This is a genomic window from Pseudomonas baltica, from assembly GCF_031880315.1.
Taxonomy (GTDB): domain Bacteria; phylum Pseudomonadota; class Gammaproteobacteria; order Pseudomonadales; family Pseudomonadaceae; genus Aquipseudomonas.
Genome location: NZ_CP134771.1, coordinates 1,550,896 through 1,666,238, shown reverse-complemented (window position 1 = coordinate 1,666,238; position 115,343 = coordinate 1,550,896). Strand labels below are relative to the sequence as shown.

The following is a 115,343-nucleotide window of genomic DNA, read 5'->3' as shown; positions in this document are numbered from 1 at the left end:
CAACGACGCTGTGCTCGACCAGGCCATCGGTGATGCCGAACGCCTGGAGCAGATGCTGGTCGACGAAGGCGCGCTGATTTTCAAGTTCTGGTTTCACCTGTCCAAGAAGCAGATGAAGGCGCGGCTCAAGGCACTGCAGGACGACCCGCTGCACAGCTGGCGCCTGAGCCCGCTGGACTGGAAGCAGACCGACACCTACGACCGTTTCGTGCGTTTTGGCGAGCGCGTGTTGCGCCGCACCAGCCGCGACTATGCGCCGTGGCATGTGATCGAGGGCGTGGACCCGAACTACCGCAGCCTGGTGGTGGGCAATATCCTGCTCGAAGGGCTGCAGGCGGCGCTCAAGGCGCCGATCGAACCGGTACGCCAGCCCATCGCGCCGCTGGGTGAGAGTATCGATGGCCGTAGCCTGTTGGGCAGCCTTGACCTCAGCCAGCGGCTGGAAAAGGACGACTATCACCAGCAGTTGATCGAAGAACAGGCGCGCCTGGCCACCCTGCTGCGGCACAAGCGCATGAAGGCCCACGCGCTGGTCGCGGTGTTCGAGGGCAACGATGCGGCCGGCAAGGGCGGTGCGATCCGGCGGGTGGCGGCCGCGCTGGACCCGCGCCAATACGCCATCGTGCCGGTGGCCGCGCCGACTCAGGATGAATTGGCCCAGCCGTATCTGTGGCGCTTCTGGCGGCATATACCGGCGCGCGGCAAATTCACCGTGTTCGATCGTTCCTGGTATGGCCGCGTGCTGGTGGAGCGGGTCGAGGGCTTCTGTTCGGAAACCGACTGGATGCGCGCTTACAGCGAGATCAACGACTTCGAAGAGCAGTTGAGCGAGGCCGGCATCATCGTCGTCAAGTTCTGGCTGGCCATTGACGAGAAGACCCAGCTGGAGCGTTTCAAGGCCCGAGAGAAGATCCCTTTCAAGCGCTACAAGATCACTGAAGACGACTGGCGCAACCGCGACAAGTGGGGCCTCTATCGGGATGCGGTGGGGGACATGGTCGATCGCACCAGTACCGAGATCGCCCCGTGGACGCTGGTGGCGGCCAATGACAAACGCTCGGCGCGGGTGCAGGTGCTGCGTACCATCAACGACGCGATCGAGGCGGCGATCAAGAAGGATAAAAAGGGCGGGAAGGGCTGATCATAGAAAGTATTGCCATCACTTGTAAGCGACATGGACCGGCCCTCCGGGAGGGTGACAGGAGGGCGGGTCAGAGCAGAACGTAGAGTGCGCTGCAGTAGTTGTTTCGGTTGCAGGGCCAAGTGGCGGTGGCCAGTGCCAAGGTTGCACTTGCTGGCGCCCGCTTGGCCGGTGTCAGGCCTGGCGTTTCGCTAGTGCGCACAAGCGCGGCTGTCGCGCGCTGTACCCTCAATGCCGGCGCTGAATACGCTCCACATAAGCGGCCATTTCCCGCTCGGCATCTGCGCGAGTGGCGAAGGGCCCCTCGAGGGTGTTCTCCCGAGTACTGAAGTAGAACTGGCCATTGACCAGGCTGAAACGCCCTGCACGAAAGTGCGTTGCTTCATCGGCGTCTTGGGTGCGTTTACCAAACATGACAACTCCCTGGTGAGGTTGACTGACTTGTGCATCAGACTAGCCATCCCCATTGTCCGTGCCTGCCATCCGACCAATGGTCATCGTCATACAGTCACGCGCTGATGTAGTGCACGATTGTGTCTGTCTGTGCGCTCGATGGGCGACTACACTGCACGCTCCCCCCGCCATAGGGCATGAGGCTCTACATGCATATCACTTCCGGACGCTGGGCTTACGGGCTGTTCCTGGCGTTGCTCACCGCTCTGCTTTGGGGCGTTCTGCCGATCAAACTCAAGATAGTCCTGCAGGCCATGGATCCGATCACGGTGACCTGGTTTCGCCTGGTGGGCGCCGGGGGAGTGCTGTTCATCTACCTTGGCCTGACGAAGCGCTTGCCGGCTTTTCGCCCCCTAGGACGCAAAGGCTTCGGCCTGGTGACGCTGGCGGTGCTCGGGCTGGTGGCCAACTACGTGCTGTACCTGTTCGCGCTGCGATTGATCAGCGCGGGTACCGCGCAGTTGATGATCCAGGTAGGGCCGATCTTCTTGATCCTGTGCAGCCTCTATGTGTTCAAGGAGCGTTTCAATCGGGCTCAGTGCATTGGAATGGTCGTGCTGCTTGGCGGGTTCGGGTTGTTTTTCAATCAGCGTATCGGCGAGCTGCTGGGCTCCATGGGTACTTACACCACCGGGGTGCTCCTGGTGTTGCTGGCCTCGGCGGTGTGGACCTTCTATGCGATGAGCCAGAAGCAACTGCTCAATCAATGGAATTCGCTGCAGGTGATGATGGTGATCTACCTGGGCTGCGCGCTGGTAGTGACGCCTTGGGCGCATCCGCTACAAGCCTTGAACCTAAGCCCCCTGCAGGGCTGGCTGTTGCTGGGATGCTGCTTGAATACACTGATTGCCTATGGCGCCTTTGCCGAGGCGCTGGCGCACTGGCAAGCGTCGCGAGTCAGCGCAACCTTGGCATTGACCCCGCTGGTGACCTTTGCGTCGGCGGCCCTGGGGTCCAGTCTGTGGCCAGATCTGGTGCACAGCGAAGACGCCAATGGGCTGGCGTATTTCGGGGCTGTGGTGGTGGTTGCCGGGTCGGCGGTGGTCGCGCTCGGCCCAACGTTGATGGCGAGCTGGCGAGCGCGTCAGGCTGGGGCGAATGCGCCGCAGCCCTCCTGACATCGTTGGCTCGCAGTTCTGCTACGTATGAGTGATCGCTTGCGCGGGCAGGCCTTGCTCTCACACGGCGATGGCTCAAGCGCTGACCAGCGCTGTGAGAGCAAGGGTGCTCGATCCGGGGCCAGGGGCCAGTTCTGCTGGCATTGAATTCAGCCCAGCATATTCTCCGGCCGCACCCACTCATCGAACTCGGCTTCGGTCAGGAATCCCAACTCCAACGCGGCTTCGCGCAAGGTCTTGCCTTCGCCGTACGCTTTCTTGGCGATCTGCGCGGCCTTGTCGTAGCCGATATGCGGGTTCAACGCGGTGACCAGCATCAGGCCACGCTCCAGATGCTCGGCCATCTTCGCCGTATCCGGTTCCAGACCAGCGATGCAGTGGGTCTGGAAGTTGCTGCAGCCATCGGCCAGCAGTCGCACCGATTGCAGCAGGTTATGGATGATCACCGGCTTGAACACATTCAACTGCAGGTGCCCATGACTCGCTGCCATGCTGATCGCGAGGTCGTTGCCCAGCACCTGGCAGGCGAGCATCGACAACGCTTCGCACTGAGTCGGATTGACCTTGCCGGGCATGATCGAGCTGCCTGGTTCATTCGCCGGCAAGCGCACTTCGGCGATGCCGCCGCGTGGCCCAGAGCCCAGCAGGCGCAAGTCGTTGGCCAATTTCATCAAGCTCAGCGCCAGGGTTTTCAAGGCGCCGGCGAGGGTGGTCAAAGGCTCATGGCCCGCCAACGCGGCGAACTTGTTGGGCGCGGTCACGAACGGTAACCCCGACAACGCCGCCAGTTCACCGGCGATCGCCTCGCCAAAACCATGGGGCGCGTTGAGCCCGGTGCCCACCGCCGTGCCGCCTTGAGCCAGCTCGCACACGGCTGGCAGGGCGGCACGAATGGCGCGCTGGGCATGTTCGAGCTGGGCCACGAACGCCGAGATTTCCTGGCCGAAGGTGATCGGGGTGGCGTCCATCATATGGGTGCGGCCGGTCTTGACCAGGTGCATGTGCTTGGCCGACAGCTCGGCCAGGCCGTCGCTCAGCTCCTTGATCGCCGGCAGCAGGTCACCCTGGACTGCTTGCACGGTGGCGATGTGCATGGCCGTGGGGAAGCAGTCGTTGGAGCTTTGCGAGCAGTTGACGTGATCGTTGGGGTGCACCGGCGATTTGCCGCCGCGGCCTTTGCCGGCCAGCTCGTTGGCGCGCCCGGCGATGACTTCGTTGACGTTCATGTTGCTCTGCGTGCCGCTGCCGGTCTGCCACACCACCAGCGGGAACTGGTCGTCGTGTTCACCGGCCAGCACCTCGTTGCTGGCCTGTTCGATCAGCCGGGCGATATCCGCAGGCAGGTCGCCGTTACGGTCATTGACCCTGGCGGCTGCCTTTTTGATCAGTGCCAGGGCGTGCACCACCGCCAGCGGCATGCGCTGATCGCCGATGGCGAAGTTGACCAGCGAGCGTTGAGTCTGCGCCCCCCAGTAGGCCTGTTCCGGAACTTCAACCGGGCCGATGCTGTCTGTTTCCGTGCGGCTCATGCTGCTCTTCTCCTGTCGACGTACTCGTGGCCAAGGCCCGAGACGTGCATTGTCCTTTTCAAGGTCTCGCACTGGCTTTTGCCAAATGCCGAGGTTGAGCAGTTTAGGTGCTCATTGACGACCTGGGTTCCATCCCTGCCGATGAGCCGTCCATACGTTCTGTACCCTCCGGGCTTGAGCCACATGCCGGGTTGGGCGCAGAATGGTCGATTCCGGGGCCTCTGCCTCAGCTGCTAATTTAAGGAAACTCGATGACACGTCTTCGCGCCCTCTGTACCGCGGCCTTTTTTGTCTGCGCCAGCGGCCAGGTGCTCGCTGATACCGCCAGCCACAACGCCAGTGCTGAATCGTTCCTGATGATGGCGCACGCCGACAAACTCGGTACCCCGGTGTACATGCAGGTCCAGCAAATGTTCGCCCAGCGCTTCGAGCAGGCCAACGCGCCTGACTCCAAGAAAGCCGTACTTGAAAGCTACCAGGCCAAGGCCAATGCCGCCCTGGACCAAGCCATCGGCTGGCCGAAACTCAAGCCCGACATGGTCAAGCTGTACACCGACAACTTCACCGAAACCGAGCTCAAGGACCTGGTCAAGTTCTACCAGTCGCCACTGGGCAAGAAAGTCCTGGAAAAAATGCCGCAAGTCACCCAGCAGTCGGCTCAGCTGACTCAGGCCAAGCTCGAAAGCGCCGTGCCTGTGGTCAACAAGCTGCTGCAGGACATGACTACCGAAATCACCCCGGCCAAAGCGGCTGCACCCGCACCTGCAGCACCGGCTAAAAAGCCGTAACGGAGCCGGTCATGTCCATGCACCAACGGATCGAACAGACCCTTGCCTTGCTGCAGCCCAGCCACTTGCAGGTGCTCGACGAGAGCCACATGCACAGCCGGGGCACGCAGACGCACTACAAGGCGGTGGTGGTCAGTGAGCGCTTTGCCGGGCTCAATAGCGTCAAGCGCCACCAGTTGGTGTACGGCACGCTGGGCGAGCTGATGGGCGAGTTCCACGCCCTGGCCTTGCACACCTACACCCCTCAGGAGTGGGAGCAGACCGGCGCCGCGCCGGCTTCCCCGACCTGCGCCGGTGGTGGGCATTGATCCAAATGCGCTAGAATATCGGCCGCCATTTTCACCTTGAAGGTGGCGCCGAATGCACAACCTGTGGGAGTGGGCTCTGCCCGCGAAGCATTCAGTTCGGTGGTCGTGTCCTGCACGGTTCCGGATGACGCCTTCGTGGGCAGCGCCCACTCCCACAGTGATTTCTGCCACATCATTACCCGGTCCGCCCTTTGCGAGGGTGACCACCAGGAGCGTTATACCCATGGCTCAACCTATAGTCGTGGCGGCCTTGTACAAGTTCGTCACCCTCGAAGATTACGTGCAACTGCGCGAGCCGCTGTTGCAAGCCATGACCGCCAATGGCGTCAAAGGCACCCTGCTGATTGCCGAAGAAGGCATCAACGGCACCGTCTCCGGCAGCCGTGAAGGCATCGACGGTCTGCTGGCCTGGCTGCGGAGCGACCCGCGCATGATCGACATCGATCACAAGGAATCGTACTGCGACGAACAGCCGTTCTACCGCACCAAGGTCAAGCTGAAAAAAGAGATCGTCACCCTCGGCGTGCCCGGCGTCGATCCCAACCGCAAGGTCGGGACCTACGTCGAGCCCCAGGACTGGAACGCGCTGATCGATGACCCTGAAGTACTGTTGATCGATACCCGTAACGATTACGAAGTGTCGATCGGCACCTTCGAAGGCGCCATCGATCCCAAGACCACCTCGTTCCGCGAATTTCCGGACTACATCAAGGCCAATTTCGACCCCGCCGTGCACAAGAAGGTGGCGATGTTCTGCACCGGTGGCATCCGCTGCGAGAAAGCCTCCAGCTACATGCTCGGCGAGGGCTTCGGCGAGGTCTATCACCTCAAGGGCGGCATCCTCAAATACCTCGAGCAAGTGCCTCAGGAGCAGAGCAAGTGGCAGGGCGACTGCTTTGTGTTCGACAACCGCGTGACCGTTCGTCACGATCTGACCGAAGGCGACTATGATCAATGTCATGCCTGCCGCACGCCGATCAGTGTCGAGGATCGTATGTCGGAGCACTACGCCCCCGGTATCAGCTGCCCGCATTGCTGGGATACCCTGAGCGACAAGACGCGCCGCAGCGCAGTCGATCGGCAAAAGCAGATCGAACTGGCCAAGGCGCGTAACCAGCCCCATCCGATCGGTCACAACTACCGCAAAGCCTCCGAGGTCTGACATGCCCAGCCGCCTGCTCTACGTGATGGACCCCATGTGCTCATGGTGTTGGGGGTTCGCCCCCGTAGCGCAGGCGTTGATCGAGCAGGCCGAGGCTGCGGGCGTCAAGACCCACCTGGTGGTCGGCGGATTGCGCACGGGGGCCGGCGCAGCGCTGGACCCGACCAAGCGCGCCTATATTCTGGAACACTGGCAGGCGGTCAAGGAGGCCACCGGCCAGCCGTTCAACCTCGATGATCCACTGCCGGAAGGCTTTGTCTACGATACCGAGCCGGCGTGCCGGGCGGTGGCCACGGTGCGCGAACTGGACGCCGACAGCGCCTGGCCGATGGTGCAGCGGATTCAGCAGGCGTTTTACGCCGAAGGCCGCGACACCACCCGCGCCGACGTGCTGGTGGAACTGGCCGAGGCGGCCGGTGTGCCGCGGATCGAGTTTGCCGGGGCGTTCGACACTAAACCGATGCACGCTGCCACGGCGCAGGATTTTACCTGGGTGCAGGATCTGGGCATCGCCGGCTTCCCGACCCTGCTGGTGGAACGCGATGGCCAGATGGCCCTGCTGACCAATGGTTATCAACCCCTGGAGCCCCTCGCTGCGCTGCTCGGCCGTTGGCTGGAGCGCGGCCAGGATGCGTAAACCGCAACCACCGCAATCCCCTGTGGGACTGGGCTCTGCCCACGTAGCTTCGCGGGCAGAGCCCCCTCCCACAGGGGATCAGGTGGCGCGCTCCGATCGCCTGACATGGGCTGAAATCCGCCGCCTGGCCCTGCGCCATCGCCGATCCCTGTGGTTGGCCAACGGCGTCGCAGTACTGGCGACGCTGTGCACCGTGCCGGTACCGCTGCTGCTGCCATTGCTGGTCGATGAGGTGCTGCTCGGCCATGGCAACGCGGCCCTGCAATGGATGAATCATCTGCTGCCCGCCAGCATGCAGAAGCCGGTCGGCTACATTGCCCTGATGCTGACGTTCACCCTGTGCCTGCGCCTGTGCTCGCTGGTGTTCAACGTCATTCAGGCCCGGCAGTTCGCGCGGTTGTCCAAGGACATCGTCTACCGCGTGCGATTGCGCCTGATCGAACGGCTCAAGCGCATCTCCTTGAGCGAGTACGAAAGCCTGGGCAGCGGCACCGTGACCACTCACCTGGTCACCGATCTCGACACCCTGGACAAATTCATCGGCGAGACCCTGAGCAAGTTTCTGGTCGCCGTGCTCACCCTGGCCGGTACCGCTTCCATCCTGATGTGGATGCACTGGCAGCTGGCGCTGTTGATTCTGCTGTTCAACCCGTTGGTGATCTACGCCACGGTGCAAATGGGCAAGCGAGTCAAATCGCTGAAGAAACTCGAAAACGACAGCACCTCTCGCTTCACCCAGGCGCTCACCGAGACCCTCGATGCCATTCAGGAGATCCGTGGCGGCAACCGCCAGGGTTTTTTCCTTGGGCGCCTGGGCCTGCGAGCGCGAGAAGTACGGGATTACGCGATCGCCTCGCAATGGAAGAGCGATGCCTCGGGGCGCGCCAGTGGCTTGCTGTTTCAGTTTGGTATCGATATTTTTCGCGCGGCGGCCATGCTCACCGTGCTGTTCTCCGATCTGTCGATCGGGCAGATGCTGGCGGTGTTCAGCTACCTGTGGTTCATGATTACGCCGGTCGAGCAGCTGCTGAACCTGCAATACGCCTATTACGCCGCCGGCGGCGCGATGACTCGCATCAACGAGCTGCTCGCGCGCGCCGATGAGCCGCAGTATGCCGGTGGCGTCGACCCGTTCCAGCAGCGCCAGACGGTCGGTATCGATGTGCGTGGGCTGTGCTTCGGCTACGGCGACGAACGGGTGCTCGACCAACTCGATCTGTCGATTCTGCCGGGCGAGAAAGTCGCCATTGTGGGTGCCAGCGGCGGCGGCAAAAGCACTCTGGTGCAACTGCTGCTGGGACTTTATACCCCCAGCGCGGGGACCATCCGCTTTGGTGGCGCGACGATGCAGGAGATCGGCCTGGATACGCTGCGTGAGCACGTGGCGGTGGTGTTGCAGCATCCGTCGCTGTTCAACGACAGCATCCGCGCCAACCTGACCATGGGCCGCGAGCGCACTGACGACGCCTGTTGGAACGCTCTGCAGATCGCCCAGCTGGACGCCACCGTGCGTGCACTGCCCCAAGGGCTGGACAGCGTGGTGGGCCGCTCCGGGGTGCGGTTGTCCGGTGGTCAGCGCCAGCGTCTGGCCATTGCGCGGATGATCCTTGCCAACCCAAAGGTGGTCATCCTCGACGAGGCCACCTCGGCTCTGGACGCCGCCACCGAGTACAACCTGCATAGGGCCATGACCCACTTCCTGCAGGGGCGCACCACCTTGATCATCGCTCACCGACTGTCGGCGGTGAAGCAGGCCGATCGTGTGGTGGTGTTCGACGGCGGGCACGTCGCCGAGGATGGCGATCATCAGCAACTGATTGCCGATGGCGGCCTCTATGCGAAGCTGTATGGACATTTGCAGCAGGTGTGATAATTGTGGAGCGTGGTCCATCGTGCGGGAACGCGCACAGCCTGCGAAGGCGCTGATGGCATAGGCGGCAAGGCAGCCAGCGCTTTCGCGCGCAAAGCCCGCTCCCACGGATAATTGTGAAACATTTCAAGCCGATAGCAATAAGATGGCTATGTGCTTTGACTCATGGCCTACGCTGTGCTGATGTGAGCGAAGTTTTACCTGACGCTGTCTGACTGTGCTGATGCAAGGGACCTCATGAAGCAAAATCGGACACTCGAAAAGCCGCGCCTGTTGGGTATCGTCTGGCCGTTTATCGCCGTCGTCATCCTCTTGGCTCTGCTGGGGTGCGTAAGCTTGTATGCCTTGTCGGCGGTACGCGGCTACGTTGCTGGCGAGAGCCTGTGGTCCAAGGGCCAGAAAGATGCCATCTACTATCTGAGCCTGTACGCCGACCACCCCGACGAACAGATCTTCGCCAAGTACCAGCAGGCGATCGCCATCCCTCAGGGCAGCCACGATCTGCGTGTCGCCCTCGACCAGCCGGTGCCCGACATCGAAAAGGCGCGTCGCGGTCTGGCGCAGGGCGGCAATCATCCCGATGATTTTGACGGGGTGATCTGGTTCTTTCTCAATTTCCGTCATTTCAGCTACTTCGCCCAGGCCATCGATCTGTGGACCATTGGTGACGGTTATCTGGTGCAACTCGATCGCGTGGCGCAGCAGATGCACGCCAGCCTGCAGGCGGGGGACGCGACCGTGCAGGACCTGGGCCGCTGGAAGCAGCAGATCCTCGAGATCAACGACGGCGTGACACCTGCCGCCGTGGCCTTCAGCGAGGCGCTGGGCCAGGGCTCGCGGTTCATGCTCAAGTTGCTGGTGGCAGTCAATCTCGGTACCGCACTGGTGTTGATCGCCCTGGCGTTGTGGCGTACCAGCAAGTTGCTGACCCAGCGCCAGGCGTTCGCGGTGGCGTTGCAGGCTGAAAAGGACCGGGCGCAGATTACCCTGGCATCGATCGGCGACGGAGTGATCGCTACCGACGTCGATGGCTCGATCGTCTACATGAACCCGGCCGCCGAGCACTTGACCCACTGGAACGCTGGTCAGGCCAGCGGATTGCCTTTGGCGGCGCTGTTCAATCTACTGGACGAAAACGCGGAGAAAGACGCTTATACCCTCATCGAACGCATTTATGGCGGGCAGCTCAATGGCGGCAGCGAGCATGCCAAGCTGATCCAGCGCCTGGACGGCAGTACGGTGTCGGTGACCTTGGTGGGCGCACCGATCATGACCGAGGGCAAGATCGGCGGCACGGTGCTGGTGCTGCACGACATGACGCAAGAGCGCCAATACATCGCCAACCTGTCCTGGCAGGCCACCCACGACGCCCTCACCGGGCTGGCTAACCGTCGCGAATTCGAATACCGCCTGGAGCTGGCCCTGAACGGGCTGATGCGCCAGCCAAGCCGCCACTCGTTGATGTTCCTCGATCTCGATCAGTTCAAGCTGGTCAACGACACCAGTGGCCACGCCGCTGGCGACGAACTGCTGCGACACATTTGCGCCTTGCTGCAATCGGGCCTGCGTGAAGGGGATACCCTGGCGCGACTGGGTGGCGACGAGTTCGGCATTCTCCTGGAGAACTGCCCGCCAGAGACCGCCGAAAAGATCGCCGAAGGCCTGCGCGAAACCGTGCAGAACCTGCACTTCGTGTGGAAGACCCGGCCGTTCATGACTTCGGTCAGTATTGGCCTGGTGCACATCACGCAAATGCCGACCAGCCTGGAGGCTTCGCTGCGGGCCGCCGACATGGCATGTTACATGGCCAAGGAAAAGGGCCGTAATCGGGTGCAGGTCTACCACGCCGATGATACCGAGCTGTCGGTGCGCTTCGGTGAAATGGCCTGGGTGCAACGCCTGCACATGGCACTGGAAGAGAACCGTTTTTGCCTCTACAGTCAGGAGATCGCCGGTCTTGACCCCTCAGCGCAGCGTGGCGGGCACATCGAGGTACTGTTGCGCCTGCAGGACGAAAACGGTCGAATCATCCTCCCGGACAGCTTCATCCCGGCTGCCGAGCGCTACGGGCTGATGACCACGCTGGACCGCTGGGTGGTGCAAAACGTCTTCAAGGTCATTGCCCAATGCATCAGCGAAACACCCGTCGACTCGGCGACGCCGTTGGCGCTGTGTGCGATCAATCTGTCGGGCAGCAGCATCGGCGATGACGAATTCCTTGATTACTTGCAGGAACAGTTCCACCGCTTTTCGATACCACCGAACATGATTTGCTTCGAGATCACCGAAACCAGCGCCATCGCCAACCTGGGCAGCGCCATTCGTTTCATCAATGAGCTCAAGGCGCTGGGGTGCCAGTTTTCACTCGACGATTTCTGCGCTGGCATGTCGTCTTTTGCGTATCTCAAGCACTTGCCGGTGGATTACCTGAAGATCGACGGGAGCTTCGTCAAGGACATGCTCGACGACCCGATCAACCGCGCCATGGTCGAGGTGATCAACCATATCGGGCACGTGATGGGTAAACGCACCATCGCCGAATTCGTCGAGACACCACTGATTGAACAGGCCCTGATGGAGATCGGGGTCGATTATGCGCAGGGGTACCTCATCGAGAGGCCTCAGCCTTTTACCTGTGACAGTTTGCGACGGATCGATGAACGCCTCAGGCCCTTACTTTTCAAGGCACCGGGTACTTTCCGTTGAAGACTGCCACTGCGCGGTTTTTTACCAACGGAAAGGAAAGTGTCGATGAACGAGGTCTTTGAAGGTTTCACCAGAACCGGCCCACTCATGGAAGCCGCGAGCTACCCGGTGTGGGCGCAGCAGCTGATCAGCGATTGCGCACCGAGCAAGCGCCGGGTGGTCGAGCATGAGCTGTACAGGCGCATGCGCGATAACACCCTGAGCCCCAGAACGATGCGCCAGTACCTGATCGGTGGCTGGCCGGTAGTCGAGCAATTCGCCTTGTATATGGCGCAAAACCTGACCAAGACGCGCTTTGCCCGTCATCAGGGTGAGGACATGGCGCGTCGCTGGCTCATGCGCAACATCCGCGTCGAACTCAATCACGCCGATTACTGGGTGCATTGGGCCAACGCCCACGGGGTCAGCCTTGAGGATCTGCAGGCGCAGAAGGTCTCGCCGCAACTGCATGCGCTGAGTCACTGGTGCTGGCAGAGCTGTTCGACCGATCCGTTGATGATCGCCATGGCCGCCACCAACTACGCTATCGAAGGGGCGACCGGAGAGTGGGCGGCGATCGTCTGTAGCCAGGACACCTATGCCAATGCCTTCCCGGAAGAGGGCCGCAAGCGCGCCATGAAGTGGCTTAAGATGCACGCCCAGTACGACGATGCCCACCCGTGGGAAGCCCTGGAAATCGTCTGCACCCTGGCGGGCCCCAACCCGTCGCGGATCATCCAGGCGGATATCCGCAAAGCTGTGTGCAAGAGCTATGACTACATGTTTTTGTTTCTGGAGCACTGCATGGAGATCGAGCGCGGCGGCACGAAGGAGGCTGCGGCGCAGCTTCAGCCTAGTTATGCCTGAAATCCCGTGGTCTGCAGGCTCGGCTTATGCGCCGCCGAAAGCGCAACCTTGCTCCCACGGGTGTTCATCGCAGAATCTGCCAACACTGTGGAAGCGAAGCTTGCGCGCGAAGAGGCCCGCCAGATCACCCATGACTGACTGAACTACTGCGCATTGAAAGCCTGGCCGGACACCCCGGCGCTGTCGGGCCCCAGCAGGTACAGATACACCGGCATGATCGCTTCCGGGCTCGGGTTGTTGCTCGGGTCCTCCGCGGGATAAGCCTGCGCGCGCATATCGGTCCGGGTCGCGCCCGGGTTGATGCTGTTGGCGCGTACCGGCGCGACACCCTGCAATTCGTCGGCGAGGGTCTGCATCAGGCCCTCGGTGGCAAACTTCGATACTCCATACGCGCCCCAGTAGGCCCGCCCTTTGCGGCCGACGCTGCTGGAAGTGAACACCACCGAGCCGTCCTGCGAGCGCTTGAGCAAGGGCAGCAGCGCGCTGGTGAGCATGAACATGGCATTGACGTTGACCTGCATCACCTCCATGAATTGTGCACCACCCAACTGCTCGAGCGGTGTGCGCGGGCCAATTATCGAGGCGTTGTGCAGCAAGCCGTCGAGGTGGCCGAATTCGGTTTCAAGCATCGATGCCAGGGCCTGGTACTGGTCGGGCTGCGCCGTGGCCAGGTCGAACGGGATCACCGCCGGGCGCGGATAGCCAGCGGCTTCGATCTGATCGTACACAGCGCTCAGACGCGATTCGGTCTTGCCCAGCAACAGCACTGTGGCGCCATGGGCTGCAAAGCTCAACGCCGCTGCTGCGCCGATACCGCGCCCGGCACCGGTGACCAGGATGATGCGGCCTTTGAGCAGGTGGGGGCGGGGGGTGTAGTCGAACATGGGGATTCCTCTAGTGATTACGCCCGCCAAGCGCGTCCACAAAATCCCTGCGAGAGCAGGCTCTGCCCCCAGGTTCTTGTGGCGTCATTGCGGGCCTCTTCCTGGGCAGAGCCCAGTCCCATAGGGGCAGCGGCCTACCAGACGGCGTTATCAACAGCCACACACCGCCTGATCCAGCAACGCGCGCAGCTCCAGCGGGTGATCCACCACCGCATCGGCCCCCCAGTGGTTGGGGTTGTCGTCCGGATGGATGTAGCCGTAGCGCACGGCCACGGTCTTGGTCCCGGCATCGCGGCCCGACTCGATATCGCGCAGATCATCGCCCACGAACAGCACGGCGGCCGGGTCCAGGTTCAGCTGCTTGCAGGCCAGCAGCAGGGGCTCTGGGTCCGGCTTGCTGCGGGTCACATGATCCGGGCAGATCAGCACCGCAGAGCGTTCGGCCAGGCCCAGTTGCTGCATGATCGGCTCGGCGAAGCGCACCGGCTTGTTGGTCACCACGCCCCAGATCAGCCCGCCTTTTTCGATGTCGGCGAGCAATTCGGCCATACCGTCATACAGGTGGCTGTGCACTGCGCAGCCCACCTGATAGCGTTCCAGGAACTCCAGGCGCAAGGCTTCGAACTCGGGCGCATCAGCGCTGATCTCGAAGCTGGCGCAGACCATTGCCTTGGCCCCGCCCGAGACCACATCGCGGATCAGTTTATCGGCGATCGGCGCCAGCCCGCGCTCGGCACGCATGGCCTGGCAGATGGCGATGAAATCCGGCGCGGTGTCGAGCAGCGTGCCGTCCATGTCGAATAAAACCGCTCGTAACCGCATGCCGCTTACTCCTCGCGCAGAGTCTGGATCATGTAGTTGACGTCGACATCGGACGCCAGCTTGTAATGCTTGGTCAGGGGATTGTAGGTCAGGCCGATGATGTCCTTGACCTGCAGGCCGGCTTGACGGCTCCAGGCACCCAGCTCCGAAGGGCGGATGAATTTCTTGAAGTCGTGGGTGCCGCGCGGCAGCAGCTTGAGGACATATTCAGCGCCGAGGATCATCAGCGCGTAGGCCTTGGGATTGCGGTTGATGGTGGAGAAGAACACCTGGCCGCCGGGCTTGACCATAGCGCAGCAGGCGCGGATCACCGAGGAAGGGTCGGGCACGTGCTCGAGCATTTCGAGGCAGGTGACCACATCGAACTGCGCCGGCATCTCTTCGGCCAGGGCTTCGGCGGTGATCTGTCGGTATTCGACGGTCACACCCGACTCCAGCTGATGCAGCTGGGCTACGGCCAGCGGCGCTTCGCCCATGTCGATGCCCATGACCGTGGCACCGCGCAGGGCCATGGCTTCACTGAGGATACCGCCGCCGCAGCCCACATCCAGGACCTTCTTGCCGGCCAGCTTGACCCGTTCGTCGATCCAGTTGACGCGCAACGGGTTGATATCGTGCAGCGGCTTGAACTCGCTCTCGCGGTCCCACCAGCGATGGGCCAGGGCCTCGAATTTGGCGATTTCTGCGGTGTCGACGTTGCTCATGTGTATTCCTCTAAAGCTTGAAAATTCGTGGCGGAACGCGCGCCCTCGTTACTGGGGCGGCCGTGATGAATCTTTGATGCGTTTCCCCCATTGCACCGCGCAGGCGTGCAGGCGGCCTTCGTCCAGGCTGGTCAGGCGCCGATCATCGAGCAATTGCCGGCCCTCCACCCAAACGTGGCGCACGCAGTGGCGGCCACTGGCATAAATCAGTTGCGAAACCGGGTCGTAGATCGGCTGCTGCGCCAGGCCAGACAGGTCGAAAGCGGTGATGTCTGCAGCCTTGCCCAATTCCAGCGAGCCGATGTGTTCTTCCAGGCCCATGGCCCGGGCCCCATTGAGCGTAGCCATGCGCAAGGCGCGGTGGGCATCCAATGCAGTGGCGGAGCCGGCCACGGCCTTGGCCAGCAGCGCGGCGGTGCGGGTTTCGCCGAGCAGGTCGAGGTCGTTGTTGCTGGCCGCGCCATCGGTGCCGATCGCCACATTGACGCCGGCCTGCCAGAGCCGCTCTACCGGGCAGAAGCCGCTGGCCAGCTTGAGATTGGACTCGGGGCAATGCACCACGCTGCAATTGTGTTCGACCAGCAGGGCGATGTCCGCATCGGTGATCTGAGTCATGTGCACGGCCTGGAAGCGTGGGCCCAGCAAGCCCGCGCGGGCAAGACGAGCCAGGGGGCGTTCGCCGGTCTGCTCCACGCCCTGTTGCACTTCGAAGGCGGTCTCGTGCACATGCATATGAATGGCCGCGTCCATTTCGTCGGCCAGCACGCGGATCTTCTGCAGATTCTCGTCGTTGACGGTGTAGGGCGCATGGGGGCCGAAGGCAATGCTGATGCGCGGGTGATGGCGCATCTCGCCAAAAAGCTCGACGCCCTGGTGCAATGCTTCGTCCGTGGTGCGCGCGCCCGGGATCTCGAAGTCGAGCACCGGCACGGTGATCTGCGCGCGCATGCCGCTGAGGTTGACCCGTTCGCAAGCCACCCACGGATAGAAGTACATGTCCGAGAAGCAGGTGATACCGCCCTGCAACTGCTCGGCGATGGCCAGGTCGGTACCGTCGGCGACGAAGCTTTCGTCGACCCAGCGGCCTTCAGCGGGCCAGATGTGGTGTTCGAGCCAGGTCATCAGCGGCAGGTCGTCGGCCATGCCGCGAAACAGCGTCATCGCCGCGTGGCCGTGGGCGTTGATCAGGCCGGGGCTGAGCAGCATGCCGGGCAGTTCGCGAACCTCGGCAGCCGTTTGCCGCAGGGCTTCTTCGCGGGGGCCGATAAACGCGATGCGGCCATCGCGGATGCCCAGGCCGTGATCATGCAGCACGACCCCGGCCGGCTCGACGGGCACCAGCCAGCTTGGCAGGAGCAACAAGTCGAGAGGGGCGGCGCGGTTGGGCATGGTCAGGTTTCCGAGGCTTTTGATCGATGATGGCGAAGTATACCCGAGCGTCTGCGACGGGGGCTCGCTATAATCGACCGCTTTTGATGTCCGAGTACGGGGTGTGGCATGCGCGATCGACTGTTGGCTGCAGAGAAAGTAAAAGCCATCGATTGGCGGGACGGCGCCTTGTACCTGCTCGATCAACGGGTCTTGCCGTTCCAGCAGACCTGGCTGCGCTACGACGACGCCCGGGCCGTGGCCGAGGCAATTCGCTCGATGGTGGTGCGCGGCGCCCCGGCGATCGCCATCAGCGCGGCCTATGGCCTGGTCCTCAGTGCCCGTCGGCACCTGGCTGCCGGCGGCGACTGGCAGGCAGCGCTGAAGCAGGATTTCGCCGTACTTTTGCGTGCGCGCCCGACTGGCGCCAATCTGTCGTGGGCCCTTAATCGCCTGCGTGAACGCCTGGAGCGCTTGCGCCCTCAGGAAGATCCGCTGGCCGTGCTCGAGGCCGAAGCCATCACCCTCCATGAGAGCGACCGCGAAGCCAACCTGACCATGGCCCAATTGGGCGTCGACCTGATTCGCCGCCATCAGGGCAATGTGCAGGCATTGCTGACCCACGGCAATACCGGCGCTTTGGCCACGGGCGGTTTCGGTACGGCGCTGGGTGTGATTCGTGGCGCCTGGCTGGAAGGCATGGTCGAACGCGTGTACGCCGGCGAGACCCGACCCTGGCTGCAGGGCTCGCGGCTGACGGCCTGGGAGCTCGCCAACGAGGGCATCCCGGTGACCATCAATGCCGACTCCGCGGCGGCGCACCTGATGAAAACCAAGGGCATCACCTGGGTGATCGTCGGTGCCGACCGCATTACCGCCAATGGCGACGTGGCCAGCAAGATCGGCACCTACCACCTGGCGGTCGCGGCGATGCACCACGGCGTGCGGTTCATGGTGGTCGCGCCGAGTTCGAGCATCGACATGAGCCTGGCCAGTGGCGAGGATATTTTGCTCGAAGAGCGCGATACCCGCGAGTTGCTGGATATCGGCGGGCAAACTCTTGACCTGGACGCCATCAACCCGGTGTTCGACGTGACCCCAGCGGATTTGATCGATGTCATCGTTACCGAGAAAGGGATCGTCGAACGGCCGGATACGGCAAAGTTGACGCAGTTGATGTGTCGCAAGCGGTTGCATTGATACTGCTGAAACCGCCAAAAGCTTCGCGGCACAGCCTGCTCCAACAGGTGGGTTGTGCAGCTTTTCTATTTAGCCGCGCGTAAATACATATTAAGCGCAGGCCAAAACAGCACCAAAGCCCCTCAGAGCCGCCTCAGGCTGATTGCCCCATCGATTAATGGGAAACCAAGCCCTCTGGGGGATAGGTGCCTGGCGGCGATTGTGATACCATCCGGCGGTTTACGGGACCGCTCCAACGAGCCGTGTCGCGTGCCCAGTTGCAGGGCATAACGTATTGATTTGTCGTAAGTCGTTGCATGGCACCGGTCTGCAGCGGCAAGCCTTGCGCGTCCCATGAGGTCAGCGCGGGTTTCACCAGAAAAAGGAATCAGGCTTCTCATGGGCGAACTGGCCAAAGAAATCCTCCCGGTCAATATCGAAGACGAGCTGAAACAGTCCTACCTCGACTACGCGATGAGCGTGATTGTCGGGCGGGCACTGCCCGATGCACGCGATGGCTTGAAGCCCGTGCACCGCCGCGTACTCTTCGCAATGAGCGAGCTGGGCAACGACTGGAACAAGCCGTACAAGAAATCCGCCCGTGTGGTCGGTGACGTGATCGGTAAGTATCACCCGCACGGTGATACCGCGGTGTACGACACCATCGTCCGCATGGCGCAGCCGTTCTCGCTGCGTTACCTGCTGGTCGATGGCCAGGGCAACTTCGGTTCGGTGGACGGCGACAACGCTGCGGCCATGCGATACACCGAAGTGCGCATGACCAAGCTGGCCCACGAGCTGCTGGCCGACTTGCACAAGGAGACCGTCGACTGGGTGCCCAACTACGACGGCACCGAGCAGATCCCGGCGGTCATGCCGACGCGCATTCCCAACCTGCTGGTCAACGGCTCGAGCGGTATCGCAGTGGGCATGGCCACCAACATTCCGCCGCACAACCTCGGTGAAGTCATCGACGGCTGCCTGGCGCTGATCGACAACGCCGAGATCACTGTCGATGAACTGATGCAGTTCATCCCCGGCCCGGACTTCCCCACTGCCGGTATCATCAACGGTCGCGCCGGCATCATCGAGGCTTACCGTACCGGCCGTGGCCGCATCTATATGCGCGCCCGCTCGCACATCGAAGACATCGACAAGGTTGGTGGCCGCCAGCAGATCGTGGTCACCGAGCTGCCGTATCAGCTCAACAAGGCCCGTCTGATCGAGAAGATCGCCGAACTGGTCAAAGAGAAAAAACTCGAAGGCATCACCGAGTTGCGTGACGAGTCCGACAAGGACGGCATGCGCATCGTCATCGAGCTGCGTCGCGGCGAAGTGCCTGAGGTGATCCTCAACAACCTGTTCGCCCAGACCCAGATGCAGGCCGTGTTCGGGATCAACGTCGTTGCCCTGATCGATGGCCGTCCGCGCATCCTCAACCTCAAGGACCTGCTCGAAGCCTTCGTCCGTCACCGCCGTGAAGTGGTCACGCGTCGTACCGTGTTCGAGCTGCGCAAGGCCCGTGAACGTGGCCATATCCTGGAAGGTCAAGCGGTCGCGCTGTCCAACATCGATCCGGTCATCGCCCTGATCAAGGCCTCGCCAACGCCGTCGGAAGCCAAGGAAGCGCTGATCAAGATGCCGTGGGAATCCGAAGCCGTGGCGACCATGGTCGAGCGCGCTGGCGCCGATTCGTGCCGCCCCGAGAACCTTGATCCGCAATACGGCATGCGCGACGGCAAGTACTTCCTGTCGCCCGAGCAAGCCCAGGCCATTCTGGACCTGCGTCTGCACCGTCTGACCGGCCTGGAACACGAGAAGCTGCTGGCCGAATACCAGGAGATCCTCAACCAGATCGGCGAGCTGATCCGCATCCTCAGCAGCGCCACGCGCCTGATGGAAGTGATCCGCGAAGAGCTCGAACTGATCCGCGCCGAATACGGCGACGTGCGCCGCACCGAGATCCTCGACGCGCGCCTCGACCTGACCCTGGGTGACATGATCCCGGAAGAAGAGCGCGTGGTGACCATTTCCCACACCGGTTACGCCAAGACCCAACCGCTGGCTGCCTATCAGGCTCAGCGTCGCGGCGGCAAAGGCAAATCCGCCACCGGCGTCAAGGACGAGGACTACATCTCGCACCTGCTGGTCGCCAACAGCCACACCACGCTGCTGCTGTTCTCCAGCAAGGGCAAGGTGTACTGGCTCAAGACCTACGAAATCCCCGAAGCGTCCCGCGCCGCCCGTGGTCGTCCGCTGGTCAACCTGCTGCCGCTTGGTGAGGGTGAGTACATCACCACCATGCTGCCGGTCGAGGAATACACCGAAGGCCACTTCATCTTCATGGCGACCGCCAACGGTACCGTCAAGAAGACCCCGCTGGAGCAATTCAGCCGTCAGCGCAGCGTTGGTCTGATCGCCCTGGAGCTGGACGAAGGCGACATCCTCATCAGCGCCTCGATCACTGATGGCGAGCGTGAAGTGATGCTGTTCTCCGACGGTGGCAAGGTCACCCGCTTCAAGGAGTCCGACGTCCGCGCCATGGGCCGTACCGCCCGCGGTGTGCGCGGCATGCGCCTGCCTGAAGACCAGAAGCTGATCTCCATGATCATCCCTGAAGAGGGCAGCCAGATCCTTACCGCTTCCGAACGTGGCTACGGCAAGCGTACCGCGATCACCGAGTTCCCCGAGTACAAGCGTGGCGGTCAGGGCGTTATCGCCATGGTCAGCAACGATCGCAACGGCCGTCTGGTCGGTGCGGTGCAAGTACTCGATGGTGAAGAGATCATGCTGATCTCCGATCAGGGCACCCTGGTGCGCACCCGCGTCGGCGAAGTCTCCAGCCTGGGCCGCAACACTCAGGGTGTGACCCTGATCAAGCTGGCCAGCGACGAGAAGCTGGTGGGCCTTGAGCGCGTGCAGGAGCCATCCGAAGTCGAGGGCGAGGAATTGCTCGAAGGCGAGGAGGGCTATGAAGCCCCTGCAGCGATCGACGGTGATGGGTTGGACGGTGACGTGGCCGAAGGCGATGCCGATGGCGATGTGATCCAGGACTAATATAAGCAGGTGATGTCGGGCTGTTGGGGGCTGGCTTTTGAGCGATGGTGGTCTTGCCGACCTCTTCGCGAGCAAGCTTGCTCCTGCAGTACCAACAGGCCCTGCGGCACACACCTGTAGGAGCAAGGCTTGCCCGCGAAGGGGTCCCCAAGCCTTGTGCAACACTCTCAAATTTTCTCAGGCCAAAGCGAGAACCAGACGTGAGCAATCGAGCCTTTAACTTCTGCGCAGGCCCAGCTGCGCTTCCTGAAGCCGTACTGCGCCGCGCCCAGGGCGAGATGCTCGACTGGCATGGCAAGGGCTTGTCGGTCATGGAAATGAGCCACCGCAGCGACGAGTACGTGGCCATCGCCGAGAAGGCCGAGCAGGACCTGCGTGACCTGCTGTCCGTGCCCAACAACTACAAGGTGCTGTTTCTGCAAGGCGGCGCCAGCCAGCAGTTCGCGGAGATCCCGCTCAACCTGCTGCCCGAAAACGGCACCGCCGACTACATCGAGACCGGCATCTGGTCGAAAAAGGCCATCGAAGAGGGGCGTCGCTACGGCAACATCAACGTCGCCGCCAGCGCCAAGCCCTACGACTACCTGAACATCCCCGGCCAGAATGAGTGGAACCTCACTCCCGGCGCGGCCTACATTCATTACGCCTCGAACGAAACCATCGGCGGCCTGGAATTCGACTGGGTTCCGCAGACCGGCGACGTCCCGCTGGTCGTGGACATGTCCTCGGACATCCTCTCGCGCCCTGTCGATGTCTCGCAGTTCGGCATGATCTACGCCGGTGCGCAAAAGAACATCGGCCCCAGCGGCCTGGTGGTGGTGATCATCCGCGAAGACCTGCTCGGCAAGGCCCGCAGTGTCTGCCCGACCATGCTCAACTACAAGGTCGCCGCCGACAACGGCTCGATGTACAACACCCCGGCCAGCTACTCCTGGTACCTCTCGGGCCTGGTGTTCGAGTGGCTCAAGGAGCAGGGCGGCGTCGACGCCATGGAAAAACGCAACAGGGCGAAAAAAGACCTGCTCTACGGCTTCATCGACAAGAGCGCGTTCTACAGCAACCCGATCGCCATCAACGTCCGCTCGTGGATGAACGTGCCGTTCCGCTTGGCGGACGAGCGCCTCGACAAGGCCTTCCTGGCCGGTGCCGACGAGCGCCGTCTGCTCAACCTGCGTGGCCACCGCTCGGTCGGCGGCATGCGCGCCTCTATCTACAATGCCCTGGGCCTGGATGCGGTTGAAGCGCTGATCGCCTACATGGCCGAGTTCGAGAAGGAACACGCCTGATGTCCGAACACGAACTCCAGGCACTGCGCGTGCGCATCGACAGCCTCGACGAGAAAATCATCGAGCTGATCAGCGATCGCGCACGCTGCGCCGAAGAAGTCGCCCGCGTGAAAATGGCCGCACTCAAGGAAGGCGAAGTGCCGGTGTTCTATCGTCCGGAGCGTGAGGCGCAGGTGCTCAAGCGCGTCATGGAGCGCAACAAGGGGCCCCTCAGCAATGAGGAAATGGCCCGCTTGTTCCGCGAAGTGATGTCCTCGTGCCTGGCGCTGGAGAACCCGCTCAGGGTTGCCTATCTGGGCCCGGAGGGGACCTTCACCCAGGCTGCGGCCATGAAGCACTTCGGCCACGCCGTCATCAGCGCGCCTATGGCCGCCATCGACGAAGTGTTCCGCGAAGTGGTGGCCGGCTCGGTCAACTTTGGCGTCGTGCCTGTAGAAAACTCCACCGAGGGTGCAGTCAACCACACCCTCGACAGTTTTCTCGAACACGACATGGTCATCTGCGGCGAAGTCGAACTGCGTATTCACCATCACTTGCTGATCGGCGAAAACACCAAGTCCGCCAACATCAGCCGCATCTATTCCCACGCCCAGTCGCTGGCCCAGTGCCGCAAGTGGCTGGACGCACATTATCCCAACGTCGAGCGCATCGCCGTGGCCAGCAATGCCGAAGCGGCCAAGCGGGTCAAGAGCGAGTGGAATTCGGCAGCGATCGCCGGTGACATGGCGGCCAGCCTCTACGACCTGCAGCGCCTGGCAGAAAAGATCGAAGACCGCCCCGACAACTCGACCCGGTTCCTGATCATCGGCAACCAGGAAGTACCGCCCACTGGCGACGACAAGACCTCGATCATCGTCTCCATGAGTAACAAGCCGGGCGCGCTGCACGAGTTGCTGGTGCCGTTCCACGAGAACAACATTGACCTCACTCGCATCGAAACGCGGCCCTCGCGCAGCGGCAAGTGGACCTATGTGTTCTTCATCGATTTCGTCGGTCATCACCGCGATCCGTTGATCAAAGGCGTGCTCGAACGTATACGTCAGGAAGCCGTGGCGCTGAAAGTGCTGGGCTCCTACCCCAAAGCTGTGCTCTGAGGCCCCGACATGACTGATTTCCTTGCCCTGGCGCAATCCAGCGTGCAGCAGCTCTCGCCCTACATCCCTGGCAAGCCGGTGGACGAACTGGCACGCGAGCTGAACCTCGACCCCGCCAAGATCGTCAAGTTGGCCAGTAACGAGAATCCGCTGGGTGCCAGCCCCAAGGCGCTGGCGGCCATCGCCGCGGAACTCGCCGAGCTGACCCGCTACCCTGACGGCAACGGTTACAACCTCAAGGTCAAATTGGCCGAGCGCGCCAAGGTGGGGATCGACCAGGTCACGCTGGGCAACGGTTCCAACGATATTCTCGAGCTGGTGGCCCGTGCCTACCTGGCACCGGGCGTCAACGCAGTGTTCAGCCAGCACGCCTTCGCGGTGTATCCGATCGTCACTCAGGCCGTCGGCGCCGAGGCTCGCGTGGTCCCGGCCAAGGAGTGGGGGCATGACCTGCCAGCGATGCTGGCGGCTATCGATGCCAACACCCGCGTGGTGTTCATCGCCAACCCCAATAACCCGACCGGCACCTGGTTCGGCCCGCAGGCGCTGAGCGACTTCCTTGCTGCGGTGCCGGCGCACGTCCTGGTGGTGCTGGACGAGGCCTATATCGAGTACGCCTCCGGCAGCGAACTGCCGGACGGCCTGGATTACCTGACGGCCCACGACAACCTGCTGGTGTCGCGCACCTTCTCCAAGGCCTATGGCCTGGCGGCGCTTCGGGTCGGCTACGGGATTTCGTCGGCCGTGATTGCCGATGTGCTCAACCGTATACGCCAGCCGTTCAACGTCAACAGCCTGGCGCTGGCGGCGGCCTGTGCGGCGCTGGACGATGTCGATTACCTGGCCCATAGCCGCTCGCTCAACAACGCTGGCCTGCTGCAGTTGCAGGACGGTCTGCTCGCGCTGGGGCTGGGCTGGATCCCGTCCAAGGGCAATTTCCTGGCCGTCGACATGGGCCAGGACGCGGCGCCGATCAATCAGGCGTTGCTGCGCGAAGGTGTGATCGTGCGCCCGGTCGCCAACTACGGCATGCCCCGGCATCTGCGGGTAACCGTGGGTACGGCGGCTGAAAACAGCCGTTTCCTCGAAGCGCTGGGCAAGGTCTTGGGTCGTGGTTGAACAGCAAAAACCGCTGATCGGTCGCTTGGTGGTGGTCGGTCTGGGGCTGATCGGTGGTTCGTTTGCCAAGGGCCTCAAGGCTCGTGGTCTGTGTGGTGAGGTGGTGGGTGTCGATCTGGATGCCCATTCCCGTGAGCGCGCCGTGGAGCTGGGCGTGACTGATCGCTGCGAGGCCGACTTGGCCGCAGCCTGTGTCGGCGCCGACGTGATCCAGCTCGCGGTGCCGATTCTGGCGATGGAAAAGGTCCTGGCCAGGCTGTCGCGGTTGGAGCTGGGCGACGCGGTGATCACCGACGTCGGCAGTGCCAAGGGCAACGTGGTGCGTGCCGCGCGGGATGTGTTCGGTCGCCAGCGGATGGCGCGCTTCGTGCCCGGCCATCCGATTGCCGGCTCCGAGCAGAGCGGGGTAGAGGCGTCCAATGGCGAGATGTTTCAGCGCTACAAGGTGATCCTCACGCCGCTCGAAGAGACCGACCCCAGCGCGCTATACCTGGTGGATCGGCTGTGGCGTGAACTGGGTGCCGATGTCGAGCACATGGCGGTCCAGCGTCACGACGAAGTGCTGGCCGCCACCAGTCATTTGCCTCACCTGCTGGCTTTCAACATGGTCGATTCCATGGCCAAGCGCGACGAAAGCCTGGAAATCTTTCGCTATGCTGCGGGTGGTTTTCGCGATTTCACGCGGATTGCCGGGAGTGATCCGGTGATGTGGCATGACATCTTCTTGGCCAACCGGGATGCCGTGTTGCGCGCCCTGGATATCTATCGCGGCGATCTGGATACCTTGCGCACAGCGGTGGAAGCGGGCGATGGCAAGCAATTGCTGGACGTGTTCACCCGTGCCCAGGCGGCGCGCGAGCACTTTGGCCGCATCCTGGCGCAGCGGGCGCCAGCGCCGGGGAAGTGATTCGACGGTGCTGGCCCCTTCGCCAGCAAGCTGTGCTCCCACAGGTGTACTACTCAACTTTGGTTAGCACTGTGGGAGCAAGGCTTGCCCGCGAAAAGGCCGGAACCAACGCTCCATATATCGCGGCAATCCTGCACAGCACTGTCAGTTGTCACCTTTGAGCATTATCATGTCGCGTGCTGTTTGGGTGGGTGCCTGGAGTCTCTTCTGGGCGCGACCTTTCACTTTTCAGAAACAAGCCCACGGATCGTCTCCAATTTCGAGTTTCCTGGCACTCAACGGCCAGGTCGAAATCCGTGTGGCTCACGAGGAATACGTGTGAACTTTCAAGCACCAGTCATCACCATCGACGGCCCGAGCGGCTCTGGCAAAGGCACCATTGCCGGCCTGCTGGCCAAGCGCCTGGGCTGGAACCTGCTCGACAGCGGCGCACTGTATCGGCTGCTGGCGTTCGCCGCCGGCAACCACGGTGTCGACTTGAGCAACGAAGCCTCGTTGAAGCTGCTGGCCGCTCATCTGGACGTGCAGTTCATTGCCGCGACCGGTGGCAAGGCGCAAACGATCATCCTTGAAGGCGATGACGTCAGCCAGGCGATTCGCAACGAAGCAGTCGCCGCGGGTGCTTCCGCAGTTGCCGCGCTGCCGGCGGTACGCGAAGCCCTGCTGCAGCGCCAGCGCGCTTTTCAGGAGGCGCCGGGTCTGGTCGCCGATGGTCGCGACATGGGCACCGTGGTGTTCCCTGACTCACCGCTGAAAATATTTCTCACCGCCAGTGCCGAGGAGCGTGCCCGTCGACGTTACTTGCAGTTGAAGGCCAAGGGCGATGATGTTAGTCTGTCGAGTCTGCTAGATGAGATACGTGCTCGCGATGAGCGAGACACCCAGCGCGCAGTGGCCCCGCTCAAACCGGCGGCCGATGCCATACAGCTGGATTCCACGGAATTATCCATCGATCAGGTGCTGGAACGCATCTTGAGTGAAATCGCACTCCGCGATATCGCCGGATGACCAAGAAAGCGTGCGGGAGACCAGTCGAGTCCTGCAGGCTTTCTTTTACTTGAACGAAACCCACGTTGGCTGGAACGTGGCAGATGGGCGTCTCCTTCGCCCACATCTACCAGGAATTAAAATGAGCGAAAGCTTTGCAGAACTCTTTGAAGAAAGCCTAAAGACACTGAATCTTCAGGCTGGCGCGATCATCACCGCGATCATCGTCGACATCGACTACCAAGCTGGCTGGGTAACCGTCCACGCTGGTCTGAAGTCCGAAGGTCTGATCCCGCTGGAACAGTTCCACAACGACGCTGGCGAACTGACCATCAACGTCGGTGACGAAGTTCACGTGGCGCTGGACGCAGTCGAAGATGGCTTTGGCGAAACCAAACTGTCCCGTGAAAAAGCCAAGCGCGCCGAGTGCTGGATTGTTCTGGAAGCAGCTTTCGCCGCTGAGGAAGTGGTCAAGGGCGTTATCAACGGTAAGGTTAAAGGCGGCTTCACTGTCGACGTTAACGGCATCCGTGCGTTCCTGCCTGGTTCCCTGGTTGATGTCCGCCCAGTGCGCGACACCACCCACCTGGAAGGTAAAGAGCTCGAATTCAAGGTCATCAAACTCGACCAGAAGCGCAACAACGTTGTCGTTTCTCGTCGCAGTGTCCTGGAAGCCGAGAACTCCGCCGAGCGCGAAGCTCTGCTGGAATCCCTGCAGGAAGGTCAGCAAGTCAAAGGTATCGTCAAGAACCTCACCGATTACGGCGCATTCGTCGATCTGGGTGGCGTCGATGGCCTGCTGCACATCACCGACATGGCCTGGAAGCGTATCAAGCACCCATCGGAAATCGTCAACGTTGGCGACGAGATCGATGTCAAGGTTCTGAAATACGATCGCGAGCGTAACCGCGTCTCCCTGGGCCTGAAGCAACTGGGCGAAGATCCATGGGTCGCTATCAAAGCCCGTTACCCAGAAAGCACTCGCGTAATGGCCCGTGTTACCAACCTGACCGACTACGGCTGCTTCGCTGAGCTGGAAGAAGGCGTTGAAGGCCTGGTACACGTTTCCGAAATGGACTGGACCAACAAGAACATCCACCCTTCGAAAGTCGTACAAGTCGGCGACGAAGTGGAAGTCATGGTTCTGGACATCGACGAAGAGCGTCGTCGTATCTCCCTGGGCATCAAGCAGTGCAAGTCGAACCCATGGGAAGACTTCTCTGGCCAGTTCAACAAGGGCGACAAGATCTCCGGCACCATCAAGTCGATCACCGATTTCGGTATCTTCATTGGTCTGGACGGCGGCATCGACGGTCTGGTTCACCTGTCCGACATTTCCTGGACCGAAGTGGGCGAAGAAGCCGTACGTCGCTTCAAGAAGGGCGACGAGCTTGACACCGTCATCCTGTCGGTAGATCCAGAGCGTGAGCGTATCTCCCTGGGTATCAAGCAACTGGAAGACGACCTGTTCTCCAACTACGTTGCTGTCAATGACAAAGGCGCTATCGTCAAAGGTATCGTTAAAGAAGTTGACGCCAAGGGCGCTATCATCACCCTGGCCGAAGACGTCGAAGCTACTCTGAAAGCTTCTGAAATCAGCCGTGACCGCGTTGAAGACGCGCGTAACGTTCTGAAAGAAGGCGAAGAAGTAGAAGCCAAGATCATCTCCGTAGACCGCAAGTCGCGCGTGATCCAGCTGTCGGTCAAGTCGAAAGACGTTGAAGACGAGAAAGAAGCAATCCAGAGCCTGCGCGACAAGCCAGCTGCTTCGGATATCGCTGCAGGCCCAACCACTCTGGGTGACCTGCTGCGTGCTCAAATGGAAAAACAGAACTAAGTTCTGATTTACCATTCAAAAAGGGGCGACTTCGGTCGCCCTTTTTTTCGCAAATTTTTTACACCGTTAATGAGAAGCTCTTCTAGGTAAACTCATGATGGCTCACTAAGAATTTGTGTATTCGGTATAAGGCAGCAACATGAAGACTGCAGTTCCCATGCTCATCGGTTTGACGGCGTTCGCTGTGCTTTCAGGATGCAGCACTGCATCGGTCAAGGCTCATTCGGTGGGTAACGTCCGGGGCTTTGTCGTCAATTGCTCTGGCATGACGACGGATTGGGAGTCCTGTTACACCAAGGCGCAGAGTGTCTGCACTCATGGCTATAAAACAATGTCCAAGACCACGGACGTCAAGGAAGAAGAGGGCGACAGTTTTATGGGTTTCAGCCCGGGTCGTTATAGCCGCACGATGGTCATCGCCTGCAAAGTCCCAACCGATACGTAATAGTGTCCCTAATTCCAATGTGAGAGCGGGCTTGGCGAAGTCTTCGAAGGCTTCGCCGCTGTACGCGCAAGCCCGCACTCGACCGCCAGTCAGTGCCACCATTGACGGTCCCACTCCTGTTGTCTTTGATGAACCTCGTACTAGAGCGTTCCGGGGGCAGCAGGATGAAAACCACGGGCATCGTCAAATGGTTTCGCGCCGAGACCGGCTACGGCTTCATCCAGCAGGATGGCGGCGTGGACATCTTCGTGCATGTCCAGGCCATCCAGGGCGACGGCTACAAGACGCTCAGGGAAGGCCAGCGGGTCGCCTTCGAGATCGAAGCTGGGCCTAACGGTCCGCAAGCGTGCAAAGTGCAAGTGTTGGCAAGCTGAATGCATGCAAGGCAGGGTGCGACGTCGATGTGACTGAATTCCGCCACCCAGACGCCTCGCTGCGTGCACGACCACCTTCCACTCGAGTAAAGCGGCCGCATTATGACCCCTTGTACTGCCCCTGCCACCTGCTTGCGCTTGGCGCCCAACACCCTTGGCCGCGACTTCGTCGTGGGCGATGTGCACGGTCACTTTGAACTGCTCGAAGCCTTTATGCGTACAGTCGATTTCGATACCGACGCCGACCGTTTATTGGCAGTCGGCGACCTGGTCGACCGCGGCCCGGCGTCTCATCAGGTGCTGCAATGGCTCGAGCACGCCTGGTTTTATTCGGTACGTGGCAACCACGAACAAATGATCCTCGACCACGACCTGGGCACCGGCTCCGTGGAAAAACACCGCAACAACGGCGGTGCCTGGTACCACGATGCCGAGACCGAGTTGCGCCAGGCCATCGCCCTGCGCCTGCAGCAGTTGCCCTTCGCCCTCGATGTGGAAACGGCCCGCGGCCGCTTCGGTGTCGTCCATGCCGAGCCGCCATTGCTGCCGGGCCAGCATCACTGGGAAGAAATCCTCATGAACCTGGCAGGCGAGCAGGGCGGCGACGTCCAGCAACTGACCCAGCGCCAGGTACTCTACTCGCGCAACCGCATCAACAACCGCGACAAGACCCCGATCACCGGTGTCGATACTGTCTACGTCGGTCATACCAGCGTCCCATCCCCCACCCGTCTGGGCAACGTGGTGTATCTCGACACCGGTTGCTCGTGGCCAGACGGCCATCTCAGCGCGATCGAAGTCGCCACCGGCAAAGTGATCACCCTCGAATACGGCGCGGCCTGACGGGTGGTGCTCAGTTCAGGACGAACCAGCACACCGACAGACTGAATAAAGAGAGCAGGCTGCCATGCAGCAACATGGCCGGCCAACGCTGCTTGAAGGCCGCCAGCGCGGTATCCTGATAGAACTGCCGAGCCCGATCATCCGATACGCCCAGCGCCCGAAACCTGCTCGCCTTCGCCAACGTCGCACTGCGTGTGAGATTGAACTGCGACGCCACCGCCGCCCCAAAACAGCCCAAAGCGATCAACCAGTACATTGCGTATTCCCAAGACCTCAGATCGGCACAATCCTACAAACTCCGCGCGGCCCGATCCTCCCCATTTGGTACCCCGGTAGATACACGTGGTGTGCTGATTGGCCAGGGTGCGGTGTTGCCCTTGTAGCGAGGCGGCTCGCCTCGGAATGATATTTGAGGCCTTGCAAATGTCCCGGAAGAAATTTTTTGCGGCCAAGCTCTTCGCTCCAGGTCGTTGATAAACCCACCAAAACCGTGCACTGCGCAGCCCTGCCATAGTGCATCCGCCATAAAACGCCCCCCTACCTGCCATATTCCTGCAAAAAAACTCTGGGCCACTAAAACTTTTCCACAGAAGTCAAGACTCAGGCTGTTCAAATCCGTCGGGTCATGCTAAAACCTTCACAGCGGTTATCTAGCTGCTTGATACAGAAGGGAAAAATATGACGAAGTCGGAACTGATCGAACGTATTGTCACCCATCAAGGTCTACTCTCATCCAAGGATGTGGAGCTGGCCATCAAGACCATGCTTGAACAGATGTCCCAGTGCCTGGCCACCGGTGACCGGATCGAGATTCGCGGCTTCGGCAGCTTCTCGCTGCACTACCGCGCGCCGCGAGTGGGGCGTAACCCCAAGACTGGCCAATCGGTCAGCCTCGATGGCAAATTCGTTCCGCATTTCAAGCCGGGCAAGGAGCTCCGCGATCGCGTCAATGAGGATGAAGAGCTCGCCTAAGCGCTGCCTCTTCAGGCTTCAATACTGAGGAGAGCAATATGCGCAATGTAAGAAAACTACTGCTGGTACTGATCGTGCTGGCCGTCGTCGCAGTGACACTTCTATTCGTGCTGGAGAACCAGCAGGCGGTAGCTTTGGCCTTCCTTGGCTGGGCTGGTCCGCAGTTGCCAGTGTCGGTACTCGTCATATTGGCGTTCCTTCTGGGCCTGATCATCGGCCCGCTGCTCGGTACTTATGTGGCCCATCGCAGCAAGCGTAAATTTCGGCGTGAACTCAAACGCCAGCGTGTGGCAACGCCCTGATCGCCTATTCCTGTATTCTTTCATCCAGCAGCTTGCAATCCAGTGCTCCAAAGCGCCTGGTTGCAGGTTTCCCATAACCGGATGAAGTACAGTCGGGCCGCATGAAAATTCTTCTTTTAGGCAAAAATGGCCAAGTCGGTTGGGAGCTGCAGCGTTCCCTCACGCCTTTGGGCGAACTGGTATCCCTTGATCGCCACAGCACGGATTACTGCGGCAACCTGGCTGATCGTGACGGCTTGCGGCACACTCTGCAAACCCTCAAGCCTGATGTAATCGTCAACGCTGCGGCCTACACCGCGGTCGACAAAGCTGAAACCGATCGTGATACGGCAATGCTCATCAATGGCCTTGCCCCGCAAGTCATGGCACAAGAGGCGCAGCGCTCGGGCGCGCTGCTGGTCCATTACTCCACGGACTACGTCTTCGACGGTCGCGGTGTCGACCCATGGGCAGAAAGCGCGGTGGCTTCCCCGGTCAATTACTATGGCCAGACCAAGCTTGCCGGGGAGCAGGCGATACTTGCCAGCGGCTGCCAGCATTTGATTTTGCGCACCAGTTGGGTCTATGGCGCCCGGGGTAGCAACTTCGCCAAGACCATGCTGCGATTAGCTGCCGAACGCGACACCTTGAACGTGATCGCCGACCAGCATGGCGCCCCGACCAGCGCTGAGCTTCTGGCCGACGTCACCGCCCATGCGATCACTGCCACGCTGCGGCAGCCGGCACTAAGCGGCCTTTACCACTTGGTCCCCAGCGGTGAAACCAGCTGGCATGCCTATGCGCAGTTCGTCCTGGATTTCGCTCGCGCGCAGGGCAAGCCCTTGAAGACAGCCACCGTTACCCCTATACCCACCAGCGCCTACCCTACACCAGCCGCCCGACCGCTGAATTCACGTCTGAGCAATCAAAAGCTGCAGCAGGCATTCGGCTTGCATCTACCGCAGTGGCAGGGCGGTGTCGAACGCATGCTCGCCGAGCTGTCCTAGTGGGCAACGTATTCGGCATATGAATGGGAGGAGGTGACGAGTATTCGAGATTTTTTCTCGACTGGGCCGAGCACCGATCCCGTTTTTCGCTGTCATATCGCTGGTGCTGCACAACCGGGATCGTCATGTCGATCTGACAGGCTACCTGCATCAGCTATTGTCAGCGCCCTTCATCGAGGGACCTCCAACCCGTATTTTCGGCCAACAGAGCGAGTGAACGCTATGCATTCTCCTATCCAGACCCGTTGCTTCAAGGCCTACGACATCCGCGGTCAAGTCCCGGCCGATCTCAACGACGACATTGCCTACCGGATTGGCCGCGCGCTGGTTTCCGAACTGCACGGCAAGACCTACGTGGTAGGGCGCGACATGCGCCTGGAGAGTCCGGGCCTCGCAGCGGCTTTGATAAAGGGCCTGACCGAGGCGGGCGCCGATGTGCTCGACCTTGGCCTGTGCGGTACCGAAGAAGTGTATTTCGGCACCAGCCACCTCAAGGCCGATGGCGGCATCATGATCACTGCCAGTCATAACCCTAAGGGCTATAACGGTATGAAGCTGGTGCGCGAGCACTCCAAGCCCATCAGCGGCGACACGGGCCTGGAAGCCATTCGCACGCGCGTCGAAGCCGGGGACTTTGCCGACAAAACCGCTACTGCGGGCAAAGTCATCGAAGCCTTCGACAAAACCGCCTACATCGATCACCTGCTGACCTATATCGACGTCAAGACCCTCAAGCCTTTGAAGGTCCTGGCTGACCCCGGCAACGGCGCCGTCGGCCCAACCATCGAACTGCTGAAGAAAAAGCTGCCACTGGACATCATCGTCATCAACGGGGAGCCGGACGGCAATTTCCCCAATGGCGTGCCCAACCCGCTGTTGCCGGAAAACCGCGAACTGACTCGCAGCGCGCTGCTCGAGCACGGTGCTGACCTGGGGATCGCCTGGGATGGCGACTTCGACCGTTGCTTCTTCTTCGACGGCACTGGCCGTTTTATCGAAGGCTATTACCTGGTTGGGCTGCTGGCTGAAATGCTGCTCAAAAAGCACCCAGGCAGCAAGATCATCCACGACCCACGCCTGACCTGGAACACTATCGAGCAGGTCGAAGCTGCCGGTGGTGTAGCCATTCAGAGCAAGACCGGCCATGCCTTCATCAAGGAGCGCATGCGGTTGGAAGATGCCGTGTATGGCGGCGAGATGAGCGCTCACCATTATTTCCGCGATTTCGCCTACTGCGACAGCGGCAATATTCCGTGGTTGCTGGTGGCTGAGCTGATGAGTGTGAGCGGTAAATCCCTGGCCCAGCTGGTAGATGAGCGGATCGAAGCATTCCCATGCAGCGGCGAGATCAACTATCAGGTGGAGGACGTCAAAGGTTCGATCGAGAAGATCCTCGCCCACTATTTGCCGCAAAGCCCACACGTGGACCGCACCGATGGTATTAGCGTGGAGTTCAAGGAGTGGCGCTTCAGTCTGCGCGGTTCCAACACGGAGCCGTTGCTGCGCCTGAACGTCGAGAGTCGTGGCCAGCAAAGCCTGGTGAACGACAAGGTGGCGGAAATCGAAAGCCTGATCGGCGGTAAAGCGGCGAGCCATTGATTGCTTCGTGGTATTGCCAAGGATGGCTATCGCACTTGAACCGAGCTAACCTCACGCCGTCCAGTGGGGGGCAGGGGCGGATCGTGCAGCACTTGAACACCCTCGCATCGCCTTGTACACGGAGTGTTGCGTTGATAGTTCATGCCATCCTGCAGATCTCGGGTGTCCTCGCTTCATGACGGCATCCGCTCCCTCGGTTCCACCGCGCGTAGCTGTCCTGCTGGCCGCCTGTAACGGCGAGCGCTGGCTGGATGAGCAGGTACAGTCAATTCAGGCCCAACAGCGCGTTGCTGTTCATCTGCATATCAGTGTCGATGAAAGCCTCGATAACACTTGGGGTTGGTGCGAGGCCTATGCAGCCGCGCATGCCAACGTCACGTTGTTGCCCTCAGGTCGATCGGGCAGTGCCGCTGGCAATTTTTTCCGATTGTTGCGGGATGTCAGCCTGGGCGAGCTCGATCATGTCGCATTCGCCGATCAGGACGATATCTGGCTACCCGGCAAATTGCTGCGGGCCATTGAGCAGCTCTCTGCGCACCGCGCCAGTGCCTACTCCAGCAATGTGCTTGCGTTTTGGGCGGATGGTCGTCGTCAACTGCTCGACAAGGCCCAGCCACAAGTGCACTGGGATCACCATTTCGAGGCGGCCGGCCCCGGTTGTTCCTATGTATTCGCTCCAGCGTTCGCTCAAGCCCTGCAGGGCTTCGTTCGTCAGCACCGGCATGCGTTGCAAAACGTGGCATTGCACGACTGGTTGGCCTACGCCTATGCGCGGCAGAACGGCTGGGTGTGGTTTATCGACCAGCAGCCGGGGTTGCTCTATCGCCAGCACGGTAATAACGAGTTTGGTGCCAACACCAGTTGGCGGTCGATGTTTCACCGCCTCAAGCGTATTCGCCAAGGGTGGTGGTTCGAGCAGGTCAGCCTGATCGCCCGGCTGGTTGGCGTCGATGCCGCTGCGCCCGTCACCGGCGCTGCCGTCGATCGTCGGCAACTGGCGCGAATGCTGGTCAACGCCCGGCAATGTCGGCGGCGTCCACGAGATCAACTGCTGTTTGCAGCACTGTGCGCTGTTGCCTGGATCACAGGAGGCGCCAAATGAGCCTTGCGTTGAAAGTCATGGTAACCGGAGCGGGCGGATTTGTTGGCGGTGCGCTGGTCGAATACCTGCGTGGCCAAGCAGGTGTTGACGTACTGCGCTGTGTACGCGACGGCGACGCCGGCCCCGACGATTTCGTCTACGACCTGTTGGGCAAGACCCCAGTACCATCGCTGCAAGGCATCGACGTGATCGTGCATGCCGCCGCGCGCGTACACGTGATGCACGCCGAGTGTGATCCGCTGCCTGCCTTTCGCGCCGCCAATGTCGAGGGCACGCTGCGCCTCGCCGAAGCGGCCGCAGCGTCGGGTGTGCGGCGCTTTGTGTTCGTCAGCTCGATTGCGGTCAATGGCAATGCAACCCCTATTGATCGGCCTTTCACCGCCAGCGACAATCCCGCCCCTCACGACCCTTATGGCGTGTCCAAATTCGAAGCCGAGCTAGCGCTTCAGGACTTGGCCGAGCGAACCGCCATGGAAGTGGTGATCGTGCGTCCGACACTTGTCTATGGTCCTGGCGCGGCCGGCAACGTGCAGCAGATGCTCAAATGGTTGCGCCGCGGCGTGCCTTTGCCCTTGGCTGGCATCAACAACCGTCGCTCGTTTGTCAGCCTGCATAATCTGGTGGACTTCCTCGCGCTGTGCGTCAGTCATTCGGCGGCGGTGGGGGAGGTGTTCTTGGTCAGCGATGAAGAGTCTGTATCCACGCCTCGATTGCTGTCGGCACTGGCACGTGGTTTAGGTCGCGGGCCGCGCTTGTTCTGGGTGCCAGAAGCACTGCTGCGTGGCCTCGCGGCGGCGGTGGGCAAGCGCGGCTGGGCTGAGCGGCTATATGGCTCGCTAGTGGTCGATATCAGCAAGAACGCCAGTCTTCTGGGCTGGTCACCGCCGCAAAGTTTTGAGGCTGGCATTAAAATTACTGTAGATCCGTCCGTCAGGAATTCAGTTTCATGATCGTGTTGCTTGCTGTCGTCGTCGCTATTCTTTCCTGGCTCGGCACTGCCGGTGTCAGGCGTTATGCCTTGGCTCATCATCTGATGGATCATCCGAACGAGCGCAGCTCGCACACCGCGCCTACACCGCGGGGCGGCGGGGCGGCGATCGCTGGGGCCATGTTTGTTGGCCTGCTGGTCGGTTATGGTTGCGGCTGGCTCGGTGGCGCACAGCTGCTGGGGTATCTCGGTGCGGGGACGATGGTGGCGCTGCTGGGGTTTCTCGATGATCACGGTCATGTAGCCGCCCGCTGGCGCCTGCTTGGGCACTTCATTGCCGCCAGCTGGTTGATGTATTGGTTGGGAGGGCTGCCGGTGCTGGAGCTGGGCGGCGGACGATGGGACTTGGGTGTCTGGGGCTGGCCGCTGGGTGTGATAGGCCTGGTGTGGTTGCTCAATCTATATAATTTCATGGATGGCATCGACGGCATCGCTGGGTCTCAGGCGGTCTCTGTGTGCGGTGTTGCCTGTGTGATTTACCTGGTCGGTGGGCATGGCTCACTGTTGTTGGCTCCGTTGTGCATGGCTGGCGCGGCTGCCGGATTCCTCGGCTGGAACTGGCCGCCGGCGCGGATCTTCATGGGCGATGTGGGGAGTGGTTTTGTCGGTTTGATGATCGGCGGTATGGCGTTGCAGGCGGGGCATGAAGTGCCGGGGTACCTTTGGGTGTGGGCGATTTTGATGGCAGTGTTCATCTGCGATGCGACCTGGACGTTGTTGCGGCGATTACTGCGGGGAGAGAAGGTGTATCAGGCCCATCGGAGTCACGGGTACCAGCATGCAGCGGCGAAGTCGGGCAGTCATCTGAAGGTGGTATTGGGTGTGGTTGGAATCAACCTAGCGTGGCTATCGGTGTGTGCGTACGTTGGTACGGCACACCGTGAATATGGGTTCGCGCTGCTGGTAGCCTACATCCCTATTTTGGTCATAGCGTATGGCTTGCGCGCCGGAGACATAGATTCAGCATGAATTTTTCTCCATATTTTATTGATCACAACCTTTTTTTTGAGTCCGATCGGCCGAAAGGTTTTGATGATCTCTATTCAGGGCTGAACACAAATTCAGGAAATGGATTGATCACCACCAGTTTGGCGAAAATTCTGGGGTTGAGCGAGTTCCCTGGCGGCATACAGAACTTCTTTACCTGTCGCGAAGCCAGTGTCGATTTTGAGTACGTCAATTCAAGCTACTCCCATGCCTTATTGGTGCTGGAGGACCATTTAGGGGGGCAATGGAATTTTCTCGAATGGTCACGGATGCAGGCCATCCTCGAAAAAATCGATCTGCCACTCATTGTGTTCAGTCTAGGGAGCTGTGGGTTCCATAAAACCCCTGAGCAGATAGCATGTGAGATTTGTGAAGAGGCTCGGAATTTTTTTCGATACTTGTCCGGTCGTGCCGTTTCTATGGGGGTTCGGGGGAAGACCAGTGCAAAAGTGCTGGATATTTTAGGGGCCAGTAATTATCAAGTGGTCGGGTGCCCCACCTACTTTGAAGCTGGACCGGGTAGGTGGGTAGTCACGCCGAAGGTGACTGCGGACTCTAAGGTGGTCGCGAATGGTTGGTTCGTGTCTAACACTTTGAACAACGTGCACTACGTGCTTCAAAGTGAAATTGAGCTGTTGAGAGCGCTCATCGACCTCGCGCCTTATCCGCAGGCTGATGCGATCGCTTTCATGGAGACGGCGTGGCCGAATCTCCCGGAAAAAACCTTGGAAGCATTAGAAGTCGATCGGGTCAGATTTTATACAAATCCACTTGAATGGGCCGATTTTTTTGATGATTCAGTGGCGCTGACCGTGGGAACCCGGATGCACGGCGGAATAGTGTCGATCAACCGATGCCGACCTACGATTGTCACTAACCCGGATGTGCGGGCCGCCGAAATGTGCGCGCTTTTCAAAATTCCACTTTATCCAGGCGTGAATCTTTCCAATGCTTCGCCGGGTGAGCTTGCGGAGATGGCAGATCCGAGTGACTTGAATTTCGCCTATGGGGAACTGTACGAGAATTTCAGATCGTGGCTCATCGATACCTGTCACCTGCCAGTGCCTCCTGAGCCCCTTGCTACCTTGGCTTGGGATATTCACCAGGTCAAGATGCTTCCCGGACCCATCGTAGCGGAGCGTATCCGCGGGGCGGCCACTGCTGCCAAGGCTAAGGTTGGTCAATTCCAATTTGATCTGGAGCAGTGCGAGAAGCAAAAAGCTGAGGCGCAGGATCAGTTGGCTGCGTTACGGCAAAGCTATCAAGCGGTGCTTTCCGAGCTAGTTACAGTGCAATCCCAGCACGAAGGAGGCCAAGTGAAACTGAATGCCATGCAGCAAAGCCGAAGCTGGCGTATTACTGCGCCGCTGCGGCGAATCGGGGCGTGTCTGAGAAGACTGCATTGGTAAATCTAGGCGGGTGTGATTTTATTTAGCGAATGTGGTGAAGATCAGCGGTTTTCTGCTGGCTTGACGGGGAGGTCCTAGGACGATTGTAGGTATCATCCTGATTTGTAAGCTTTCGTTTTTGGGCGTTTTATTGCGAAAAGCTCCACTGCATGCTTCCAGAATTGGAATTGGCGCTGACGGACGCCGTCAATTTGGATGAGACGGGAACGGAGCCCTGACTTTTGTTGTCGACTGCCGCGACGATACAAATGTTGATATAAGCTGCCTTGAGGGGCTGATGTAATGGCATTCGGTGATCAATAGGGGAGCAAGCGGGCGGGATGATTTTTTTTAATATGGGCCGTACCGGTGGATCGGCCGTCTGGAATGTCCTCGCCCCTCTGGCGACCAAGCACGCAGTCCGGGTAATTGATCTCTATGAGCAATCGCTGAGTGACTTCGATACGCCTTTTCTTGCGCAACAAGCAGTGCGCAAGGCTCAGCTAGAAGCGCCAAGTCTGAAATGGGGGAATGAATCGCCTTTTTTGCATCACCGTACCCGTCAAAACATCGAGGCCGCGCTGCCGTCGGAGGCCCGTAATTACGTGACGCTCTTGCGTGACCCCGTGGAGCGTTTCCTCTCGGATGTTTTCCATGTTCGTAAACTCATGGGCGAATGCGCCGATCTGCCCGCAGCCTCGTTGCGTTCGCAAGCTGAAATTTCCTGGTATAGAAAGGTGTTTGGCGAGTCGCTCTATGCGCTCTTCATACAGCCAGATGCAGATCTCGATGAACTGGTACTTGAGGCATCTCGCTGCCCGTATTATGAGAATTTTTATTTCAACGCTTTCTGGTCTCTACTGATAAGTCCTGCGATAGGCGAGGTGCCTGAATACTTTAGCGGAGTCATAGATGATCAGGCGAGGCTTGAGTTGTTGGGAGCCGTCCATCAGCGATTTGCCTTCATCGGTATCTATCCGCAGTTGAAACAGGCGATCTCCTCTATCAGTTTTTTACTCGGCGTGCCGTTGGATCCTGGGGTTGATTTTTTCAAGACCCATGCTGCCAGTAGCAAGCCTGATCTGCGTCGCGAAACGTTGGAAAAGCTTCGCGTGGCAAATCAGGACGAGTATCGCTTGCTCGCCATGTTTAAAACGCCCAATTCAGTCGTTGCCGGTCTGGAGCGTGCTGGTGAGGTTCAACAAAAGCAAAAATTATTGGTCGAGTCTGTACAGCGAATGCAGCGCGCTACGGACGGGGCATTACGGCACGCAGAATTTGCCATGGCGGAAGCGAAGCGCGAGTCAACAAAAAGGGCGAAGGGGCTGGAGCATCAGTTGCTCGGGCTTAAGGGCGATCTGTCAGTCTGCAAGAAAGATGCGGCGTTGGCCGGCGCAGAACTGTGGACTGCCCAGAATCACATCGAACGATTACAGAAATCCACTTCATGGCGCATCACGGCCCCGTTAAGAGCCATAAAGAATATCTTCGCTTCATCGGTCCCGACGGCCACGGCAGTCGAAGTTCCGGAAAAATCTGAAGAGCCTGAATCGGTTCCCTACATTTTGCATGAGCCCACATTGACGGATGGCCCAGCTGCAGTGGTAGTGATCCTGCCAACGTTCAACTCCGCAAGGTATGTCGCCGAGGCAATCGAAAGTGTTTTAGAACAGTCTTGGCAAGATTTGGAGCTGGCGGTACTCGATGGCGGCTCAACCGATGCCACGGTGGATATCGCTAAAGCCTACGCCGTTAGGGATCCACGAGTTTCGATTCGAATTTACCCTGGTGTGCATCCTACGTTGCGCGTCGACGATTTTTTTCGTACCACCCAATCACGCTGGATTGCGATACAACATTCAGATGATGTCAGTTATACGCACCGACTTGAACGGCAGATTGATGCCTTCCTCGAGGACCCGGAGCTAGGCGTCAATAGCGCCATGTATCGGTCGTTTTGGCACGTTCGCAGCCATGCCACCGAGAACGAGGGGCATCATATCCATGGGAAACCGCAAAGCCACGAGCAGATCAGGGCAGGGTTGTTGTTCTGGTGGGTTATGCACGCGCCCACGCTATGCTTTGATCGGGAAAAAGCACTCGCGGTTGACTTGCGCTTTCATAATTCTTATTCGTTTGCCAATGACTATTGGGTCACTGCGCTTAATATCGATAGATTGCGCTACGGCAATGTGCAGGAAGAGCTGTCAGCGACGAGGATTCATTGGGAGAGTGATGGTAGCTTGCATCTCGCGGAGATCGATCAAGAAACTAATTGTCTGAAAAGAGCTATTCTGGAACGATATGGTTTTACATTCACCGAAGAGCAGCTTGCCTTGCACTGTGGAATCACGCTGGTTCCCGCTCGCACTTTGCAAGGACCCGCCAAGGATTTCTCGGCGACCCTAGCCTGGCTGGACAATTTGCGAGAGCAGAATCGCAGTATCCGAGCTGTTGACATCCCGGTATTTGAGGCGTTGCTCGACCACCTCGTGGAGGAGACACAGCGGCTGCGCGATTTATCAGAGCCTGGGTGAGCTAAAGCTGTGCTGCGTCCGTCAGTGGTGTCCTATTGCCGTTGCGGTGAAGGAGAGGTGCTGCTAAAGCGGGCTCATCAAGTGCAGAGTGCTTTGGGATGGTGATTACAGCTATAGCGAGTCTAGCCACTGAGGTTTCTATGCGGCCTGAGTTTCACTTCTCGCAGTCAGGCGTTACAAATTGGCGGCAGACGCTGAAAAAAAATAGGTGAATTTCCCTCCAGGTTCCGACAAGATGCGTTGCCACGTTTTTGTGAACGGCTCAGGATGCCGAAACCAGCAGTTGGCTTGGGATGGAATACCTTGATACGCGAGTACCTTGCTACTGTAGGTCAAAATTTGTTAACTGCTAGTACCGCTTCGCCATCAATTTTTTCACCTTATCCGGTGCACAATGTACCGCTTTTGTGTGCTTCTGAAATGCCAGCATGCTTTTGGCTAAGTGCCATCATGTCTGAGGCGTTTCTATTCCCGACCAAGATCTTGAGTTCCCAGCGCGGAGTTCAGGCAGGCTGTATCCTGTTGCGTCGTGGCGTTTTAACTGAAGCGAGCTCGCCAAGTCAGCTCGTCTGAAAATATTTGAGTAAGGAGTGCTAAATGAACAGTCGTGAACGCAAGATGCTGGAGCTTCTCAAACGCGGTAAAGAGGAGTACGGCTACCTGGCCGTCAAGGCCGAGTTCGAAGCCGAAGGCACTCGTGTAGACGAACTGCTGCGTCTGATCGAGCTTGCCCGGCGTGCCGACTTGGGCATCGCCCTGAAGATCGGCGGCTGCGAAGCCATTCGTGACCTGCTCGAAAGCAAGCAGATCGGCGTCGAGTACATCATCGCGCCGATGATCGAATCCGCTTACGCGGTGAAAAAGTTCATCGAAGCGAAGAACAAGATATACACCAAGGAAGAGCAAGAGGACACCAAGTTCCTGTTCAACCTCGAGACCATTACCGGGTTCAACAACCTGGATGCGCTGATAGAAGCTGCCAGCGTCTCTGATGGTCTGGACGGCGTGGTGTTCGGTCGTGTCGATTTCTCCCTGTCCAACGGCTACAGCCGCGATGACATCAACCATCCGAAAGTCACCGAGTACGCGCTCAAGACCGGTACTGCAGCCAAGGCTGCCGGCCTGGAACTGGTCGTTGGCGGCGGTGTTTCCAGCGATGCGATCGAAGAATTGAAGAAGCTCGAAGCCAATCATTTGGCTCGCTTCGAAACCCGTAAGGTCGTTTACGCAGCTGACTCGGTGCGCACTCGCGACATCGAAAAAGGTCTGCTCAACGCAGTGCATTTCGAACTGCTGTGGCTGGAAAACAAACGCGAGTACTACGGTCTGATCGAGAAGGAAGATGATAAGCGCATCGCCATGCTCGATGCCCGCTGGAAACTGCTGGGCGGCCAATAAGGCATGGTCGTGGCAACGACTGCGCGACCGCGCATAGCGATCTTTGGCGCCTCGGGCGCCATTGGTTCCGGGCTGGTGGAGTGGTTCGCCACCCGCCACTGGGATGTCACTGCGATCGTACGGCAGGTAACTTCGACGGCTTCGGCGCATCCACAGGTGACCACCCTGGTGTGGAACCCTCTTGCCGAAGAGCCAGTGCCGGCCGCGCTGGGCCAGTTCGACGCCGTGGTCTGGGCGCAGGGTGACAACTGCACCGATAACATCACTGACCTCGACTACCAGCGGCACATGCGGATGTACGAGGCCAACGTAGGCCTGGTGCTGGTGTCGCTGAACGCTTTGCTGACCGCTGGCGCGCTGGCCAAGGGTGGTGCACGGTTGTGCGTCATCAGCTCTATCTGGCAAAACATTGCCCGGCAAAACAAACTCTCCTACTGCGTCACCAAAGCTGCCTTGCAGGGGTTGGTGCGTTCGGTATCCCTCGATCTGGCCGCAGAAGGCCACGTGATCAACGCGGTACTGCCTGGCGCGCTGGATACCCCGATGACCCGTGCCAACCTCTCGGCCGAGCAGATCGGCCGCCTGGAAGCCGCGACACCGGGCTCCAGGCTGGCGGGTGTGACCGATGTGGCCGCGGTGGTGGAGTTTTGCTGTTCGCCAGCACACAGTGCCATTACTGGCCAATTCCTGACCGTCGACAAGGGTTTCACACATGCACGCATCGTTTGATATAAACAGCTCGACGGGCGTGTACCGTGTGTCGTTGGGCGAGGGGCTGGTCAAGAACGTGGTGGCCAGTCAAGCTCACCGAATTTTTATCGTGGACACCAATTTGCTGGCTCAGGTGGCGTTCGTCACCGATCCAATCATTGCCGTGGATGCGACCGAAGAAAACAAATCGCTGGAGCGTATCGCCCCGATCATCGAAGCCCTCAAGGGCCATGGCGCCACTCGGGAAACCGAGATTGTGGCGGTAGGCGGTGGCATCATCCAGGACATCGCTACCTTCGTGGCATCGATCTATATGCGAGGCCTGCGTTGGCATTATTGCCCAACCACTCTGCTGGGCATGGTCGACTCCTGCATCGGCGGCAAATCGTCGATCAACGTCGGCGCGCTCAAGAACCTCGTAGGTAATTTCCACCCGCCGGCCAGTATTCTGATCGACCTCGCTTTCGTGCATAGCCTCAGCGCCGAGCAACAAACCAGCGGGCTGATGGAGTCGGTGAAGATCTGCTACGCACGGGGCGGCGAAGCATTCGATGCATACCTCGCTCTGCAACCGACCGCACCACTGAAAACCGAAACCGCTTTTGCCATCATCGAGCAAAGCCTGACAACCAAAAAGTGGTTTATAGAAATCGACGAGTTCGACCAAGCCGAGCGCTTGTTGCTGAATTTCGGCCACACCTTCGGCCATGCCGTCGAGTCGGCCACGCATTTTGCGATCCCTCATGGTATCGCCGTCGGCGTTGGCATCCTGATGGCCTACCGGTATGCAGAGGTGGCCTCGATTCTGACTCCCGCAGGTCTGGAGCGTGCTGGCCGCTTGGTCGCTCACGTGCAGGCATTGCTGCAACCCATGCGCCACACCTTGGCGCCGCTGGTAGGTATCGACGCGGAGGTGCTGCTCAAGCATTTCGGTAGCGACAAAAAGCACTCCCAAAGCCACTACCGCGTCATTGTACCGGTCGGTGATGGTGATCTGCAGCGCCTGTCGGTGGAACGTTCTCCATTGATTCAGGCGCTGATCCGTAACGCCTTCGCCCAAGGCGCGGACCTCGCTGTGAACGGCGGTGCCTGATGGAAGGTTTTGACCAGGTCGATTTCGTCGTCATCGGGGCCAGCGGTTGGTTGGGTCAGGCCACCCTGGAATACTTGTTCCGCCAGCTACCTCCGGCGCAGTGGCCCCAGGTGCATGCCTTCGCATCAAGTGCTCGGGTCCTGATGCTACGTGATGGCTCAGCCGTACAGGTTCAGGCACTGTCGTCCTTGCCGGCGCTGCGCACATCGCGGCCAGCCCTGGTGTTCCACTATGCCTTCCAGACCAAGGATCGCGTAGGCGCCAATACGCTTGAGGACTACATACTCCTCAACCGCAGTATTCGCGACGCTCTGGCGCAGTTTGTGGACGCCAATGCGATTGCCGGGTTGTTTGTGCCGTCCAGTGGCGCGGCTTATGCGGGGCTTGATGAAACCAATCAAAGCGATGGGGCGATCTACGGTCGCTGCAAGCTCGATGACGAGCGCGCTTTCGAAGCCATGGGCAAGCAGTATGGCTTTCCGGTCGTGAGCCCTCGGGTATTCAACGTCAGTGGGCCTTACATCAACAAGCACAATCTGTATGCGCTAGCCTCGATCATCGCGTCGTGTCTGCGCAACGAGCCAATCAGCGTACGCGCGACTCATCCCGTGATCCGCTCCTACTACAGTGTCACGGACCTGATCGAATTGTGCTGCCGGCTGATGCTGGCGGGGCGCGATCAGGGGGCAGCGTTCCACGCATTCGATACGGCTGGCACCGAAGCGGTCGAAGTGGGCGAGTTGGCACAGCGCTGCCAGCAACTGCTTGCGCCGCACCTGGTCATCGAGCGTGCGCCGATGAGCGGCACTGCGGCAGACCGCTACGTTGGCGATGCCAATGCCATTCGTGAATTCGAACGCGCGTTCGAAATTTCTCCGCTCGGGCTGGATCAGCAAATCAAGCTGACCGCCGACTACATGAACGCTTTGCTGCAAAGTGGCAGGTCATGACCGAAACTCGATCTCTATTCATGCCTGTACGGCGTAACCCTTACTACATCGTTGCTGCTCGATATGTCAGGACTTCAGCCGGGATCAAGGCGCTGCATTTTCTTTGTCATGCCTTGAATCGGATGGGTGAGCAGGCTTTCCTGATCATTCATCCGCACTTTCCGCCTTACCTGTCGACGCATCCGGCCCTTAACACCCCGCTGTTGACCAAGCGCACCATGGATTACCACCGTGCTCAAGGGCTGACGCCGATCACCATTTACCCCGAGAGCATCAAGGGCGACCCGATGAACGCTCCGTTCATCGTCAGGTACGTGCTGAACTATGCGGGATTGTTGGGTGGCGATTCCCAATTTCCGGTATCGGAATATTGCATTTCCTACAGCGGGGCGATTGCGGCGACAGTGCCGACTTCCAAGCAGACGATCTTTATTCCTGCTTCGGATCCAAACTTCTTCGTACCGCCTGCTCCGGGTACTCAGCGCAAGGGCGCATGCTTCTACGCAGGTAAATATAAAAATTACCACGGTGGCAAGACGTTCCCAATCACCGAGGGTTTGGCCGAAATAGTTCGGGATCGCGATGACGAGCAGACGCCAGAGCAGATTCGTGATCTGTTTCAGCAGTGCGAGCGGTTCTACTGCTATGAGAATTCGGCACTGGCTATTGAAGCGATGTTGTGTGGTTGCCCGGTAGTATTTTTGCCGAATGAGTTCTTTACCGATTTGATCGGTAAGGACGAGCACGGTACGGAAGGCTATGTATGGGGCGCCGATGATCCTGAAGGCTTTGTACGGGCGAAAAACACTGTAGCACTCGCCCGCGAGCGCTACTTGAGTCTTTTTCTGCGGGCAGAGCAAGCGCTGGCCGACTTTGTTGTCTCTACCCAGGCATTGGCTGATGTCACGCCTTATAATGTTCAGATGGTGGACACCTATGTCGAGAAAATGACCAAGCCGTCGCGCTACATTGGTATCATCAAAACCATTGTGCTGATGATTCGTGAGCGAGGGATTGGTTATACGACCCGTTTGATAGTGGCTCGGGTTAAAACTGGTCGTACTCGACTGAGCGATGCTTGATAATAAGGTCGGATTCTAAATATGGAAATGGTATTGCCCAGAAAGCCAGCGCTTACAATCTGTATTCCCACTTATAATCGTGGTAAGCGTGTGCATGCTTTAGTGTTGTTTCTGAAGCAGAACCTTATGCCGCTGACCGACGACATCGAGATAGTGGTTGTCAATAATTGCTCCAATGACAGCACCCGCGAACTCATTGAGCCTCTCATCGGGGGAGGCATCAAGCTCTACAATCGCAAAGAGTTTCTCGAGACTGCGGAGCTGAATATGTTTCACTCTCTGGAGTTGTGCGCTGGGGAGTTTGTTTGGTATCACGGTGACGATGATATACCTACCGTAGGTACTATTCTATACCTGATTTCCATGATCAGGGAGAATGCTGCGGATCTTTATGTCTTCAATTCGCCGGTCATTGACGACGACGGCCAGGTGTTGTGCCCGAAGATGGTCTCCATGCGCAACGCTTATATGGATGTATCTGCAGACCAACTGATCGAAACAGCTGGTTTCGGGTTTATGCTGGCAGGTATTTCTAATGTGATTTTTCGGCGTGAATATGCTGATATTGAAATCGCTTGGGAAGCTCAAGCTATTCAGCCGTTGTATTCCCATGTTTGCTGGTTCCTAGCTTGCTTCGCGCATCGTAGGAGTCGCATTGTCAATATGCCACTTGTGTATTACCGGAATTCTGACGGCCTTAAACAGGTCGCGCACTTCAAAAAGGTAGCCGAGCGCCTAAATGTCGCAGATCACCATTTCTGGGGCGTTGGCATGGCCTTGCAGTTCAAGTGGTTGGTTGATAGGGGTGTCATCACAGGCGGAAGTTTACCGAGGATTTTCGAAAGTCGCCGCGATGGATCACGGTTTAAGCTCTTGAATGAATGTATTCACAAGGTTTATACGCAGGTTGTGGCGTCTATCCACTTCTCGGAGGAAAGGTTTCAAGTCGACGCCGAGGTGTTGGCGGAGATCCGAAATTTCTTCGTGTCCTGTGATCTCTTCACCTATGACTTGTTCGAGCCTATTTTACAGCTGCACCAAATAGCAACCGGGCAGCGCTCACGGGAAGAGTTGGAGGAGCTGCAAGCGACTTTTGATCGTATTCATCGGCTTCATGATGCTGATGTTTACCGCAATAATTGGCAAGGGGATCGGTACGGTTATCACATTTACCGTATGGCGTGCCATTGGGTCGCAGTGCAGCCGCAGATCGATGGTGGGGTGATCGCCGCTCTTTCTGTAATTGATCTTGAAGAACACGCGCCGGCGCTGCTGCTAGCTGACAATCTGGATTCCTTGGTGGCCAAGGCCGCTGATCAGGCCAAAATGGGCTTGGCCCGTGCGTCGCGAAGACGGCCAGTGGATCTGATGCAGCGCTTTCTAAGCGAATATACGAGTTCAGTCGAAGTGCATCGGCAAGCTGTCACAGCCGGCAACCGGGCCATGGTTGATATGCACCACCTTGCCACCCGGGCGGTGGCCGATTTGCATCATCTCGGTGAGCAGCACATCAGCGTGATGCACCGCGTAGCGCATGAGTACTCCGGGTCCGTCCAGATTTATCGCCAAGCCACATTGTGGGTGCGTAAATTTACCTACCTGTTTACCTATCCCATAGGGAAATGCGTACGTTTAGGCAAGCGGCTGTTGGCTAGATGATCCGTTCCTTAGCTGGGGTTGCTTCGTGATCCAACCCCGTTGAAACTTATTAGAGATGACGCAGGAGCAAACGATGAAAGCAGTAATTTTGGCAGGCGGGCTGGGTAGTCGTCTGAGTGAAGAGACGAGCACTCGCCCGAAACCTATGGTTGAAATAGGTGGCCGACCGATCCTCTGGCACATCATGAAAACCTACTCCCACTACGGCGTGAACGATTTCGTGATTTGCCTGGGCTACAAGGGTTACGTGATCAAAGAGTACTTCGCCAACTACTTCCTGCACATGTCGGACGTAACCTTCGACATGGCCAAGAACCAGATGGAAGTCCACCAGAACAACGCCGAGCCTTGGCGTGTGACGCTGGTGGATACCGGTGCCGACTCTCAGACCGGCGGCCGCCTGCGCCGTGTGCGCGAGTACCTTGAGCCAGGTGAAGACTTCTGCTTCACGTACGGTGACGGCGTGGCCGATGTCGATATCGGCAAGTTGGTGGCCTTCCACAAGGCGCACGGTAAAAAGGCGACGGTCACGGCCACCCAGCCGCCAGGCCGCTTTGGTGCCCTGAACATCAACAACCATTTCGTCGAGAGCTTCCGCGAGAAGCCCCACGGTGACGACTCCTGGATCAACGGTGGCTACTTCGTGCTCAAGCCCGAAGTGATCGACCTCATCGCAGAAGACGAAACCATCTGGGAGCGCGAGCCACTCGAAGCGCTCGCCAGCACCGGCAACCTGTTGGCCTATGAGCACGGCGGCTTCTGGCAGCCGATGGACACCCTGCGCGAGAAACAACAGCTGGAAGACCTGTGGGAACGCAAGGTCGCGCCGTGGAAAGTATGGTGATAGATCGCGGATTCTGGCAGGGCAAAAAGGTCTTCCTGACCGGTCACACGGGCTTCAAAGGCGGCTGGCTGGCGCTGTGGCTGCAGGAAATGGGCGCGACTGTCACCGGTTTCGCTCTGGCTCCGTCGACCACACCGAGCCTGTTCGAGGTCGCTGCAGTGGGGGAGGGCATGACTTCCCTTATCGGCGACATCCGCGACCAGGCAGCGTTGACCGCGGCAATGGCGCAGGCCAAGCCGGACATCGTCCTGCACCTGGCCGCGCAGCCGCTGGTTCGCTACTCCTATGACGCGCCGGTAGAAACCTTCGCCACCAACGTCATGGGCACCGTGCACCTGCTCGAAGCCATGCGCTCATGCGGTGGCATCAAGGCCTGCGTGGTTGTCAGCTCCGACAAGTGCTACGAGAACCGCGAGTGGGCCTGGGGCTATCGCGAGAACGAAGCCATGGGCGGCTACGATCCTTATAGCGCCAGTAAGGGCTGCACGGAGTTGGTCACCTCAGCCTATCGGAACTCCTATTTCAACCCCGCGCGTCATGCCGAGCACGGCCTCGCGTTGGGCAGTGGCCGTGCGGGTAATGTGATCGGTGGTGGTGATTGGGCGGCCGACCGTCTGATCCCTGACTTGCTGGGCGCCTTTGAGCGCAAGGAAGTCGCTATCATCCGCAACCCAGGGGCGATTCGCCCGTGGCAGCACGTGCTTGAGCCGCTGTCTGGTTACTTGGTGCTAGCCCAGCGCTTGTATGAAGATGGGGCACAATTCGCCGAGGGCTGGAACTTCGGCCCTGCGGATGCCGACGCGCAACCGGTCAGCTGGATTGCCGAGCGCATGACTCAGTGCTGGGCCGATGGCTCGCAGTTCCGCATCGAGGCCAATGCCTCGGCGCCCCACGAAGCCCATTACCTGAAGCTCGACTGCTCCAAAGCCCGTGCCGACCTGTCCTGGACACCACGCTGGTCCCTCGCCCGAGCGTTGGATGAAGTCGTTGGATGGCACCGGGAATTCCTGGCCGGCAGCGACATGCGACAAGTTTGTATTGATCAAATTTCACGCTTCTCGCAAGCGTGACCACAACGAACGCGGATTACCTGATGAACACCCAAGACGACCTCAGAAAACAGATCGACGATCTGGCCCAGCAATACTCCAAGACCGCTTTCGCGCGCCGCGAATTCGTGCCCGGCGTGACCGCAATTCCGCCGTCTGGCAAGGTCATCGATGGTGCCGAAGTCGGCCTGATGATCCAGGCCTCGCTGGATGGCTGGCTGACCACCGGCCGCTTCAACGCCGAATTCGAAAAACGCCTGAGCAAGTTCCTCGGCGTCAAGCACGTACTGACTACCAACTCGGGCTCTTCGGCCAACCTGCTGGCGTTCACCGCACTGACCTCGCCGACTTTGGGCGCCCGTGCCATCAAGCCCGGTGACGAAGTGATCGGTGTGGCTGCGGGCTTCCCGACCTCCGTCAACCCGATCATCCAGAACGGCGCGATCCCGGTGTTCGTCGACGTCGATCCGACCACTTACAACATCGACCCGGATTTGATCGAAGCCGCCATTTCGCCGAAAACCAAAGCGATCATGCTGGCCCACACTCTGGGTAACCCGTTCAATCTGCGCAAGATCCGTGAGCTGTGCGACAAGTACAAGCTCTGGCTGGTCGAAGACTGCTGCGATGCACTGGGTTCTACCTACGACGGCAAGATGGTCGGCAACTTCGGCGACATCGGCACCCTCAGCTTCTACCCGGCCCACCACATCACCATGGGTGAAGGCGGTGCGGTGTTCACCAACAAGTCCAAGCTGCGCCTGGCCGTTGAATCGATCCGTGACTGGGGCCGCTCGTGCTTCTGCCCGCCGGGCGAAGACAACACTTGCAAAAAGCGTTTCTGCTGGCAGCTGGGCGATCTGCCCTACGGTTACGACCACAAGTACACCTACTCGCACCTAGGCTACAACCTCAAGATCTCGGACATGCAAGCCGCTTGCGCGCTGGCGCAGATGGACAAGCTGCCGTCCTTCATCGAGGCACGCAAACGCAACTTCGCTTATCTGAAAGAAAAGCTCGCCCGCTGCCAGGAGTTCCTGGTGCTGCCAGAGCCTACCGAAGGCAGCGATCCCTCCTGGTTCGGTTTCCCGATCAGCCTCAAGGAAGGGACTGCGTTCACCCGTCTCGACCTGCTGACTTACCTGGACGACCACAAGGTCGGCACGCGCCTGCTGTTCGCCGGCAACCTGCTGCGCCAGCCATACATGATTGGCCGTGAATATCGCGTTTCGGGCACCTTGGAAAACACTGACCGGATCATGAACCAGACGTTCTGGATCGGCGTGTGGCCAGGCCTGACCCCTGAGATGCTCGACTATGTCGTGGATCGCATCGAAACCTTCTTCGGCATCAATCAAAAATAAATAGGGCACCCTTTGAGCAAGCGCTTTTCTATACGAATGGCCGAGGCCTGGAGAGATCTGGTCGGGGCGTTGACCGCAACTGAAACATGGGCATTCCTTGGCAGCCACGATATTCGCCAGCGTTATCGCCGGTCGGTATTAGGGCCTTTGTGGATTACTCTCAGTACTGCCGTATTGATCGGCGGCCTGGGGGTGATGTACGCCGGGTTGTTCAAGATGGACGTGCACGACTACATTCCGTACCTGGCCGCAGGCATGATCACCTGGAACTTCATGTCCATCGTGATCAACGAAAGCTGTTCGGTGTTCACCGGTGCTGAGGGCGGTATCAAGGCGGCGCGGATACCCCTGTCGTCCTATGTGTTGCGCCTGGTATGGCGCAACATCCTGGTATTTCTTCACAACGCTGTGGTGCTGATCGGGGTGGTGCTGTGGTTCCTGCCGTTCAATCCAATGGGCCTATTGCTGGCAGTGGTCGGGTTGGCGGTGATAGGAGTCTTTCTGTTCTGGCTGGCACTGGCTGTCGGATTGCTCAGCGCGCGCTTCCGTGACATTCCGCAGATCGTTGCCAACATTCTGCAGGTGGTGTTCTTCATGACGCCCATCATGTGGAAGGCGGATGTCCTTAACACTCGTATGTGGATCGCGGAAATCAACCCGTTCTACTACTTGCTCGAACTGGTACGTAACCCGCTGCTGGGCCAACCACTGACCCCAGCCCTCTGGGGTCATGTGGGCTTGATTCTGCTGGGGACCGCAGCGGTCTCGTTTCTTTTGTTTGCGCGGTTTCGTACGCGCATCGTTTATTGGTTGTAGCCCATGGCCCATATTATTGCGAAGGACCTGGTCGTCGAGTTTCCGATCTACCAAGGCGCGCAGCGGTCGATGCGCAAGACGTTCCTCAAGGCCGCCACTGGCGGCAAATTGGCTGGGACGGACTCACGGGTTACAGTCCGTGCGGTCGACGGTTCAAGTTTCACCATCAACGATGGCGAGCGCGTTGGACTGCTGGGGCACAACGGGTCCGGCAAGACGACTTTGCTTCGCGCACTCAGTGGTGTCTATGAGCCGGCCAGCGGGATTCTGGATATGGCTGGCTCGGTGACCTCGCTGCTGGATATCGGCCAGGGGTTCGATTTCGATTCCAGCGGCATCGAGAACATTACCCTGCGTGCTATCACCATGGGGATCTCGCCGAAGCGCATCAAGCCGCATATCGACGACATCTGCGATTTCTCCGGGCTTGGCGATTACCTGAAACTTCCGGTTCGTACCTATTCAAGCGGTATGATGATGCGCTTGGCGTTCGCGATTTCAACCTCGGTAGGGGCTGATATCCTGCTGATGGACGAATGGCTGAGCGTAGGCGACGAGGATTTCAAGGAGCGGGCCGCGGAGCGACTCACCCATTTGATCAACCGTGCGGCGATCGTCGTGATCGCTTCGCACGATACGGCGCTGCTAGCGCGCACCTGTACGCGAATCTTGCACGTGGAACACGGCAAGATCGTTCGCGAAGAATCCGTTCAAGAGCTCACCGGGAGTGATCATGCAGAAAAAGTACAGTGACTGGATCAGCAGCTGGCTGGCAGAAGCAGGCTATACGCACTGTTTCTTTGTGGCCGGCGGCAACATCATGCACCTGCTGGAAAGCCTCAGTCACAACCTGACCTGCATCCCCGTGGTGCACGAAGTGGCAGCGGGCATCGCCGCCGAATACTTCAATGCTACCTCGGCGGACGGCAGCAAGGCCCTGGCGCTGGTCACGGCCGGCCCTGGCCTTACCAACATCGTGACCGCCCTGAGTGGCGCGTTCCTCGAAAGCCGTGAGTTGCTGGTGATTGGTGGTCAGGTCAAGACCGCTGACCTCAGCCATGGCCAGCTGCGCCAGCGCGGCATCCAGGAAATCGACGGCATTGCCATTGCTCGCCCGATCACAGTGGCCGCAGAGCGCCTGGACACTCAGGTGTCCCGCGAAGCTTTCCTGGCCCTTTGCGCTGCCACCGAGCGTGGTCGCCCAGGCCCGGTGTTCATCGAGCTGCCGCTGGACGTACAAGGCCGCCTGATGAGCGCCGAAGAGCTGCCGACTACGCCAGCCGCTGCTATCACCGGCAAAGCGCTTCCAATACCTGCTGGCGTGCGTACCGCTGACAACTCCCTGGAGGAAGTCCTGGCATTACTGCGTAGCGCCCAGCGCCCGGCGGTACTGATCGGTGGCGGCGTCAGCCGCGAAGCTGCCGCGGCGCTGACCGCAGTCGCCGAACAGCACTCGCTGCCGCTGTTCACTACCTGGAACGGCCTGGATCGCATCCCTGCCGATCACCCGTGCTATTTCGGCAGGCCGAACACCTGGGGCCAGCGTTACGCCAACCTGTTGCTGCAACAGGCAGATGTGGTGCTGGCTTTGGGTACGCGCCTGGGTCTGCAACAGACAGGCTTCAACTGGCAGGAATTTGGCCGTGGCGGCAAAGTCGTGCAAGTCGATGTTGACGTTGCCGAGCTGACCAAGGGCCATCCTACCGTCGATGTGCCGATCTGCGCTGACGTCAATCCTTGGCTCAAGACCCTGGCTGGCAAGATCGAGGGCCAGTGGAGCGAGTGGCATGGCTACTGCCGTGAAGTGCAAGCATCCGTGCCACTGATCGAAGATAACGTCACTCACGACGGCTACCAGTCGCCTTTCAAGCTGGTCGAGCACCTGTCCACCTTGCTCAAGGCCGACGACGTGGTCGTGCCATGCAGCAGCGGTGGGGCTTTTACCGTGATGATGCAAGTGTTCGCCCAAAAGGCTGGGCAGCGCGTGGTTACCAACAAGGGTTTGGCGTCCATGGGTTACGGCCTTAGCGGAGCCATCGGCGCCGCGTTTGCCAACCCTGAGCAGCGGGTCATCCTGGTTGAAGGTGACGGCGGTTTCGCCCAGAACCTGCAGGAAATCGGTACTGTGGGCGTCAATCGCCTGAATTTGAAGATCTTCATCTTCGACGACTCGGGTTACGCGTCCATCCGCTCCACCCAGCGCAGCTACTTCGGTGGCCGCTATGTGGGTTGCGATATCGAGACTGGCCTCGGCCTGCCGAACTGGGCAGCGCTGTTCGCGGCCTACGGTATCCCAGTAGTGCGTGTAGAGCCGGGCTTCGAGAGCTCGACTGACTTTGCCGCGCTGCTCGAGAGTGATGGCCCGGGTGCCTTTATCGTCAAGGTCGACCCAGAGCAGACCTACTTCCCGAAAATTACCAGCCGTGTCACACCGACCGGTATGGCTTCCAATCCGCTGCATCAGATGTCTCCGGACTTGCCTGAAGCGGTGGTCGGGAAGGTTGCACGTTATCTGTAATAACTGAACGACCCGGCACCCTGCCGGGTCGATCATTGAAACACCCGCCGCGAGCTAGTCTCGCGGCCTCATTTTTCAATCTTGCGAACGTTCGCAAGGTGACCGCCAGTCCCATCAAAGGTGGCGAGGTCGAGTACCGATGAACGCCTTCAAAATGAAACTGTTGGGCCTGTCACGCCGTACCAAACGCACACTGCAACTGGGTGTGGACGTATTGGTGCTATGGCTGTCCTTGTACCTGGCCTTTGTGGTTCGCCTGGGCTTCGAGGACGCCCACAATCCAATGGTCCGGCATAGCTGGCTGTTCGTCGCCGCGCCTTTGGTATCGTTGCCCATTTTCATCCGAGTTGGCATGTACCGCGCGGTCATGCGCTATTTCGGCAATGATGCTTTGATTGCCATCTGCAAGGCAGTGACCTTGGCTTCCTTGGTACTCGCTTTGATCGTTTACTGGTACAGCAACCATCAAGTGCTGGTTCCACGTTCGATCGTGTTCAACTACTGGTGGTTGAGCCTGGTCCTGGTCGGTGGCTTGCGGCTGGTCATGCGCCAATACTTCCATGGCGACTGGTTCATGGGCATGCAGAGTTCCCCCCTGCTGCGTCGTGATGAAGGCCTGACCCGTGTGGCCATATATGGTGCCGGAGACGCCGGCAACCAATTGGTGGCGGCGCTGCGCCTGGGTCGTCAAATGCGCCCGGTAGCGTTCATCGATGACGATGGCAGCATCGGCAATCGCATCATCGCCGGCCTGTTGGTCTACCCGCCCAAGCAAATCGAGCGAATGATCCGCGAGACCGGAGCCACAGAAATTCTTTTAGCGTTACCTTCGGTCAGTCGCTCCCGGCGTCGGGAGATTCTTGGATTGCTCGAGAGTTTTCCGCTGCACGTGCGCAGCGTCCCGAACTTCTCCGACCTGGCCACCGGCCGGGTCACCGTCCAAGACCTGCAAGAGGTCGACATTGCCGACCTGCTGGGCCGCGATTCGGTCAGCCCTGATCAGGAACTGCTGTCTCACTGTATCGCCGGCAAGACGGTGCTGGTCACCGGTGCCGGTGGCTCGATCGGTTCAGAGCTGTGCCGCCAGATCGTGGCGCTGCAGCCTAAGCAGTTGCTGCTGTTCGAGCACAGTGAATACAACCTGTACGTCATCCATCAGGAGCTTGAAGCCTTGGCCGATCGCTTGGGTGGGGGGGTTAAGGTGTTGCCTATCCTGGGCTCCGTGCGCCACGCGGACAAGCTACTGGATGTAATGCTTACCTGGAGCGTCGATACTGTCTATCACGCCGCCGCCTACAAGCACGTGCCCATCGTCGAGCACAATATTGGTGAGGGCGTGCTCAATAACGTCATGGGTACGTTGAACACCGCGCAAGCGGCGGTACGGGCCAACGTCGCGAATTTCGTACTCATCTCGACCGACAAGGCAGTCCGTCCTACCAACGTGATGGGCAGCACCAAGCGCCTGGCCGAGATGGTCTTGCAGGCGCTGAGCAAAGAGGTTGCTCCGGTATTGTTCCAGGACTCCGCACGGGTTTCCCACGTCAACCGTACTCGTTTCACCATGGTGCGTTTTGGTAACGTGCTGGGCTCCTCAGGCTCGGTAATTCCGTTGTTCCACAAGCAGATCAAGAAGGGTGGGCCGTTGACCGTGACCCATCCGAACGTCACCCGCTATTTCATGACCATTCCCGAGGCGGCGCAGTTGGTCATCCAAGCCGGCTCGATGGGCAAGGGCGGGGATGTGTTCGTGCTGGATATGGGCGAACCGGTCCGCATTATCGAACTGGCAGAAAAAATGGTGCATTTGTCCGGGCTCTCGGTACGCTCGGAGAGAAATCCTCAAGGCGATATCGCCATCGAGTTTACCGGGCTGCGGCCAGGGGAAAAGCTGTATGAAGAGTTGTTGATTGGCGATAACGTCTGCGCGACTAACCATCCGATGATCATGAGTGCCAATGAAGATTTTCTGGCATGGGAAGTCTTGAAACCTGGATTAGTGTCGTTACTCGATGCTTTGAAGGTTGATGATTTTGCGCGCGGGCGCCACGTGATGTGCCAGTTGGTCAGTGGTTATTCGCCCGCCTGCGATATAGTCGACTGGAAGCATCTGCAGCAGCGGCGCGAGCCATAACTATAGACGAACGAAGTTGCGCGAATAGGGAAAGCAAGCGCATTGTTACCCTTTGAAAGTTTTGAAGCGCATTTGTTCTGACTGGCATCCCACGTCTTGGGCTTTTATACGCAAAACGAGTATAAAAGCCCGAAGCCCATAGTCCTCTTTTAAAGTGGTCTACCGTCATTTGTCGATTGAACACCTCGTAGCTTCAATGCGTGGTAGTTGCCAGTGGCAATTTTTAGTGGGCGGTCTTTCGGGTCTATAACAGTATTGTCTTGACCACGTAGATGAGCCAGTTCTCTCAGCTTCGATTGTGTCAAACGGAGAAAGTGAAGTTTCCAACTGGCGGGAGGGGTTTGCCAGTTGAATGCTGCAAGTGCCTTTGAACATGCGTCATGCAGATCGATATCCCCAAAGCTCTCGATAATACCCATTATTTCATTGGTTTCGGAGCGAACCAAATGGCCGAACTCTGGACGTGGATACATGACATTGTGCTGTTCGCGACAAAGTTGCTCCAGAAAGAAAAAGCCCACAAAGTAAGCTAGAGAGGTCGGATAAACTTGCATTTTATCCTTGTCAACCTCATCTTCAAGTGCGGAACCGATCTCCGCAATCGAGATTTCCGTCGTTCGTGCCGCTTCGCGAATCAGGCGTATCAATCCTAATGACTGATGATAAAATGCGATTCCCGCTGGGGCTTGCTTCAGCAGCTTGTGAAACTCTTCCTTTCGCTCATTCAGCGTGAAACTGACGATAGGTGTGCTTACAAATAAAGCAGGTAGATCTTTAAAGGCGCCGAACAGTGTAAAGGTATGAGAGTAGACAGTAGCAAACTTATTCAGGTCGTGCAGTCTATGATAATCAACGACTGGCGCTGTCTTTCCTAACAAGCAGGGGAAGGTCGTCGTAGAGGTGACGAATCCAAAGTCATAAAAAAGGTCCCTGCCTCGTTCATAGTAAACAGTAGGGCTTGTCGTGTGCAGTGGCACAAAACTTTGCGCGATTTTTTCCTTGTTGATTCTTGGGTTCAGTAAGATAAAGCCTAGGTTCGAATCGGCGATGAGAGATAATACGTGTCCAACACCATCGATGGAAATTTGATCATCGTTACCCAAAAGCCAGAAATACTCGCTTTGCACATGATGGAGAGAGGTTAGGAATGCAGTTTCAGCATTTCCGCACTTTTTGTCCTGAAGTAAAAATTTAAAATTTGGATGATGGCTGTATTTTTCAACGATTTTGGATAAATCATCAGACGAGAAATCATCGACCACCAATACAGAACACATCTCTGCTGCGTTTGCTTTCTCGATTGAGGCGAATGTGCTTGCCAGCAGGCGAGCGAGTGCGTCGACCCGATTATAATTAGGTATCAAGATCGTGATTTTGTAAGCCATCACTCCTCCCCTTTTGGCGGACGGCCAGAGAGGATACGCAAAAACCCTATGGGCCCGTGATTTTTCAAGCCTACGACAGCACGACGGGCTATTCCGCTGAGCCCTCGTGTTTTCAAGGTATCAATTATCAATATTCGGGTGAAACGAACGATAGTTGGGGCCCTATCGAGAACTTTTTGAGTGATAACTCCTGTATCAAACTCATCTGCACCTGTCAGCGAGAATGACGGAGGTAGTGGTTGATCGAAAAGTACAATCCTGGGCTCTAGCGGCAGTTTGATGGTCCCTGCATACGGCTGCTCTACCGCTAGCGCTCGCCATTTGAGGCCGAGTTTCGCAATCTGCGATGGTATATCATGCAGGTAGCTATTGATGTGTTCGGCAAATTGGCCGATTGTTGCCTTGGCTTGCTCCAGGCCGCCCTCATCATCTGACATACACCATCCAGACTTCCCTGTTTCATTGGCGCCTAATGGTGGGCCGGCAAAGTGCTTGTTACGCACGAACACTGTTGGACAGCCGCACAATATCGCCTCGATTGCGAGGGCGGTATCCTCGTAGCAATAGAAAACCTCGGTACGCCAGAACAGATCGCGCACTTCCTCGGTGGTCATCTTGTCGCTGCGCAAGATCTCGATGGAGTCAGCAGGGACGTTCTCGGGCGTCTCACCATGGATCCCTTTAAGTTTGCCTGCATAAAAGCAGCTTCCTGATCTCTTTTCAGCGCGATCCGGAGCGCGCCAAAATTCCAAGTCAACCGTAGGGACAAACAAGATGTCTTCGATACGTGCGTGATCTGGATACTCGGTCGCACAAAAATCCGCCAGCGTCTTTGCGTAAGCAACGCCAAAGTCAGCGGCTTCGGTGTATTTTGTGTTCAGCTTGCCAGGGTAGTTCAGAATGTAGCGGCCAAAAAATTTGGCGCGGAGTGGATTGTCAAAAACTTCGGGGTAAACAACAATGGGCGTCAACTTGCGGCGGTCGTAATGCTCGATAATATCCAGGGTCAACGGTGGGACAATCATCCCGCCCGGATACTCGGTCTGACCTTGCAGCGTCACGTAGGCCGGCAAACTTCTTATCGGCACTTGCGCGGCAGGGTACTGAACAATATAGGCAGATTCGCCTGCCAAATTGAGGTAGTGGCAAAGTAGATGAAGTGAGGTTACGCCAGCGGATACTTTAGTGTAAGGTGGAGTGACAATGTAAAAAGGGTTTTTCTCGACAGGGATAATTGATTTCATGGGTGACGTAAATAATCCATCGCTATATCACTACACATGTTTCCGGGATGGATAACCGCTGCTGATCCACACCGACCGATTTTTGTGGCGGACTATCGATGTTGATTCGGTTTCGTCTAGTCCGCCAGGTCGCACCACTTTACCCGAAAAATCCGAACGTGGGGAACCTAGGATTGCATCTTTCATATCTTTGTCCTCATCAGATCTCATTTTAGGGGGCCACTCTTTTTCTCCAGCTAACCGCCGGGCCTTGACTGTTTCCTGCGCTCATGTCTGCGGGTTTTGCCTACCACCCCGTTGTGCTGAGGAAATCACCGCGCTGCGGTCAAGCCGATGGGTAAGGGGATCCGTCAGGCTGATCGATTCAACTCCTTCTAGCCAGCCTGCCATTTGGGATATGACGACGATGGCTCACTCTGTGACTGGGCCCCCGCTGTCATTCTGATTTACGAGCCGCAGCAGCACGAGCCATGAAGTAGACAGGTGGCCGGAACAGGACAGTGAGGTTTTTTTGTGACTGGAGCCTTGGAGGCATGGGTAAAATTATCTTAATCTGTTGGTTTCATCCGCTTTTTTACAAGTATTGTAAATGTACTCGACAGCGAATATTATTGCTGCCAACTTTTGACGAGGCTTGGCGCTAGTCTGCGCTAATGTAATCGTATAAGAAAGTCCATCGACAGGATAGTCAGGGAGCCTACATGAGAGAATTGTTGAGCGTTGGAACGCCGTCAGAGGCTCATCGAAGGCATCCGGTGGTATTTCGTATGCCGGTATTATTTATGCTGGTGTTGATGTTCGTAGTGCCTAAGTTGCTGGGTTATTCGCAACTTGTTCAGATGACGCCTGTACAGAAATGGATATATATAGTTGTAAGTGATATTGTGCCCGGTATATTGGTGTTTCTATGGGTTCGGAGAAACTGTAGCCGGCGAGACTCGTCAAGAACTGATTCTCTTTATCCCGGTATGGACCCTTTGCTGACTATAAGATTTTGCGCATGTCTTATGGTATTGTTTGGTCATTTCTTCTTTGTGATTTTTGCCCCGCCGGTTCAGCTCACAAGCTCGGGCATTATTTATCGTCTGGCTATGTCTTCGCCTTGGGCAGGGGTGTGGATTTTTTTTACATTGTCAGGATACCTGATGGGCAAAGGCTTTTTTTCAGGGCGGTATATAACTGACCAAAATGGCATAGCTAAATTTTACTTTAATAGGGCGATACGCATTTACCCGATCTATATTTTTGCATTGGGGGCTCAGTGGGTTTTTCTCTCGCCAGAAATTTTCAGGCCTGAAAATCTTTGGGGTTTATTCCAGTCTGCAATGCTTGACGACAATCGCTGGATAGCGGTTGGCGCGTTGTGGTCGGTCACTACTGAGTTCCAATTCTATTTGCTGGCTCCTTTCATAGCTATGGCGATAGATGCGTTGGCTGCGAAGAGGGGGGTGGGCGTTTGGTCTATCCTCATTGTTGTCATGCTCGGGTTGTCCATATCGATAGGTTTGGCCAATATTCATGACTGGGATATGAATGTGCTTGTTCATGGCGTCTATTCGCCGTTGGGTCCTAATCTGTATATGTTTGTCAGTGGGATGGTATTGGCGAAAATGATCGCTCAGAAAAAAACTCATGTTGGCCACCGATGGGCATTCCTTGGTATTCCGTTTTTTATCACGGTCGTGTTGGTGTTGACCCTTTGGATTTCATACACCGGCTATGGGAAACCATTATTGGCCTTAGGTAAATACTGGGTTTACGCACCGCCGCTCGCTGTCTTGGGGACGCTGGCAACGATATGGATATTCGAGACCGGAGAAAAAATAGAACGGGGTTTCACTTTCTACGTTGTACGTTCGACACAGTATGGCGGTACCATCACTTATTGCTTGTATGCCTTCCATTCTCAGCTGATGGAACAGGTCAGGAAGATAGCACCTGCGACACTTGCACCCCATTCAGAGCTATTTTATCTGCCGTTGGTTATCGCGCTGGTCTGGGCTGTTAGCCACTTCTTTTATAAAATGGTCGAAGTCCCGCTTTCTGCAAACCGCCGATAATAGCGGGCTCAGTACTTACGTGGCCGAATCTACAGGGTGGTGGGGGCTGGATTTATCAGCCCGATCTGGCCCGGCAGATTCAATCCACCACCTCAATCCCCATCACCAACAACCCCGCCCCCAAACACTTCCCATGCGCATCCAGGGCCAACGCCCTGGTCACGCCACCGCGCAAAATCCCCGGCAGCACAAAATTCAGCGCCCCCAACCCCGGCAGCTCATACCGCGTCACCACCGCTCCCGCCGGCAGCAATTCAGCAAAAAACGCCTGAACCCGCTCCACCGTCACCTCCGCGCGCAACACCGCATAATCCTCCTGCCGATAAGCAATCACTGAAATATTCGAGGTATCGCCCTTGTCCCCCGTGCGCGAGTGCGCCAATGTCCTGAGCATTACGGTAGCCATCACACATCCTCCAGATGAACACGCGCCGCCACCCGGCCGCGATCAACCAGCAGCGACGCCACTGCCACCACCTGCCGTACGCTCTTGGTCGCGCCACCACCACCCGCCGGGCCGTTGGTGTAGAGCGTTTCCACTTCATTGCCAATCTTCACGGCGGTGGCTTTGTCCGTACACCGTGCCGAGACGCGCAGCCGTACTTCCCAAGGCTCGACACCCGCGCGATTGCCGATAACTGCTCCATGCAGGGAGTCGACGCCCATCAAGTCGGCCCGTACCTCCTCGCACTCCACGGCCACCAGCCGCAGCCGTTCCAGCACCACGGCGCGGGCGAGCTCGGCGCGGGCGAGGGCGCCTGGCCCGCCGTAGGAGATTTGCCCTTCGCCGATCCAACCATCCAGGTAGCCCACCGATACCTTCAGTTGCGGCGGCCGCAAACGTCCGGTCGCACCACTGACGGCCACCCGGTCCGGCCCCACCTGCGCGAAGCGCACATCACTGAAGTCCGCCGTTACGTCCGGGGTCAAATACGCCGCTGGGTCGTGCACCTCATACAGCAACTGTTCGCTGCAAGTCGCGGGGGTGACGCAACCGCCGCTGCCCTCGACCTTGGTAATCAACACACTGCCATCGCTGCCCACCTCGGCAAGCGGAAAGCCCAGGCGCGCAAGGCCCTCGACATCCTTGAGCCCAGGGTCGGCGAAATAGCCGCCAGTGATCTGTCCGGCGCACTCGAGCAGATGTCCCACCAGGGTCGCGCGCCCCAGCAACGGCCAGTCGTCCAGCGCCCAGCCAAATTCGAATACCTGCGGCGCGACGAACAACGAGGGGTCGGCCACACGACCGGTGATGATCACATCGGCGTCGGCCTGCAGCGCTTCGACCATCCCTTCGACGCCCATGTAAGCATTGGCGGAGATGACTCGATCGCCCATCTGCTCCAGAGTCACCTGATTATCCAGGCGCGACCCCGTTGCCAGTAAAGCGAGCACATCATCGCCCGTGACCGCAGCGATCTTGAGATGCTCACCGCCCAGTTCCCACGCAATGCGCCGCACCAGCCGCGCCGCCGCCACCGGGTTGGCCGCGCCCATGTTGGTGATGACCCGCAAACGCCGTTTACCGCGAGCGCTCAGTACATAGGGCAGGATTCGCCGCATGCGTTCTTCCAGCAACGGGTCGAAGCCCGACTCGGGGTCGGCCAGGCGTGCCTGTTGCGCCAGGGCGATGGTGCGCTCGGCCAGACACTCGAATACCAGGTAATCCAGCTCGCCCTTGGCGGCCAGCTCCACAGCTGGCTCGATGCGGTCGCCGGAATAGCCGGCGCCGGAGCCGATGCGTAACACTTTCATTCAAAACACTCCCAGCAGCAGGGCGGTGAAGGTCATCAACACCGAGGCGGCGAACAGAAAGGGGATGGTGAAGCGCTGGTGGTCGGCCAGTTCGACTTTGCACAGGCCCACCAACAGGAAGGTCGCCGGGGTCAGCGGGCTGACCGGGAAGCCTGTGGTGTGCACGCCCAGCAGTGAGGCCTGGGCGACCTGCAACGGGTCGACGCCCAGCGAGCGGCCGACTTCGGCGATCACCGGCATGACCCCGAAGTAGTAGGAGTCTGGGTCGAACAGCAGGCTCAGCGGCATGGACAAAAAGCCGACCACAGCCGGGATGAGCTTGCCATGGCCAGCAGGGATGCCCGCGACCGCGACTTCGGCCATGGCCTTGAGCATGCCAGAGCCTTGCATGATGCCGGTGAACACCCCGGCAGCAAGGAGGATGCTGGCCATGGTCAAGGCGGTTTTTGCATGGGCGTCGATACGGGCGCGCTGGGCGTCGACGTTGGGGTAGTTGAGGCACAGCGCGACCACGGTGCCGAGCATGAACATCACCACGGGGTCGACCCAGCCGGCGATCATTACCGCCATCACCACCACGGTCAGCAACAGGTTCGGCAAGAACAGCCGCGGCCGACGCAGGGCTTCGTCATCGACGCCGAGCACGCGTTTGGGCGTCGACTCACTGCCCAGACTGCCAGCGCCCAGGCCCAGGCGGCGTTCTTCGCGCAGGCCCAGGCCCCAAGCGCAGGCAAACACGAATGCCAGGCCCACCAGTTGCACGATGATCAGCGGCTGAAACAACTGGCTGACAGGCACATGCAAGGCGGCGGATGAGCGCAGCACCGGGCCGGTCCACGGCAGAAAGTTGACCCCGGCGGCCATCGCAGCCACGCAGGCGAGGATCCGCCGATCCATGCCCAGGCGGGTGTACAGCGGCAGCATGGCTGGCACGGTGACCAGGAAGGTCACCGCGCCCGAACCGTCCAGATGCACCAGCAAGGCCAGCAGTGCGGTGCCGAAAACGATGCGCGTGGGGCGGGTGCCGACGGTGCGCAGGATGCGGTCGATGATCGGGTCGAGCATGCCGGCGTCGGTCATCACGCCGAAATAGAGGATGGCGAAGACGAACATGCCCACCACCGGGGCGACGTTCTTGATGCCTGCGATGATGAAGGTGCTGGTCTGCAGCCCGAATCCGCCAATCAAGGCGGCGACGATGGGCAAGGCGATCAGGGCGACGAGAGGAGAAAGGCGTTTGCTCATGACACTTACGAGCAGGCACAGAATGGTGATGACACCGAGTATTGCGAGCATAGCGGCTCTCCGCGTAGCCACGCCGGCATGGGCGTAGCGAGTTTTGTTGTTGTTTGGTGAGTATCGAAAGATGCGGCGCTCGGTGTAAATTGAAATATACCTGTGGTCACGTTCGGTAAAACAGAATGAAGAACGCCCTTCAGCACATCCGTGCCTTTATCGCCGTGGCCCATGCTGGCAACTTTGCCAAGGCCGCCACCCAGCTGCACCTGTCGCCTTCGGCCCTGACCGTGCAGGTGCAGCAGTTGGAAACCTGGTTGGGCATCACTTTGCTCGATCGTGGCCCGCGGCACTTGGCGCTGACGCCCGCCGGGCGACAGAATCTGGCCCCCATGGAAAAACTGCTGATGGACCTCGACAATATTGTCGAGCAAAGCCACGACCTGGCAGGCTTGCGCCGTGGAGTGGTGGAACTGGCCGCGTTACCGTCGTTGTGTTCGGGGGTGTTGCCCAGGGTGATGGGTGAGTTTCAGCAGCAGTATCCAGGTGTGGAAATACGCCTGCGTGATGTGGTGGCGCACCGTATCGACGACTTGGTGCGCAACGGTGACGTGGAGTTCGGCCTTGGAGGGCGGGGCAAGGGTGGCGGTCTGGACTTTCGATTCTTGCTCATGGACCGGTTGTGCGTGTGTGTTCGCGATGATCACCCATTGGCGCGCAGGCAGCCGCTGACGCTGGCCGATCTGAGCGGCCAGCCGATGATCCTGACCGGCCGCGACAGCAGCGTGCGTGAGCAGGTCGAACGCGTATTCGCCGACCACGGCTTGCGGCTGATCGCCCGTGCCGAGGCCAATTACATGTCTACGGTGCTGGCCTTGGTGCAGCAGGGGCAGGGCATCAGTCTGCTGCCGGAATCGGCGGCGCAAGGGCAGGTCGGGGTGTCGTGCCGGGTGATCGACGGGCCGCACATGAACCGCGAGATTGGCCTGATCACTCGCGCGGAGCAGGGCCTGAGCCCGGCGGCATCAGCCTTCGTAAAACACTTCGAGGGGCGGGTGCAATGAGCCCGCTGCATGAGCGCGTACACTACTGCAAACGTCCTGTTCCTGAGGTGAACGAGCAATGCCCATGATCCATAAACTAGCTGACGTCGCCAGTGCTTCCATCGGTGCCGGGACCCGCGTGTGGCAGTTCGCGGTCATTCTCGAGGGGGCCGTCATCGGCGAAAACTGCAACCTCTGCGCGCATACTTACGTAGAGAACGATGTGGTGATCGGTCACAACGTTACCCTCAAAAGTGGCGTCTACCTGTGGGCGGGGACACGTCTTGAAGACAATGTGTTCATCGGTCCGAACGCGACCTTCACCAACGATAGAATGCCGCGGTCGAAGGTGTACCCCGATGCTTTCGAAGGCATTACCGTGCGGACGGGGGCAAGCATCGGCGCCAATGCTACGTTGCTGCCAGGCATCACTGTCGGCCAGGGCGCGATGGTGGGCGCGGGGGCCGTGGTCACGCGGGATGTCCCAGACTACGCCGTCGTAGTCGGTAACCCGGCTAAAGTCACCCGGTATCTGAAGTAGGCTCAGTCAGCGATCCATGCCTGGCGCCAATCGACCGTTTAACTGCGCGTCGGTGGCGCGACCTGCCTGTTCAGAGCTGCTAGCATGATTAGCAATGAAGTCAGGATGCTGAATAGTTTTCTTCAGCCGCTAAGGAGTTTTATGAGCAGGGCTGGCCAACGATCATCCAATGCCAAGTATTTGTGCCCTACCAAAAAAATGGCCTTTCTGCTGCATGAGCCAATGATGCTCAATCATTATGAAAGTGTCTGGCAGGCCTTGGGCAAGTCGCAGTTTTCCATCGTCCTGACGCAATATTTTTATCTGGATCAGAACGGCCAACAGAAAGAAGGCATCCCTGCATTTTTCAAGCATGTCCAAGCGCGAGGCTATCAGGTGCTTGATATAGAGCAGGTGATAGACAGCGGCATCAGGTTCGACTATTCCGTCAGTAATCATCCTATCTCGGGCGGTAGCAAGACTCGCAAACCCGAACAAAGACACGATCGCTACAAAAAGCTGTGGAATCGAATCCTCATCGCGCTGGGGCGTCGAGCCCGGTGGCATTACGGGGTGGATATCGACACGCTGCTACCCCTGCAAGTGGGCAGAAAGCAGATCCGCTACATGTACGGGGCCGATCTCAGCGACGCCTGGAGTTTGATGGACTGGAACGAGATCTACGATATCTTCCTGTGCCATGGCGTGAATGACGAGCGGATCATAAAGGAGCGGTTTGCAGGCGAGGTATTCGTCATGGGCTATCCGCGTTATGACGAGTATTTCGAGGCAGATCTTGATGTGGCCAGCATCAGCAAGGAGTTTGACCTGACTCCAGGCAAAAAGACCTTGTTGTGGATGCCGACATTGGGAGGCGAAAGCTCTTCCATCCCGGTGTATGCGCATGCGATCGCGCGATTGCACGACCAGGTCAATATCATCGTCAGGCCTCACCCGCTCTCGTTCGTGCAGGAGCGGGAATACATTGCGGCACTGGAAGCCTGCGATTTTAAAATCGATCGTACCTCTACCCGTAATATGAATCAGCTGTATGGCGCTGCGGATCTGGTGCTGGCTGACTACGGCGGCACACCGTTCTCTGCGGTGTTCCTGGGCAAGAATACGGTGCTGCTGGATGTGCCAGGAGGAGACGAGTCGCCGATGAATGTTGGCTCTTCGGTGCTCGAACTGAAAAAATCGCTGCCGGTGTATACGCCCGATACTGTCGAGCAGTTGCCCGAGGCGCTGTCTTCGCCAGCATTCATGCAACGTAATGACGCTGCAATCGAACACCTCTTTCAACAGTACTTTGGCTCGCCCCGAGGTCGTAACGCCGCCCGGGTTGCCAAGTATCTTGAATCACTTTAAACCGCTGCTTTTTGAACGGGCCTGAAAAATGAGTAGTGAGCTGATGCAAACCGGCGGACTGATCTGGATCACTGGCTACTCCGGTGCTGGCAAGACGACGGTTGCGCAAATCGTCAGTCAGGCGCTCAGAGAGGAGGGGCTGCCTGTGTTGTTGCTGGATGGCGACGACCTGCGCAGCATCCTCGGTGAAAAATTCGGCCATGAGCTGGACGAGCGTAAACGCTTGGCCTATGTCTATTCGAGGCTGTGCAAGCGCGTTAGCGAGAACGGCATTACCGTGGTCATCGCGACCGTCGCGATGTTCGAGTCGGTGCGTGTCAAAAACCGTTTATCCAATGATCTCTACGTCGAAGCCTACCTCGACGTGCCACTGGATATCAGGGCCGAGCGCGACCCCAAAGGCATCTACCGTGCCCAGGCCAAGCAGAACATATCGCCCACGCCCGCTGGATTCGAAGAGCCCGAAAACCCCGATCTCATCCTCAAGAATTATGGTGACACGACCCCGCAAATGGCGGCGGGAGAAATCGTTCGGCATTTTCGGCAGGCGGTGCAGCTTCGCCAGCGCAAGCAAATACCCGTGCCGGCCGTTTATCAGGACAGGGCCAGGTATTGGGATGCCTACTATCAAAAGCGCGGCGCACCGATCCCGCCGTCTTCGTTCGCGATTTTTTGTGCTGAAAACTTTTTCAGTAACGATTGCCACTTGTTGGAATTCGGCTGCGGGAACGGTCGGGATGCCTTTTATTTCTCGAAAAAATTCCAGGTCACTGCCATTGATCAGTCTGCCGTCGCGATCAACATCAACAGGCAGCGGGCGAAAGACGAACAGATCCTAAATATTGATTTCGTCGAAGGAGATTTTGCGGGCGATGTAAGCGGACTGCCGACAGTGGTCGATGCGGTGTATGGGCGATTCGTCATGCATGCTATGTCGCTCGACGACGAGGGCAACGTGCTGGGTCATGCCTACAAAATATTGAAAGCCGGGGGCAAGCTCTATCTGGAGTTCCGTACCGACAAGGACGCCCTGATGCAAGAAGGGATCGAGGTCGGTGAGAATGAGCGGGTGACCGACCACTACCGGCGCTTTATCAATGTTGCCGATTTTTGCAAACGGCTCGTAGCGATCGGGTTCACGGTTGACTACTGCATCGAGCGTGATGGACTGGCCAAGCACGGTGACGATGATCCGATCGTCGCACGAGTGATCGCTCGCAAGTAGCGTCTATCACGCGACGCATTTTTTCGGCGGTTCCGGCGCGGCGCCTTCCCTGCGGGGGAGGTGCTGGTATCGCGTCAGCCAGGTGCATCCATGTTGCCGATCAACGCCTTTATCCGCCCCGCATCCGCCGCCGACACCGGGTTATAAACAATCATCCCCAAATCCGGCCGCCCATCCACGGCAAACCCCGAATACTCCAACTCGATCAACCCCAGCACCGGGTGATGCAGCTTCTTGGTCCCTTCACCGTGCACACGCACATCGTTATCTCGCCACAACCGGGCGAAGTGGTCGCTGGCGGCGCACAGTTCATCCACCAGCTTGTTCACTTGCAAGGTTGCCCCGGCCCGCGCCGCATCGGCCCTGAACGCCGCCACCACGAAGCGCGCGATGTCGTCCCAGTCGTCCTGCTTGGCGCGCATACGCGGGTTACAGAACATCAGCCGCAAGATGTTGCGCTGCGCCACCGGCAGCTGCCCGTAGTCGGTAAAGACCACGGTCGCGGCGCGGTTCCACGCCAGGACGTCCCAAGTGGCCGTCTTGATGATCACCGGGCTGGACTCGAAGCTGTCGAGCAGGCGTTGCAAGCGCGGCGTCACGCCGTCCGGGGCTTTGTAGACGACTTCGGGTAGATGGCCGAAGGCGAGCATGAACAGATGCTCGCGCTCCGGTTCGGTCATCAGCAAGCCTTGGGCGATGCGATTGAGCACCTGCGCGGAGGGCGCGCCGCCGCGGCCCTGTTCCAGCCAGGTGTACCAGGTGGCGCTGATATTGGCGCGCTGGGCGACTTCTTCACGGCGCAGGCCGGGCGTGCGCCGGCGCGTTGCAGGCAGGCCGAAGGCGGCCGGGTCGAGGCGGCTGCGGCAATCTTTGAGGTAGACCCCAAGGGGGTTCGCGAGCTGATCCGGCATGTTGATCCTGTTAGTGCGTATACCCTGATAACGTCCCTACTTTTACAGGATAGAGACTAAGCGCAGGCTGCTGCCATATCAACGACAGGGGACAGGATCATGCGTGTATTTCTTACGGGTGCTACAGGTTTTATCGGTTCCCGGGTGGCGGCCGAGTTGATCGACGCCGGCCACCGAGTGCTGGGCCTGACTCGCTCGGATGCGGGCGCGCAGGCGCTCAAGGCGCTGGGGGCCGAGGTGCTGTATGGCGATATCGAGGACCTGCCGGGCCTGCAACGGGGGGCGGCGGCTTGTGAGGCGGTGATCCATACGGCGTTCGATCATGACTTCACCCACTTCGCCGACAACTGCCAGAAGGACTACCGCGCGATCATCGCCCTGGGCGCGGCGCTGGAGGGTTCCGAGCGGCCGTTGATCATCACTACTGGCGCTGCTGCGGGTTCGCCAGGTCCCGGACAGGCGGCGATCGAAGACCACTTCGACCCCGAGCACCCCAATCCGCGCGTGGCCTCGGAGCTGGCCGGGCGCGAGTTGTCACAGCGTGGCGTTGACGTCAGGGTGATACGGTTGACGCAGATTCACGACACTCTGAAGCAGGGGCTGGTGAGTTATCTCATCGCCCACGCCCAGCGCACCGGCCGCTGCGCTTATGTCGGCGAGGGCCTGAACAGCTGGTCGGCGGCCCATGCCGCAGACACCGCACGCTTGTATCGCCTGGTGCTGGAGAAGGGCACGGCGGGCATGCGCTATCACGCTTCGGCCGAGGTCGACGTGAGTTTCAAAAGCATCGCCCAGACCGTGGCACAGCGCCTGGACGTGCCGTTGGTGGCGTTATCCGCAGAAGAAGCCGTTGGGCATTTTGGCTGGTTGGCGACGTTCGTGGACAAGGACTTGAAGGCCACGAGCGCCAAGACCCGCGCCGAGTTGGGCTGGGACCCGACAGGGGCGGGGCTGCTGGAGGATTTGCAACGCGCGCAGCTATAGCGAAGGGGCTTGGCGCCGATTCGGTGTGTCAGCCACGGATGGTGTTCTGACACGACGCTGTCGGGGAAAATCCCTCTCGCTACAGGGATTTCAGCGAGGGGTGCTGCGCAGTGAGGAGGGGCCGCCAGCGACCGGGATGCGCTTGCCGGTATCCACCAGTTTCTGCCCTTCGATGCTGTACAGCCCCAACTGGTGTTCGACGTTGAACTGCACGATGACGTGCTTGCTGTCGGCGCTGAAAACGACGCCCTGTGCTGCGACACCATCGGCCACTTGCGACACCTGCGTGGCCTTGCCGTTCTTGATCGCGAACAGGGTTACGAGGCCGTGGGGGCGGGCGCCGGGGTTGTCGGGGGTGAGGTTGGAGCCGTCGATCGATTGGGCCGCGATCCATTTGCCGTCGGGGGAGATTGCCACGCCTTCGGGGGTGGCCGGTACGGTGAGGTGCTGCACCGCGCGGAATGGGGCCTTGGACACGTCGATCAGGGTCACGCTGTCCACGTCCGCCGCCAAGCGCCCTTTGTAAGCCAGGCCGGCGAGGCCGACGTTGCTGACCACGGCCCAGTGGCCATCGCTGGAGGCATCGACGGTGTACGGCGCCACACCGGTGCTGACCCGGTCGCCGCTGTCGACCCATTTGCCGTCCTTGAGGTCCAGCACCGCGACGCCTTGTTCGTCACGCATGGCGGCCAGCGCGTGCTGGCCATCGTGGGTGAACACTACGCCGGCCAGGCGTTTGCTGCTGATGTTGATGGGGTCGAGCAGTGTCACCTGCTGCCCTTCGATACGCAGCGGCCGCACGCTGCCGTCCACGCAGGTCACCAGGCCCCAGGTGCCGCTACGGTCAAACGCGACGGCTTGCGGATGGCTGCCGAGTTCGATGTGGGTGACCTTGGCAGGTTTGGCGGAGAGGTCGACCACTTGCAGGAAAGTGTCCATCAACAGCTTTTTGTTCGCCTGGTCATAGCGGGTGGGCGCAGCGATCAGCGCCAGTTTGCCGTCCGGGCTGATGGCAGCGGCCTGGGGTGGGCCTTGAATACCGTTTTCGATCTCGACGGTCTGGTTGACCTTGGGTGGGAAGACGCTGGCATCCAGCACCGTAAGGGTGTCCGGGACAGGGTTGGCGGGGTAGGTGTCGAGGCCTTGAGCGCGCTGGTACTTGCCGTCGTTCGAGGAAACCACCCAGTCGGCAGCGAAGGCAGAGTGCGCCGCAAACAGGGCCAGAAGGCAGACTGAAACCGGTTTCAAGGCGAAGCGAAAAGAAGGTGTGGTCATGTGCTTTCCAGGTCCATCCAGGGTTGTCGAGAAGTGAGAGACCTCACTATATACATCGCTGGATGGCCCGAACTTAAAACATATTTCAGTGGTAATCACGTTCGCGGGGCCCTATCTGCAGCGCTTGGTTCACACTGCTGCGCAACCCTGGTGGTGCTTCAATCCAGCCGGTCGTAGAGGCGTTTGCCCATGCTGACATGGTGCTCGACGCTGTAGCCCAGTGACTCGTAAAACGGCACGATCTCGGTATTGGTATTGACCACTTGCAGGTTGATTTTCAAGCAGCCGAGGCGCACCAGCGCTGCCTCTGCGTGGTGCACCAGGGCTTCGCCGATGCCTTGGCGGCGGTGGCCTGGATCGACGCTCACCGAGTACAGCCAGCCGCGGTGGCCGTCGTAGCCGGCGAGCACCGTGCCGACCACCTTGTCGCCGGCGAGGGCGACGAAGAACAACTGATCCGCGTGGGCCAGTTTCATGTCGATGGAGCGGCTTGGCAGGCGGTGTTCGGTGGGGTGATCGAAGACGTTGTCCCACAGGGCGATGACGCTGGCCCGGTGCAGAGAATCGGAGTAGTCGACGATAGCGTCCATAGTCAGGCCTCTTGGCAAAGAGGTGGACGCTAGCGTCTGCGGGGGGTGGTTGTCCAGCCAGGAGGCGGCTGGATGCTGCTGGATGTATTCAGTGGCTGATGTGTGGGGGCATAGGGCCCTTTCGCGAGCAAGCTTTGCTCCCACAGGTGTACGACTCAAGACCGCTCGACTCTGTGGGCACAAGGGTGCGCGTTCGCGGTGAAGAGGCCCTGAAGCACATCGCAAATCAGCCCCGCCAGACAGGCCGGCCATCGCCACCCATGGCCCAGTGCGGCTCGCGAGTTTGAATACAGACCCCGCCAATCCACCGCGGCGCATCCGCGTGGTCCGGCCAGTAGGCTTCACCTGCCAGTACTTGCTGCCCCAAGCTGGTCAATTGCAGTGGCCGCAGAGGCCGGTCCAACTCTTTTCCTGTTTCGCTGATCAAGGGCCTGGCGCCATCGATCAGCGGCCGCATCATGGCGTAGAACATCATGTCGCCCAGATATGGCAGCGGTTCACGTATCTCCATCAGCGCGGCAAACACTCGCCCACAGGGCATTTCGCCGCCCTCAAGCAACGTCTGCAAGGCCAGGCGCTCGGTCAGTGACAGGCCATCGCGCACACCGGGCAGCTCTTGCAATTGTCGGCGCAGTGCGGGGGCAAGCAGCGGCAGGCTGGGGTGTTCAGCGCCGGCGATATCCGCCAGCGCCAGCGGTGAAGCCGCACAGTAGGCGGCCCAAGTGCGGCGTGCGAGCGCTAGTGCTTCGGCCGTTACGGCCCGGCGTTGCGGCCATAGCCACGCCAGCAGGTCGGGGGCCAGTTGGCCGATGCCGATAAAGCGCTGCACCCCCGGCACGGCGTTGATCTGCACCAGTTCCAGGCGGTGCTCCGGCAGGCGATCGAGACCTGCCAGGGCGCGCACCAGAAACAGCTGGTCGTAGGCATCGGCTTCGCACCACAACACTCCAGGTGTGTCGCCCAATTGCGCCAGCCGGTCGTATTCGTGGTCGGTGCGCCGTTGCACATCGGCCAGCGGCAGGTTGAATACCTGGCTGATGTACTGGCTGCGTTGCGCGCGATACGCCTCAACCGGCAGTGCTTGTACCGGGCCCATGCACAGCGGGTCGGCCATCATCTGGAAGCCGCCCTTGAAGCCGGCCAGGCGCAGGCTGTGTTCGATATCGTTGCCGCAGCGCCAGTGGCAGCTGTTGGCCTCGTCGCTGGCGGTGAAATCCGGTTGGCGGGCGGCGAAGTCGATGGCATCGACATGCGCCTTGAGCTTGGGCCAGGTGGCGAAACCATAGCCGCGAGCGATCAGCCATTGGGCATCGGTCAGGGTGGCGGGCGATCGCTTGAGCTGGGCCTGATGCTTGGGCGCCGAGCCTGCGTGAAGTTCACGCAGCAGTTCCTTGGCTTGCTTCTTGAGCTGCTCGAGGTTGAGGCGGCCGTGGTGGGGCGAAAAAATGCGCGGTACGGACATACGAACTCCTTGAATGAACCTTGTCCGCTTTAAGGTCGGGAGTCGTAGCGAGAATGAGGGTGAATCAGGTCCTGGGCACAGCCCTTTCCGCGGATGGAGGCGCAGAGCACGCCTGGTCCGGGATGATACGAGGGTGAATGAGGGAGATCAACCGTGTCGCAAGGGGCTTGCCCGGAAAGATGCCAGGTCGGCGCTAATGCATGCGACCTGATATTTTCCGCGGCAAGCCCCTCGCTACAGTGGGGCGGCGCGATCAACTGGCCTTGATCCGCTCCACCGCCACTGGCGTAAGCCGTGGGGTAAGGAAGTGAATCACCACAATCGCTACCAGATACATACTGCCGGCCACGATAAAGATCGGCTGATACGACTTGAACACTTCAAGGATGTAGCCGTTGTAAGTGGTCATCAGCATGCCGCCCATGGCACCGGCCATGCCGCCGATACCGATCACCGAAGCCACCGCCTCTTTGGGAAACAGATCGGAAGGCAAGGTCATCAGGTTCGCCGACCAGGCCTGATGCGCCGCCGCTGCCAGGCCGATGATCGCCACCACCAGCCACAGGCTGGAGACGAACTGCGCGGTCACGATCGGGGTCACGGCCAATGCACACAGCAGCATGGTGGTCTTGCGCGACACGTTGGCCGAGCGGCCCAGTTTCATCTGCTTCGACGAGCCCCAGCCACCCAACACCGAGCCGACATCGGCGAGGATATACACGGCAATCAGCGGCGGGCCGAACGATTTGAGGTCCAGGCCGTAGGTCTTGCCGAGGAAGTCCGGCAGCCAGAACAGGTACAGCCACCAGATCGGGTCGGTGAGGAACTTGCCGGCCGCATAAGCCCAGGTCTCGCGAAAGCCCAGCAGCTTGACCCAAGAGATTTTCACTGGCGGGGCGCCGGCTGAAATGACGCTGTCATCGGACTGGATATAGGCCAGTTCCGCCGGGCTGACTTTCGAGTGCTCTGCCGGGCGACGGTACATGATCACCCAGGCGATCAGCCAAAAGGAGGTGACGATACCGATGGAGATGAACGCCGCGCGCCAGCCCCAGGCCAGGGTGATGGCCGGTACCAGCAGCGGGGTAACGATCGGGCCGAAGGCCGTACCGGCGTTGAAGATCCCGGTGGCCAGCGCCCGTTCCTTTTGCGGAAACCATTCCGACACGGCCTTGAGGCTGGACGGAAAGCTGCCCGACTCACCCAGCCCGAGGGTGAAGCGTGCCAGGGCGAACTGAGTGACCGTGGTGACCAGCCCGTGACCGATGCTGGCAATGGTCCAGATAGTGAAGGCCATGGCATAGCCGATGCGCACGCCGACCTTGTCGATGATGCGGCCGAACGTCAGGAAGCCGATGGCGTAGGCGCACTGGAACCAGAAGACGATGTTGGCGTAGTCGGTTTCCGACCACTTGAGTTCAGCGGCGAGGGTGGGCTTGAGGATACCGATCATCTGGCGATCGATGTAGTTGATGCCGATGGCGATGAACAGCAGGGCGCAGATGATCCATCGGTAGCGGGTCAAGCGTGATTGCGGCACCGCTATTTGCGGCTGGAGCTGTGGAGGGACCTGTATTGTCATTATTGCGGCTTCCTTTTTATTGTTATTGACCGTGTCGAGCGCGGCATCCATTTCATCGAGAAAGCGACAGCTTGAATGGACCTGTAGGACATCCTATGACGGGGTCCTGAGGCTGTCAACGCGGCTCACGACAGGACGAAATCCACTATTTTTGGCATTTTTACCTCAACAAGTAGTGCAACCGCTCTAGCTCGCGGATTTGCGGCTTGGCATCGTTCAATCGGATAACACAGCAGCTCGTCGGTACGACTCCAGCGCCGCTATCGCTCCCTCGCGACTGTGCTCCGGCAGGGTGCAGGGATGCTCGCTTGGGGGGCATGAACGACGTTGAGCCTCGCGCAGTTACCTGTCTGCCCCAGTACGACCGCCCATCGCCGACCATGGCGCGACCTTTGCATCGTCCTCACTCAGGTAATCCCCACAACCCGAACCAGACACGACAAAGGCGCCGTGTTGCCCCGCTCATCGAGCGTAGGCAGCTGGCGCCTTTTTTGTTTTGCACACCGCCACAAAGATGAGCGAGAGCCCATGAACAGCACCCACGTTCGTAGCGTGTGCCCCTATTGCGGTGTCGGCTGTGGCATCGTCATGAGCGTGGCCGACAACCGTGTGATCAAGGTCAGCGGCGACAAACTGCACCCCGCCAACTTTGGCCGCCTGTGCACCAAGGGCAGCACCTGTGCGCAAGCCCTCACCGCACCGGGTCGGATGAACGCGGCATTCATGCGCCACGAGCGCCAGCGCGAGCCCGTGCAGGTTGCCATCGATGAGGCCATCAGCAGCACCGCACGGCGTTTGCGCGCGATCATCGACGAGCACGGCCCGGACGCGCTGGCGCTCTACGTATCGGGGCAGATGTCGCTGGAAGCCCAGTACCTGGCCAACAAGCTCGCCAAGGGCTTCGTGCGCACCCGCCATATCGAATCCAACTCGCGGTTGTGCATGGCCAGCGCCGGCAGCGGCTACAAGTTGTCGCTGGGCGCCGATGGGCCGCCGGGCTCGTATGACGATTTCGATCACGCCGATGTATTTTTCGTGATCGGCGCCAACATGGCCGATTGTCACCCGATCTTGTTCCTGCGCCTGCTCGATCGGCGCAAGGCCGGGGCGCGGTTGATCGTCGTCGACCCGCGGCGCAGCGCCACCGCCGACAAGGCCGATCTGTTCCTGCAGATAGCGCCCGGCAGCGATCTGGCACTGCTCAACGGGCTGCTGTATCTGCTGGTCGAGAACGGCCATGTCGACGCCGACTTCATTGCGCGTCACACCGATGGCTGGGAGGCCATGCCGGCCTTTCTGCAAGCCTATACACCGGCCCACGTAGCGGAGATCACGGGCCTGAAGGAGGACGATATCCGCACCGCCGCGCAATGGATCGGCGAGGCTGGCGAATGGATGAGCTGCTGGACCATGGGCCTCAATCAGAGCACCCACGGCACCTGGAACACCAATGCCCTGTGCAACCTGCACCTCGCGACGGGGGCTATCTGTCGGCCGGGCAGCGGGCCGTTTTCCCTCACCGGCCAGCCCAATGCCATGGGCGGCCGCGAGATGGGCTACATGGGCCCCGGCCTGCCTGGCCAGCGCTCCAATCAGGTGGCCGCCGACCGGGCCTTCATCGAGCAACTCTGGCAACTACCCGCCGGTCATTTGCGCAGCGAGGCGGGGGTCGGCACCGTGGCCATGTTCGACGCCATGGCGGCGGGCAGCATCAAAGCCTGCTGGATCATCTGCACCAATCCGGTGGCCAGCGTCGCCAATCGCCAGCAGGTCATCGAGGCCCTGCGCACGGCCGAGCTGGTGATCACTCAGGATGCCTACCTCGACACCGAGACCAACCGTTACGCCGATGTGCTGCTGCCCGGCGCTCTGTGGGCCGAAGCCGAAGGGGTGATGATCAACTCCGAGCGCAACCTGACCTTGATGCCCAAGGCAGTCGACGCGCCCGGCGAGGCCATGGCCGATTGGCAGATCATCGCCCGCATCGCCTGTGCCATGGGCTACGTCGAAGGGTTCAGCTACAGCAGCGCCGAGCAGGTGTTCGAGGAGATCAAAGGCGCCTGGAATCCCGGCACCGGTTATGACCTCCGCGGTGCCAGCTATGCACGCTTGCGCGAGGCGCCGCTGCAGTGGCCCTGCGCGCCGGACAGTAGCAGCACCCGAGCGCCGATTCGTTACCTTGAAGGTGATGCCAGCCATGCCGGCCTCTTCGCGAGCAAGCTTTGCTCCCGCAGTACAAACAGTGCTGACGCCGTACACCCGGGGGAGCAAGGCTTGCCCGCGAAGGGGCCGTCAGATAGTGCAATGATCCCAGGCACAACCCGTGCTCTGCGCTTCGCCACCGCCAACGGCCGCGCGCAGTTCTTCGCCCGCCCCCACATGCCACCCGCCGAGCTGCCAGACGATGACTACCCGCTGGTGCTCAACACCGGGCGGGTGCAGCACCAATGGCACACCCTCACCAAGACCGGCAAGATCGCCACCCTTAACAAGCTCAACCCCGGGCCCTTTATCGAGGTGCATCCCGAGGATGCCCAGGCCTTGGCGATCGGCGAGGGCGACCAGGTCGAGGTCCGTTCACGCCGTGGCCTCGCGGTGCTACCGGCGCGCATTACCGATCGGGTCCGGCAGGGCAGCTGTTTTGCGCCGTTCCACTGGAACGATGTGTTCGGCGAGCAGTGGGCGATCAACGCGCTCACCAGCGATGCCGTCGATCCGCTGTCGTTGCAGCCGGAATTCAAATACGCCGCGGTGGCCTTGCAGCGTGTCGGCTCGCCACTGATCGCGACCCGCGAATGGCAAGATCACCCCGCCATCCCCTTGGCGTTACCGAGGGTCGCTGAGCACGCAGACGCGCAACAGTCGCAGGCACTTGGGCAGGCCGCTGCGCAACGGTCGTGCCCGGTAGAAGAGCCCGCCGCGCAGTGGGTGCTGTGGGCGTCGCAGACCGGCAACGCCGAAGCACTGGCCGAGCGCGTGGTTACCCAGTTACGTGACACCGGGCATGTGGTGCGCAGCGGTGCCATGGGCGAGGTGGCATTGAGCGACCTCAAAGGCGCGGCCAGCCTGTTGTTGATTGCCAGCACCTTTGGTGACGGTGATGCTCCGGACAACGGCGCGGGTTTGTGGACGGCGCTGCACGGCGAGGCGGCCCTCGACTGCGCCCAGTGGCGTTATGCGGTGCTGGCGCTGGGCGATTCCAGCTACGATCAGTTCTGCGGCTTTGGCCGCAAGCTCGATGAGCGTCTGCACGGCCTCGGCGCCCGGCGCTTGCTGGAGCGGGTGGAATGCGAGCCCGATTACGAGGAGTCGGCCAGCGCCTGGCTGGCCTCGATTCGCGTCGCTCTTGAGGTCAGTGCGATCGCTCCGTTGTTCGAGCCGACTCGTCAAACCTCTAACGAGAGGGCTCGCCCCCGAACAATCTCCCAGCCCCCACAACCTTCCGCGCCTCTGTACAGCAAGCACCGCCCCTACAAGGCCCGCCTGCTGCACAACCACCGACTCAACAGCCCCGGCGCGCAAAAGGAAACCCGCCACATCGCCTTCGACCTCACCGACAGCGGCTTCGATTACCAGGCCGGCGACGCCCTGGGCGTCTGGCCGAGCAACTGCCTGACGCTGGTCGAAGACCTGCTCGGTACCCTGCGCCTGGACAGCGGCCAGGCCGTGACCCTCAAGGATCAGGGCGACATGGCGCTGGCCGTGGCGCTGCAAAAGCATCTGGATATCTGCCGCATCACCCCTGACTGGTTGCGCATCGTGGCCGAACACAGCAACAGCGCGCTGCTCACCGAACTGCTGGCGCCCGAGCACAAGGCTCGGCTCAAGGACTGGCTATGGGGCCGGCAACTGGTGGATCTGCTGCACGAGTTCCCGGTGGATATCGATGCCACGCAACTGCTGGGCCTGCTCAAACCCTTGCAGCCCCGCCTGTACTCCATCAGTTCGAGCCCCAAGGTCACCCCCCACGAGGTGCACCTGACCGTTTCGACTGTGCGTTATCGCTGCAACGACCGCGCCCGCAGCGGTGTGTGCTCGGGCTTTCTGGCTGACCGCGCGCAGCAGACGTTGGTGCCGATCTTCACTCAACGCTCGGCGCATTTTCGTGTGCCCGCCGATCCCCATGCGCCGATGATCATGGTCGGCCCCGGCACCGGTGTGGCGCCGTTTCGCGCCTTCCTGCAGGAGCGCCAGGCCACCGGCGCGCCGGGCAAGAACTGGCTGCTGTTCGGCGAGCAGCGCCAGGCCAGCGATTTCTATTATCGCGACGAGCTGCAGGCGTGGCAGCGCGACGGGCATCTGCAGCGTCTGGACACGGCGTTTTCCCGCGATCAGCAGGCCAAGGTCTATGTGCAACAACGCCTGCTCGAGCAGGGCGCGCAGCTGTGGCAGTGGCTGGAGGAGGGCGGGCACTTTTACGTCTGTGGCGATGCGAGTGCGATGGCCCGGGACGTCGATGCGGCGCTCAGGCAGGTAGTGGCCGAGCACGGTGGCATGAGCGGCGAGCAGGCGCAGGCGTATGTGCAGGGTCTGAGTAACGCCAAGCGTTATGTGCGCGATGTGTACTGAAAGGAGGCGTTGCGCCGGGGGATGCACTCCGGTGGCGCAGGATGGGTGAAGTCACAGAACAGCTCCGCGAGCAGAGCCCGCCCCCACACGGCGCGCGCGATGCCTGTGGGACTGGGGCTGCCGAGGAAGAGGCCTCCACTGGCAGCGCAAATTTTCAGATTGGCACAGATGCTGCTTTCACCCTGGTACTGACTCGCCGACCACATTCGGCCAGTGCACAACCCCATCGAATACCAGGCAAAGGCGCCTGGAGCTTAACGGCTCCAGGCGCTTTTTTTTTGCCTTTTTTTTACCGAGGAGTCGCCATGAATGCGCCACTGAGCATCGAGCCGCGGGAAAGACTGATCGTCATCGGCAATGGCATGGTCGGCCACCACTGCGTCGAACAACTGATCGAGCGCGGGGCGCTGAGCCGCTTCGACGTACGGGTGTTCGGCGAAGAGCGCCAGCGCGCTTACGACCGCGTGCATCTGTCCGAATATTTCAGTGGTTCCGATGCCGAGGCACTGGCGCTGGGCGAAGCCGATCTGTATGGCCGCCATGGCGTGCATCTGCATCTGAGCGAGGCGGTGCTCGAGATCGATCGCGAACGCCGCGAAGTGGTCACCGCACTCGGTCGTTATGGCTACGATCGCCTGGTGCTGGCGACCGGTTCCTACCCGTTCGTGCCACCGATCAGCGGATCCGAGGGCAACGCGCGACTGGTCTACCGCACCCTGGATGACCTCGACAGCATTCGTGCGGCGGCGGCCAACGCCCGTCGCGGCGTGGTGGTGGGTGGCGGCCTGCTGGGCCTGGAGGCCGCCAACGCCTTGAAGTCCCTGGGCCTGGAAGCCCATGTGGTGGAGTTCGCGCCGCGCTTGATGCCGGTGCAACTCGACAGCGATGGCGGCGCCGCCTTGCGTGCACAGATCGAGGCCTTGGGCGTCGGTGTGCACACCTCCCGCGCCACGCAATCGGTGGTGGCGGGTGAAGGCTATCGCTATCGGATGAATTTCGACGGCGGCGAGTTTCTCGAGACCGACCTGATCGTGTTCTCGGCCGGCATTCGCCCTCAGGATGCGCTGGGCCGCAGCAGTGGCCTGGAGATCGCGGCGCGCGGTGGCGTGGTGATCGACGCGCACTGCCGCAGCAGCGATGCGCGGATCTTCGCCATCGGCGAATGTGCTTCATGGAATGGCAGCGTCTTCGGCCTGGTCGCGCCGGGCTACAGCATGGCGCGCAATGTCGCCAGCACCCTGGCCGGGGAGCAGCACGCGACCTTCGCCGGTGCCGACATGTCTACCAAGCTCAAGCTGCTGGGGGTCGACGTCGGCTCCATCGGCGACGCCCACGCCGCCACGCCGGGTGCCAGGAGCTATCGTTTCATCGACGAGGCCAACGCCAGCTACCGGCGCCTGGTGGTGGATGCCGAGGGCAAGAAAGTCATTGGCGCCGTGCTGGTGGGTGACAACAGCTACTACGACACCTTGCTGCAATACGTGCAGAACGCTATCAAGCTGCCAGCCGATCCCGCGTGCCTGATCCTGCCGCTGGCCTCCGGCGCGCCGAGCCTGGGCGCCGACGCGTTGCCGGACACGGCCACTGTCTGCTCCTGCCACAACGTCACCAAGGGCGCGATCTGCACGGCCATCGACGACGGCTGCGCCGAGCTGGGGCAACTCAAGGCGCAGACCAAGGCCTGCACCGGCTGCGGCGGGTGCGCGGCGTTGCTCAAGCAAGTCTTCGAACACGAACTGATCGCCCGCGGCGTGGCGGTCGACAAGAGCCTGTGTGAACACTTCGCCCACACCCGGCAAGAGCTTTACGCGCTGGCCCGGGTCGAGGGCATTCACAGTTTCGACGAGATGCTCGTCAAGCACGGCCGGGGTCACGTCGGCTGCGATATCTGCAAGCCCACTGTGGCCAACGTGCTGGCGTCGTGCTGGAACCGGCCGATCATGGACCCGTCCCTGGTACCACTGCAGGACACCAACGACACCTTCATGGCCAACATGCAGAAAAACGGCACCTACTCGGTAGTGCCGCGCATTCCTGGAGGCGAGATCACCCCGGACAAGCTCATCGCCATTGGCGCGGTGGCAAAGAAATACGACCTCTACACCAAGATTACCGGGGGGCAGCGCATCGACCTGTTCGGCGCGCAGCTGCACGAACTGCCGGACATCTGGAGCGAACTGATCGCCGCGGGCTTCGAGACCGGGCATGCCTACGGCAAGTCGACGCGCACGGTGAAGTCCTGCGTGGGCAGCACCTGGTGCCGTTACGGCGTGCAGGACAGCGTGCAGATGGCGCTGCTGATCGAGGATCGCTACAAGGGCCTGCGCTCGCCGCACAAGCTTAAGTTCGCGGTGTCGGGCTGTACCCGCGAATGCGCCGAGGCGCAGAGCAAGGATGTGGGCGTGATCGCGACCGAGAAGGGCTGGAACCTGTACATCGCCGGCAATGGCGGCATGCGCCCGCGGCACGCCGAGCTGTTCGCCACCGATCTGGACGATGCCACGTTGATCCGCTACATCGATCGCTTTTTGATGTTCTACATCCGCACGGCCGACAAGCTGCAACGTACCTCGGTGTGGCGCGAGAGCCTGGAGGGCGGGCTGGATTTTCTCAAGCAGGTGATCATCGAGGACAGCCTGGGCTTGGGCGCGGAGCTGGAAGGGCAGATGCAGCTGGTGGTGGATCGTTATGAATGCGAATGGGCCAACGCCTTGAAGGACCCGGAAAAACTCAAGCGCTTCCGCACCTTCGTCAACGACAAACGCAGTGATCCGGATATTCAGTTCATCACCGAACGCGAGCAACGCCGACCGGCGCCGGCGGTGCAGTTGATTGCCGTGACCGAGGAGGTGCTGTGATGGGCCAGGCGCAATTGCAGCAATCATGGCGGCGGGTGTGCGCTGTGAGTGATCTGGTGGCGCAGTCGGGAGTGGTGGCGTGGGTGGACGGCGCGCAGGTGGCGCTGTTCTATCTGCCCGAGCAGAACCCGCCGATCTTCGCGGTGGCCAACCGCGACCCGCAGTCGGGTGCCAACGTCATCGGCCGCGGGATCGTCGGGCTGCTCAAGGGTGAACTGGTGGTGGCGGCGCCGCTTTATAAGCAGCATTTCAGTTTGGTGACGGGGCAGTGTGTCGAGGACCCGTCCCAGGCGCTGGCGACCTGGGCGGTGAGGTTGAATGGTGAGGAGGTCGAGATCAGCGATTGAGAGTCAGAGCGCGCCTCACGTTCTGTAAAACCGCGCAGTCCTGCTACGATGCGCGGCATGAACCTCGATACCCGGATCAAATTCCGCCACCTGCTGTGCTTTCTCGAAATCGCCCGCCAAGGCAGCTTTGCCAAGGCCGCCGATGCCGTGGCGATCAGTCAGCCGGCGATCTCGAAAACACTCAAGGAGCTTGAAGAGCTGCTCGAGACCCGGCTGTTCGAGCGGGACAAGACCGGCGTCGAGCTGACCCCTGCCGGCATCCGCTTCATGCGCTATGCGGCGCCCTGCGTACAGGCCCTGCGCGACGGTGTCAGCACCCTGCGCAGTGAGGAGCACGAGCCACCACAGGTGCGCGTCGGCATCCTGTCGACGGTCGAAAGCCAGCTCATGCCCGAAGTCCTCAAGCGTCTGCACCAGCGCCACGATGCCTTGGTAGTCAGCGTGTCCACTGGGCCCGGCGCTTATCTGTTGGGGCAATTGCATGTGGGCGACCTTGACCTGGTGATTGGCCGCATGACCGACAGCCCGCAGATCCAGGGCTTGATCTTCGAGCACCTGTACAGCGAGGCCATGGCGCTGGTGGTGCGTACCGGCCACCCGCTGTTGGCCGTGCAACCACTGGAACGCAGCCAGATCAGCCGCTACCCGCTGGTGCTGCCGCTGGCGGGGACGACCATTCGCAAACACGCCGACAGCCTGTTCGTGCAATGTGCCGTCAGCCCGTCTTCGCAAAGGGTCGAAACACTTTCCCCGACCCTCAGCCGCCGCTACGTGCAAACCAGCGATGCGATCTGGGTGGCGCCACGGGATGCGGTGCGCCTGGACGTCAGCCAAGGCGAGTTGCACGAGTTGCAGTTGGGTGTCAGCGAGCCGGGCGGCTCGGTAGGCATCTGCAGCAACGCCGCGCGGGCCTTGCCGTTGCCGGCTCAATGGCTCTGCGAAGTGGTGCGCGAGGTGGCCGTCGAGTACCGCCAGGCGAGCGAAGCGCGCTAAGCGTGGTTTTACCTCGGTCCCGAGTCCGGTGAAGATGAAATCCTTGTAATACCTGAACTTATCCTCCTTTAGTGCCTCTCATGCCGGTAGCCATTGGTCGTGGCCGCCTGATAAGCTCGCGGCTTTACTCGAATGCCCTATTGGCGCATGAACAAGGAAATAGCATGAAACAGCATCGGTTGGCAGCGGCGATCGCCCTGGTTGGTTTGGTACTCGCAGGCTGCGATCAGCAGGCCAGTGTCGAGCTGAAAACACCGGCGCAGAAAGCTTCTTATGGTATCGGCCTGAACATGGGCAAGAGCCTGGCGCAAGAAGGCATGGACGACCTGGATTCCAAGGCCGTGGCTCAAGGTATCGAAGATGCCGTGGGCAAAAAGCCTCAGAAACTCAAGGACGACGAATTGGTCGCCGCTTTTGCTGATCTGCAGAAGCGTGCTGAAGAGCGCATGACCAAGATGAGCGCCGAAGCTGAATCCGCCGGCAAGAAGTTCCTCGAAGAAAACGGCAAGAAGGATGGCGTGGTCACCACCGCTTCCGGCCTGCAGTATCAGATCATCAAGAAAGCCGACGGCGCTCAGCCCAAGCCGACTGACGTGGTCACCGTTCATTACGAAGGCAAGCTGATCGACGGCAAGGTCTTCGACAGCTCCATCGAGCGCGGTAGCCCGATCGACCTGCCGGTCAGCGGCGTGATCCCGGGTTGGGTCGAAGGTCTGCAACTGATGCACGTTGGCGAAAAGGTCAAACTGTTCATCCCGGCCAACCTGGCCTACGGTGCCCAGAGCCCGAGCCCGGCGATCCCTGCCAACTCGGTACTGGTCTTCGACCTGGAACTGATCGCTATCAAGGATCCGTCCAAGGCTGATGCCGGCGCACCTGAGCAGTCTCCGGAAGACGAAGACACGCCAGAAGACGCTCCAGCCGCACCGGCTGCGCCAGCCAAGAAGTAATTCTGCCTGGCTGTACTGCAAACGCCCCGTCTCGACGGGGCGTTTGCGTTTTTGCGGTTCGCGTCGCTGATTTTTTCGAACCCCTGGAAATGGCTGTAGTCACAGCTATACGCCCTCATGGACTAGCCCGTAAGTGGCTATCCAGTCAACGAAAATCTGTGTTTTTTATGTGAGTAAAAAACGCGCGATTTGTGTTCGGCCCTTGTATATCGGGGGCCTACAGGCCTAAATTCGCCTCTGTTCACAAGGTTATCCACAATATCTGTGGATAACCTTTCCCCTATATTTTTCGGGAGGGTTCATGAAAGCACCCTGGAGTTTCAGCCGTTTCCTGCCACTGGCCGAAAGGCTGCTGAGTCGCGGTCGTTTACCGGCATTGGTCTTCGCGGTGACGCGCAAGGTCAAGGGCCATAACCTCGGCAAACTGCGCGAGGATGTCGGCCTGCTGCAGGCGCTGTGCCTGGCTTACTGGCGCGGGGAATACCGCGCTATCAGTGGCAAGTCGATGCTGTCGATAGTGGCCGGTCTGCTGTATTTCGTCAGCCCCTTCGACGCCATTCCGGACTGGCTGGTGGGCGTGGGGATGCTCGATGACATCGCCGTGCTCAGTTGGGTGATGAAGGTGGTGGCGGACGAGCTTGAAGATTTCCGCGCCTGGCGCGCCCGCCAGTCGCCCGAAAAACTGCGCGTGCTCGAACGTGTGCCGCATGTCGAAGAGCCGCTGGAGCTGGATCCGCGCAAGGGTTGATCTGGCGAAAGTCCCAGCCGGCGCCTTCGCGCGCAGCGCTCCCGCACAGGGGCCACGTAGACGCGTGGGGGGGGGCTAGCGCGTTCGGCGGCGAATGGGCTGGGAGTACTGGCCAGTGGCCGCCCGATCGAGCCGCACTCCAGGCCGCACCATGACACGCCGGTGGCTGGCCTTCTCGTCGATCTTATGGGTGGCGCCTTGCCACCAGCCTTGCAGGCGCCGGTTACCGCCAATTCAAGGACAAATATCCCCTCCCTGAGATTCCGCTGTTAAGATAATCGCATTCAGGAATATGCCTACCGAGCACTCGTTTCGGGCGGACAGGGGGATGTGATGGGGATTCAGGTGATCAGTCGTGATGGCCAGCCGGAATACGCCGTGGTGCCATGGGCTGAATATCAGGCTTTGTTGGCAGCCGCAGGTCAGGCTACACCTGCGCTGGAGCCGACAGCGCATAGTGCGGCGGCCAGCGAGGCTGGGCATCCTGCCTTCACTGAACTCGCCGCCCTGCGCGAAGCCAAGGGGCTTGAAGCCAATACCCTGGCGCGCGCCGTCGGCATCAGCCCGGCGTACCTGGCGATGATCGAAAGTGGCGAACGTGACCCCGATGCAGCGATCAAGCGTAGCCTGGCGTGGGAGTTGGGGGTGCCGGGCTGGAGGGAGGCATCATGAGCGTGCGTATCAGCCGCCAGCAATGGGATGGCTTGTTGGGCGAGCTGGACCACGCCCGTCGGCAAAGGCATCTGCTCACCTATCGTGCTCTGCTCGAGCGCTTGCAGTTTCCCACGCCCGCCATGCAGACCTTGACCGCAGCCCTTGAACATCTGGCCTCCCTGGACGCGAAAGCCGAGCAGCCGATTCGCAGCTCATTAGTCATCAGCCAGGGCGCGAGCCGTTTGCCGCGCCCTGGCTTTTTCGAATGCGTCGAACGCCTCGGGCGCTTTTCCGGACCTTCGGATGGTGTTGCAGCCGCCTCCTGGCATGCCTCTGAAGTGGTACGGGTGTTCGAGTACAGCTATCCCGAGCAGTGCGCTTCCTGATCAACCTTGCTGGCCTGTCGCAAACCCGATTGTGCGAAGGTTTCACACTCAGACGCTCAGACGCTCAGGGCCGTGCCAGGTGCCAGACGTCCCCCTCATTGTCACCTGTGGTTTCGCCGGGCTTGCTGTCCTGATACCAGGTGTACAGCGGCTGGCCCTTGTAGGCCCACTGCAAGGCACCATCTCGGCGGGTGATCACTGTCCAGTCCCCATGCGGCTGCGCGCCGTCCGGTGCCAGTAAAGCCGGCCATTTTTGCAGGCAGTTGCCGTTGCACAGCGACTGGCCGTTCTTGTCGCGCTCGAAGGTGTAGAGCGTCATCCCCTTGCCATCGACCAGCACCGGGCCCTTGTCGGTCTGCGCCGAAGTCGCCGGAGCCATCGCCGAGCCACAGGCGCTTAGGCTGCACAGGGACAACAAGGTCAGGTAGGGCAAAAGACGCATTGAAGCTCCGGGAGTGGGGCGAGAGGAGGATAAATCTGTATCGGGAGCCCTGCGGGAATCTTTAGGGGGAAGGTCTGCTGCTGGGAGGTCTCGGATGTGTGCTGGAGCGCTGCTCGGCCAGGTGTTACATAAACTATCCAGATGTGGATATGAAATATACGGACGATAGCCATGAGGTGGTCGATACGCGATGGCTCGAGCTGTATTACGGTGACAAGCGGCAGAAGCTGATTGAGACCAAACAGAAGTTTGATCCTGAAAATATTTTCCGCAGTGAGCTTTCCATACCGCTAGCGCATCCTTAGGGATACCCCAGAAACAGCAAAGCCCCAATAAATGGGGCTTTCAAAGCTGGCTCCGTGACCAGGACTCGAACCTGGGACCCAATGATTAACAGTCATTTGCTCTACCGACTGAGCTATCACGGAATTTGCATGCATGTTACTGATTGCTAAGGAGAAGTCAAGCTTTCACCCGACCTCTCCCGCGCTTACGGTTACAGAACAGCCAGAATCGCCTGGGTCACCTTGCCGATGTTGCTGCGGTTCAGAGCGGCGACGCAGATCCGGCCGGTGTCCAGTGCATAGATGCCAAACTCGGTGCGCAGGCGTGCGACCTGCTCGACGCTCAGGCCCGAGTAGGAAAACATGCCGACCTGGCGACCGACGAAGCTGAAGTCGCGACCGGCGCTGTTGCCGGCCAGGGCGTCGACCATCGCGGTGCGCATGGCCTTGATGCGTTGGCGCATCTCGCCCAGCTCGGCTTCCCACTGTGCGCGCAGCTCGGGGCTGGCGAGGACCGCCGACACGATGCTGGCGCCGTGGGTCGGCGGGTTGGAGTAGTTGGTGCGGATCACGCGCTTGATTTGCGACAGCACACGGCTGCTTTCATCCTTGGAGTCGGTGACGATCGACAGCGCGCCGACACGTTCGCCGTACAGCGAGAACGATTTGGAGAACGAGCTCGAGACGAAGAAGCTCAGCCCCGACTCGGCGAACAGGCGCACGGCGGCGGCGTCTTCGTAGATGCCATCGCCGAAGCCCTGGTAGGCCATATCCAGAAATGGCACGTGGCCCTTGGCCTTGACCACGTCGAGGACGTTCTGCCAATCGGCTGCGTTCAGTTCAACGCCAGTCGGGTTGTGGCAGCAAGCGTGCAGCACGACGATCGAACCGGACGGCAGCGCCTGCAGGTCTTCGAGCATGCCGGAACGGTTGACGTCATTGCTGGTCGCATCATAGTAACGGTAGTTCTGCACCGGGAAGCCGGCGGTCTCGAACAGCGCCCGGTGGTTTTCCCAGCTTGGGTCGCTGATGGCGACGATGGCATCGGGCTTGATCTGCTTGAGGAAGTCGGCGCCCAGCTTCAGAGCGCCGGTGCCGCCGACGGCTTGTGCAGTGATGACGCGGGCGCTGCCGATCAGTGGCGAATCGACACCGAACAGCAGGGTCTGCACGGCCTGGTCATAGGCGGCGATACCGTCGATCGGCAAATAGCCACGGGCGGCATGAGCGGCCACACGCGTCGCCTCCGCTTCGATCACGGCGCGCAGCAGGGGAATTCGCCCCTCTTCGTTGCAGTACACGCCTACACCCAGATTGACCTTGTCGGTACGGGTATCGGCGTTGAACGCTTCGTTGAGGCCCAGGATAGGATCGCGGGGTGCCAATGGGACAGCGGAAAACAGGCTCATTTTGACCGTGGCTCTGATTTAGGATGATAAAGGACACGCGCTCGAGTGAATGCACTGGAGCGGTGCACGAACGGGGAGTCAGTATAGTGATCCTTGGGAAACACGGCGACAGGTTGCACCGAGTTTTACCTTTAATTTTTCCATTTATTTCACCCGCCTTCGAGGTGCCGGCAAAAACTGCCCGGTTGCCCCTTGAAAGCGTGCTTTAGCGGCACCACTTTGATACAAGTACTGTTTATAAATACAGGTTGGCCGATGTCGGGCTGCCTGCCCCTTGTCGCCTGGGCGAGGGTCGCCACTCAGAGGTCCTCATGTCCGAATTCCAGTTGGTCACCCGTTTCGAACCCGCCGGCGATCAGCCTGAAGCCATCCGCCAGATGGTCGAGGGCATCGAGGCCGGTCTTGCGCACCAGACGCTGCTTGGGGTGACCGGGTCGGGCAAGACCTTCAGTATCGCCAACGTCATTGCCCAAGTGCAGCGGCCGACCATGGTGCTGGCGCCCAACAAGACCCTCGCGGCTCAGCTGTACGGCGAGTTCAAGGCGTTTTTCCCGAACAACGCCGTGGAGTATTTCGTCTCGTACTACGACTACTACCAGCCCGAAGCCTATGTGCCGTCGTCGGATACCTTCATCGAGAAAGACGCCTCGATCAACGACCACATCGAGCAGATGCGCCTGTCCGCCACCAAGGCTCTGCTCGAACGCAAGGACGCCATCATCGTCACCACGGTGTCGTGCATCTACGGCCTGGGCAGCCCCGAGACTTATCTGAAGATGGTCCTGCACGTCGACCGCGGCGACAAGCTCGACCAGCGCGCGCTGCTGCGCCGCCTTACCGACCTGCAATACACCCGCAACGAGATGGATTTCGCCCGCGCCACCTTCCGCGTGCGTGGCGATGTGATCGATATCTTCCCGGCGGAATCGGACCTCGAAGCCATCCGCATCGAGCTGTTCGACGACGAAGTGGAAAACATCTCGGCGTTCGATCCCCTGACCGGTGAGCTCATCCGCCGTCTGCCCCGTTTCACCTTCTACCCCAAGAGCCACTACGTGACGCCGCGCGAAACGTTGCTCGACGCCGTCGAAGGCATCAAGGAGGAGTTGCAGGAGCGCCTCGAGTACTTGCGCACCGCTAACAAGCTGGTGGAAGCCCAGCGGCTGGAGCAGCGCACGCGCTTCGACCTGGAAATGATCATGGAGCTGGGCTATTGCAACGGCATCGAAAACTACTCGCGCTATCTGTCGGGCCGTGCGTCCGGGGCGCCGCCGCCGACCTTGTTCGATTATCTGCCGGACGACGCCTTGCTGGTCATCGACGAATCCCACGTCAGCGTTCCGCAGGTGGGTGCAATGTACAAGGGCGACCGTTCCCGCAAGGAGACCTTGGTAGAGTACGGTTTCCGTCTGCCTTCGGCGCTGGATAACCGGCCGATGCGCTTCGATGAATGGGAGCAGGTGAGCCCGCAGACCATTTTCGTTTCGGCGACGCCGGGCAACTATGAGGCGGAACACGCCGGGCGGACCATCGAGATGGTGGTGCGGCCGACCGGGCTGGTGGACCCGCAGATCGAGATTCGCCCTGCAACCACCCAGGTCGACGATCTGCTGTCGGAGATCCGCAAGCGCGTGGCCCTCGACCAGCGAGTGCTGGCGACCACGCTGACCAAACGCATGGCCGAGGACCTGGCGGACTACCTGGCCGATCACGACGTCAAGGTGCGCTATCTGCACTCGGACATCGATACCGTGGAGCGCGTCGAGATCATCCGCGATCTGCGCCTGGGCACCTTCGATGTGCTGGTGGGCATCAACCTGCTGCGTGAAGGTCTGGACATGCCGGAAGTGGCGCTGGTGGCGATCCTCGATGCCGACAAGGAGGGCTTCCTGCGTTCCGAGCGTTCGTTGATCCAGACCATCGGTCGGGCCGCGCGCAACCTTGAAGGTCGCGCGATTCTGTATGCCGACCGGATCACCGGGTCGATGGAGCGCGCGATTGGCGAGACCGAACGGCGGCGCGAAAAGCAGATCGCGTTCAACACCCTGCACGGCATCATTCCGGTGGGCGTGGTCAAGGACGTCGCCGATATCATGGAAGGCGCCACCGTGCCCGGTTCGCGCAGCAAAAAGCGCAAAGGCATGGCCAAGGCCGCGGAGGAGAATGCCAAGTACGAGGCCGAGTTGCGGTCGCCCAGCGAGATCAACAAGCGAATCCGCGTCTTGGAGGAGAAGATGTACCAATTGGCTCGCGACCTGGAGTTCGAAGCCGCCGCGCAGACCCGCGACGAGGTCGCCAAGCTGCGTGAGCGCTTGTTGACGGTGTAAGTCAGGGAGTGTGGGAGCAAGGCTGCAGGCCTCATCGCGGGCAAGCCTTGCTCCCACAGAGTTGCCCGCTCTTGAGGTGCATGCCTGTGGGAGCAAGGCTTGCCCGCGATGAGGCCCGCTGGCTCGATGCAAATCTTCATGTCTGGAGCCGTCCCCCCAACCCCTGCTAACATCCGCCCCCTTGATTCATACAGCTGCGGGACTTTCCATGACCACCGTTCGTACGCGCATCGCGCCGTCGCCCACTGGCGACCCTCATGTCGGCACGGCGTATATCGCCCTGTTCAACTATTGCTTCGCCAAACAGCATGGCGGCGAATTCATCCTGCGCATCGAAGACACCGATCAACTGCGTTCGACCCGCGAGTCCGAGCAGCAGATCTTCGACGCCCTGCGCTGGCTGGGCATCGAGTGGAGCGAAGGTCCGGACGTCGGCGGCCCGCACGGCCCATACCGGCAGAGCGAGCGGGGCGATATCTACCAGCAGTACGCCCAGCAACTGGTCGATCTCGGTCATGCCTTCCCGTGCTTCTGCACCAGCGAAGAGCTGGACCAGATGCGCGCCGAACAACTGGCCCGCGGCGAAACCCCGCGCTACGACGGCCGTGCATTGCTGCTGTCGGCTGAAGAAGTCGCCCGTCGTCTGGCTGCCGGCGAACCCCATGTGATCCGCATGAAAGTGCCGACCGAAGGCATCTGCGTGGTCCCGGACATGCTGCGCGGCAACGTCGAGATCCCGTGGGATCGCATGGACATGCAAGTGCTGATGAAAACCGACGGCCTGCCCACCTACTTCCTCGCCAACGTGGTCGACGATCACCTGATGGGCATCACCCATGTGCTGCGTGGCGAAGAATGGCTGCCGTCGGCGCCCAAGCTGATGAAGCTTTACGAGTACTTCGGCTGGGAACAGCCGCAGTTGTGCTACATGCCGCTGCTGCGCAATCCGGACAAGAGCAAGCTGTCCAAGCGCAAGAACCCGACCTCGGTGACCTTCTACGAGCGCATGGGCTTCATGCCTGAAGCCATGCTCAACTACCTGGGGCGCATGGGCTGGTCGATGCCCGACGAGCGCGAGAAGTTCAGCCTGGCGGAGATGGTCGAGCATTTCGACCTGTCACGCGTTTCCCTGGGCGGGCCGATCTTCGATATCGAGAAGCTGTCCTGGCTCAACGGCCAGTGGCTGCGTGAACTGCCGGTGCAGGAATTCGCCACACGGGTGCAGCAGTGGGCCTTCAACAGCGACTACATGATGAAGATCGCGCCCCATGTGCAGGGCAGGGTAGAGACCTTCAGCCAGATCGCACCGTTGGGGGGATTTTTCTTCGCGGGCGGCGTGAATCCGGATGTGAAGCTGTTTGAAAGCAAAAAACTCTCCGGGGACCAGGTACGGCAACTGATGCAGTTGATCCTGTGGAAGCTCGAAGCCTTGCGCCAGTGGGAAAAGGACCGTATCACCGGGACTATCCAGGCGGTGGTCGACGCGCTGGAGTTCAAGCTGCGTGACGCGATGCCGCTGATGTTCGCCGCCATTACCGGCCAGGCGAGTTCGGTGTCGGTGCTCGATGCCATGGAAATCCTCGGGCCGGACCTGACCCGTTTCCGTCTGCGCCAAGCCTTGGACCTGCTGGGCGGCGTGTCGAAGAAAGAAAACAAGGAGTGGGAAAAGCTGCTGGCTACCCTCGGCTGATCCAGTGACCTGCGGGAGTGTGCAGAGCCCACTCCCGCAGGGGGAATCCGGTAAGTCACTGTTATCGCGGTAAATTGTTTTGAGATTTTTTCAAAATAAGTTTGACAGCCCAGCGGTCCGCACTTAATATGCGCCCCGTCCACACAGCAACACACTGTTTGGGGCTATAGCTCAGCTGGGAGAGCGCTTGCATGGCATGCAAGAGGTCAACGGTTCGATCCCGTTTAGCTCCACCAATTTCCAGGTGTAACGTTGAAGTTTGACTTTACGCCGATCAGTCTCACACTGATCATTGGTAGAAGGTATGTCCCCTTCGTCTAGTGGCCTAGGACACCGCCCTTTCACGGCGGTAACAGGGGTTCGAGTCCCCTAGGGGACGCCAGTTGTAAAAGGATGAAGCGTGAAGGCTTCATCCCGCCGCAGGGCGATAAATTCGGGGCTATAGCTCAGCTGGGAGAGCGCTTGCATGGCATGCAAGAGGTCAACGGTTCGATCCCGTTTAGCTCCACCAATTTGCCAGGGTTCGCGTCAGCGGATCTGCATGAAGGTTTGCGTCCCCTTCGTCTAGTGGCCTAGGACACCGCCCTTTCACGGCGGTAACAGGGGTTCGAGTCCCCTAGGGGACGCCACGATTTCCCGCTCTGCGGGACCAAGGCTCATTCGATTATTGAATGGGCCTTTTGTTTTTTCTGGCGGAGCAAAAACCGTCATCCCTGATTCGCTACACTGCGCCCTTGTCGACCACAGCCAAGTGAGAGCCGCGATGAATTGGGATCTGCCCACACCCTTTACGATCGAACTGAGCGTCGGCGCTGACGATATCGACGGCCTCGGGCACGCCAACAACGCCGTGTACGTCAGTTGGCTGGAGCGCGGCGCCTGGCGCCATTCCCAGCACCTGGGGCTGGATCTGGTCGCCTATCGACGCCTCGATCGCGCCATGGCCGTGGTCCGGCACGAGATCGATTACCTGGCCGCCGCCTATGAGGACGACCAACTGGTGCTGGCAACCTGGATCGTCGATTGGGATCAACGCCTGAAAATGCAACGACGTTTTCAGCTGACCCGCCCCAGTGACGGCGTGACGCTGCTGCGCGCGCAAACCACCTTCGTCTGCATCGAGTTGTCCACGGGCAAGCCCAAGCGCATGCCTGCCGAGTTTATCGAAGGCTATGCGCCGGCTTTGCAATCCGCCTGAGCTGGAGTGATTCGTCGCCAATACCGGCCTCTTCGCGGGCAAGCCTTGCTCCTACAGTGCAAGCCGATCCTGAGTCCTAGACCTGTGGGAGCAAGGCTTGCCCGCGAAGAGGTCACCAGCATCACTATAAAATTTCAGGCTACAATGCCGCGCCCTTTTTCGAGACACCGTTCCCTATGCAAATAGCCTTGGCGCCCATGGAAGGCCTGGTCGATGACATCATGCGCGACGTCCTTACCCGCGTCGGCGGGCTGGACTGGTGCGTGACCGAATTCATTCGCGTCAACGACCGCCTGTTGCCGCCCAGTCAGTTCATCAAGTTCGGCCCCGAGTTGCAGCACGGCGCAAAAACCGCGTCGGGCGTGCCGCTGCGTGTGCAATTGCTGGGCTCCGATCCGGTGCTGCTGGGCGAAAACGCCGCACTGGCCTGCGAGCTGGGGGCGCCGGCCATCGACCTGAACTTCGGCTGCCCGGCCAAGACCGTCAACAAGTCCCGCGGCGGCGCGGTGCTGCTCAAGGAGCCAGAGCTGCTGCACGCGATCCTGCGCGAAGTGCGCCGCGCCACTCCGGCGCATATCCCGGTGACCGCCAAGATGCGCCTGGGTTTCGACAGTCCGGATGTCGCCCTGGTATGCGCCACGGCGCTGGCCGAAGGCGGCGCCGAACAGATCGTCGTGCACGCGCGCACCAAGGTCGAAGGCTACAAGCCGCCGGCGCATTGGGAGTGGGTGGCCAAGGTGCAGGAAGTGGTCAAGGTGCCGGTATTCGCCAATGGCGACATCTGGACAGTCGACGATTGGCGCCGCTGCCGTGAAGTCAGCGGTGCCAAGGACTTCATGCTTGGCCGAGGCCTGGTGTCGCGCCCTGATCTGGCTCGGCAGATCGTCGCCGCCGCCCAGGGCATCGAGCTGCCGGACATGACCTGGTCGCAGCTGTTGCCGTTGATCCAGGACTTCTGGCTGCAAGCGGTGGCCCAGCTCACGCCGCGTCAGGCACCGGGGCGGCTCAAACAGTGGCTGGCGATGTTGACCCGCACCTACCCCGAGGCGGTGGCGATGTTCGACGTGCTGCGCCGCGAAACCGAATTGACCCATATCGATCGATTGGTTGGTGTCGAGCGCAGCGACGCAGCCTGAACCGCGATTTCAGTGGCTTGGGCACCCCTGGATACGCTGGTGATGCGCATGGCCCCCTCGCGAGCAGGCTCTGCTCCCACAGGTGCCTCTTGCGGCAACACTCAACTCTCGGCCAGCAACATCTCGCGAAATGCCCGCAGCGACAGCGGCTGGCTATGCAGATAACCCTGATACAAGTGGCAGCCCAGCCCCTGCAGGAACTCCAGTTGATGCGACGCCTCGACGCCCTCGGCGATGACCGTCAGTTCAAGGCTATGGGCCATGGCGACGATGGCGCGGACGATTTCAGCATCGTTGGGGTCATCCGCCGCATCGCGCACGAAGGACTGATCGATCTTCAAGGCATCCACCGGCAGGCGCTTGAGGTAAGTCAGTGAGGAATAGCCGGTGCCGAAGTCGTCCATCGCAAAACTTACCCCCAGCTTCTTGAGGGCATGCATCTTGGCGATGGTGTCGTCCAGATCCTGAATCACGATGCCTTCGGTAATCTCCAGCTTCAGCACGCGACAGGGCACGGCATGGGTGCTCAGGCTCAGCAGCACCCGCTCGACGAAGTCATTCTGGCGAAACTGTCGCGGGCTGATATTCACGCACAGGCTGAAGGTGGCGGGGTCGATCAAGCCTTCCTGCAGCAATAGCGCAGCGGCGCGACAGGCTTCCTCGAGGATCCAGCTGCCGACCTCGAGAATCATCCCGCTTTCTTCCAGCACCTGGATGAATAGCACTGGTGGCTGCATGCCCAGTTCCGGATGGAGCCAGCGCAGCAGTACCTCGGCGCCGACGATGCGCTCGCAACGGGCATCCACCTGCGGCTGAAAATTGAGCTGCAGCTCGTTGCGGGCCAGGGCCATGCGCAGGTCGTTCTCCATGCGCAGGCGTTCGACGGCGGCTTTCTGCATCGAGCTGTGAAACAGCTGCGTGGTGTTGCGCCCGGCATCCTTGGCCCGATACAGGGCGATGTCGGCCCGTTTGAGCACGTCTGCCGGGGTCGAGCCATGATCAGGGATCAAGGCGATGCCGATGCTCGGGGTCACCTGCAGCCGATGGCTGTCCAGCGACATCGGTTGCGCCAGCAGTTGGCGAAATTCGTCGGCGGTACGGCGCACCTGTGCGGTAACCTCGCGGCGCGTGCCCTTGAGGCCCGTGATCAGCACTACGAACTCGTCGCCGCCCAGGCGCGCCACGGTGTCCTCCATGTGCACCGAAGCCTCGAGGCGAGCGGTGACGATTTTCAGCACCGAGTCACCGACCGGGTGGCCCAGCGAATCGTTGATGTGCTTGAAGTTGTCGAGGTCGAGGAACAGCAGGGCGCCGCGCTGATTGAGCTGCTTGAGTTGGCCGATGTGGTAGCTCAGGCGTTCCATCAGCATGGCGCGGTTGGGCAGGTTGGTGAGTGAGTCGTGATACGCCAGATGACGAATCTGCGCCTGGGCGTTGCGCAACTGGCTGACATCGCGGGACGTGCTCAGCAGGCAGGGCTTTTCATCGAGGATGATGGTTTCGACCGACACCTCGACGGTGATCAGTTGCCCCTGGCGCGTGCGCCCAAGCATTTCATGGTGCAGCACGCGGCCGCTGTCCTCGACAGCGATGATCAGCCGTTCGTACTGCCGTTCGTCGGCCCAGATCGGTACATCGTCCACTTTGCGCCCCAGCACATCCTCGGCGCGATAGCCGGTCAAGCGGCAAAACCCGTCGTTCACCTCCAGGTAGCGGCCGTTGGCCTTGTTGATGATGGTGATGGCGTCGGGGCTGGAGTGAAAGGCCTTGGCGAATTTCTCTTCGCTGGCTTTCAAGGCGGCTTCGGCCCGTTGTTGCTTGGTCACGTCGCGCAAGGTAGTGACCAGGCACGAGTAGCCGCCGACACGGATCATGCTGCTCGACACCAGGCAGGTGAGGGCGCGGCCATAGCGGCTGTGCACGGTGATGGTCAGTTGATCGAGCGACTGGTCGCGCATGAACTGCTGCATGCGCTGTTCGTGGAAGTCGTCGTTGGCCCAGAAGCCCGCTTCACGGGCGGTATGGCCAATGATCTGTTTGGTCGTCCAGCCGAAGGTCTGGGTGAATTTGGAGTTGATCTCGATGAACACCCCGTCGCTCAGGCGGGTCACGCAGATCGGATCCGGGCAGGCCTGGAACAGGCTCGAGAACTTCTCTTCGGAGTGCACCAGGCGCTGTTCACGTTCAATTTGCTGGCTGATGCTCGACAGATTGCCGACCACGTGTCGATTGGCACCGTCGGCATCCTGATAGCTCACGCTACGCTCGCGAATACGGGTGTCGATGATCTGCCCGCTGTCCAGGTCCCAATGCCAGCTCAAGGGCTGCGGTGCCGGGCGGTCGATTATCGTGGCGATATCGTGCTCGCCGCGCGCCTTTCGCTCCAGCAGGCTGGGGGCGTCGGCGTCGCAAGTGTCGACGAATGGAAATAGAGGTGTGGGCATCGATCGCGAACCTTATTGCTGCCAGTTGCCTGCGCATGAAACCTCAAGTCATGCTTTTCCCACTCAAGCCGGGGCGGCGTCAAGTACCACTTCGGCATCAAGTAGCGCCATGAACGCCCGAGCCGCGTTGGAGAGCGTTCGTTCGGTGTGCAGGATGTAGCCTAGCTGGCGGCGCAGCTGCATGTCGGGTAAGTGAATGGCGGCGACCTGCTCGTCGAGCATGGTGCGCGGCAGGACGCTCCAGGCCAACCCGATGGATACCATCATCTTGATGGTTTCGAGGTAATTGGTGCTCATCGAAATGTTCGGTGCCAGGCCCTGGACCTCGAAATGCCGACGCACGATATGGTGGGTGAAGGTGTTGGTGCCAGGGAATACCGCGGGGTGCCGGGCGATCTCCTCGAGGCTGACCTGGGGCTGGGTCGCCAACTGATGCTCGGCCGAGACCACGAAGTCCAGCGGGTCGTCCCACACCGGGATAGCCTTTACCAGGGGGTGCGGGTCCGGGGCGAGGGTGATGACCGCCAGTTCCGCGCGGCCGTGAAGGATTTCCTCGTAAGCGGTCTCGGAGTCGAGAAACTGGATGTCCAGGGCCACCGCCGGATACCGCCGGGTAAAAGCCCGCAGGACTGGGGGCAGGCGATGCAGGCCGATGTGATGGCTGGTGGCGAGGGTCAGGCGGCCGCTGACTTCGCCGGTCAGGTTGGTCAGTGCGCGGCGGGTGTCGTCCAGTACATTGAGGATCTGGTAGGCGCGGGGCAACAGGGCGCGCCCGGCCTCCGTCAGGCTGACTTCGCGCCCAAGCCGGTCGAACAGGCGTACATTGAGTTGCTGTTCGAGGCTGGCGATGCGTTTGCTGACGGCCGGTTGGGTCAGATGCAGACGTTCCCCGGCGCCGGAGAAGCTGCCGTACTCGGCGATGGCGATGAAGGCATTTAGATTGGCGAAGTCCACCGGCTCGAATTCCTTTTGGTTATCCAAAGCATAAAAATTATGAATTTGAGTTATCCAATCTAACCTCTTACCATCTACCCCACAAGCCAAGTGGTTATTGGCGCAGAAAGAAGCTGATGAGGAACCGTCTGATGGCTGGCAAAACGCTCTACGACAAGCTCTGGGATTCGCACTTGGTCAAACAGCGCGACGATGGCTCGGCGCTGATTTATATCGATCGTCACATCATTCACGAAGTGACCTCGCCGCAGGCCTTCGAAGGCCTGCGCCTGGCCGGGCGCAAGCCCTGGCGCATCGACGCCAACATCGCCACGCCGGACCACAACGTGCCGACCACACCGGAGCGCAAGGGCGGAATCGAAGCCATCGCCGACCAGGTCTCGCGCCTGCAAGTGCAGACCCTCGACGACAACTGCGACGAATACGGCATCACCGAATTCAAGATGAACGACGTGCGCCAAGGCATCGTCCATGTCATCAGCCCGGAGCAGGGCGCGACCTTGCCGGGCATGACGGTGGTCTGCGGTGACTCGCATACCTCGACCCACGGCGCCTTCGGGGCCCTGGCCCACGGCATCGGCACTTCCGAGGTCGAGCACGTGCTTGCCACCCAGTGTCTGGTCGCCAAGAAGATGAAAAACATGCTGGTCAGCGTCGAAGGCCAATTGCCGGCCGGCGTGACCGCCAAAGACATCGTCCTGGCCGTGATCGGCAAGATTGGCACCGCTGGCGGTAACGGCCATGCCATCGAGTTCGCCGGCAGCGCCATCCGCGACCTGTCGGTCGAAGGCCGCATGACCATCTGCAACATGTCCATCGAAGCCGGCGCCCGTGTGGGCCTGGTGGCGGCGGACGAAAAAACCGTGGCCTACGTCGAAGGCCGTCCGTTCGCGCCCAAGGGCGAGGACTGGACCAAGGCAGTAGAAGCCTGGAAAGACCTGGTCACCGACGCCGACGCGGTGTTCGACACCGTGGTCGAACTCGACGCTACGCAGATCAAGCCGCAAGTCAGCTGGGGTACTTCGCCCGAGATGGTCCTGGCTGTCGATCAGAACGTGCCGGACCCAGCCCAGGAGCGTGATCTGATCAAGCGTGGCTCCATCGAGCGCGCCCTCAAATACATGGGCCTGACCGCCAATCAGGCGATCACCGATATCCAGCTCGATCGCGTGTTCATCGGCTCGTGCACCAACTCGCGCATCGAAGACCTGCGCGCCGCCGCCGAGATCGCCAAGGGCCGCAAGGTCGCCGCGACCATCAAGCAGGCCATCGTGGTGCCCGGCTCGGGCCTGGTGAAAGCCCAGGCCGAAAAAGAAGGGCTGGACAAGATCTTCGTCGAAGCCGGTTTCGAATGGCGTGAACCCGGCTGCTCGATGTGCCTGGCAATGAACCCTGACCGCCTGGAGTCGGGCGAGCATTGTGCATCGACCAGCAACCGCAACTTCGAAGGCCGTCAGGGCGCCGGTGGCCGTACCCACCTGGTGAGCCCGGCCATGGCCGCCGCCGCTGCCGTCACCGGCCGCTTTATCGATGTGCGCGAATTGACTCAGGGGAACGCAGCATGAAAGCCTTTACTCAAGTCACCGGCCTGGTCGTGCCTCTGGATCGCGCCAACGTCGACACCGACCAGATCATTCCCAAGCAGTTCTTGAAGTCGATCAAGCGCACTGGTTTCGGTCCCAACCTGTTCGACGAATGGCGCTACCTCGACGTGGGCCAGCCCTACCAGGACAACTCCAAGCGCCCGCTGAACAAGGACTTCGTCCTCAACCACGAGCGTTACCAAGGCGCCAGCGTGCTGCTGGCCCGGGAGAACTTCGGTTGCGGTTCGAGCCGCGAGCACGCCCCATGGGCCCTGGACGAGTACGGCTTTCGCTGCGTGATCGCGCCGAGCTATGCCGATATCTTCTTCAACAACAGCTTCAAGAACGGTCTGCTGCCGATCATTCTCAGCGACGCCGAAGTCGATGAGCTGTTCAAGCAGGTCGAAGCCAACCCGGGTTATCAGCTGCAGGTCGATCTGGCCAGCCAGACCGTCACTCGCCCCGATGGCCAGACGCACAAGTTCGAGATCGACGAGTTCCGCAAGCATTGCCTGCTCAACGGCCTCGATGACATCGGCTTGACCCTGATGGATGGCGACGCGATCGCCACCTTCGAGAGCAAGCATCGCGCCAGCCAGCCGTGGCTGTTCCGCGACTAAGGTCAAAAGCTTCGCGGGCAAGCCCTCCCAGTCGATGAACATGTCATGAAACGCTTCAAATTCAGCAGAACAACGAGGAACCCATGAGCAAGCAGATTCTGATTCTCCCAGGCGACGGTATCGGTCCGGAAATCATGGCCGAAGCGGTCAAGGTGCTGGAGTTGGCCAACGACAAGTACACCTTGGGCTTCGCCCTGCAGCATGACGTGATCGGTGGCGCCGCCATCGACAAGCACGGCGTGCCGCTGGCCGACGAGACCCTTGAGCGTGCCCGTGCCGCCGACGCCGTGCTGCTGGGCGCCGTGGGCGGTCCGAAATGGGACAAGATCGAACGCGACATCCGTCCGGAACGCGGTCTGCTGAAAATCCGTGCGCAACTGGGCCTGTTCGGCAACCTGCGTCCGGCCATCCTCTACCCGCAACTGGCCGAGGCCTCCAGCCTCAAGCCGGAAGTGGTCGCGGGCCTGGACATCCTCATCGTTCGCGAGCTGACCGGCGGCATCTACTTCGGCGCGCCGCGCGGCACCCGTGTCCTGGAAAACGGCGAGCGCCAGGGTTACGACACCCTGCCGTACAGCGAGAGCGAGATCCGCCGTATCGCCGTGGTCGGCTTTGAAAGCGCGCAAAAGCGCGCCAAGAAGCTCTGCTCGGTGGACAAGGCCAACGTCCTGGCCTCCAGCCAGTTGTGGCGTGAAGTGGTCGAAGAAGTGGCCAAGGACTACCCGGACGTCGAACTCAGCCACATGTACGTCGACAACGCCGCCATGCAGCTCGTGCGTGCGCCCAAGCAATTTGACGTGATCGTCACTGACAACATGTTTGGCGACATTCTGTCGGATCAGGCTTCCATGCTCACCGGTTCTATCGGCATGCTGCCGTCGGCGTCGCTGGATTCGAGCAATAAAGGCATGTACGAGCCATGCCACGGTTCGGCGCCGGACATCGCGGGCAAGGGCATTGCCAACCCGTTGGCGACCATTCTGTCGGTGTCGATGATGCTGCGTTACAGCTTCAACCAGCAGGCAGCGGCCGACGCCATCGAGAAGGCCGTGAGCCTGGTGCTCGACCAGGGCCTGCGCACTGGCGACATCTGGAGCGAAGGCTGTGCCAAGGTCGGTACACAGGAAATGGGCGATGCTGTAGTCGCCGCGCTGCGGAATCTGTAATCTCTTGGGCCCGCTGCAACAGGCAGCGGCCCACTTTTTGTTGAAGGTGTAGTTGCGATGAAACGTGTAGGTCTGATCGGTTGGCGTGGAATGGTCGGTTCCGTGCTTATGCAGCGGATGCTCGAAGAAGGTGATTTCGACCTGATCGAGCCGGTGTTCTTCACCACTTCCAATGTGGGCGGCCAAGGCCCTGCAGTGGGCAAGGATATTGCTCCGCTCAAGGACGCTTACAGCATCGACGAACTGAAAACCCTGGACGTGATCCTCACCTGCCAAGGCGGCGACTACACCAGCGAAGTGTTCCCCAAGCTGCGTGAAGCCGGCTGGCAGGGTTACTGGATCGATGCTGCCTCGAGCCTGCGCATGCAGGATGATGCGGTCATCGTCCTCGATCCGGTCAACCGCCGGGTCATCGACCAGCAACTGGATGCCGGTACCAGGAATTTCATTGGCGGCAACTGCACCGTCAGCTTGATGCTGATGGGCCTGGGCGGCCTGTTCGAGGCCGGTCTGGTGGAATGGATGAGTGCCATGACCTACCAGGCCGCTTCGGGTGCCGGCGCGCAGAACATGCGCGAGCTGATCAAGCAGATGGGCGCGACCCACGCGGCCGTCGCCGATGAACTGGCCAATCCGGCCAGCGCCATCCTCGACATCGACCGCAAAGTGGCCGAAGCCATGCGCAGCGAGGCCTACCCGACCGAGAATTTCGGCGTGCCCCTGGCCGGCAGCCTGATTCCCTGGATCGACAAGGAACTGCCGAACGGCCAGAGCCGTGAAGAATGGAAGGCCCAGGCCGAGACCAACAAGATCCTCGGTCGCTTCAAGAGCCCGATCCCGGTCGACGGTATCTGCGTGCGCATCGGTGCCATGCGTTGCCACAGCCAGGCGCTGACCATCAAGCTCAACAAGGATGTGCCGATCGCCGACATCGAAGGCATGATCAGCCAGCACAACCCTTGGGTGAAACTGGTACCCAACCAGCGTGAAATCAGCATGCAGGAACTGTCGCCGACCAAGGTGACCGGCACGTTGAACATTCCGGTAGGGCGTCTGCGCAAGCTGAACATGGGTTCGCAGTACCTGGGCGCGTTCACCGTTGGTGACCAGCTGCTGTGGGGCGCGGCCGAACCGCTGCGCCGCATGTTGCGGATCCTGCTGGAGCGTTGATCGCTGCTGTATGACAAATAGCCCGCGCCTCCCCGGAGTCGCGGGTTTTTTTGTGGCGAATTTGCTGGGGGCTGCAAGTGGACGCGGGATTTCCAATCCACTCCCATTCCCGATAAAGTGCCGCCCCCTGTAACGCTCGAGGATTAGCCCATGACCCAGACTTTCGATATCGCCATCGTCGGCGCCACCGGCACGTTGGGCGAAACCCTGGTGCAGGTCCTTGAAGAGCGCGACTTCCCGGTAGGGGCCCTGCATTTGCTGGCCAGCAGCGAGTCGGCCGGCGCTTCGGTGGCGTTCCGCGGCAAGAACGTGCGGGTGCGCGAGGTCGATGATTTCAACTTCGCCCAGGTGCGCTTGGTGTTCTTTGCCGCCGGCCCGGCGGTAAGCCGCAGCTTCAGTGAGCGCGCGCGCGCGGCGGGTTGCACGATCATCGATCTGGCTGCCGACGCCGGTGTACCGAATCTGGTGCCAGAGGCCAACAGCCAGCGTTTGGCAGATCTGCCCACGCCGGTGCATATCGCCAGCCCTGGCTCCACCGCCGTCGCGCTGGCCGTATTGCTGGCCCCATTGCGCGAGCACCTGCAATTGCAGCAGGTCACGGTCACCGCTTGCCTGGCGATCTCTGCCCTGGGCCGTGAAGCCGTCAGCGAGCTGGCCCGGCAAACCGCCGAGTTGCTCAATGTCCGCCCGCTGGAGCCGCGTTTTTTCGACCGGCAGGTGGCCTTCAACGTGCTGCCTCAGGTCGGCAAGCCGGACACCCAAGGCCATCTGAATATTGAAAGACGTGTGGTCAGCGAATTGCGCGAATTGCTGGATATGCCTTTACTGAAGGTTTCAGTCAGTTGCATCCAGGTGCCGGTGTTCTTTGGCGACAGCTTTACCGTTTCATTGCGCACTGGCGGCCCGGTCGATCTGGCCAAAGTGACCGCCGCGCTGGATTGCGCGGCCAGTATCGAGCGGGTTGAAAACGACGATTTCCCGACCCCGGTAGGCGATGCCGTGGGGCAGGATGTGGTCTATGTCGGCCGTTTGCGCACGGGCGTCGATGACCCGGATGAATTGAATTTGTGGGCCACCGTCGACAACGTCCGCAAAGGTGGCGCACTCAACGCTGTGCAGTTGGCTGAATTGTTGATAAAAGACCTTGTGTAAAAGATACTTGGCAACACTTTGTATAAAGTATCTCGCTTGCCGAGGAATGTTCAGACAAGGATTGAGACCATGGTTCACGTTCGCAAACTGGTGTTAGCAATAGCCGCCGCTTCGGCGTTGTCATCCGGTATGGCGCAGGCGCTGGTGCTGGGCGAACTGACCCTGAAGTCAACGGCCAATCAACCGTTGCTGGCCGAGATCGAGCTGCGCGACGTGCGCGACCTTACAGCCGCCGAGGTGGTGCCGACGCTGGCGCCGCCAGACGCCTTCGCCAAGGCCGGGGTGAGCCGCGACGGTTATCTCAATGACCTGGTGTTCACGCCGGTCATCAATGCCACTGGCCGCAGCGTCATCCGCGTGACGTCGAGCCAGCCGTTGTCGGCGCCGATGGTCAAGTTCCTCGTGCAAGTGGTCTATCCTGCCGGTCGGCTGATGCGTGACTACAGCGTGCTGGTCGACCCGGCGCGCTTCTCGCCGCAAGCCGCCGCCGCGCAGAACGCGCCACGCCCGGCGGTCACGGGCGCCAACGCTACCAGCCAGTACACCACCACCGCCCGCGATACCCTGTGGGAAATCGCGGCGCGCTATCGCAACGGCGCGTCGGTGCAGCAGACCATGCTGGCGATTCAGGCACTCAACCCGGACGCCTTTATCGACGCCAACATCAACCGTCTCAAGTCCGGCCAGGTCCTGCGTCTGCCAGACGGCCAGCAAGCCACCGCGCTGCCGCAAAACGATGCCATCGCCGAAGTGGCCAAGCAGAACGCTGCCTGGCGTGATGGCCGGCGCCTGGGGCCACGCGCGCAACAGCTCGATGCCACTCGCCGTGGATCGGGCAATGCCGCGCCCGATGCCAACGCTCAACAAGACAAGCTCAGCCTGGTTTCGGGCGCCCGTTCCAACGGCAAGGGCGCCGCCGGGGACGCGCGAGCGCTGAACGACAAGCTGGCGACCACTCAAGAAGATCTCGACGCCACGCGCCGTAACAACGACGAGCTGAAAAGCCGCAATGGCGATCTGCAAGGCCAGATCGACAAACTGCAAAAACTGATTCAGCTCAAGAACGACCAACTGGCTCGTTTGCAAGCGGCCGGCATCGACGTCAATGCCGGTAGCGCGGCGGGTGCTGCAGCCGGTGCAGCGGCCGCAGGCGCGGCGACGCCCGGCAGCACTGCGCCCGCTACCCCGGCCACGCCGCCTGGCGGCGAGGGTGCCGTGGCCCCCGGCACTGCGCCAGGTGCTGCGCCGACAGCGCCGATCGATGCCACCCTGACGCCTGGCGCGCCAGCTGCGCCAAGCGCTGCGCCAGCCACGCCAACGCCCGCCACCGAAACACCCGTCGTCGTGCCCGCCGAGGCCCAGCCCGGCGTGCTCGACAAGATGCGCAGCAACCCCATCCTCTACGGCCTGATCGCCGGGGGCGTGGTGTTGCTGCTGTTGCTGGGTGCACTGCTGCTGGCACGCCGACGCAATGCGTTGGCCGAAGCGGAAAAGCACAAGCGCATGGCGGCAGCGCTGACCGATGAGCCGCTGTATCGCGAAGAAGATTTCGACATGCCTCCGGGCACCTTTGACGGTCTGGAAACTCCGCCTAATGTGCGTCTGACGTCTGCGGCAATGGCTGCGGCAGCTGCCGCGGCACAAGCTTCCGAGCAGCACGAGCAATCCACCAACGCGGTTTACCGTCCGGCGCCGCCTCTGGCGCTCGACACGCCCCCGTCGGTGGCCTCGCTGGTGGTGGCCCCGGCCGCCGATGACGTGTTGCTTGAAGCCGAGCGGGCCATCGATCATGGGCGCCTGAACCACGCCGCGGATATTCTCGAAGCTGCCGTGGCCCGTGAGCCGGAGCGCAGTGATTTGCGTCTCAAGCTGATGGAAGTCTACGCCCAGCAAGGTGACCGCGATGCCTTCGTCGGCGAAGAGCGCCAGTTGGTCGCCAACGGTCGCAATCATGCCGAGGCCGAGGCCCTCAAGGAACGCTACCCAGCCATGCTAGGGGCCGCTGCCTTGGGCTTGAGCGCCGCCGCAGTGGCTGCCGAGCTCGACGCGCAGTACGTCAAGGATCTGCTCAGTGAAGACGATGCCAGCGACGCGCCCGAGCCGATCGGTGATGTCTTCGACACCGACTTCGACCTCAGCCTCGATGGCGTCGACCCTCTCACCGCAACGCCAGACGACGAGTTGGACAGCGCCGACAGCGATTTCGATGCCCTGCTGGCGCGCTCCACCGCCGAGCAACAGGCAGTGGCTGACGAACTGGCGGATTTCGATCTCGACCTCGGCGCCGACGACCCGGCGCCGTCTGCTGTGGACGACCTGGACACTGCCGAGCCGCTGAGCACTCTGGACGAGCCGGCCAGGCCGGTAGTGCCGCCGGTCAAGGAGGAGGTCGACCTGTCCTCCGACTTCGACCTGTCGCTGCCGGATGACGACGATGTCGAGTCGAAGAAATTCGCTTCCGACCTGGATGACGTCAACGCCGAGCTCGATCGCTTGTCCCAGACCATGGCCAAGCCCGGGCTCAGTACCGGTGCCGAGGATCTGGACGATGAGTTCGACTTTCTGGCGGGTACCGATGAGGTCACCACCAAACTCGACCTGGCCCGCGCCTATATCGAGATGCAGGACGCCGACGGCGCCCGCGACATCCTCGACGAGGTGGTCAAGGAAGGCAGCGAAGCGCAACGCACTGAAGCGCGCAAGATGCTCTCCAGCCTGGCTTGACCTGCCTGTACACAGTCCCTGTGCAAGCGCACTCAGAGCTCGCGAAGCGTTTAACGGCTTCGCGAGCAGAGCGCTTTACACAGGGTTCTGTCGTGATCATGGATAAGCCGTATAATCCCCGCCATCAAGCAATCGACAGGCTGTAACCCCCGTGGAATTCATCGACAACTCAGCCGCCGAACGGGCGGCTGACGGCTTTTTCAGAATCGCGCTTGGCGTGGAATACAAAGGCTCGCGCTACAGCGGCTGGCAGCGCCAGGCCTCAGGCGTGAAAACCGTGCAGGAAACCCTCGAGAAGGCGCTGTCCAAGGTCGCCGACTCGCCGGTCTCCTTGATGTGCGCCGGGCGTACCGACGCCGGGGTGCATGCCTGTGGCCAAGTGGTGCATTTCGACACCCAGGCCGAGCGCAGCCTCAAGGCCTGGGTGATGGGCGCCAACATCAATTTGCCCCACGACGTCAGCGTCAGCTGGGCGCGGGTCATGCCGGCGGATTTCCATGCGCGCTTCAAGGCCATCGCCCGGCGATATCGCTATGTGATCTACAACGACCAGATCCGCCCGGCGCATCTGAATGAAGAGATCACCTGGAACCACCGCCCCCTCGACGTGACGCGCATGGCCGAAGCCGCCGAGGCCCTGGTCGGCAGCCATGACTTCAGCGCTTTTCGTGCCGGTCAGTGCCAGGCCAAGTCGCCGATCAAGAAAGTCCACCACCTGCGGGTCACCCAGCACGGCAAGATGATCGTCATCGATATTCGCGCCAACGCCTTCCTGCATCACATGGTGCGCAACATCGCCGGGGTGCTGATGACCATCGGTGCCGGCGAGCGCCCGGTCGACTGGGCGCGAGAAGTGCTGGAAAGCCGCATCCGCCGTACCGGTGGGGTCACGGCGCATCCGTTTGGCCTGTATCTGGTGCAAGTGGAGTACCACGACTGCTTCCCGCTGCCGGAGCGCTACATCGGCCCGCACTTCCTGACGGGCTTCGAAACACTCCCGGGCTGACGCTGCCCTCGGCATTTGCTACCATCCGGGACTTTACCCGTGCGACGAGGTTGTTTGGATATGTCCGCCGTTCGCAGCAAAATCTGCGGTATTACCCGCATAGAGGACGCACTGGCCGCTGCCGAGGCTGGCGCCGACGCCATTGGCCTGGTGTTCTACGCCAAGAGCCCGCGGGCGGTCACGGCGGTGCAGGCGCGCGAGATCGTCGCTGCGCTGCCGCCCTTCGTGACCACGGTGGGCCTGTTCGTCAACGCCAGCCGCTGCGAGCTCAACGAAATCCTCGAGGTGGTGCCGCTCGATCTGCTGCAGTTCCATGGCGATGAAACCCCGGCCGATTGCGAGGGCTATCATCGCCCCTGGATCAAGGCGCTGCGGGTGCGCCCGGGGGACGATCTGGAGGCCGCCTGCAAGCTGTACCATGGCGCGCAGGGCATTTTGCTCGACACCTTCGTGGCCGGCGTGCCCGGCGGCACGGGTGAGGCGTTCGACTGGTCGCTGGTACCCGAGCACCTGAGCAAGCCGATCATCCTGGCGGGGGGACTCTCGGCGGCTAACGTCGGTGAGGCGATCGCTCGGGTCAAACCTTATGCGGTGGATGTCAGCGGCGGGGTGGAGGCTGCGAAGGGCATCAAGGATCACGACAAGATCGAGGCCTTCATGGCTGCAGTAAAGGGCGCCCGCTCCCACAGGGAAAAGAGTGTGACGGCTGGCCAGTAGCCGCCGTCCACCTGTTTCGCGGCGGAATTTACGCTGCACTGAATTCGCAACACACATGAATACGCTCAAGGGCATACGCGGGACCTCGAAACGCCAGACGTTCGGTCCCCCGGTACTGGAGAAAAGCAAGCATGAGCAACTGGTTGGTAGACAAACTGATCCCTTCGATCATGCGGTCCGAGGTGAAAAAGAGCTCGGTTCCTGAAGGCCTGTGGCACAAATGCCCGTCCTGCGAAGCGGTGCTGTATCGTCCGGAGCTGGAAAAGACCCTGGACGTTTGCCCCAAGTGCAACCACCACATGCGCATCGGCGCGCGTGCACGCTTGGATATCTTCCTCGACGCCGACGGCCGTAACGAGCTGGGTGCCGATCTGGAGCCGGTCGACCGCTTGAAGTTTCGCGACGGCAAGAAGTACAAGGACCGCCTGATCGCCGCGCAAAAGCAGACCGGCGAAAAAGACGCCCTCATCTCCATGAGCGGTACGCTGCTGGGCATGCCAGTGGTGTGCAGCGCCTTTGAATTCTCGTTCATGGGCGGTTCCATGGGCGCCATCGTTGGCGAGCGTTTCGTACGTGCTGCCAACTATGCGTTGGAAAATCGCTGCCCGATGATCTGCTTCGCCGCCTCCGGCGGTGCACGCATGCAGGAAGCGCTGATCTCGCTGATGCAGATGGCCAAGACCTCCGCCGTGCTGGCGCGCCTGCGCGAAGAAGGCATTCCGTTCATCTCGGTATTGACCGACCCGGTCTACGGCGGCGTTTCCGCCAGCCTGGCGATGCTCGGCGATGTGATCGTCGGTGAGCCGAAAGCCCTGATCGGCTTCGCCGGCCCGCGCGTGATCGAACAGACCGTGCGGGAAAAACTGCCCGAAGGCTTCCAGCGCAGCGAATTCCTGCTGGAGCACGGCGCCATCGACATGATCGTTCACCGTCAGGAACTGCGCCCACGCCTGGGCAGCCTGCTGGCACAGATGATGGGCCTGCCGACTCCGGTCTATGTCGCCGCGCCTATCGAACCGATCGTCGTACCGCCGGTGCCTGCCAACGTATGATCCAGCGTGGCCTGGGCGAATGGCTCGCCTATCTCGAGCAGCTGCACCCTTCGGCCATCGACATGGGCCTGGAGCGTTCGCAGCACGTGCTTGATCGATTGCAGCTCGGCGCCTTGGCGCCGCGGGTGATCACCGTCACGGGCACCAACGGCAAGGGCTCGACCTGTGCGTTTCTGGCTTCGCTGCTGCGGGCCCAGGGGCTGCGGGTCGGGGTCTATAGCTCGCCGCACTTGATTCGCTACAACGAGCGGGTGCAGATCGACGGCACCGAAGCGACCGACCAGGCACTGTGCGAAGCCTTTGCTGCCATCGAAGCAGTCCGTGGCGACATCTCCCTGACCTACTTCGAAATGGGCACCCTGGCGGCGTTCTGGCTGTTCGCCCGTGCGGCGCTGGACGCCGTGGTGCTGGAAGTGGGCTTGGGCGGGCGGCTGGATGCGGTCAATCTGATCGACGCCGATCTGTCGCTGATCACCAGTATCGGCATCGACCACAGTGACTGGCTGGGCGACAGCCGTGAATCGGTGGCGTTCGAGAAGGCCGGTATCCTGCGCCAAGGCCGCCCAGCGCTCTGCGGTGATATCGATCCGCCGCAACCCTTGCTCGACAAGATCGCGCAACTGAGCTGCCCGGCGTTTATCCGCGGTCGTCAATACGATGTGCGCATCGGTAGCGATAGCTGGGCCTGGTCGGGGCTGGACGGGGAGGGCGCGCGGGTCGAACTGCTCGACCTGCCGCTGCTTGACCTGCCCATGGAAAACGCCGCATTGGCGTTGCAGGCCTATTGCCTCACAGGCCTTTCCTGGGACGCCACGCAGCTGACCGCCGCATTGCTGCGTACCCGAGTGACCGGGCGCCTGGATCGCCGTGCTTATCAGTGGCAGGGCAAGCGCATCAACGTGCTGCTCGATGTCGGTCACAATCCCCATGCCGCCGAGTATCTGGGCCGTCGCCTGGCAGGGCGCGCGCCTGCTGGCCAGCGCCTGGCCGTGTTCGGCTTGCTGACCGACAAGGATCTCGACGGCGTGCTCGCGCCTTTGGTCGGCGTGGTGCAGAACTGGGCGGTCACGCCCTTGCCGACGCCGCGCAGCCGCCCCGCTGCGCAATTGCAGGAAGCATTGCAGAACCTTGGCGCGTCGGCAGCGTCCTATGGCAGTGTCGCTCACGCGTTGCAGGCTCAGTGCGAGCGTGCGACTGGCGAGGACGAAATCCTCCTGTTCGGATCATTTTTCTGTGTTGGCGAGGCCTTGCAATGGCTTGAGCGCAACGCCCTGGAGGTAGGTGAGCATGGCTCTGCTGGATAACACGTTCAAGCAACGGATGGTGGGCGCGCTGGTGTTGATCGCCCTGGCGGTGATCTTCCTGCCGATGCTGTTTTCGCGTCAGGACGAAATGCGCGAAGTGCGTGTCGATGCGCCGGCCGCGCCCAAGGCCCCGGTGCAGCCACAGGTGCAGGTGCAACCGGTGCAGGTGCCGCAGCAGCAACCCGTCGCCCAGGAACCGATCCCGGAAGACGCCGACATCGCCGAGGAGCAGACCAGCGCACCGCTGCCGCCTGCTGCCAACCAGAATGCCCCCGTCAATGCGCCAGCCAATGTGCCGAAGCCGACCGTCGTAGCGCCCGCCACGGCCAGCAAGCCAAGCATGCCTATCGGCGGTGCTGCGCCGAGCAAGCCTGCGGCCACGCCGGCACCGGCACCGGCAGTGGCCACGGCCGCCAAGCCAGCGGCAGCCCCCTCTCAGGCGCCGACCAAGATCGACCCCAATGGCCTGCCCATTAGCTGGTCGGTGCAGTTGGCGAGCCTGTCCTCGCGCGACGGCGCTGACAATCTGCAGAAGACCCTGCGCACCCAGGGCTATAACGCCTATGTGCGTTCGGCCGATGGCAAGAACCGTGTGTACGTCGGCCCATTGGTCGACCGCGCCGAGGCCGAGCGCCTGCGCGATACGCTCAATCGCCAGCAGAGCCTGAAGGGCTTCGTGGTGCGCTTCGAGCCCGAGCGCGGCTAAAAGCTTCGCGGGCAGAGCCTGCTCTCACAGGGGTAAGCATTCCAATGTGGCTGCGGGGTCTGCCCGCTAAGGGGCCGGCAGCCGCGCCCCTTGATATCGATAGACGCGCTAAATCGCCGCTCTTAACATTCCCCGCTTACCGCAACGCCGCCGCTCTGCTAAAATGCGCCGCCTTAACCGTCTGCGGACTGCACCGTGCCATTTACCTACGTCGATTGGGCGATTATTGCGATAATCGCCATCTCCGCGTTGATCAGTCTGAGCCGAGGCTTCGTCAAAGAGGCCCTGTCGCTGGTCACGTGGATCATCGCCGGTGCGGTGGCGTGGATGTTCGGTGGCGGTCTGGCTCAGTATTTCGAGCCCTATATCCAGACGCCTTCAGCCCGTGTGATTGCCGGGTGCGCCATTCTTTTCGTCGCCACGTTGATTGTCGGGGCGATGGTCAACTATCTGATCAGCGAACTGGTTCGTGTCACCGGCCTGTCCGGGACCGACCGTTTTCTGGGCATGGTCTTCGGCGCGGCGCGCGGGGGCCTGCTGGTCGTGGTCGCGGCCGGGCTGTTGAGCCTGGGCCCGGTACAACAGGATCCATGGTGGCAACAATCGCAGTTGCTGCCCAAGTTTTTATTGGTCGCCGACTGGTCGAAAAACCTCATTCTGGGGATGACCAGCCAGTGGCTCGCCAGCGGAATCAGCTCACCAGTTGATCTTCCGTTCAAGGATCACCTCTTGCCGTCCGTCACCAAAGGGCAGTAAGGGTTGTTCAGTTCAGATTCACTACGTAGGGGTTGGGTCGCATGTGTGGCATCGTCGGTATCGTCGGCAAGTCGAACGTCAATCAGGCGCTGTATGACGCCTTAACCGTTCTCCAGCATCGGGGCCAGGACGCTGCCGGTATTGTAACCAGTCACGATGGCAAGCTGTTCCTGCGCAAGGACAACGGCCTGGTGCGCGACGTCTTCCAGCAGCGCCACATGCAGCGTCTGGTCGGCGCCATGGGCATCGGCCACGTGCGCTATCCAACGGCTGGCAGCTCGACATCCGCCGAAGCGCAGCCGTTCTACGTCAACTCGCCATACGGCATCACCCTGGCGCACAACGGCAACCTGACCAACGTCGAGCAGCTGGCCAAGGAGATCTACGAGTCGGATCTGCGTCACGTCAACACCAACTCCGATTCCGAAGTCCTGCTCAACGTTTTCGCCCATGAACTGGCGGTGCGCGGCAAGCTGCAGCCCACCGAAGAAGACGTGTTCGCTGCCGTCACCGACGTGCACAAGCGCTGCAAGGGCGGTTATGCCGTGGTCGCGATGATCACCGGTTACGGCATCGTCGGTTTCCGCGACCCGCATGCGATACGCCCGATCGTCTTCGGCCAGCGTCATACCGACGAAGGCGTCGAATACATGATCGCCTCCGAAAGCGTCTCGCTGGACGTGCTTGGTTTCACCCTGATCCGCGATCTGGCACCCGGTGAAGCGGTGTACATCACTGAAGACGGCAAGCTCTATACCCGTCAGTGCGCCCCCAACCCGCAGTACGCGCCGTGCATCTTCGAACACGTCTATCTGGCGCGTCCGGACTCGATCATCGACGGCATCTCGGTGTACAAGGCGCGTCTGCGCATGGGCGAGAAGCTGGCCGAGAAAATCCTGCGCGAGCGTCCCGAGCACGACATCGACGTCGTCATCCCTATCCCGGACACCAGCCGTACGGCCGCGCTCGAACTGGCCAACCATCTGGGCGTCAAGTTCCGCGAAGGTTTCGTCAAGAACCGCTACATCGGCCGGACCTTCATCATGCCGGGCCAGGCCGCGCGGAAAAAATCCGTACGCCAGAAGCTCAACGCCATCGAGCTGGAATTTCGCGGCAAGAACGTGATGCTGGTGGACGACTCCATCGTGCGCGGCACCACCTGCAAGCAGATCATCCAGATGGCCCGCGAAGCCGGCGCCAAGAATGTCTACTTCTGCTCGGCCGCTCCGGCGGTACGCTACCCGAACGTCTACGGCATCGACATGCCGAGTGCGCACGAACTCATTGCGCACAACCGCAGCACCCAGGACGTCGCTGACCTGATCGGCGCCGACTGGCTCATCTACCAGGACCTGCCAGACCTGATCGACGCGGTCGGCGGTGGCAAGGTCAAGATCGACAATTTCGATTGCGCGGTGTTCGACGGCAAGTACGTGACCGGTGACATCGATGCGCATTACCTGCACAAGATCGAGCAGGCGCGCAACGATTCCTCCAAGGTCAAGACCCAAGCTGTGAGCGCGATCATCGATCTGTACAACAACTAAGGAGTCGTTGCATGACACAGGAATGGGACGCAGGTCGGCTGGACAGTGATCTGGAGGGCGTCTCGTTCGACACCCTCGCAGTGCGCGCCGGCCAGCACCGCACGCCGGAAGGGGAGCATAGCGATCCGCTGTTCTTCACCTCCAGCTACGTTTTCCGCACGGCTGCCGACGCCGCCGCGCGTTTTGCCGGTGAAGTGCCGGGCAACGTCTATTCGCGCTACACCAACCCCACCGTGCGCTCGTTCGAAGAGCGCATGGCGGCTCTGGAAGGCGCCGAGCAGGCAGTGGGCTTCTCCACCGGCATGGCGGCTATCACCGCCATCGCCATGGGCCTGTGCAGCGCTGGCGATCACGTGCTGATCTCGCAAAGCGTGTTCGGCTCGACCATCAGCCTGTTCGACAAATACTTCAAGCGCTTCGGCATCGAGATCGACTACGTGCCGCTGGTCAATCTCGAAGGCTGGGAAAAGGCTATCAAGCCCAACACCAAGTTCCTCTTCGTCGAGTCGCCTTCAAACCCCTTGGCCGAACTGGTGGACATCGCCGCTCTGGCCGATATTGCCCACGCCAAAGGCACGCTGCTGGTCGTCGACAACTGCTTCAGCACGCCGGCCTTGCAGCAGCCGCTGAAGCTGGGCGCCGATATCGTCGTGCACTCGGCCACCAAGTTCATCGATGGCCAGGGCCGTTGCATGGGCGGTGTGGTCGCCGGTCGTGCCGAGCACATGAAAGAAATGGTCGGCGTGGTCCGTACCGCGGGCGCTTCGCTAAGCCCGTTCAACGCCTGGATCTTCCTCAAGGGCCTCGAGACCCTGAGCCTGCGCATGCGTCAGCATTGCGCCAACGCGCAGACGCTGGCCGAGTGGCTGGAACAGCAGGACGGTATCGAGAAGGTCCACTATTCGGGCTTGCCGAGCCATCCGCAGCACGAACTGGCCAAGCGCCAGACCAAAGGTTTTGGCGGCGTGGTGAGTTTCGAGGTCAAGGGTGGCAAGGCGGGCGCGTGGCGCTTCATCGACGCCACGCGGTTGATCTCGATCACCGCCAACCTGGGTGACAGCAAGACCACCATCACTCACCCTGCCACCACTTCCCACGGCCGCTTGTCGCCGCAGGAACGTGAAGCCGCCGGCATCCGTGACAGCCTGATCCGGGTCGCCGTGGGGCTGGAGGACGTCGCCGACCTGCAAGCCGATCTGGCCCGCGGCCTGGCTGCGCTGTGATCGATTTCGCTCCCGCCGAGCGCGGTCACAATGGCCGCGTCGCGTTGGTGACGGGTGCGGCACGGGGTATCGGCCTGGGCATCGCTGCCTGGCTGATCAGCGAGCAATGGCAAGTGGTGCTCACCGACCTTGACCGTGTGCGCGGCCCCAAGGTCGCCCAGGCGCTGGGCGAGAATGCCTTGTTCATCGCCATGGACGTCGCCGACGAGGCCCAGGTGGCCGCAGGCGTCGCCCAGGTGCTGGGCCAGTTCGGGCGCCTGGATGCGCTGGTGTGCAACGCGGCCATCGCCGATCCGCACAACACCACCCTCGAATCCCTGGATATCGCCCATTGGAACCGCATCATGGCGGTCAACCTCGGCGGCCCGATGCTCTTGGCCAAACACTGCGCGCCGTATCTGCGGGCGCGGTGTGGGGCGATCGTCAATCTGACGTCCACCCGCGCGCGGCAATCGGAGCCTGATACCGAGGCCTACGCGGCGAGCAAGGGCGGACTGGTGGCACTCACCCACGCGCTGGCCATCAGCCTGGGGCCGGAGATTCGCGTCAATGCCGTGAGCCCTGGCTGGATCGACGCCCGGGATGCCGTGGTAAGGCGTGCCGAGCCTCTCAGCGACAGTGATCACGCGCAGCACCCGACGGGGC

At 60.5% G+C, this 115,343-nt stretch carries 95 protein-coding genes, 5 tRNA genes and 2 pseudogenes (2 of these 102 only partly in view); 80 read left to right on the top strand and 22 right to left on the bottom strand.

Features of this window, described 5'->3' with window-relative positions:
• Positions 1 to 1,141, top strand: the 3' portion of a protein-coding gene (gene pap, locus REH34_RS07290; protein WP_311971242.1) for a polyphosphate:AMP phosphotransferase. 362 nt of this gene lie to the left of the window's left edge; the window shows 1,141 of its 1,503 coding nt (coding positions 363-1,503); its start codon lies off the left edge, out of view; its stop codon occupies positions 1,139 to 1,141.
• Between the two features lie 228 nt (positions 1,142 to 1,369).
• On the opposite strand, the gene REH34_RS07285 is transcribed toward pap, so the two are convergent.
• Entirely contained in the window at positions 1,370 to 1,555 is a 186-nt protein-coding gene (locus REH34_RS07285) for a DUF6316 family protein (RefSeq protein ID WP_226505221.1), read from the bottom strand.
• Between the two features lie 188 nt (positions 1,556 to 1,743).
• Between REH34_RS07285 and REH34_RS07280 the strand changes: the two genes are divergently transcribed.
• Entirely contained in the window at positions 1,744 to 2,712 is a 969-nt protein-coding gene (locus tag REH34_RS07280; RefSeq protein ID WP_226505222.1) for a DMT family transporter, read from the top strand.
• A gap of 149 nt (positions 2,713 to 2,861) precedes the next feature.
• Here the strand turns inward: REH34_RS07280 and REH34_RS07275 are convergent, their stop codons facing one another.
• On the bottom strand, positions 2,862 to 4,241 hold the full coding sequence (locus tag REH34_RS07275; RefSeq protein ID WP_226505223.1) for a class II fumarate hydratase: 1,380 nt from the start codon (positions 4,239 to 4,241) through the stop codon (positions 2,862 to 2,864).
• A 251-nt stretch (positions 4,242 to 4,492) separates the two neighbouring features.
• Between REH34_RS07275 and REH34_RS07270 the strand changes: the two genes are divergently transcribed.
• The 7 genes from REH34_RS07270 to REH34_RS07240 all read left to right on the top strand — a co-directional run bounded on the left by REH34_RS07270 (position 4,493) and on the right by REH34_RS07240 (position 12,558).
• Positions 4,493 to 5,029, top strand: a complete 537-nt coding sequence (locus tag REH34_RS07270; RefSeq protein ID WP_226505224.1) for a DUF2059 domain-containing protein — start codon at positions 4,493 to 4,495, stop codon at positions 5,027 to 5,029.
• 11 nt (positions 5,030 to 5,040) lie between these two features.
• Complete coding sequence (locus REH34_RS07265) at positions 5,041 to 5,337, top strand: BolA family transcriptional regulator (protein ID WP_226505225.1); 297 nt, start codon at positions 5,041 to 5,043, stop codon at positions 5,335 to 5,337.
• 223 nt (positions 5,338 to 5,560) lie between these two features.
• On the top strand, positions 5,561 to 6,499 hold the full coding sequence (locus REH34_RS07260) for a rhodanese-related sulfurtransferase (protein WP_226505226.1): 939 nt from the start codon (positions 5,561 to 5,563) through the stop codon (positions 6,497 to 6,499).
• Position 6,500: 1 nt separating this feature from the next.
• A complete protein-coding gene (locus REH34_RS07255) occupies positions 6,501 to 7,136 on the top strand; it encodes a DsbA family protein (RefSeq protein WP_226505227.1) in 636 nt (211 codons plus the stop codon).
• On the top strand, positions 7,066 to 9,006 hold the full coding sequence (locus tag REH34_RS07250; RefSeq protein WP_311971240.1) for an ABC transporter ATP-binding protein: 1,941 nt from the start codon (positions 7,066 to 7,068) through the stop codon (positions 9,004 to 9,006). Before REH34_RS07255 ends, REH34_RS07250 begins: the two co-directional genes overlap by 71 nt.
• 237 nt (positions 9,007 to 9,243) lie before the next feature.
• Positions 9,244 to 11,712: an EAL domain-containing protein gene (locus tag REH34_RS07245; protein ID WP_311971239.1), complete on the top strand. Its 2,469-nt coding sequence runs from the start codon at positions 9,244 to 9,246 to the stop codon at positions 11,710 to 11,712.
• Between the two features lie 45 nt (positions 11,713 to 11,757).
• Positions 11,758 to 12,558, top strand: coding sequence for an iron-containing redox enzyme family protein (locus REH34_RS07240; protein ID WP_311971238.1), 801 nt, complete (start codon positions 11,758 to 11,760; stop codon positions 12,556 to 12,558).
• 143 nt (positions 12,559 to 12,701) lie between these two features.
• Here REH34_RS07240 and REH34_RS07235 read toward each other — a convergent pair whose 3' ends face one another.
• The 4 genes from REH34_RS07235 to REH34_RS07220 all read right to left on the bottom strand — a co-directional run bounded on the left by REH34_RS07235 (position 12,702) and on the right by REH34_RS07220 (position 16,357).
• Positions 12,702 to 13,442 (bottom strand): YciK family oxidoreductase, encoded by a 741-nt coding sequence (locus tag REH34_RS07235; protein WP_311971237.1) that lies wholly within the window; start codon positions 13,440 to 13,442, stop codon positions 12,702 to 12,704.
• Positions 13,443 to 13,592: 150 nt separating this feature from the next.
• Entirely contained in the window at positions 13,593 to 14,264 is a 672-nt protein-coding gene (gene mupP, locus REH34_RS07230) for an N-acetylmuramic acid 6-phosphate phosphatase MupP (protein ID WP_226505232.1), read from the bottom strand.
• A 5-nt stretch (positions 14,265 to 14,269) separates the two neighbouring features.
• The gene (ubiG, locus tag REH34_RS07225) at positions 14,270 to 14,968 is read right to left on the bottom strand and encodes a bifunctional 2-polyprenyl-6-hydroxyphenol methylase/3-demethylubiquinol 3-O-methyltransferase UbiG (RefSeq protein WP_226505233.1); all 699 of its coding nucleotides are present in this window, start codon (positions 14,966 to 14,968) and stop codon (positions 14,270 to 14,272) included.
• A 48-nt stretch (positions 14,969 to 15,016) separates the two neighbouring features.
• Positions 15,017 to 16,357 carry a TRZ/ATZ family hydrolase gene (locus tag REH34_RS07220; protein WP_226505234.1) on the bottom strand — a complete coding sequence of 447 codons (1,341 nt, stop codon included), beginning with the start codon at positions 16,355 to 16,357 and terminating at the stop codon, positions 15,017 to 15,019.
• 108 nt (positions 16,358 to 16,465) lie between these two features.
• Between REH34_RS07220 and mtnA the strand changes: the two genes are divergently transcribed.
• The 11 genes and pseudogenes from mtnA (at position 16,466) to REH34_RS07165 (ending at position 29,464) form a co-directional block, all read left to right on the top strand.
• Positions 16,466 to 17,536: an S-methyl-5-thioribose-1-phosphate isomerase gene (gene mtnA, locus REH34_RS07215; protein WP_226505235.1), complete on the top strand. Its 1,071-nt coding sequence runs from the start codon at positions 16,466 to 16,468 to the stop codon at positions 17,534 to 17,536.
• A 378-nt stretch (positions 17,537 to 17,914) separates the two neighbouring features.
• A complete protein-coding gene (gene gyrA, locus REH34_RS07210; RefSeq protein ID WP_409373260.1) occupies positions 17,915 to 20,572 on the top strand; it encodes a DNA gyrase subunit A in 2,658 nt (885 codons plus the stop codon).
• Between the two features lie 200 nt (positions 20,573 to 20,772).
• A complete protein-coding gene (serC, locus tag REH34_RS07205) occupies positions 20,773 to 21,858 on the top strand; it encodes a 3-phosphoserine/phosphohydroxythreonine transaminase (RefSeq protein WP_311971236.1) in 1,086 nt (361 codons plus the stop codon).
• On the top strand, positions 21,858 to 22,952 hold the full coding sequence (gene pheA / locus REH34_RS07200; protein WP_226505238.1) for a prephenate dehydratase: 1,095 nt from the start codon (positions 21,858 to 21,860) through the stop codon (positions 22,950 to 22,952). The genes serC and pheA overlap by 1 nt, the downstream gene beginning before the upstream one ends.
• A 9-nt stretch (positions 22,953 to 22,961) precedes the next feature.
• Positions 22,962 to 24,071: a histidinol-phosphate transaminase gene (gene hisC / locus REH34_RS07195; protein ID WP_311971235.1), complete on the top strand. Its 1,110-nt coding sequence runs from the start codon at positions 22,962 to 22,964 to the stop codon at positions 24,069 to 24,071.
• Positions 24,064 to 24,960 (top strand): annotated as a pseudogene (locus tag REH34_RS07190) (prephenate dehydrogenase/arogenate dehydrogenase family protein); the annotation flags it as partial. The gene hisC and the pseudogene REH34_RS07190, both read left to right, overlap by 8 nt.
• Before the next feature lie 336 nt (positions 24,961 to 25,296).
• Positions 25,297 to 25,986, top strand: coding sequence for a (d)CMP kinase (gene cmk, locus REH34_RS07185; protein ID WP_311971234.1), 690 nt, complete (start codon positions 25,297 to 25,299; stop codon positions 25,984 to 25,986).
• 121 nt (positions 25,987 to 26,107) lie between these two features.
• Complete coding sequence (rpsA, locus tag REH34_RS07180; RefSeq protein WP_226505336.1) at positions 26,108 to 27,802, top strand: 30S ribosomal protein S1; 1,695 nt, start codon at positions 26,108 to 26,110, stop codon at positions 27,800 to 27,802.
• Positions 27,803 to 27,941: 139 nt separating this feature from the next.
• Positions 27,942 to 28,247, top strand: a complete 306-nt coding sequence (locus tag REH34_RS07175; RefSeq protein ID WP_226505241.1) for a hypothetical protein — start codon at positions 27,942 to 27,944, stop codon at positions 28,245 to 28,247.
• A 128-nt stretch (positions 28,248 to 28,375) separates the two neighbouring features.
• On the top strand, positions 28,376 to 28,621 hold the full coding sequence (locus tag REH34_RS07170; RefSeq protein WP_409373259.1) for a cold shock domain-containing protein: 246 nt from the start codon (positions 28,376 to 28,378) through the stop codon (positions 28,619 to 28,621).
• 102 nt (positions 28,622 to 28,723) lie between these two features.
• The gene (locus REH34_RS07165) at positions 28,724 to 29,464 is read left to right on the top strand and encodes a metallophosphoesterase (protein ID WP_311971233.1); all 741 of its coding nucleotides are present in this window, start codon (positions 28,724 to 28,726) and stop codon (positions 29,462 to 29,464) included.
• Between the two features lie 10 nt (positions 29,465 to 29,474).
• Here REH34_RS07165 and REH34_RS07160 read toward each other — a convergent pair whose 3' ends face one another.
• Positions 29,475 to 29,720 (bottom strand): hypothetical protein, encoded by a 246-nt coding sequence (locus tag REH34_RS07160; protein ID WP_311971232.1) that lies wholly within the window; start codon positions 29,718 to 29,720, stop codon positions 29,475 to 29,477.
• 422 nt (positions 29,721 to 30,142) lie between these two features.
• On the opposite strand from REH34_RS07160, the gene ihfB reads away from it, so the two are divergent.
• The 22 genes from ihfB to REH34_RS07050 all read left to right on the top strand — a co-directional run bounded on the left by ihfB (position 30,143) and on the right by REH34_RS07050 (position 55,943).
• The gene (ihfB, locus tag REH34_RS07155) at positions 30,143 to 30,436 is read left to right on the top strand and encodes an integration host factor subunit beta (protein ID WP_043187734.1); all 294 of its coding nucleotides are present in this window, start codon (positions 30,143 to 30,145) and stop codon (positions 30,434 to 30,436) included.
• A 38-nt stretch (positions 30,437 to 30,474) separates the two neighbouring features.
• Positions 30,475 to 30,738, top strand: coding sequence for a lipopolysaccharide assembly protein LapA domain-containing protein (locus REH34_RS07150; RefSeq protein WP_311971231.1), 264 nt, complete (start codon positions 30,475 to 30,477; stop codon positions 30,736 to 30,738).
• 101 nt (positions 30,739 to 30,839) lie between these two features.
• The gene (gene rfbD, locus REH34_RS07145) at positions 30,840 to 31,724 is read left to right on the top strand and encodes a dTDP-4-dehydrorhamnose reductase (RefSeq protein WP_311971230.1); all 885 of its coding nucleotides are present in this window, start codon (positions 30,840 to 30,842) and stop codon (positions 31,722 to 31,724) included.
• A 222-nt stretch (positions 31,725 to 31,946) separates the two neighbouring features.
• On the top strand, positions 31,947 to 33,323 hold the full coding sequence (locus tag REH34_RS07140) for a phosphomannomutase (RefSeq protein ID WP_311971229.1): 1,377 nt from the start codon (positions 31,947 to 31,949) through the stop codon (positions 33,321 to 33,323).
• A 175-nt stretch (positions 33,324 to 33,498) separates the two neighbouring features.
• The gene (locus REH34_RS07135; RefSeq protein ID WP_311971228.1) at positions 33,499 to 34,425 is read left to right on the top strand and encodes a glycosyltransferase; all 927 of its coding nucleotides are present in this window, start codon (positions 33,499 to 33,501) and stop codon (positions 34,423 to 34,425) included.
• Positions 34,422 to 35,375 carry an NAD-dependent epimerase/dehydratase family protein gene (locus REH34_RS07130; protein WP_311971227.1) on the top strand — a complete coding sequence of 318 codons (954 nt, stop codon included), beginning with the start codon at positions 34,422 to 34,424 and terminating at the stop codon, positions 35,373 to 35,375. Before REH34_RS07135 ends, REH34_RS07130 begins: the two co-directional genes overlap by 4 nt.
• Complete coding sequence (locus tag REH34_RS07125) at positions 35,372 to 36,382, top strand: glycosyltransferase family 4 protein (RefSeq protein WP_311971226.1); 1,011 nt, start codon at positions 35,372 to 35,374, stop codon at positions 36,380 to 36,382. Before REH34_RS07130 ends, REH34_RS07125 begins: the two co-directional genes overlap by 4 nt.
• On the top strand, positions 36,379 to 37,809 hold the full coding sequence (locus REH34_RS07120; RefSeq protein ID WP_311971225.1) for a polysaccharide pyruvyl transferase family protein: 1,431 nt from the start codon (positions 36,379 to 36,381) through the stop codon (positions 37,807 to 37,809). The genes REH34_RS07125 and REH34_RS07120 overlap by 4 nt, the downstream gene beginning before the upstream one ends.
• A gap of 320 nt (positions 37,810 to 38,129) precedes the next feature.
• On the top strand, positions 38,130 to 40,325 hold the full coding sequence (locus REH34_RS07115) for a glycosyltransferase family 2 protein (protein ID WP_311971224.1): 2,196 nt from the start codon (positions 38,130 to 38,132) through the stop codon (positions 40,323 to 40,325).
• Between the two features lie 597 nt (positions 40,326 to 40,922).
• Positions 40,923 to 41,723, top strand: a complete 801-nt coding sequence (locus tag REH34_RS07110) for an aldolase/citrate lyase family protein (protein ID WP_311971223.1) — start codon at positions 40,923 to 40,925, stop codon at positions 41,721 to 41,723.
• Between the two features lie 9 nt (positions 41,724 to 41,732).
• Complete coding sequence (locus REH34_RS07105) at positions 41,733 to 42,452, top strand: SDR family oxidoreductase (RefSeq protein WP_311971222.1); 720 nt, start codon at positions 41,733 to 41,735, stop codon at positions 42,450 to 42,452.
• On the top strand, positions 42,436 to 43,527 hold the full coding sequence (locus REH34_RS07100) for a 3-dehydroquinate synthase family protein (RefSeq protein WP_311971221.1): 1,092 nt from the start codon (positions 42,436 to 42,438) through the stop codon (positions 43,525 to 43,527). The genes REH34_RS07105 and REH34_RS07100 overlap by 17 nt, the downstream gene beginning before the upstream one ends.
• A complete protein-coding gene (locus REH34_RS07095) occupies positions 43,527 to 44,477 on the top strand; it encodes an NAD-dependent epimerase/dehydratase family protein (protein ID WP_311971220.1) in 951 nt (316 codons plus the stop codon). The genes REH34_RS07100 and REH34_RS07095 overlap by 1 nt, the downstream gene beginning before the upstream one ends.
• Entirely contained in the window at positions 44,474 to 45,559 is a 1,086-nt protein-coding gene (locus REH34_RS07090) for a hypothetical protein (protein WP_311971219.1), read from the top strand. The genes REH34_RS07095 and REH34_RS07090 overlap by 4 nt, the downstream gene beginning before the upstream one ends.
• Positions 45,560 to 45,580: 21 nt before the next feature.
• Positions 45,581 to 47,218, top strand: a complete 1,638-nt coding sequence (locus REH34_RS07085; protein WP_311971218.1) for a glycosyltransferase family 2 protein — start codon at positions 45,581 to 45,583, stop codon at positions 47,216 to 47,218.
• Between the two features lie 73 nt (positions 47,219 to 47,291).
• A complete protein-coding gene (gene rfbF, locus REH34_RS07080) occupies positions 47,292 to 48,062 on the top strand; it encodes a glucose-1-phosphate cytidylyltransferase (RefSeq protein ID WP_311971217.1) in 771 nt (256 codons plus the stop codon).
• Complete coding sequence (rfbG, locus tag REH34_RS07075) at positions 48,047 to 49,132, top strand: CDP-glucose 4,6-dehydratase (RefSeq protein WP_311971216.1); 1,086 nt, start codon at positions 48,047 to 48,049, stop codon at positions 49,130 to 49,132. The genes rfbF and rfbG overlap by 16 nt, the downstream gene beginning before the upstream one ends.
• 23 nt (positions 49,133 to 49,155) lie before the next feature.
• The gene (rfbH, locus tag REH34_RS07070) at positions 49,156 to 50,475 is read left to right on the top strand and encodes a lipopolysaccharide biosynthesis protein RfbH (protein ID WP_311971215.1); all 1,320 of its coding nucleotides are present in this window, start codon (positions 49,156 to 49,158) and stop codon (positions 50,473 to 50,475) included.
• A gap of 69 nt (positions 50,476 to 50,544) precedes the next feature.
• Complete coding sequence (locus REH34_RS07065; protein ID WP_311971214.1) at positions 50,545 to 51,291, top strand: ABC transporter permease; 747 nt, start codon at positions 50,545 to 50,547, stop codon at positions 51,289 to 51,291.
• 3 nt (positions 51,292 to 51,294) lie between these two features.
• Positions 51,295 to 52,044, top strand: coding sequence for an ABC transporter ATP-binding protein (locus tag REH34_RS07060; protein ID WP_311971213.1), 750 nt, complete (start codon positions 51,295 to 51,297; stop codon positions 52,042 to 52,044).
• Entirely contained in the window at positions 52,025 to 53,809 is a 1,785-nt protein-coding gene (locus REH34_RS07055; protein ID WP_311971212.1) for a thiamine pyrophosphate-binding protein, read from the top strand. Before REH34_RS07060 ends, REH34_RS07055 begins: the two co-directional genes overlap by 20 nt.
• 139 nt (positions 53,810 to 53,948) lie before the next feature.
• The gene (locus REH34_RS07050) at positions 53,949 to 55,943 is read left to right on the top strand and encodes a nucleoside-diphosphate sugar epimerase/dehydratase (RefSeq protein ID WP_311971211.1); all 1,995 of its coding nucleotides are present in this window, start codon (positions 53,949 to 53,951) and stop codon (positions 55,941 to 55,943) included.
• 149 nt (positions 55,944 to 56,092) lie between these two features.
• Here the strand turns inward: REH34_RS07050 and REH34_RS07045 are convergent, their stop codons facing one another.
• On the bottom strand, positions 56,093 to 57,328 hold the full coding sequence (locus REH34_RS07045) for a glycosyltransferase (RefSeq protein ID WP_311971210.1): 1,236 nt from the start codon (positions 57,326 to 57,328) through the stop codon (positions 56,093 to 56,095).
• The gene (locus REH34_RS07040; RefSeq protein ID WP_311971209.1) at positions 57,328 to 58,572 is read right to left on the bottom strand and encodes a hypothetical protein; all 1,245 of its coding nucleotides are present in this window, start codon (positions 58,570 to 58,572) and stop codon (positions 57,328 to 57,330) included. The genes REH34_RS07045 and REH34_RS07040 overlap by 1 nt, the downstream gene beginning before the upstream one ends.
• Positions 58,573 to 59,273: 701 nt before the next feature.
• Here REH34_RS07040 and REH34_RS07035 point away from each other — a divergent pair.
• Positions 59,274 to 60,632, top strand: a complete 1,359-nt coding sequence (locus REH34_RS07035; RefSeq protein WP_311971208.1) for an acyltransferase — start codon at positions 59,274 to 59,276, stop codon at positions 60,630 to 60,632.
• 79 nt (positions 60,633 to 60,711) lie between these two features.
• On the opposite strand, the gene REH34_RS07030 is transcribed toward REH34_RS07035, so the two are convergent.
• The 3 genes from REH34_RS07030 to REH34_RS07020 are packed head-to-tail and all read right to left on the bottom strand — an operon-like array spanning position 60,712 to position 63,683.
• Positions 60,712 to 61,038 carry a hypothetical protein gene (locus REH34_RS07030; RefSeq protein WP_311971207.1) on the bottom strand — a complete coding sequence of 109 codons (327 nt, stop codon included), beginning with the start codon at positions 61,036 to 61,038 and terminating at the stop codon, positions 60,712 to 60,714.
• A complete protein-coding gene (locus REH34_RS07025; protein ID WP_311971206.1) occupies positions 61,038 to 62,387 on the bottom strand; it encodes an acyclic terpene utilization AtuA family protein in 1,350 nt (449 codons plus the stop codon). Before REH34_RS07025 ends, REH34_RS07030 begins: the two co-directional genes overlap by 1 nt.
• A complete protein-coding gene (locus REH34_RS07020) occupies positions 62,388 to 63,683 on the bottom strand; it encodes a citrate:proton symporter (RefSeq protein WP_311971205.1) in 1,296 nt (431 codons plus the stop codon).
• 125 nt (positions 63,684 to 63,808) lie between these two features.
• Between REH34_RS07020 and REH34_RS07015 the strand changes: the two genes are divergently transcribed.
• From REH34_RS07015 to REH34_RS07000, 4 genes are all read left to right on the top strand, one after another.
• Positions 63,809 to 64,687, top strand: coding sequence for a LysR family transcriptional regulator (locus tag REH34_RS07015; protein ID WP_226505267.1), 879 nt, complete (start codon positions 63,809 to 63,811; stop codon positions 64,685 to 64,687).
• A gap of 58 nt (positions 64,688 to 64,745) precedes the next feature.
• Positions 64,746 to 65,207, top strand: coding sequence for an acyltransferase (locus REH34_RS07010; protein ID WP_226505268.1), 462 nt, complete (start codon positions 64,746 to 64,748; stop codon positions 65,205 to 65,207).
• 84 nt (positions 65,208 to 65,291) lie between these two features.
• Positions 65,292 to 66,554, top strand: coding sequence for a CDP-glycerol glycerophosphotransferase family protein (locus tag REH34_RS07005; protein WP_311971204.1), 1,263 nt, complete (start codon positions 65,292 to 65,294; stop codon positions 66,552 to 66,554).
• A gap of 28 nt (positions 66,555 to 66,582) precedes the next feature.
• The gene (locus tag REH34_RS07000; RefSeq protein WP_311971203.1) at positions 66,583 to 67,779 is read left to right on the top strand and encodes an adenylyl-sulfate kinase; all 1,197 of its coding nucleotides are present in this window, start codon (positions 66,583 to 66,585) and stop codon (positions 67,777 to 67,779) included.
• Positions 67,780 to 67,853: 74 nt separating this feature from the next.
• Here REH34_RS07000 and REH34_RS06995 read toward each other — a convergent pair whose 3' ends face one another.
• Entirely contained in the window at positions 67,854 to 68,690 is an 837-nt protein-coding gene (locus REH34_RS06995; protein WP_311971202.1) for a helix-turn-helix transcriptional regulator, read from the bottom strand.
• Positions 68,691 to 68,789: 99 nt separating this feature from the next.
• Here REH34_RS06995 and REH34_RS06990 point away from each other — a divergent pair, with 99 nt between their 5' ends.
• Entirely contained in the window at positions 68,790 to 69,674 is an 885-nt protein-coding gene (locus tag REH34_RS06990) for an SDR family oxidoreductase (RefSeq protein ID WP_311971201.1), read from the top strand.
• Positions 69,675 to 69,764: 90 nt separating this feature from the next.
• On the opposite strand, the gene REH34_RS06985 is transcribed toward REH34_RS06990, so the two are convergent.
• The 4 genes from REH34_RS06985 to REH34_RS06970 all read right to left on the bottom strand — a co-directional run bounded on the left by REH34_RS06985 (position 69,765) and on the right by REH34_RS06970 (position 74,583).
• Positions 69,765 to 70,949: a YncE family protein gene (locus tag REH34_RS06985; RefSeq protein ID WP_311971200.1), complete on the bottom strand. Its 1,185-nt coding sequence runs from the start codon at positions 70,947 to 70,949 to the stop codon at positions 69,765 to 69,767.
• A gap of 158 nt (positions 70,950 to 71,107) precedes the next feature.
• Positions 71,108 to 71,539 (bottom strand): GNAT family acetyltransferase, encoded by a 432-nt coding sequence (locus REH34_RS06980; protein ID WP_311971199.1) that lies wholly within the window; start codon positions 71,537 to 71,539, stop codon positions 71,108 to 71,110.
• A gap of 226 nt (positions 71,540 to 71,765) precedes the next feature.
• On the bottom strand, positions 71,766 to 73,001 hold the full coding sequence (locus tag REH34_RS06975) for a DUF1835 domain-containing protein (RefSeq protein ID WP_311971198.1): 1,236 nt from the start codon (positions 72,999 to 73,001) through the stop codon (positions 71,766 to 71,768).
• Positions 73,002 to 73,254: 253 nt separating this feature from the next.
• Positions 73,255 to 74,583 carry an MFS transporter gene (locus tag REH34_RS06970; protein WP_226505282.1) on the bottom strand — a complete coding sequence of 443 codons (1,329 nt, stop codon included), beginning with the start codon at positions 74,581 to 74,583 and terminating at the stop codon, positions 73,255 to 73,257.
• 528 nt (positions 74,584 to 75,111) lie between these two features.
• On the opposite strand from REH34_RS06970, the gene REH34_RS06965 reads away from it, so the two are divergent.
• The 8 genes from REH34_RS06965 (at position 75,112) to REH34_RS06930 (ending at position 86,088) form a co-directional block, all read left to right on the top strand.
• A complete protein-coding gene (locus REH34_RS06965; RefSeq protein WP_311971197.1) occupies positions 75,112 to 79,152 on the top strand; it encodes a sulfite reductase subunit alpha in 4,041 nt (1,346 codons plus the stop codon).
• A gap of 305 nt (positions 79,153 to 79,457) precedes the next feature.
• Positions 79,458 to 82,010: a nitrite reductase large subunit NirB gene (nirB, locus tag REH34_RS06960; protein ID WP_311971196.1), complete on the top strand. Its 2,553-nt coding sequence runs from the start codon at positions 79,458 to 79,460 to the stop codon at positions 82,008 to 82,010.
• A complete protein-coding gene (nirD, locus tag REH34_RS06955) occupies positions 82,010 to 82,357 on the top strand; it encodes a nitrite reductase small subunit NirD (protein ID WP_226505285.1) in 348 nt (115 codons plus the stop codon). Before nirB ends, nirD begins: the two co-directional genes overlap by 1 nt.
• A gap of 57 nt (positions 82,358 to 82,414) precedes the next feature.
• A complete protein-coding gene (gene pcaQ, locus REH34_RS06950; protein WP_311971195.1) occupies positions 82,415 to 83,350 on the top strand; it encodes a pca operon transcription factor PcaQ in 936 nt (311 codons plus the stop codon).
• A 164-nt stretch (positions 83,351 to 83,514) separates the two neighbouring features.
• Positions 83,515 to 84,300 (top strand): FKBP-type peptidyl-prolyl cis-trans isomerase, encoded by a 786-nt coding sequence (locus tag REH34_RS06945; RefSeq protein ID WP_311971194.1) that lies wholly within the window; start codon positions 83,515 to 83,517, stop codon positions 84,298 to 84,300.
• A gap of 301 nt (positions 84,301 to 84,601) precedes the next feature.
• Entirely contained in the window at positions 84,602 to 85,048 is a 447-nt protein-coding gene (locus REH34_RS06940; protein ID WP_311971193.1) for a DUF1232 domain-containing protein, read from the top strand.
• A gap of 333 nt (positions 85,049 to 85,381) precedes the next feature.
• Positions 85,382 to 85,720, top strand: a complete 339-nt coding sequence (locus REH34_RS06935) for a helix-turn-helix transcriptional regulator (RefSeq protein ID WP_311971192.1) — start codon at positions 85,382 to 85,384, stop codon at positions 85,718 to 85,720.
• A complete protein-coding gene (locus REH34_RS06930) occupies positions 85,717 to 86,088 on the top strand; it encodes a hypothetical protein (RefSeq protein WP_226505290.1) in 372 nt (123 codons plus the stop codon). The genes REH34_RS06935 and REH34_RS06930 overlap by 4 nt, the downstream gene beginning before the upstream one ends.
• A 64-nt stretch (positions 86,089 to 86,152) precedes the next feature.
• Here the strand turns inward: REH34_RS06930 and REH34_RS06925 are convergent, their stop codons facing one another.
• Entirely contained in the window at positions 86,153 to 86,530 is a 378-nt protein-coding gene (locus tag REH34_RS06925; RefSeq protein ID WP_311971191.1) for a hypothetical protein, read from the bottom strand.
• A gap of 98 nt (positions 86,531 to 86,628) precedes the next feature.
• Between REH34_RS06925 and REH34_RS06920 the strand changes: the two genes are divergently transcribed.
• Positions 86,629 to 86,835, top strand: coding sequence for a BBE domain-containing protein (locus REH34_RS06920; RefSeq protein ID WP_311971190.1), 207 nt, complete (start codon positions 86,629 to 86,631; stop codon positions 86,833 to 86,835).
• A 47-nt stretch (positions 86,836 to 86,882) separates the two neighbouring features.
• Here the strand turns inward: REH34_RS06920 and REH34_RS06915 are convergent.
• Together REH34_RS06915 and REH34_RS06910 are read right to left on the bottom strand one after the other, a co-directional pair.
• Positions 86,883 to 86,958 (bottom strand) — tRNA-Asn (locus REH34_RS06915).
• Between the two features lie 68 nt (positions 86,959 to 87,026).
• A complete protein-coding gene (locus tag REH34_RS06910; RefSeq protein WP_226505293.1) occupies positions 87,027 to 88,223 on the bottom strand; it encodes an amino acid aminotransferase in 1,197 nt (398 codons plus the stop codon).
• A gap of 311 nt (positions 88,224 to 88,534) precedes the next feature.
• Between REH34_RS06910 and uvrB the strand changes: the two genes are divergently transcribed.
• The 8 genes from uvrB (at position 88,535) to REH34_RS06870 (ending at position 94,574) form a co-directional block, all read left to right on the top strand.
• Positions 88,535 to 90,550, top strand: coding sequence for an excinuclease ABC subunit UvrB (uvrB, locus tag REH34_RS06905; RefSeq protein WP_226505294.1), 2,016 nt, complete (start codon positions 88,535 to 88,537; stop codon positions 90,548 to 90,550).
• Positions 90,551 to 90,758: 208 nt separating this feature from the next.
• Positions 90,759 to 92,240, top strand: coding sequence for a glutamate--tRNA ligase (gene gltX / locus REH34_RS06900; protein WP_226505295.1), 1,482 nt, complete (start codon positions 90,759 to 90,761; stop codon positions 92,238 to 92,240).
• A 160-nt stretch (positions 92,241 to 92,400) separates the two neighbouring features.
• Positions 92,401 to 92,476 (top strand) — tRNA-Ala (locus REH34_RS06895).
• A gap of 70 nt (positions 92,477 to 92,546) precedes the next feature.
• Positions 92,547 to 92,622: transfer RNA gene (locus REH34_RS06890), tRNA-Glu, on the top strand.
• A gap of 53 nt (positions 92,623 to 92,675) precedes the next feature.
• Positions 92,676 to 92,751 (top strand) — tRNA-Ala (locus tag REH34_RS06885).
• 42 nt (positions 92,752 to 92,793) lie between these two features.
• Positions 92,794 to 92,869: transfer RNA gene (locus REH34_RS06880), tRNA-Glu, on the top strand.
• A 134-nt stretch (positions 92,870 to 93,003) separates the two neighbouring features.
• On the top strand, positions 93,004 to 93,438 hold the full coding sequence (locus REH34_RS06875) for a thioesterase family protein (protein ID WP_226505296.1): 435 nt from the start codon (positions 93,004 to 93,006) through the stop codon (positions 93,436 to 93,438).
• A gap of 176 nt (positions 93,439 to 93,614) precedes the next feature.
• Positions 93,615 to 94,574, top strand: a complete 960-nt coding sequence (locus REH34_RS06870) for a tRNA-dihydrouridine synthase (RefSeq protein ID WP_311971189.1) — start codon at positions 93,615 to 93,617, stop codon at positions 94,572 to 94,574.
• A 101-nt stretch (positions 94,575 to 94,675) separates the two neighbouring features.
• Here REH34_RS06870 and REH34_RS06865 read toward each other — a convergent pair.
• Positions 94,676 to 96,847: pseudogene (locus tag REH34_RS06865) on the bottom strand (EAL domain-containing protein); the annotation flags it as partial.
• A gap of 234 nt (positions 96,848 to 97,081) precedes the next feature.
• Positions 97,082 to 97,972 (bottom strand): LysR family transcriptional regulator, encoded by an 891-nt coding sequence (locus tag REH34_RS06860; RefSeq protein WP_311971188.1) that lies wholly within the window; start codon positions 97,970 to 97,972, stop codon positions 97,082 to 97,084.
• A 131-nt stretch (positions 97,973 to 98,103) separates the two neighbouring features.
• Here REH34_RS06860 and leuC point away from each other — a divergent pair, with 131 nt between their 5' ends.
• The 15 genes from leuC to REH34_RS06785 form a co-directional block, all read left to right on the top strand.
• Positions 98,104 to 99,537: a 3-isopropylmalate dehydratase large subunit gene (gene leuC / locus REH34_RS06855; RefSeq protein ID WP_311971187.1), complete on the top strand. Its 1,434-nt coding sequence runs from the start codon at positions 98,104 to 98,106 to the stop codon at positions 99,535 to 99,537.
• Positions 99,534 to 100,175 carry a 3-isopropylmalate dehydratase small subunit gene (gene leuD / locus REH34_RS06850; RefSeq protein WP_311971186.1) on the top strand — a complete coding sequence of 214 codons (642 nt, stop codon included), beginning with the start codon at positions 99,534 to 99,536 and terminating at the stop codon, positions 100,173 to 100,175. Before leuC ends, leuD begins: the two co-directional genes overlap by 4 nt.
• Before the next feature lie 83 nt (positions 100,176 to 100,258).
• A complete protein-coding gene (gene leuB, locus REH34_RS06845) occupies positions 100,259 to 101,341 on the top strand; it encodes a 3-isopropylmalate dehydrogenase (RefSeq protein WP_226505301.1) in 1,083 nt (360 codons plus the stop codon).
• Between the two features lie 57 nt (positions 101,342 to 101,398).
• Positions 101,399 to 102,511 carry an aspartate-semialdehyde dehydrogenase gene (asd, locus tag REH34_RS06840; RefSeq protein WP_226505302.1) on the top strand — a complete coding sequence of 371 codons (1,113 nt, stop codon included), beginning with the start codon at positions 101,399 to 101,401 and terminating at the stop codon, positions 102,509 to 102,511.
• 150 nt (positions 102,512 to 102,661) lie between these two features.
• Complete coding sequence (locus REH34_RS06835; RefSeq protein ID WP_311971185.1) at positions 102,662 to 103,663, top strand: aspartate-semialdehyde dehydrogenase; 1,002 nt, start codon at positions 102,662 to 102,664, stop codon at positions 103,661 to 103,663.
• Between the two features lie 69 nt (positions 103,664 to 103,732).
• Positions 103,733 to 106,387, top strand: coding sequence for a FimV/HubP family polar landmark protein (locus tag REH34_RS06830; RefSeq protein WP_311971184.1), 2,655 nt, complete (start codon positions 103,733 to 103,735; stop codon positions 106,385 to 106,387).
• Between the two features lie 151 nt (positions 106,388 to 106,538).
• Positions 106,539 to 107,393, top strand: coding sequence for a tRNA pseudouridine(38-40) synthase TruA (gene truA / locus REH34_RS06825; RefSeq protein ID WP_226505305.1), 855 nt, complete (start codon positions 106,539 to 106,541; stop codon positions 107,391 to 107,393).
• 60 nt (positions 107,394 to 107,453) lie between these two features.
• The gene (locus tag REH34_RS06820) at positions 107,454 to 108,110 is read left to right on the top strand and encodes a phosphoribosylanthranilate isomerase (protein ID WP_311971183.1); all 657 of its coding nucleotides are present in this window, start codon (positions 107,454 to 107,456) and stop codon (positions 108,108 to 108,110) included.
• Positions 108,111 to 108,241: 131 nt separating this feature from the next.
• Positions 108,242 to 109,162: an acetyl-CoA carboxylase, carboxyltransferase subunit beta gene (gene accD, locus REH34_RS06815; RefSeq protein WP_226505307.1), complete on the top strand. Its 921-nt coding sequence runs from the start codon at positions 108,242 to 108,244 to the stop codon at positions 109,160 to 109,162.
• Positions 109,159 to 110,466, top strand: coding sequence for a bifunctional tetrahydrofolate synthase/dihydrofolate synthase (gene folC / locus REH34_RS06810; RefSeq protein WP_311971182.1), 1,308 nt, complete (start codon positions 109,159 to 109,161; stop codon positions 110,464 to 110,466). The genes accD and folC overlap by 4 nt, the downstream gene beginning before the upstream one ends.
• On the top strand, positions 110,450 to 111,172 hold the full coding sequence (locus REH34_RS06805) for an SPOR domain-containing protein (RefSeq protein WP_311971181.1): 723 nt from the start codon (positions 110,450 to 110,452) through the stop codon (positions 111,170 to 111,172). Before folC ends, REH34_RS06805 begins: the two co-directional genes overlap by 17 nt.
• A 195-nt stretch (positions 111,173 to 111,367) precedes the next feature.
• Positions 111,368 to 111,928 carry a CvpA family protein gene (locus REH34_RS06800; protein ID WP_311971180.1) on the top strand — a complete coding sequence of 187 codons (561 nt, stop codon included), beginning with the start codon at positions 111,368 to 111,370 and terminating at the stop codon, positions 111,926 to 111,928.
• A gap of 41 nt (positions 111,929 to 111,969) precedes the next feature.
• Complete coding sequence (purF, locus tag REH34_RS06795) at positions 111,970 to 113,475, top strand: amidophosphoribosyltransferase (RefSeq protein ID WP_226505311.1); 1,506 nt, start codon at positions 111,970 to 111,972, stop codon at positions 113,473 to 113,475.
• Positions 113,476 to 113,486: 11 nt separating this feature from the next.
• Positions 113,487 to 114,698 (top strand): O-succinylhomoserine sulfhydrylase, encoded by a 1,212-nt coding sequence (locus tag REH34_RS06790; RefSeq protein ID WP_226505312.1) that lies wholly within the window; start codon positions 113,487 to 113,489, stop codon positions 114,696 to 114,698.
• A protein-coding gene (locus tag REH34_RS06785) for an SDR family oxidoreductase (protein ID WP_226505313.1) crosses the window boundary here: on the top strand, positions 114,695 to 115,343 show its 5' portion. The gene runs 128 nt beyond the window's last position; the window shows 649 of its 777 coding nt (coding positions 1-649); the start codon lies at positions 114,695 to 114,697; the stop codon falls past the right edge of the window. The genes REH34_RS06790 and REH34_RS06785 overlap by 4 nt, the downstream gene beginning before the upstream one ends.

What these genes read in the sequence shown, in the direction of transcription:
- REH34_RS07285 (WP_226505221.1), bottom strand. Translation starts at nt 1,555, where the DNA reads ATGTTTGGTAAACGCACCCAAGACGCCGATGAAGCAACGCACTTTCGT.
- REH34_RS07280 (WP_226505222.1), top strand. Translation starts at nt 1,744, where the DNA reads ATGCATATCACTTCCGGACGCTGGGCTTACGGGCTGTTCCTGGCGTTG.
- REH34_RS07275 (WP_226505223.1), bottom strand. Translation starts at nt 4,241, where the DNA reads ATGAGCCGCACGGAAACAGACAGCATCGGCCCGGTTGAAGTTCCGGAA.
- REH34_RS07270 (WP_226505224.1), top strand. Translation starts at nt 4,493, where the DNA reads ATGACACGTCTTCGCGCCCTCTGTACCGCGGCCTTTTTTGTCTGCGCC.
- REH34_RS07265 (WP_226505225.1), top strand. Translation starts at nt 5,041, where the DNA reads ATGTCCATGCACCAACGGATCGAACAGACCCTTGCCTTGCTGCAGCCC.
- REH34_RS07260 (WP_226505226.1), top strand. Translation starts at nt 5,561, where the DNA reads ATGGCTCAACCTATAGTCGTGGCGGCCTTGTACAAGTTCGTCACCCTC.
- REH34_RS07255 (WP_226505227.1), top strand. Translation starts at nt 6,501, where the DNA reads ATGCCCAGCCGCCTGCTCTACGTGATGGACCCCATGTGCTCATGGTGT.
- REH34_RS07250 (WP_311971240.1), top strand. Translation starts at nt 7,066, where the DNA reads ATGGTTATCAACCCCTGGAGCCCCTCGCTGCGCTGCTCGGCCGTTGGC.
- REH34_RS07245 (WP_311971239.1), top strand. Translation starts at nt 9,244, where the DNA reads ATGAAGCAAAATCGGACACTCGAAAAGCCGCGCCTGTTGGGTATCGTC.
- REH34_RS07240 (WP_311971238.1), top strand. Translation starts at nt 11,758, where the DNA reads ATGAACGAGGTCTTTGAAGGTTTCACCAGAACCGGCCCACTCATGGAA.
- REH34_RS07235 (WP_311971237.1), bottom strand. Translation starts at nt 13,442, where the DNA reads ATGTTCGACTACACCCCCCGCCCCCACCTGCTCAAAGGCCGCATCATC.
- mupP (WP_226505232.1), bottom strand. Translation starts at nt 14,264, where the DNA reads ATGCGGTTACGAGCGGTTTTATTCGACATGGACGGCACGCTGCTCGAC.
- ubiG (WP_226505233.1), bottom strand. Translation starts at nt 14,968, where the DNA reads ATGAGCAACGTCGACACCGCAGAAATCGCCAAATTCGAGGCCCTGGCC.
- REH34_RS07220 (WP_226505234.1), bottom strand. Translation starts at nt 16,357, where the DNA reads ATGCCCAACCGCGCCGCCCCTCTCGACTTGTTGCTCCTGCCAAGCTGG.
- mtnA (WP_226505235.1), top strand. Translation starts at nt 16,466, where the DNA reads ATGCGCGATCGACTGTTGGCTGCAGAGAAAGTAAAAGCCATCGATTGG.
- gyrA (WP_409373260.1), top strand. Translation starts at nt 17,915, where the DNA reads ATGGGCGAACTGGCCAAAGAAATCCTCCCGGTCAATATCGAAGACGAG.
- pheA (WP_226505238.1), top strand. Translation starts at nt 21,858, where the DNA reads ATGTCCGAACACGAACTCCAGGCACTGCGCGTGCGCATCGACAGCCTC.
- hisC (WP_311971235.1), top strand. Translation starts at nt 22,962, where the DNA reads ATGACTGATTTCCTTGCCCTGGCGCAATCCAGCGTGCAGCAGCTCTCG.
- rpsA (WP_226505336.1), top strand. Translation starts at nt 26,108, where the DNA reads ATGAGCGAAAGCTTTGCAGAACTCTTTGAAGAAAGCCTAAAGACACTG.
- REH34_RS07175 (WP_226505241.1), top strand. Translation starts at nt 27,942, where the DNA reads ATGAAGACTGCAGTTCCCATGCTCATCGGTTTGACGGCGTTCGCTGTG.
- REH34_RS07170 (WP_409373259.1), top strand. Translation starts at nt 28,376, where the DNA reads ATGAACCTCGTACTAGAGCGTTCCGGGGGCAGCAGGATGAAAACCACG.
- REH34_RS07165 (WP_311971233.1), top strand. Translation starts at nt 28,724, where the DNA reads ATGACCCCTTGTACTGCCCCTGCCACCTGCTTGCGCTTGGCGCCCAAC.
- REH34_RS07160 (WP_311971232.1), bottom strand. Translation starts at nt 29,720, where the DNA reads ATGTACTGGTTGATCGCTTTGGGCTGTTTTGGGGCGGCGGTGGCGTCG.
- ihfB (WP_043187734.1), top strand. Translation starts at nt 30,143, where the DNA reads ATGACGAAGTCGGAACTGATCGAACGTATTGTCACCCATCAAGGTCTA.
- REH34_RS07150 (WP_311971231.1), top strand. Translation starts at nt 30,475, where the DNA reads ATGCGCAATGTAAGAAAACTACTGCTGGTACTGATCGTGCTGGCCGTC.
- rfbD (WP_311971230.1), top strand. Translation starts at nt 30,840, where the DNA reads ATGAAAATTCTTCTTTTAGGCAAAAATGGCCAAGTCGGTTGGGAGCTG.
- REH34_RS07140 (WP_311971229.1), top strand. Translation starts at nt 31,947, where the DNA reads ATGCATTCTCCTATCCAGACCCGTTGCTTCAAGGCCTACGACATCCGC.
- REH34_RS07135 (WP_311971228.1), top strand. Translation starts at nt 33,499, where the DNA reads ATGACGGCATCCGCTCCCTCGGTTCCACCGCGCGTAGCTGTCCTGCTG.
- REH34_RS07130 (WP_311971227.1), top strand. Translation starts at nt 34,422, where the DNA reads ATGAGCCTTGCGTTGAAAGTCATGGTAACCGGAGCGGGCGGATTTGTT.
- REH34_RS07125 (WP_311971226.1), top strand. Translation starts at nt 35,372, where the DNA reads ATGATCGTGTTGCTTGCTGTCGTCGTCGCTATTCTTTCCTGGCTCGGC.
- REH34_RS07120 (WP_311971225.1), top strand. Translation starts at nt 36,379, where the DNA reads ATGAATTTTTCTCCATATTTTATTGATCACAACCTTTTTTTTGAGTCC.
- REH34_RS07115 (WP_311971224.1), top strand. Translation starts at nt 38,130, where the DNA reads ATGATTTTTTTTAATATGGGCCGTACCGGTGGATCGGCCGTCTGGAAT.
- REH34_RS07110 (WP_311971223.1), top strand. Translation starts at nt 40,923, where the DNA reads ATGAACAGTCGTGAACGCAAGATGCTGGAGCTTCTCAAACGCGGTAAA.
- REH34_RS07100 (WP_311971221.1), top strand. Translation starts at nt 42,436, where the DNA reads ATGCACGCATCGTTTGATATAAACAGCTCGACGGGCGTGTACCGTGTG.
- REH34_RS07095 (WP_311971220.1), top strand. Translation starts at nt 43,527, where the DNA reads ATGGAAGGTTTTGACCAGGTCGATTTCGTCGTCATCGGGGCCAGCGGT.
- REH34_RS07090 (WP_311971219.1), top strand. Translation starts at nt 44,474, where the DNA reads ATGACCGAAACTCGATCTCTATTCATGCCTGTACGGCGTAACCCTTAC.
- REH34_RS07085 (WP_311971218.1), top strand. Translation starts at nt 45,581, where the DNA reads ATGGAAATGGTATTGCCCAGAAAGCCAGCGCTTACAATCTGTATTCCC.
- rfbF (WP_311971217.1), top strand. Translation starts at nt 47,292, where the DNA reads ATGAAAGCAGTAATTTTGGCAGGCGGGCTGGGTAGTCGTCTGAGTGAA.
- rfbH (WP_311971215.1), top strand. Translation starts at nt 49,156, where the DNA reads ATGAACACCCAAGACGACCTCAGAAAACAGATCGACGATCTGGCCCAG.
- REH34_RS07060 (WP_311971213.1), top strand. Translation starts at nt 51,295, where the DNA reads ATGGCCCATATTATTGCGAAGGACCTGGTCGTCGAGTTTCCGATCTAC.
- REH34_RS07055 (WP_311971212.1), top strand. Translation starts at nt 52,025, where the DNA reads ATGCAGAAAAAGTACAGTGACTGGATCAGCAGCTGGCTGGCAGAAGCA.
- REH34_RS07050 (WP_311971211.1), top strand. Translation starts at nt 53,949, where the DNA reads ATGAACGCCTTCAAAATGAAACTGTTGGGCCTGTCACGCCGTACCAAA.
- REH34_RS07045 (WP_311971210.1), bottom strand. Translation starts at nt 57,328, where the DNA reads ATGGCTTACAAAATCACGATCTTGATACCTAATTATAATCGGGTCGAC.
- REH34_RS07040 (WP_311971209.1), bottom strand. Translation starts at nt 58,572, where the DNA reads ATGAAATCAATTATCCCTGTCGAGAAAAACCCTTTTTACATTGTCACT.
- REH34_RS07035 (WP_311971208.1), top strand. Translation starts at nt 59,274, where the DNA reads ATGAGAGAATTGTTGAGCGTTGGAACGCCGTCAGAGGCTCATCGAAGG.
- REH34_RS07030 (WP_311971207.1), bottom strand. Translation starts at nt 61,038, where the DNA reads ATGGCTACCGTAATGCTCAGGACATTGGCGCACTCGCGCACGGGGGAC.
- REH34_RS07025 (WP_311971206.1), bottom strand. Translation starts at nt 62,387, where the DNA reads ATGAAAGTGTTACGCATCGGCTCCGGCGCCGGCTATTCCGGCGACCGC.
- REH34_RS07020 (WP_311971205.1), bottom strand. Translation starts at nt 63,683, where the DNA reads ATGCTCGCAATACTCGGTGTCATCACCATTCTGTGCCTGCTCGTAAGT.
- REH34_RS07015 (WP_226505267.1), top strand. Translation starts at nt 63,809, where the DNA reads ATGAAGAACGCCCTTCAGCACATCCGTGCCTTTATCGCCGTGGCCCAT.
- REH34_RS07010 (WP_226505268.1), top strand. Translation starts at nt 64,746, where the DNA reads ATGCCCATGATCCATAAACTAGCTGACGTCGCCAGTGCTTCCATCGGT.
- REH34_RS07005 (WP_311971204.1), top strand. Translation starts at nt 65,292, where the DNA reads ATGATTAGCAATGAAGTCAGGATGCTGAATAGTTTTCTTCAGCCGCTA.
- REH34_RS07000 (WP_311971203.1), top strand. Translation starts at nt 66,583, where the DNA reads ATGAGTAGTGAGCTGATGCAAACCGGCGGACTGATCTGGATCACTGGC.
- REH34_RS06995 (WP_311971202.1), bottom strand. Translation starts at nt 68,690, where the DNA reads ATGCCGGATCAGCTCGCGAACCCCCTTGGGGTCTACCTCAAAGATTGC.
- REH34_RS06990 (WP_311971201.1), top strand. Translation starts at nt 68,790, where the DNA reads ATGCGTGTATTTCTTACGGGTGCTACAGGTTTTATCGGTTCCCGGGTG.
- REH34_RS06985 (WP_311971200.1), bottom strand. Translation starts at nt 70,949, where the DNA reads ATGACCACACCTTCTTTTCGCTTCGCCTTGAAACCGGTTTCAGTCTGC.
- REH34_RS06980 (WP_311971199.1), bottom strand. Translation starts at nt 71,539, where the DNA reads ATGGACGCTATCGTCGACTACTCCGATTCTCTGCACCGGGCCAGCGTC.
- REH34_RS06975 (WP_311971198.1), bottom strand. Translation starts at nt 73,001, where the DNA reads ATGTCCGTACCGCGCATTTTTTCGCCCCACCACGGCCGCCTCAACCTC.
- REH34_RS06970 (WP_226505282.1), bottom strand. Translation starts at nt 74,583, where the DNA reads ATGACAATACAGGTCCCTCCACAGCTCCAGCCGCAAATAGCGGTGCCG.
- REH34_RS06965 (WP_311971197.1), top strand. Translation starts at nt 75,112, where the DNA reads ATGAACAGCACCCACGTTCGTAGCGTGTGCCCCTATTGCGGTGTCGGC.
- nirB (WP_311971196.1), top strand. Translation starts at nt 79,458, where the DNA reads ATGAATGCGCCACTGAGCATCGAGCCGCGGGAAAGACTGATCGTCATC.
- nirD (WP_226505285.1), top strand. Translation starts at nt 82,010, where the DNA reads ATGGGCCAGGCGCAATTGCAGCAATCATGGCGGCGGGTGTGCGCTGTG.
- pcaQ (WP_311971195.1), top strand. Translation starts at nt 82,415, where the DNA reads ATGAACCTCGATACCCGGATCAAATTCCGCCACCTGCTGTGCTTTCTC.
- REH34_RS06945 (WP_311971194.1), top strand. Translation starts at nt 83,515, where the DNA reads ATGAAACAGCATCGGTTGGCAGCGGCGATCGCCCTGGTTGGTTTGGTA.
- REH34_RS06940 (WP_311971193.1), top strand. Translation starts at nt 84,602, where the DNA reads ATGAAAGCACCCTGGAGTTTCAGCCGTTTCCTGCCACTGGCCGAAAGG.
- REH34_RS06935 (WP_311971192.1), top strand. Translation starts at nt 85,382, where the DNA reads ATGGGGATTCAGGTGATCAGTCGTGATGGCCAGCCGGAATACGCCGTG.
- REH34_RS06930 (WP_226505290.1), top strand. Translation starts at nt 85,717, where the DNA reads ATGAGCGTGCGTATCAGCCGCCAGCAATGGGATGGCTTGTTGGGCGAG.
- REH34_RS06925 (WP_311971191.1), bottom strand. Translation starts at nt 86,530, where the DNA reads ATGCGTCTTTTGCCCTACCTGACCTTGTTGTCCCTGTGCAGCCTAAGC.
- REH34_RS06910 (WP_226505293.1), bottom strand. Translation starts at nt 88,223, where the DNA reads ATGAGCCTGTTTTCCGCTGTCCCATTGGCACCCCGCGATCCTATCCTG.
- uvrB (WP_226505294.1), top strand. Translation starts at nt 88,535, where the DNA reads ATGTCCGAATTCCAGTTGGTCACCCGTTTCGAACCCGCCGGCGATCAG.
- gltX (WP_226505295.1), top strand. Translation starts at nt 90,759, where the DNA reads ATGACCACCGTTCGTACGCGCATCGCGCCGTCGCCCACTGGCGACCCT.
- REH34_RS06875 (WP_226505296.1), top strand. Translation starts at nt 93,004, where the DNA reads ATGAATTGGGATCTGCCCACACCCTTTACGATCGAACTGAGCGTCGGC.
- REH34_RS06870 (WP_311971189.1), top strand. Translation starts at nt 93,615, where the DNA reads ATGCAAATAGCCTTGGCGCCCATGGAAGGCCTGGTCGATGACATCATG.
- leuC (WP_311971187.1), top strand. Translation starts at nt 98,104, where the DNA reads ATGGCTGGCAAAACGCTCTACGACAAGCTCTGGGATTCGCACTTGGTC.
- leuD (WP_311971186.1), top strand. Translation starts at nt 99,534, where the DNA reads ATGAAAGCCTTTACTCAAGTCACCGGCCTGGTCGTGCCTCTGGATCGC.
- leuB (WP_226505301.1), top strand. Translation starts at nt 100,259, where the DNA reads ATGAGCAAGCAGATTCTGATTCTCCCAGGCGACGGTATCGGTCCGGAA.
- asd (WP_226505302.1), top strand. Translation starts at nt 101,399, where the DNA reads ATGAAACGTGTAGGTCTGATCGGTTGGCGTGGAATGGTCGGTTCCGTG.
- REH34_RS06835 (WP_311971185.1), top strand. Translation starts at nt 102,662, where the DNA reads ATGACCCAGACTTTCGATATCGCCATCGTCGGCGCCACCGGCACGTTG.
- REH34_RS06830 (WP_311971184.1), top strand. Translation starts at nt 103,733, where the DNA reads ATGGTTCACGTTCGCAAACTGGTGTTAGCAATAGCCGCCGCTTCGGCG.
- REH34_RS06820 (WP_311971183.1), top strand. Translation starts at nt 107,454, where the DNA reads ATGTCCGCCGTTCGCAGCAAAATCTGCGGTATTACCCGCATAGAGGAC.
- accD (WP_226505307.1), top strand. Translation starts at nt 108,242, where the DNA reads ATGAGCAACTGGTTGGTAGACAAACTGATCCCTTCGATCATGCGGTCC.
- folC (WP_311971182.1), top strand. Translation starts at nt 109,159, where the DNA reads ATGATCCAGCGTGGCCTGGGCGAATGGCTCGCCTATCTCGAGCAGCTG.
- REH34_RS06805 (WP_311971181.1), top strand. Translation starts at nt 110,450, where the DNA reads ATGGCTCTGCTGGATAACACGTTCAAGCAACGGATGGTGGGCGCGCTG.
- purF (WP_226505311.1), top strand. Translation starts at nt 111,970, where the DNA reads ATGTGTGGCATCGTCGGTATCGTCGGCAAGTCGAACGTCAATCAGGCG.
- REH34_RS06790 (WP_226505312.1), top strand. Translation starts at nt 113,487, where the DNA reads ATGACACAGGAATGGGACGCAGGTCGGCTGGACAGTGATCTGGAGGGC.